Origin of the sequence: uncultured Microbacterium sp., assembly GCF_963524805.1 — a bacterium.
In the GTDB taxonomy this organism is placed as follows: Bacteria; Actinomycetota; Actinomycetes; order Actinomycetales; family Microbacteriaceae; genus Microbacterium.
In genome coordinates, this window is the sequence record NZ_CAURGG010000001.1 from 792,026 (window position 1) to 892,800 (window position 100,775).

Annotated in this window: 101 protein-coding genes; 26 read left to right on the forward strand and 75 right to left on the reverse strand. The window is 69.5% G+C overall.

The window, feature by feature from the left end; translation table 11 throughout:
• Positions 1 to 37 precede the first annotated feature (37 nt).
• The 8 genes from RWQ91_RS03875 to infC form a co-directional block, all read right to left on the reverse strand.
• A complete protein-coding gene (locus RWQ91_RS03875) occupies positions 38 to 922 on the reverse strand; it encodes an ABC transporter permease subunit (protein ID WP_314502705.1) in 885 nt (294 codons plus the stop codon).
• Positions 919 to 1,566: an amino acid ABC transporter permease gene (locus RWQ91_RS03880; protein ID WP_314502706.1), complete on the reverse strand. Its 648-nt coding sequence runs from the start codon at positions 1,564 to 1,566 to the stop codon at positions 919 to 921. The genes RWQ91_RS03875 and RWQ91_RS03880 overlap by 4 nt, the downstream gene beginning before the upstream one ends.
• A 78-nt stretch (positions 1,567 to 1,644) precedes the next feature.
• Positions 1,645 to 2,544 carry a glutamate ABC transporter substrate-binding protein gene (locus tag RWQ91_RS03885; RefSeq protein ID WP_314502708.1) on the reverse strand — a complete coding sequence of 300 codons (900 nt, stop codon included), beginning with the start codon at positions 2,542 to 2,544 and terminating at the stop codon, positions 1,645 to 1,647.
• Between the two features lie 94 nt (positions 2,545 to 2,638).
• A complete protein-coding gene (locus tag RWQ91_RS03890; protein ID WP_314502710.1) occupies positions 2,639 to 3,430 on the reverse strand; it encodes an amino acid ABC transporter ATP-binding protein in 792 nt (263 codons plus the stop codon).
• An 80-nt stretch (positions 3,431 to 3,510) separates the two neighbouring features.
• Entirely contained in the window at positions 3,511 to 4,317 is an 807-nt protein-coding gene (locus RWQ91_RS03895) for an RNA methyltransferase (protein ID WP_314502711.1), read from the reverse strand.
• Positions 4,318 to 4,400: 83 nt separating this feature from the next.
• Positions 4,401 to 4,784, reverse strand: a complete 384-nt coding sequence (gene rplT / locus RWQ91_RS03900) for a 50S ribosomal protein L20 (protein ID WP_314502713.1) — start codon at positions 4,782 to 4,784, stop codon at positions 4,401 to 4,403.
• Between the two features lie 33 nt (positions 4,785 to 4,817).
• Positions 4,818 to 5,012, reverse strand: a complete 195-nt coding sequence (rpmI, locus tag RWQ91_RS03905) for a 50S ribosomal protein L35 (RefSeq protein WP_314502715.1) — start codon at positions 5,010 to 5,012, stop codon at positions 4,818 to 4,820.
• A 69-nt stretch (positions 5,013 to 5,081) separates the two neighbouring features.
• Complete coding sequence (infC, locus tag RWQ91_RS03910; protein ID WP_314502718.1) at positions 5,082 to 5,753, reverse strand: translation initiation factor IF-3; 672 nt, start codon at positions 5,751 to 5,753, stop codon at positions 5,082 to 5,084.
• Positions 5,754 to 5,988: 235 nt separating this feature from the next.
• Between infC and RWQ91_RS03915 the strand changes: the two genes are divergently transcribed.
• On the forward strand, positions 5,989 to 6,408 hold the full coding sequence (locus RWQ91_RS03915; RefSeq protein WP_399545810.1) for a DUF1844 domain-containing protein: 420 nt from the start codon (positions 5,989 to 5,991) through the stop codon (positions 6,406 to 6,408).
• Here the strand turns inward: RWQ91_RS03915 and RWQ91_RS03920 are convergent.
• The 7 genes from RWQ91_RS03920 to RWQ91_RS03950 form a co-directional block, all read right to left on the reverse strand.
• Positions 6,405 to 7,811, reverse strand: coding sequence for an aminotransferase class V-fold PLP-dependent enzyme (locus RWQ91_RS03920; RefSeq protein ID WP_314502719.1), 1,407 nt, complete (start codon positions 7,809 to 7,811; stop codon positions 6,405 to 6,407). The genes RWQ91_RS03915 and RWQ91_RS03920 overlap by 4 nt on opposite strands.
• Positions 7,812 to 7,984: 173 nt before the next feature.
• Positions 7,985 to 8,761 (reverse strand): SseB family protein, encoded by a 777-nt coding sequence (locus RWQ91_RS03925; RefSeq protein ID WP_314502721.1) that lies wholly within the window; start codon positions 8,759 to 8,761, stop codon positions 7,985 to 7,987.
• Positions 8,745 to 9,491, reverse strand: a complete 747-nt coding sequence (gene priA, locus RWQ91_RS03930; protein ID WP_314502723.1) for a bifunctional 1-(5-phosphoribosyl)-5-((5-phosphoribosylamino)methylideneamino)imidazole-4-carboxamide isomerase/phosphoribosylanthranilate isomerase PriA — start codon at positions 9,489 to 9,491, stop codon at positions 8,745 to 8,747. Before priA ends, RWQ91_RS03925 begins: the two co-directional genes overlap by 17 nt.
• A gap of 54 nt (positions 9,492 to 9,545) precedes the next feature.
• Positions 9,546 to 10,196, reverse strand: a complete 651-nt coding sequence (gene hisH, locus RWQ91_RS03935; protein ID WP_314502724.1) for an imidazole glycerol phosphate synthase subunit HisH — start codon at positions 10,194 to 10,196, stop codon at positions 9,546 to 9,548.
• Positions 10,193 to 10,807 carry an imidazoleglycerol-phosphate dehydratase HisB gene (gene hisB, locus RWQ91_RS03940; protein WP_314502726.1) on the reverse strand — a complete coding sequence of 205 codons (615 nt, stop codon included), beginning with the start codon at positions 10,805 to 10,807 and terminating at the stop codon, positions 10,193 to 10,195. The genes hisH and hisB overlap by 4 nt, the downstream gene beginning before the upstream one ends.
• Positions 10,804 to 11,898 (reverse strand): histidinol-phosphate transaminase, encoded by a 1,095-nt coding sequence (locus tag RWQ91_RS03945; protein ID WP_314502727.1) that lies wholly within the window; start codon positions 11,896 to 11,898, stop codon positions 10,804 to 10,806. The genes hisB and RWQ91_RS03945 overlap by 4 nt, the downstream gene beginning before the upstream one ends.
• Positions 11,899 to 11,920: 22 nt before the next feature.
• Positions 11,921 to 12,274, reverse strand: a complete 354-nt coding sequence (locus RWQ91_RS03950) for a LysM peptidoglycan-binding domain-containing protein (protein ID WP_314502729.1) — start codon at positions 12,272 to 12,274, stop codon at positions 11,921 to 11,923.
• Positions 12,275 to 12,533: 259 nt separating this feature from the next.
• Here RWQ91_RS03950 and lexA point away from each other — a divergent pair, with 259 nt between their 5' ends.
• From lexA to RWQ91_RS03965, 3 genes are all read left to right on the forward strand, one after another.
• Complete coding sequence (gene lexA, locus RWQ91_RS03955; protein WP_314502731.1) at positions 12,534 to 13,214, forward strand: transcriptional repressor LexA; 681 nt, start codon at positions 12,534 to 12,536, stop codon at positions 13,212 to 13,214.
• A 107-nt stretch (positions 13,215 to 13,321) separates the two neighbouring features.
• Entirely contained in the window at positions 13,322 to 14,815 is a 1,494-nt protein-coding gene (locus RWQ91_RS03960) for a hypothetical protein (protein WP_314502733.1), read from the forward strand.
• A gap of 99 nt (positions 14,816 to 14,914) precedes the next feature.
• The gene (locus RWQ91_RS03965) at positions 14,915 to 16,822 is read left to right on the forward strand and encodes a prolyl oligopeptidase family serine peptidase (protein ID WP_314502734.1); all 1,908 of its coding nucleotides are present in this window, start codon (positions 14,915 to 14,917) and stop codon (positions 16,820 to 16,822) included.
• 18 nt (positions 16,823 to 16,840) lie between these two features.
• Here the strand turns inward: RWQ91_RS03965 and hflX are convergent, their stop codons facing one another.
• Positions 16,841 to 18,169: a GTPase HflX gene (hflX, locus tag RWQ91_RS03970; RefSeq protein WP_399545856.1), complete on the reverse strand. Its 1,329-nt coding sequence runs from the start codon at positions 18,167 to 18,169 to the stop codon at positions 16,841 to 16,843.
• Positions 18,170 to 18,477: 308 nt separating this feature from the next.
• Here hflX and RWQ91_RS03975 point away from each other — a divergent pair, with 308 nt between their 5' ends.
• On the forward strand, positions 18,478 to 19,119 hold the full coding sequence (locus RWQ91_RS03975) for a methyltransferase (RefSeq protein ID WP_314502738.1): 642 nt from the start codon (positions 18,478 to 18,480) through the stop codon (positions 19,117 to 19,119).
• Positions 19,120 to 19,138: 19 nt separating this feature from the next.
• Here the strand turns inward: RWQ91_RS03975 and dapF are convergent, their stop codons facing one another.
• The 20 genes from dapF to RWQ91_RS04075 all read right to left on the reverse strand — a co-directional run bounded on the left by dapF (position 19,139) and on the right by RWQ91_RS04075 (position 37,972).
• A complete protein-coding gene (gene dapF, locus RWQ91_RS03980; RefSeq protein ID WP_314502740.1) occupies positions 19,139 to 20,038 on the reverse strand; it encodes a diaminopimelate epimerase in 900 nt (299 codons plus the stop codon).
• Between the two features lie 39 nt (positions 20,039 to 20,077).
• Complete coding sequence (locus tag RWQ91_RS03985) at positions 20,078 to 20,497, reverse strand: GNAT family acetyltransferase (protein ID WP_314502742.1); 420 nt, start codon at positions 20,495 to 20,497, stop codon at positions 20,078 to 20,080.
• Complete coding sequence (miaA, locus tag RWQ91_RS03990; RefSeq protein ID WP_314502744.1) at positions 20,494 to 21,462, reverse strand: tRNA (adenosine(37)-N6)-dimethylallyltransferase MiaA; 969 nt, start codon at positions 21,460 to 21,462, stop codon at positions 20,494 to 20,496. Before miaA ends, RWQ91_RS03985 begins: the two co-directional genes overlap by 4 nt.
• Entirely contained in the window at positions 21,459 to 23,003 is a 1,545-nt protein-coding gene (miaB, locus tag RWQ91_RS03995) for a tRNA (N6-isopentenyl adenosine(37)-C2)-methylthiotransferase MiaB (protein ID WP_314502747.1), read from the reverse strand. The genes miaA and miaB overlap by 4 nt, the downstream gene beginning before the upstream one ends.
• A gap of 59 nt (positions 23,004 to 23,062) precedes the next feature.
• A complete protein-coding gene (locus RWQ91_RS04000) occupies positions 23,063 to 23,941 on the reverse strand; it encodes an ABC transporter permease (protein ID WP_314502749.1) in 879 nt (292 codons plus the stop codon).
• Positions 23,938 to 24,879, reverse strand: a complete 942-nt coding sequence (locus tag RWQ91_RS04005) for an ABC transporter ATP-binding protein (protein WP_314502750.1) — start codon at positions 24,877 to 24,879, stop codon at positions 23,938 to 23,940. Before RWQ91_RS04005 ends, RWQ91_RS04000 begins: the two co-directional genes overlap by 4 nt.
• 72 nt (positions 24,880 to 24,951) lie before the next feature.
• The gene (locus tag RWQ91_RS04010; RefSeq protein WP_314502751.1) at positions 24,952 to 25,608 is read right to left on the reverse strand and encodes a regulatory protein RecX; all 657 of its coding nucleotides are present in this window, start codon (positions 25,606 to 25,608) and stop codon (positions 24,952 to 24,954) included.
• Positions 25,608 to 26,660, reverse strand: a complete 1,053-nt coding sequence (gene recA, locus RWQ91_RS04015) for a recombinase RecA (protein ID WP_314502753.1) — start codon at positions 26,658 to 26,660, stop codon at positions 25,608 to 25,610. The genes RWQ91_RS04010 and recA overlap by 1 nt, the downstream gene beginning before the upstream one ends.
• 269 nt (positions 26,661 to 26,929) lie before the next feature.
• Positions 26,930 to 27,154 carry a DUF3046 domain-containing protein gene (locus RWQ91_RS04020; protein ID WP_314502755.1) on the reverse strand — a complete coding sequence of 75 codons (225 nt, stop codon included), beginning with the start codon at positions 27,152 to 27,154 and terminating at the stop codon, positions 26,930 to 26,932.
• A gap of 1 nt (position 27,155) precedes the next feature.
• Positions 27,156 to 27,464, reverse strand: coding sequence for a helix-turn-helix domain-containing protein (locus RWQ91_RS04025; protein WP_091705681.1), 309 nt, complete (start codon positions 27,462 to 27,464; stop codon positions 27,156 to 27,158).
• Positions 27,465 to 27,610: 146 nt separating this feature from the next.
• Entirely contained in the window at positions 27,611 to 28,132 is a 522-nt protein-coding gene (locus RWQ91_RS04030; protein ID WP_314502759.1) for a CinA family protein, read from the reverse strand.
• Positions 28,129 to 28,701, reverse strand: coding sequence for a CDP-diacylglycerol--glycerol-3-phosphate 3-phosphatidyltransferase (pgsA, locus tag RWQ91_RS04035; protein WP_314502761.1), 573 nt, complete (start codon positions 28,699 to 28,701; stop codon positions 28,129 to 28,131). The genes RWQ91_RS04030 and pgsA overlap by 4 nt, the downstream gene beginning before the upstream one ends.
• Complete coding sequence (locus RWQ91_RS04040) at positions 28,701 to 31,364, reverse strand: DNA translocase FtsK 4TM domain-containing protein (RefSeq protein WP_314502763.1); 2,664 nt, start codon at positions 31,362 to 31,364, stop codon at positions 28,701 to 28,703. Before RWQ91_RS04040 ends, pgsA begins: the two co-directional genes overlap by 1 nt.
• A gap of 83 nt (positions 31,365 to 31,447) precedes the next feature.
• Complete coding sequence (locus tag RWQ91_RS04045; RefSeq protein ID WP_314502766.1) at positions 31,448 to 31,939, reverse strand: GNAT family N-acetyltransferase; 492 nt, start codon at positions 31,937 to 31,939, stop codon at positions 31,448 to 31,450.
• A gap of 29 nt (positions 31,940 to 31,968) precedes the next feature.
• The gene (locus RWQ91_RS04050; RefSeq protein WP_314502768.1) at positions 31,969 to 33,645 is read right to left on the reverse strand and encodes a ribonuclease J; all 1,677 of its coding nucleotides are present in this window, start codon (positions 33,643 to 33,645) and stop codon (positions 31,969 to 31,971) included.
• Between the two features lie 71 nt (positions 33,646 to 33,716).
• Positions 33,717 to 34,694 (reverse strand): 4-hydroxy-tetrahydrodipicolinate synthase, encoded by a 978-nt coding sequence (gene dapA / locus RWQ91_RS04055; protein ID WP_314502770.1) that lies wholly within the window; start codon positions 34,692 to 34,694, stop codon positions 33,717 to 33,719.
• 109 nt (positions 34,695 to 34,803) lie between these two features.
• Positions 34,804 to 35,673: a DUF559 domain-containing protein gene (locus RWQ91_RS04060; protein ID WP_314502772.1), complete on the reverse strand. Its 870-nt coding sequence runs from the start codon at positions 35,671 to 35,673 to the stop codon at positions 34,804 to 34,806.
• 187 nt (positions 35,674 to 35,860) lie between these two features.
• Entirely contained in the window at positions 35,861 to 36,622 is a 762-nt protein-coding gene (locus RWQ91_RS04065) for an SDR family NAD(P)-dependent oxidoreductase (protein ID WP_314502774.1), read from the reverse strand.
• Positions 36,623 to 36,632: 10 nt separating this feature from the next.
• The gene (locus tag RWQ91_RS04070) at positions 36,633 to 37,166 is read right to left on the reverse strand and encodes a dihydrofolate reductase (protein WP_314502776.1); all 534 of its coding nucleotides are present in this window, start codon (positions 37,164 to 37,166) and stop codon (positions 36,633 to 36,635) included.
• A complete protein-coding gene (locus RWQ91_RS04075; RefSeq protein WP_314502778.1) occupies positions 37,163 to 37,972 on the reverse strand; it encodes a thymidylate synthase in 810 nt (269 codons plus the stop codon). The genes RWQ91_RS04070 and RWQ91_RS04075 overlap by 4 nt, the downstream gene beginning before the upstream one ends.
• Positions 37,973 to 38,096: 124 nt before the next feature.
• On the opposite strand from RWQ91_RS04075, the gene RWQ91_RS04080 reads away from it, so the two are divergent.
• From RWQ91_RS04080 to RWQ91_RS04095, 4 genes are all read left to right on the forward strand, one after another.
• Positions 38,097 to 38,534 (forward strand): thioredoxin family protein, encoded by a 438-nt coding sequence (locus RWQ91_RS04080; RefSeq protein ID WP_314502779.1) that lies wholly within the window; start codon positions 38,097 to 38,099, stop codon positions 38,532 to 38,534.
• Positions 38,527 to 39,039 carry a DUF4395 domain-containing protein gene (locus tag RWQ91_RS04085; protein WP_314502780.1) on the forward strand — a complete coding sequence of 171 codons (513 nt, stop codon included), beginning with the start codon at positions 38,527 to 38,529 and terminating at the stop codon, positions 39,037 to 39,039. The genes RWQ91_RS04080 and RWQ91_RS04085 overlap by 8 nt, the downstream gene beginning before the upstream one ends.
• Positions 39,040 to 39,147: 108 nt before the next feature.
• Positions 39,148 to 39,573 carry an OsmC family protein gene (locus tag RWQ91_RS04090; RefSeq protein ID WP_314502781.1) on the forward strand — a complete coding sequence of 142 codons (426 nt, stop codon included), beginning with the start codon at positions 39,148 to 39,150 and terminating at the stop codon, positions 39,571 to 39,573.
• Positions 39,566 to 40,477: a TIGR01777 family oxidoreductase gene (locus tag RWQ91_RS04095; protein ID WP_314502782.1), complete on the forward strand. Its 912-nt coding sequence runs from the start codon at positions 39,566 to 39,568 to the stop codon at positions 40,475 to 40,477. The genes RWQ91_RS04090 and RWQ91_RS04095 overlap by 8 nt, the downstream gene beginning before the upstream one ends.
• On the opposite strand, the gene RWQ91_RS04100 is transcribed toward RWQ91_RS04095, so the two are convergent.
• Complete coding sequence (locus tag RWQ91_RS04100; RefSeq protein ID WP_314502783.1) at positions 40,478 to 40,927, reverse strand: hypothetical protein; 450 nt, start codon at positions 40,925 to 40,927, stop codon at positions 40,478 to 40,480.
• The gene (locus RWQ91_RS04105) at positions 40,924 to 41,736 is read right to left on the reverse strand and encodes a dihydrodipicolinate reductase C-terminal domain-containing protein (protein ID WP_314502784.1); all 813 of its coding nucleotides are present in this window, start codon (positions 41,734 to 41,736) and stop codon (positions 40,924 to 40,926) included. The genes RWQ91_RS04100 and RWQ91_RS04105 overlap by 4 nt, the downstream gene beginning before the upstream one ends.
• 122 nt (positions 41,737 to 41,858) lie before the next feature.
• Here RWQ91_RS04105 and RWQ91_RS04110 point away from each other — a divergent pair, with 122 nt between their 5' ends.
• Both RWQ91_RS04110 and RWQ91_RS04115 read left to right on the forward strand, forming a co-directional pair.
• Positions 41,859 to 42,857 carry an ATP-binding cassette domain-containing protein gene (locus tag RWQ91_RS04110; RefSeq protein WP_314502785.1) on the forward strand — a complete coding sequence of 333 codons (999 nt, stop codon included), beginning with the start codon at positions 41,859 to 41,861 and terminating at the stop codon, positions 42,855 to 42,857.
• Positions 42,854 to 43,669: an ABC transporter permease gene (locus RWQ91_RS04115; protein WP_314502787.1), complete on the forward strand. Its 816-nt coding sequence runs from the start codon at positions 42,854 to 42,856 to the stop codon at positions 43,667 to 43,669. Before RWQ91_RS04110 ends, RWQ91_RS04115 begins: the two co-directional genes overlap by 4 nt.
• A 51-nt stretch (positions 43,670 to 43,720) precedes the next feature.
• Here RWQ91_RS04115 and RWQ91_RS04120 read toward each other — a convergent pair whose 3' ends face one another.
• Positions 43,721 to 46,915 (reverse strand): BTAD domain-containing putative transcriptional regulator, encoded by a 3,195-nt coding sequence (locus RWQ91_RS04120; protein ID WP_314502788.1) that lies wholly within the window; start codon positions 46,913 to 46,915, stop codon positions 43,721 to 43,723.
• Between the two features lie 49 nt (positions 46,916 to 46,964).
• Between RWQ91_RS04120 and RWQ91_RS04125 the strand changes: the two genes are divergently transcribed.
• Entirely contained in the window at positions 46,965 to 47,453 is a 489-nt protein-coding gene (locus RWQ91_RS04125) for a GNAT family N-acetyltransferase (protein ID WP_314502790.1), read from the forward strand.
• Here the strand turns inward: RWQ91_RS04125 and RWQ91_RS04130 are convergent.
• The 3 genes from RWQ91_RS04130 to RWQ91_RS04140 form a co-directional block, all read right to left on the reverse strand.
• The gene (locus tag RWQ91_RS04130; RefSeq protein ID WP_314502792.1) at positions 47,441 to 48,043 is read right to left on the reverse strand and encodes a histidine phosphatase family protein; all 603 of its coding nucleotides are present in this window, start codon (positions 48,041 to 48,043) and stop codon (positions 47,441 to 47,443) included. The two genes, RWQ91_RS04125 and RWQ91_RS04130, sit on opposite strands and share 13 nt — an antisense overlap.
• Before the next feature lie 95 nt (positions 48,044 to 48,138).
• Positions 48,139 to 49,170, reverse strand: coding sequence for an aldo/keto reductase (locus tag RWQ91_RS04135; RefSeq protein ID WP_314502793.1), 1,032 nt, complete (start codon positions 49,168 to 49,170; stop codon positions 48,139 to 48,141).
• Positions 49,171 to 49,441: 271 nt separating this feature from the next.
• Positions 49,442 to 51,733: a polyribonucleotide nucleotidyltransferase gene (locus RWQ91_RS04140; RefSeq protein WP_314502795.1), complete on the reverse strand. Its 2,292-nt coding sequence runs from the start codon at positions 51,731 to 51,733 to the stop codon at positions 49,442 to 49,444.
• Between the two features lie 369 nt (positions 51,734 to 52,102).
• Here RWQ91_RS04140 and RWQ91_RS04145 point away from each other — a divergent pair, with 369 nt between their 5' ends.
• Entirely contained in the window at positions 52,103 to 52,288 is a 186-nt protein-coding gene (locus RWQ91_RS04145; RefSeq protein WP_314502796.1) for a DUF5302 domain-containing protein, read from the forward strand.
• Positions 52,289 to 52,299: 11 nt separating this feature from the next.
• The gene (locus RWQ91_RS04150; RefSeq protein WP_314502798.1) at positions 52,300 to 52,437 is read left to right on the forward strand and encodes a hypothetical protein; all 138 of its coding nucleotides are present in this window, start codon (positions 52,300 to 52,302) and stop codon (positions 52,435 to 52,437) included.
• Between the two features lie 67 nt (positions 52,438 to 52,504).
• Here the strand turns inward: RWQ91_RS04150 and RWQ91_RS04155 are convergent, their stop codons facing one another.
• Positions 52,505 to 53,950, reverse strand: a complete 1,446-nt coding sequence (locus RWQ91_RS04155; RefSeq protein ID WP_399545858.1) for a cation:dicarboxylate symporter family transporter — start codon at positions 53,948 to 53,950, stop codon at positions 52,505 to 52,507.
• Between the two features lie 154 nt (positions 53,951 to 54,104).
• On the opposite strand from RWQ91_RS04155, the gene RWQ91_RS04160 reads away from it, so the two are divergent.
• Genes RWQ91_RS04160 through RWQ91_RS04170 form a run of 3 tightly spaced genes read left to right on the forward strand, consistent with a single transcriptional unit; the run spans position 54,105 to position 56,865 of the window.
• Positions 54,105 to 55,376: an ATP-binding protein gene (locus tag RWQ91_RS04160; protein ID WP_314502801.1), complete on the forward strand. Its 1,272-nt coding sequence runs from the start codon at positions 54,105 to 54,107 to the stop codon at positions 55,374 to 55,376.
• A complete protein-coding gene (locus RWQ91_RS04165; protein WP_314502802.1) occupies positions 55,373 to 56,056 on the forward strand; it encodes a response regulator in 684 nt (227 codons plus the stop codon). Before RWQ91_RS04160 ends, RWQ91_RS04165 begins: the two co-directional genes overlap by 4 nt.
• A gap of 8 nt (positions 56,057 to 56,064) precedes the next feature.
• Complete coding sequence (locus tag RWQ91_RS04170; protein ID WP_314502803.1) at positions 56,065 to 56,865, forward strand: DNA/RNA non-specific endonuclease; 801 nt, start codon at positions 56,065 to 56,067, stop codon at positions 56,863 to 56,865.
• Here the strand turns inward: RWQ91_RS04170 and RWQ91_RS04175 are convergent.
• The 3 genes from RWQ91_RS04175 to RWQ91_RS04185 form a co-directional block, all read right to left on the reverse strand.
• The gene (locus RWQ91_RS04175; RefSeq protein ID WP_314502804.1) at positions 56,862 to 58,016 is read right to left on the reverse strand and encodes a N(5)-(carboxyethyl)ornithine synthase; all 1,155 of its coding nucleotides are present in this window, start codon (positions 58,014 to 58,016) and stop codon (positions 56,862 to 56,864) included. The genes RWQ91_RS04170 and RWQ91_RS04175 overlap by 4 nt on opposite strands.
• A 105-nt stretch (positions 58,017 to 58,121) precedes the next feature.
• A complete protein-coding gene (locus RWQ91_RS04180; protein ID WP_314502806.1) occupies positions 58,122 to 58,772 on the reverse strand; it encodes an FMN reductase in 651 nt (216 codons plus the stop codon).
• A 1-nt stretch (position 58,773) separates the two neighbouring features.
• On the reverse strand, positions 58,774 to 59,979 hold the full coding sequence (locus RWQ91_RS04185) for an LLM class flavin-dependent oxidoreductase (protein ID WP_399545860.1): 1,206 nt from the start codon (positions 59,977 to 59,979) through the stop codon (positions 58,774 to 58,776).
• Between the two features lie 200 nt (positions 59,980 to 60,179).
• Here RWQ91_RS04185 and RWQ91_RS04190 point away from each other — a divergent pair, with 200 nt between their 5' ends.
• On the forward strand, positions 60,180 to 61,397 hold the full coding sequence (locus tag RWQ91_RS04190) for an acyltransferase family protein (protein ID WP_314502808.1): 1,218 nt from the start codon (positions 60,180 to 60,182) through the stop codon (positions 61,395 to 61,397).
• A 16-nt stretch (positions 61,398 to 61,413) separates the two neighbouring features.
• Here RWQ91_RS04190 and efeB read toward each other — a convergent pair whose 3' ends face one another.
• From efeB to efeU, 3 genes are read right to left on the reverse strand one after another with little or no spacing between them, the layout of a single operon-like run.
• On the reverse strand, positions 61,414 to 62,712 hold the full coding sequence (gene efeB / locus RWQ91_RS04195; protein WP_314502810.1) for an iron uptake transporter deferrochelatase/peroxidase subunit: 1,299 nt from the start codon (positions 62,710 to 62,712) through the stop codon (positions 61,414 to 61,416).
• A 1-nt stretch (position 62,713) separates the two neighbouring features.
• A complete protein-coding gene (gene efeO / locus RWQ91_RS04200; RefSeq protein WP_314502811.1) occupies positions 62,714 to 63,943 on the reverse strand; it encodes an iron uptake system protein EfeO in 1,230 nt (409 codons plus the stop codon).
• Positions 63,940 to 64,881: an iron uptake transporter permease EfeU gene (gene efeU / locus RWQ91_RS04205; RefSeq protein WP_314502813.1), complete on the reverse strand. Its 942-nt coding sequence runs from the start codon at positions 64,879 to 64,881 to the stop codon at positions 63,940 to 63,942. Before efeU ends, efeO begins: the two co-directional genes overlap by 4 nt.
• A gap of 161 nt (positions 64,882 to 65,042) precedes the next feature.
• Here efeU and RWQ91_RS04210 point away from each other — a divergent pair, with 161 nt between their 5' ends.
• Positions 65,043 to 66,065, forward strand: coding sequence for a 2-oxoglutarate and iron-dependent oxygenase domain-containing protein (locus RWQ91_RS04210; RefSeq protein ID WP_314502815.1), 1,023 nt, complete (start codon positions 65,043 to 65,045; stop codon positions 66,063 to 66,065).
• Positions 66,066 to 66,151: 86 nt separating this feature from the next.
• Here the strand turns inward: RWQ91_RS04210 and RWQ91_RS04215 are convergent, their stop codons facing one another.
• Together RWQ91_RS04215 and RWQ91_RS04220 are read right to left on the reverse strand one after the other, a co-directional pair.
• Positions 66,152 to 66,502 (reverse strand): SHOCT domain-containing protein, encoded by a 351-nt coding sequence (locus tag RWQ91_RS04215; protein WP_314502817.1) that lies wholly within the window; start codon positions 66,500 to 66,502, stop codon positions 66,152 to 66,154.
• Between the two features lie 40 nt (positions 66,503 to 66,542).
• Entirely contained in the window at positions 66,543 to 66,758 is a 216-nt protein-coding gene (locus RWQ91_RS04220; protein WP_314502818.1) for a hypothetical protein, read from the reverse strand.
• Between the two features lie 112 nt (positions 66,759 to 66,870).
• Between RWQ91_RS04220 and RWQ91_RS04225 the strand changes: the two genes are divergently transcribed.
• Positions 66,871 to 69,438, forward strand: coding sequence for a LuxR C-terminal-related transcriptional regulator (locus RWQ91_RS04225; RefSeq protein WP_314502819.1), 2,568 nt, complete (start codon positions 66,871 to 66,873; stop codon positions 69,436 to 69,438).
• 84 nt (positions 69,439 to 69,522) lie between these two features.
• Here RWQ91_RS04225 and rpsO read toward each other — a convergent pair whose 3' ends face one another.
• A complete protein-coding gene (gene rpsO, locus RWQ91_RS04230; protein WP_019180606.1) occupies positions 69,523 to 69,792 on the reverse strand; it encodes a 30S ribosomal protein S15 in 270 nt (89 codons plus the stop codon).
• Positions 69,793 to 69,945: 153 nt separating this feature from the next.
• Between rpsO and RWQ91_RS04235 the strand changes: the two genes are divergently transcribed.
• Complete coding sequence (locus tag RWQ91_RS04235; RefSeq protein WP_314502824.1) at positions 69,946 to 71,271, forward strand: MFS transporter; 1,326 nt, start codon at positions 69,946 to 69,948, stop codon at positions 71,269 to 71,271.
• Positions 71,272 to 71,364: 93 nt separating this feature from the next.
• Positions 71,365 to 72,351, forward strand: coding sequence for a DMT family transporter (locus RWQ91_RS04240; protein ID WP_314502826.1), 987 nt, complete (start codon positions 71,365 to 71,367; stop codon positions 72,349 to 72,351).
• A 51-nt stretch (positions 72,352 to 72,402) separates the two neighbouring features.
• On the opposite strand, the gene RWQ91_RS04245 is transcribed toward RWQ91_RS04240, so the two are convergent.
• The 3 genes from RWQ91_RS04245 to RWQ91_RS04255 form a co-directional block, all read right to left on the reverse strand.
• Complete coding sequence (locus RWQ91_RS04245; protein ID WP_314502828.1) at positions 72,403 to 72,963, reverse strand: YceI family protein; 561 nt, start codon at positions 72,961 to 72,963, stop codon at positions 72,403 to 72,405.
• Positions 72,964 to 73,118: 155 nt separating this feature from the next.
• Positions 73,119 to 73,487, reverse strand: a complete 369-nt coding sequence (locus tag RWQ91_RS04250) for an FKBP-type peptidyl-prolyl cis-trans isomerase (RefSeq protein ID WP_314502830.1) — start codon at positions 73,485 to 73,487, stop codon at positions 73,119 to 73,121.
• A gap of 170 nt (positions 73,488 to 73,657) precedes the next feature.
• Positions 73,658 to 74,890 carry a PrsW family glutamic-type intramembrane protease gene (locus tag RWQ91_RS04255; RefSeq protein WP_314502832.1) on the reverse strand — a complete coding sequence of 411 codons (1,233 nt, stop codon included), beginning with the start codon at positions 74,888 to 74,890 and terminating at the stop codon, positions 73,658 to 73,660.
• 63 nt (positions 74,891 to 74,953) lie between these two features.
• On the opposite strand from RWQ91_RS04255, the gene RWQ91_RS04260 reads away from it, so the two are divergent.
• Positions 74,954 to 75,820 (forward strand): fumarylacetoacetate hydrolase family protein, encoded by an 867-nt coding sequence (locus tag RWQ91_RS04260; RefSeq protein WP_314502834.1) that lies wholly within the window; start codon positions 74,954 to 74,956, stop codon positions 75,818 to 75,820.
• A gap of 51 nt (positions 75,821 to 75,871) precedes the next feature.
• Here RWQ91_RS04260 and RWQ91_RS04265 read toward each other — a convergent pair whose 3' ends face one another.
• The 5 genes from RWQ91_RS04265 to RWQ91_RS04285 all read right to left on the reverse strand — a co-directional run bounded on the left by RWQ91_RS04265 (position 75,872) and on the right by RWQ91_RS04285 (position 80,520).
• Positions 75,872 to 76,324, reverse strand: a complete 453-nt coding sequence (locus tag RWQ91_RS04265) for a DUF4190 domain-containing protein (RefSeq protein ID WP_314502836.1) — start codon at positions 76,322 to 76,324, stop codon at positions 75,872 to 75,874.
• A gap of 81 nt (positions 76,325 to 76,405) precedes the next feature.
• Positions 76,406 to 77,863, reverse strand: coding sequence for an aspartate ammonia-lyase (locus RWQ91_RS04270; protein ID WP_314502838.1), 1,458 nt, complete (start codon positions 77,861 to 77,863; stop codon positions 76,406 to 76,408).
• A 150-nt stretch (positions 77,864 to 78,013) separates the two neighbouring features.
• Positions 78,014 to 78,916, reverse strand: coding sequence for a phosphodiesterase (locus RWQ91_RS04275; RefSeq protein WP_314502840.1), 903 nt, complete (start codon positions 78,914 to 78,916; stop codon positions 78,014 to 78,016).
• A 42-nt stretch (positions 78,917 to 78,958) separates the two neighbouring features.
• The gene (locus tag RWQ91_RS04280; protein WP_314502841.1) at positions 78,959 to 79,294 is read right to left on the reverse strand and encodes a peptidase; all 336 of its coding nucleotides are present in this window, start codon (positions 79,292 to 79,294) and stop codon (positions 78,959 to 78,961) included.
• Positions 79,291 to 80,520, reverse strand: a complete 1,230-nt coding sequence (locus tag RWQ91_RS04285) for an anion permease (RefSeq protein ID WP_314502843.1) — start codon at positions 80,518 to 80,520, stop codon at positions 79,291 to 79,293. The genes RWQ91_RS04280 and RWQ91_RS04285 overlap by 4 nt, the downstream gene beginning before the upstream one ends.
• 243 nt (positions 80,521 to 80,763) lie before the next feature.
• Here RWQ91_RS04285 and RWQ91_RS04290 point away from each other — a divergent pair, with 243 nt between their 5' ends.
• Complete coding sequence (locus RWQ91_RS04290; protein ID WP_314502845.1) at positions 80,764 to 82,422, forward strand: MFS transporter; 1,659 nt, start codon at positions 80,764 to 80,766, stop codon at positions 82,420 to 82,422.
• A 22-nt stretch (positions 82,423 to 82,444) separates the two neighbouring features.
• Complete coding sequence (locus tag RWQ91_RS04295; protein ID WP_314502847.1) at positions 82,445 to 84,556, forward strand: S9 family peptidase; 2,112 nt, start codon at positions 82,445 to 82,447, stop codon at positions 84,554 to 84,556.
• A 145-nt stretch (positions 84,557 to 84,701) separates the two neighbouring features.
• Here the strand turns inward: RWQ91_RS04295 and RWQ91_RS04300 are convergent, their stop codons facing one another.
• From RWQ91_RS04300 to RWQ91_RS04360, 13 genes are all read right to left on the reverse strand, one after another.
• Positions 84,702 to 85,730, reverse strand: a complete 1,029-nt coding sequence (locus RWQ91_RS04300; protein ID WP_314502850.1) for an ATP-dependent 6-phosphofructokinase — start codon at positions 85,728 to 85,730, stop codon at positions 84,702 to 84,704.
• A 63-nt stretch (positions 85,731 to 85,793) separates the two neighbouring features.
• Entirely contained in the window at positions 85,794 to 87,962 is a 2,169-nt protein-coding gene (locus RWQ91_RS04305) for a DEAD/DEAH box helicase (protein WP_314502851.1), read from the reverse strand.
• Between the two features lie 205 nt (positions 87,963 to 88,167).
• Positions 88,168 to 88,830 carry a hypothetical protein gene (locus tag RWQ91_RS04310; protein ID WP_314502852.1) on the reverse strand — a complete coding sequence of 221 codons (663 nt, stop codon included), beginning with the start codon at positions 88,828 to 88,830 and terminating at the stop codon, positions 88,168 to 88,170.
• Positions 88,831 to 88,869: 39 nt separating this feature from the next.
• Complete coding sequence (locus RWQ91_RS04315; RefSeq protein ID WP_314502854.1) at positions 88,870 to 89,784, reverse strand: glycerophosphodiester phosphodiesterase family protein; 915 nt, start codon at positions 89,782 to 89,784, stop codon at positions 88,870 to 88,872.
• A gap of 107 nt (positions 89,785 to 89,891) precedes the next feature.
• On the reverse strand, positions 89,892 to 90,752 hold the full coding sequence (locus tag RWQ91_RS04320) for an aldehyde dehydrogenase family protein (protein WP_314502857.1): 861 nt from the start codon (positions 90,750 to 90,752) through the stop codon (positions 89,892 to 89,894).
• Positions 90,749 to 92,281, reverse strand: a complete 1,533-nt coding sequence (locus RWQ91_RS04325) for an aldehyde dehydrogenase family protein (RefSeq protein ID WP_314502859.1) — start codon at positions 92,279 to 92,281, stop codon at positions 90,749 to 90,751. The genes RWQ91_RS04320 and RWQ91_RS04325 overlap by 4 nt, the downstream gene beginning before the upstream one ends.
• 28 nt (positions 92,282 to 92,309) lie before the next feature.
• Positions 92,310 to 93,317, reverse strand: a complete 1,008-nt coding sequence (gene deoC / locus RWQ91_RS04330; RefSeq protein WP_314502861.1) for a deoxyribose-phosphate aldolase — start codon at positions 93,315 to 93,317, stop codon at positions 92,310 to 92,312.
• A 72-nt stretch (positions 93,318 to 93,389) separates the two neighbouring features.
• Positions 93,390 to 93,764 carry a hypothetical protein gene (locus tag RWQ91_RS04335; RefSeq protein WP_314502864.1) on the reverse strand — a complete coding sequence of 125 codons (375 nt, stop codon included), beginning with the start codon at positions 93,762 to 93,764 and terminating at the stop codon, positions 93,390 to 93,392.
• 45 nt (positions 93,765 to 93,809) lie between these two features.
• On the reverse strand, positions 93,810 to 94,769 hold the full coding sequence (locus tag RWQ91_RS04340) for a bifunctional riboflavin kinase/FAD synthetase (protein ID WP_314502865.1): 960 nt from the start codon (positions 94,767 to 94,769) through the stop codon (positions 93,810 to 93,812).
• A complete protein-coding gene (locus tag RWQ91_RS04345; RefSeq protein WP_314502866.1) occupies positions 94,766 to 95,212 on the reverse strand; it encodes a hypothetical protein in 447 nt (148 codons plus the stop codon). The genes RWQ91_RS04340 and RWQ91_RS04345 overlap by 4 nt, the downstream gene beginning before the upstream one ends.
• A 24-nt stretch (positions 95,213 to 95,236) precedes the next feature.
• Complete coding sequence (locus RWQ91_RS04350) at positions 95,237 to 95,605, reverse strand: hypothetical protein (RefSeq protein ID WP_314502867.1); 369 nt, start codon at positions 95,603 to 95,605, stop codon at positions 95,237 to 95,239.
• The gene (truB, locus tag RWQ91_RS04355; RefSeq protein ID WP_314502868.1) at positions 95,602 to 96,489 is read right to left on the reverse strand and encodes a tRNA pseudouridine(55) synthase TruB; all 888 of its coding nucleotides are present in this window, start codon (positions 96,487 to 96,489) and stop codon (positions 95,602 to 95,604) included. Before truB ends, RWQ91_RS04350 begins: the two co-directional genes overlap by 4 nt.
• Positions 96,489 to 97,175: a uridine kinase gene (locus tag RWQ91_RS04360; protein ID WP_314502869.1), complete on the reverse strand. Its 687-nt coding sequence runs from the start codon at positions 97,173 to 97,175 to the stop codon at positions 96,489 to 96,491. The genes truB and RWQ91_RS04360 overlap by 1 nt, the downstream gene beginning before the upstream one ends.
• 119 nt (positions 97,176 to 97,294) lie before the next feature.
• Here RWQ91_RS04360 and RWQ91_RS04365 point away from each other — a divergent pair, with 119 nt between their 5' ends.
• Positions 97,295 to 98,161: an A/G-specific adenine glycosylase gene (locus RWQ91_RS04365; protein ID WP_314502871.1), complete on the forward strand. Its 867-nt coding sequence runs from the start codon at positions 97,295 to 97,297 to the stop codon at positions 98,159 to 98,161.
• A gap of 4 nt (positions 98,162 to 98,165) precedes the next feature.
• Here the strand turns inward: RWQ91_RS04365 and rbfA are convergent, their stop codons facing one another.
• A complete protein-coding gene (gene rbfA / locus RWQ91_RS04370) occupies positions 98,166 to 98,639 on the reverse strand; it encodes a 30S ribosome-binding factor RbfA (protein WP_314502872.1) in 474 nt (157 codons plus the stop codon).
• Between the two features lie 90 nt (positions 98,640 to 98,729).
• Positions 98,730 to 100,775, reverse strand: a 2,046-nt coding sequence (gene infB, locus RWQ91_RS04375) for a translation initiation factor IF-2 (RefSeq protein WP_314502873.1), incomplete at its 5' end; no start/stop codon positions are given.

Consider the following 100,775-nt stretch of genomic DNA (forward strand, 5'->3'; position numbering starts at 1 on the left):
CGACGGCGGATGCTGCCGCTTCCCGCTGCGGAACGGGTCAGCCCTCGTCGCGCTGCGCGACGATGAGCTCGGTGTCCGTCGCCGGCGCTTCGGTCGCACCGACGACCACCGTGGTCCGCGGCGAGCTGCGCAGGCGCTTCTCCACGATGCTCGCCACCCACGACAGCAGCAGGCACAGCGAGATGTAGATGGCACCGGCCACGATCGCGGCCTGGATCAGCGGGGAGTCCAGAGTCGCGGAAGAGCCGAGGTCCTTGGCGTACTTGAGCAGCTCCGGGTAGGTGATGATGAACCCGAGCGCGGTGTCCTTCAGCGTCACGACCAGCTGGGCGATGATCACCGGGAGCATGGCACGGATCGCCTGCGGAAGCAGAACCAGGCGCATGACGCCGCTCTTGCTCAAGCCGATCGCGTATCCGGCCTCACCCTGACCGCGCGGAAGCGACTCGACGCCGGCACGGATGACCTCTGCCAGGACGGACCCGTTGTAGACGATCAGAGCGATGACCACCGCGAAGTAGGCGCCCATCTTGATGCCGATCACGGGGAGCCCGTAGTACAGCAGGAGCATCAGCACCAGCACCGGAACCGCGCGGAAGACCTCGATGACCGCGGTCACGGGGATGCGCACCCACCGGTGGTCGGACAGGCGGCCGATCGCCAGGATGAATCCGAGCACGAGCGCGCCGACGGCGGCAGAGGCGAACGCCGCGAGGGTGCGCAGCGTGGCGAGGCCGAACTGCTCCCACACGCGCGTGTAGGTGAACGCGGACCACTTCGAAGCCGAGAACTGCCCCGTGACGGCGAACCGCCAGATGACGAAGCCGAGGATCGCGAGGACCACCAGCACGGTCACGGCGCCGAGGACGCGGTTGCGCGCGATCGCGCGGGGACCGGGGACGTCGTAGAGCACGGAAGTCATCGCGCGACCCTCCACTTCTTCTCCAGGGCACGTTGCAGGGCGGCCAGCAGCAGGACCAGCACCACGAAGACCACCATCACCCACAGCAGGACGACGAGCTGGTTCTCACCGTTCTCGCTCATCTCGGCGCGGATGTTGCCGAGGTTGACCACCGAGAAGCCGGCGGCGACCGTCGTGTTCTTGAGCAGGGCGATGAAGACGCTCATCATGGGCGGGATCACCGAGCGGGCGGCCTGGGGCAGCACGACGGTTCCCATCACCTGACCGAACGTCAGTCCGAGCGCTCGAGCGGCCTCAGCCTGCCCTACGGGAACCGTGTTGATGCCCGAGCGGATCGTCTCGGCGACGTAGGTGGCGGTGTAGATGCCCAGGGCCCACACCGCGAGCACCAGGAAGTTCACCCGGAAATCGACCAGCAGCGGGATGCCGAAGGCGAAGAAGAAGAAGATCAGCGTGAGCGGGGTGTTGCGGATCGTGTTGACGTACACGGTGCCCACGGTGCGTGCGATGGGGATGGGTGAGACGCGCATGGCGCCGATGATCAGCCCGAGCACGATCGCGATCACGCCGCCGCCGACGAACAGCACGAGCGTGCCCACGAGCGCCTCCACCCACAGATCCGGGTAATCGGTGATCACGTTCACGCGCGGGTGCTCCTTGTTCGTCGTCGGGGAGGGACTGCGGGGTGGCGGCATCCGCGAGGGGATGCCGCCACCCTCGGATCAGTCGACGGTCGGCTGCTCGACCTCGATGCCCGAGGCGCCGAGGTTCTTCTCGAAGATGGCCGTCCAGATGTCGCCGCCATCGGTGAACATCTCGTTCACGAAGTCGACGAACGCGGTGTCGCCCTTCTGGATGCCGACGCCGTAGCGCTCTTCGCTGAAGGTGTCTCCGACGACCTTGAGGTTGTCGGGGTCCTGAGCGGCATAGCCGATGAGGATCGCCTGGTCGGTGGTGATCGCGTCCACCTGGCCGGACTTGAGCTGCTCGACGCACTGCGAGTACGTGTCGAATTCGACGGTGGCCGCTTCGGGGTGCTCGTCCTTGATGCGCTGGATCGAGGTCGACCCGGTCGCGGAGCACACGGTGGTGCCCTCGAGCGTGTCGACGCCGGTGATGTCCTCGTTGTCGGCAGCGACCAGCAGACCCTGACCGGTGATGAAGTACGGGCCGGCGAAGTCGATCTGCTCCTTGCGCTTGTCGGTGATGGAGTAGGTGCCGACGTAGTAGTCGATGTCGCCGTTCACCAGCGCCTGCTCGCGGTTGGCCGACGGGATCGCGGTGAACTCGATGTCCTCCTCGTCGTAGCCGAGCGACGCGGCGATCCACCGGGCGATGTCGACGTCGAAGCCGGTGCGCTCACCGGTGGCCTGATCGAGGTAGCCCAGTCCGGGCTGATCCTCTTTCACGCCGACGCGGACTTTGCCGTTCTCCGTGATCGTGTCGAACGTCGGGCTTCCTTCGAGCGAGACGTCCGTAGCCACTTCGAACCAGGCGCCGTCCTCCTCGGTGGTCGCTTCGGTGGGATCGGCGGCGCCCGGCGTGCCGCTGTTGCATCCGGTCAGGGCCAGCAGGGCGGCCGCGGCGAGGCCGATGCCGGCCAGGATTCGTGGTTTGCGCATTGCATCCTCCTTGTGTTTCGTATTCGTTCGTACGTTTCGTATCCGACGTTCGGGTCGTGCGGTACTGCGTTATTGCTGTGCTGGTTCGTGGTGCTCAGTGCGTGATGAGCTTGGAGAGGAAGTCCTTCGCCCGGTCGGTCTTCGGGTGCTCGAAGAAGTCCTCGGGCTTCTGGTCTTCGAGGATCTGGCCGTCGGACATGAAGACCACCCGGTCGGCGGCCTTGCGGGCGAAGCCCATCTCGTGGGTCACGACGATCATCGTCATCCCGTCCTGGGCCAGACCGACCATCACGTCGAGGACCTCGTTGATCATCTCGGGGTCGAGCGCCGACGTGGGCTCGTCGAAGAGCATCACCTTCGGGTTCATCGCCAGGGCCCGGGCGATCGCCACGCGCTGCTGCTGCCCGCCGCTGAGCTGCGCGGGCAGCTTGGACGCCTGGTGCCCGACTCCGACGCGGTCGAGCAGCACCTTCGCTTCGCGCTCGGCATCCGCCTTCTTCATCTTGCGGACCTTGAGGGGGCCGAGCGTGACGTTCTCGAGGATCGTCAGGTGGGCGAAGAGGTTGAAGGACTGGAAGACCATGCCGACATCGGCGCGCAGGGCGGCCAGGCCCTTCCCCTCCTTCGGAAGCTCCTTGCCGTCGATCGCGATCGTGCCGGACGTGATCGTCTCGAGGCGGTTGATCGTGCGGCACAGGGTCGACTTGCCCGAGCCGGACGGCCCGATGACCACGACGACCTCCCCGCGGTGGACCGTCAGATCGATGTCCTTCAGCGCCTGGAAGTCGCCGTAGTGCTTCTGCACGTCGGTGATCACCACGAGCGGCTGGCCGCGGCGCACATCGATGTTGGACGTCTTCGGCGCCGGCGAGGAGGGGGTGCTCATGACGTCACCCTATGCGGGCGCTATGCCCGAGACGAGGTGTTGACGCCGAGCTTTACCGGACTGTAACCGGCCGGGTTCCCCTACGACGCGGAGCCGGAGCGCTGCGCGAACGCCGTTTCGTACAGGCACACGCTGGCGGCCGTCGCGAGATTCAACGACTCGGCGCTCCCGTAGATCGGCAGGCGCAGCGACAGGTCCGCCAACGCGAGCGCTTCGTCCTCGAGGCCGCGTGCCTCATTGCCGAAGAGCCATGCGGTGGGCTCCGCCAGCAGCGCCCGTGCGGCGAGGAAGTCGTCTCCCCCGACATCGGCGGCGACCACCCGGACGCCCGCGGCGTGGGCTCGCTCGACAGCCGTGGCCAACTCGACTCCGACCGCGATCGGAAGGTGGAAGAGCGATCCGGTCGTCGCGCGGACCACCTTCGGGTTGTACGGATCGACCGTGCGCCCGGTGAGGATCACCGCGTCGGCGCCGGCGGCATCGGCGGCGCGGATGATGGTGCCGAGATTTCCGGGATCGCGCACCTCCTCGCAGATCGCTACGAGGCGGGGGGATGCCGCGAACACATCCCGCACCGATGTCGGCGTCTGCCGCGCGACCGCGACGATCCCCTGCGGGGTCACGGTGTCGGCCATCGCATCGAGCACGCCCTCGGTCGTGAAGACCACCTCGATGCCGGCATCCCTCGCCGCGTCGCGCAGGTCCGGGTGCCGTTCGAGCGCGGAGGGGGTGGCGAACACCTCCAGAACCGTGTCGGGACGGTACGCGAGAGCCTCGCGAGCCGCTTGCGGTCCCTCGAGCAGGAACAGTCCGGTCTCCTGTCGGGCGCTGCGCTTGGTCAGCTTCGCGACAGCGCGAACGCGGGGCGAGCGCGGGTTCTCGAGCACGCCTTCAGCATACGGCTCGACTCCGGTGCGCACGCGAAAGGGCGCCCTCCGTGCGGAGGGCGCCCTTCGGTGGTGCGAGGTGACTACGCGTTCTTGGGCGCGTTCACGTTCTCGGGCAGCGCGGCCTTGGCCGTCGCGACGAGCGAGGCGAACGTCGCCGGCTCGTTGACCGCGAGCTCGGCGAGCATGCGACGGTCGACCTGGACGCCGGCAAGACCCAGGCCCTGGATCAGACGGTTGTACGTGAGGCCGTTCTGGCGGCTCGCAGCGTTGATGCGCTGGATCCACAGGCGACGGAAATCGCCCTTGCGCTTGCGACGGTCGCGGTACGCGTAGACGAGCGAGTGGGTGACCTGCTCCTTCGCCTTGCGGTACAGGCGCGAACGCTGACCCCGGTAACCGGAGGCGCGCTCGAGGATGACGCGACGCTTCTTGTGGGCGTTTACTGCCCGCTTGACTCTAGCCATTTCTCAGTTTTCCTAACGTGATTCGACGCGCGCTCAGCGGCCGAGAAGCTTCTTGGCCTGCTTGACGTCGGCCGGGGACAGCACCTGGTCCTGGTTCAGGCGACGCGTGCGCTTGCTGGCCTTGCCCTCGAGGTTGTGGCGCATGCCGGCCTGCTGCTTCATCAGCTTTCCGCTGCCGGTGATTTTGAACCGCTTCTTGGCACCCGAGTGGGTCTTCTGCTTCGGCATCTCTTGTTCCTTCGTCTGTCGCCCGGGACGGGCTTCGTGGTGTTTCCCGCGTGGCGGGAGTCTGGGGGGCTACTCGGCGGGAGCCGGAGCCGAATCCTCGGTGACCGGACCGCCGTGAGCGGCGGAACGCGCCGCCTCCTTGTTCGCAGCACGCTGGGCGTTCTGCTCGGTCTTCACCTCGGACTTGTTCTTGTGGGGCGCCACGACCATGACCATGTTGCGTCCGTCGATCGTGGGGTTGGACTCCACGGTTCCGAACTCGGCCACATCCTCCGCGAACTTGCGGAGCAGGCGCACACCCTGCTCGGGACGCGACTGCTCGCGGCCGCGGAACAGGATCATGGCCTTGACCTTGTCGCCCGCCTTGAGGAAGCCCTCGGCGCGCTTGAGCTTGGTCGTGTAGTCGTGAGCCTCGATCTTGAGACGGAAACGGACCTCTTTGAGGATCGTGTTCGCCTGGTTGCGCCGGGCCTCCTTGGCCTTCTGCGCTGCTTCGTACTTGAACTTCCCGTAGTCCATGATCTTGACGACGGGCGGCTTCGAGTTGGGAGCCACCTCGACAAGGTCGAGATCGGCATCCTGCGCCAGACGCAGGGCAACCTCGATGCGTACGACGCCGACCTGCTCTCCGTTCGGGCCCACGAGGCGGACCTCGGGCACGCGGATGCGGTCATTGGTGCGGGGATCGCTGATGCGGAACTCCTCTTCGTGCGGGTTACGGCCACCGCGAGGCGAGTGCATCGCGGGCGGAAGAGAGACTCGATTCCACCCGCACGACGCGTGAGCGTCGGCTTCCGCACCCGGAACCATCCGCACGACCGTGGTCTGCTGCGGCGGCACGACCTCGCCCGGGATCGGACGAGGCGGAGTGCATGACCCGGTAGCCTGGAGCGGCAAGCGCGGGTGGGATGTGAATCCTCTTTCGTTCCGGAGCACAACGCTCCGGAGCCCGCGCAAGTCTAGCAGAGAGTGACACGTGGACACGATTCCGAACCCCGACGATGATCTGGCCGCCGGTCGCCTCGTGCAGGATGCCGAGCGTCAGGCTCGCTGGGAGGCTCAGGAGCGCGCGGCCACGGCGGCCACGCGCGACATCGCGGACGTGCCCGCCGTCGAGGTCATCACGACCGCCTCGGTGCACCTGATGAGCGCGGCGGCGGTCAAGGTCGGCCTCGCCGACAACCCGTCCGCGCAGACCGACCTCGACGAGGCGCGCAAGCTCATCAACGCGCTGGCCGGACTGATCACCGCCGGCGCTCCCGAGATCAGCGACATGCACGCCCGGTCGCTCCGCGACGGACTGCGCTCGCTCCAGCTGGCCTTCCGAGAGGCATCCGTCATCCCCGACCCCATCGGCAAGGGGCCCGGCGAGAAGTGGACCGGACCGGTCAACTAGTCCCGGATTCCGACGGCCGCGGCGCCGCGAGCGACGGCGTCGATCGTCCGGCGCACCGCCTCGGCGTCCGTGCCCCGGTTGCTGACCGCGAAGCGCACCACGGCCCGCCCGCGCCAGGTCGACGACGAGGCCCAGACCGTGCCCTCCGCCCGAAGCCACTCCCCGAGGGCGATCGTGTCGGCATCCCTCGCCGAGGCGAGACACACCTGCGTGAAGACCACGTCGTTGAGCACCTCCACACCCGGGATGCCGCGGAATCCTTCGGCCAGAGCCACTGCGGAATCGACGAGCCCATCGACGAGCGCGACGACACCGCGGTGGCCGAGCGAGCGCAGCGCGGCCCACACCGGCACGCCGCGGGCGCGACGCGAGAGCTCCGGCACGTGGTCGTAGGGGTCCGCGATGGTGGCGACCGCGGGCAGGTACTCGGCGTGCGCCCCGAGCGAGGCCGACATCGCCGCTTCGTCCCGCACGATCACGACTCCGCAGTCGTAGGGCACGTTGAGGGTCTTGTGGGCGTCGGTCGCCCACGAGTCGGCGCGTTCGGCGCCCTGGAACAGGTGTCGAAGGCGAGGGGATGCCGCGGCCCACAGCCCGAACGCGCCGTCGACGTGCACCCACGCTCCGTGCAGGTGCGCGACGTCGATGGCGGCGCCGAAGTCGTCGAACGCGCCGGAGTGCACGTCGCCCGCCTGCAGCGCGACGATCGCCGGCCCCTGGTGCCCGTCGAGCGCGGCGGCCAGAGCGTCGACGTCGATGCGACCCTGCTCGTCCGCACCGACCGTGCGCGGCGAACCGAGTCCGGAGATCCGCCCGCCGAGCACGACGGAGGTGTGCACGGCTCCCCCGGCGAGGAACAGGATCGGCGGCCCGCCCTGGATCCCGTCTGCCGCGTCGTGCCCGTGGTCGCGCAGCACGGTGTCGCGGGCGACGAGCAGCGCCGAGAGGTTGGCGCTGGTCGCACCCGTCACGAACCCGACGCCGCTGTCGCCGGGAAGGCCGAACAGCTTCAGCAGCCAGTGCGCGGCGACCTCCTCCACGGCGGCGGTCGCCGGGGTGGGCTGGCGCGAACCGGTGTTCTGGTCCCACGCGGAGACGAGCCAGTCCGCGGCGAGCGCCGCGGGATACGCGCCGCCGATCACGAAGCCGTAGAAGCGGGAGGAGCCCATCGCCATCAGCCCGGGCCCGGCGGCCTCGGCGAGCTCGTCGATGACGCCCGCGGGGTCCAAGCCCTCGTCGGGGAGGTTCGGCACCAGCCGGGCGAGGATCGCCTCCGCGTCCAGCTCGGGTCGGATCGGACGCTCCTGGACCGAGTCGAGCCACTCCTGCGCGTGCCGGTGCGCGGCATCCAGCGCCCGTCCGTACTCGCCCGGATCCGCCGTATGCGCCGCTCCGCCGATCATCGGTCACCTCCGCCCTGCCGATCATGCGCCGCTCGCGGCGGCGCCGCAAGAGCGTCCTCCCCCCGCGAGACGGTTCCTGCGTCGCCGAAAAGGTGCCTCGCTCGCCGAGAAGGTGCACCTTCTCGGTGCGGCGCACACCCCCTCGGCGGCGCATGCACCACCTCGGGTGAGGGTCAGGCGCGGACGAGCTTGACCGTGAGCGAATCGACCAGCACCGCGATCCGGTGATCGGCCGCCCATCGCGTCGCGAGACGCCCCAGCACCGCATCCAGCTCGGACTGCTCGAGGCCGTGCATCAGCTCCAGGCGCACGATCAGCTCGGGACCCCGCAGGCGTCCGGTCGGGTCGCCGGGCTCGACCGCGAGGTCGATCACCGCCAGCTCGCCGCCGATGCTCTCCTGCAGGCCGGCGAACACCTCGGGCGAGGCGAAGCTGGGCTCCCACGGCACGCCCTGCGCGATTGCCCAGACGGCAGGGCGACGCAGGACGAACTCGGTCTGCGAGCCCGGGTCGATCACGATCAGGTCGGTGTCGTCGGCGGAGGCGGCGACGGCGGTGCGCACGCCGTCGGCCGGCACGGGACGCGCGGCGGCATCCCAGCGGCTCATCGCGCCGACCGAGGTGAACACCGGCAGCACGGTACGTCCGTCCGGGGCGGCGACCGTGACGATGGACAGCTCCTGCGTCTTGTCGACGACCAGCCCGTGCGCCCCCACGCCGTGATCGCCCTTCGCGGCGACGAGCGGGATCAGCAGGCGGGCGGCGCGGTACGCCTCGACGACCGCCACCTCGTCACCCGACCTGTCGCGGAACGCGTCGAGCGCGGACAGCAGGGCGGGGTCGGCCGACCCGTCGTCATCGGTGTGCCGGTTCGATTCGAAGCGGCGGCCCTCCCACGGCACCCCGGCCGAGTCGGCGCTGTGCTCGTGCGGATCAGTGTCCGGCGACATCCAGCGCCTCGGCCAGGGTGAACGCCCGGGCGTACAGGGCCTTGCCGACGATCGCGCCCTCGACACCGATCGGTACGAGGTCGCGCAGGGCGGAGATGTCGTCCAGGCTCGATACGCCGCCCGAGGCGATCACGGGCTTGGTCGTGCGTGAGGTGATCTGGCGCAGGAGGTCGAGGTTCGGACCCTTCAGCGTGCCGTCCTTCGTGACGTCGGTCACGACGTAGCGGGAGCATCCGGCCGCTTCCAGTCGGTCCAGCACCGTCCAGAGGTCGCCGCCCTCCTGGGTCCAGCCGCGCGCCGCGAGCGTCGTGCCCCGCACGTCGAGCCCGACGGCGATCACGTCGCCGTAGCGCCCGATGACGTCCGCAGCCCACTCCGGGTTCTCCAGTGCCGCCGTGCCGAGGTTGATGCGCGCCGCGCCGCTTTCCAGCGCCGCCTCCAGGCTGCGATCGTCCCGGATGCCGCCGGACACCTCCACCTGCACGCCCTTGACCTGCCTGATCACCTTGCGGATGATCGCGGCGTTGCTGCCGCGGCCGAAGGCGGCGTCGAGGTCGACGAGGTGGATCCAGTCGGCACCCTGCTTGGTCCACTCCATCGCGGCATCCACGGGATCGCCGTAGTTGGTCTCGGTGCCGGCCTCGCCCTGCGTGAGGCGGACGGCCTTGCCGTCGGCGACGTCGACGGCGGGCAGCAGGATCAACTCAGGCGTTGAGGCGAAATCGTTCATGGCTCCTCGTGCGGGACGATGCGGAGGCGAGGCGCTCCGGCAGACGGCACGAGTTCAGAGGGTAGCCCCGCCGAGGCCGTCGATCCAATTGGCGAGAAGCCGGATGCCGGCATCCCCCGATTTCTCCGGGTGGAACTGCGTCGCCGACAGTGGTCCGTTCTCCACTGCTGCCAGGAACGGCCGGCCGTACGAGCACCACGTCAGCGCGGGCGGCGGGAACGGCGGCTGGACGTCCAGGAGCCACTGCTGGGCGGCGAAGGAGTGCACGAAGTAGAAGCGCTCGTCCTCGATGCCGCGGAAGAGTCGCGACCCCTCGCCGGCCTCGACGGTGTTCCAGCCCATGTGGGGAAGGACGGGCGCGTCCAGCTCGGTCACGACTCCGGGCCACTCCCCCATGCCCTCGGTGTCCACACCGCGCTCGACTCCCCGGTCGAACAGCACCTGCATGCCGACGCAGATGCCGAGCACGGGCCGTCCGCCGGCCAGGCGCCGGTCGATGATCTCGTCGCCGCGGCTGGCGCGGAGGGCCTCCATGACCGCACGGAACGCACCGACGCCGGGGACGACGAGGCCCCGGGCGTCGTCGATCAGACCCCGATCGGCGGTGAGCCGGGCGTCGGCGCCCGCGGCAGCCAGCGCCTTGACCGCGGAGTGGACGTTGCCCGAGCCGTAGTCCAGGACCGCGACGAGGGGCCGTTCGCTCACAGCGCCCCCTTCGTGCTGGGGACGCCCTCCACGAGGGGGTCGAACGCCTTCGCCTGGCGGAAGGCACGGGCGAACGCCTTGTACTCGGCTTCGGCGATGTGGTGCGGATCACGACCGGCCAGGACAGTGACGTGCACGGTGAGCCCGGCGTGGAACGCGATCGCCTCGAACGTGTGCCGCACGAGCGAACCGGTGAAGTGCCCGCCGATCAGGTGCAGCTCGAAGCCGGCGGGCTCGCCGGTGTGCACCAGGTAGGGGCGGCCGCTGATGTCGACGACAGCCTGCGCCAGCGCCTCGTCGAGCGGCACGAGCGCGTCGCCGTAGCGCGAGATGCCGGTCTTGTCGCCGAGCGCCTCGCGGATCGCCTGCCCGAGGACGATCGCGACGTCTTCGACCGTGTGGTGCGCGTCGATGTCGGTGTCGCCGGACGCGCGGACGGTCAGGTCGGTCAGCGAGTGCTTCGCGAAGGCGGTCAGCAGGTGGTCGAAGAACGGCACGGTCGTATCGATGTGGCTGCGGCCGGATCCGTCGAGGTCGAGTTCGAGCTCGACGGTCGATTCGCTCGTGGAGCGGCGCAGCGCAGCCGTACGAGTGGGTCCGGGGCGGCTCATGACGCCGAGTCTAGCGAGGCGAGGGCATCGAGGAACGCGGTCGTCTCGGCCTCGGTGCCGGCCGTCACGCGCAGATGCTGGGGGATGCCGACATCCCGGATCAGGACGCCCTTGTCGTACAGCGCCTGCCACGTCGCCGCCGATTCGTGCACCCCCCCGAACAGCACGAAGTTGGTCCAGGACTCGTACGGGTGGTACCCGATGGCCTCGAGGGTGGCGGAGATCCGGTCGCGCTGGCCGACGATCTCGTCGACCATCGCGAGCATGGTCGGGGCGTGACGCAGTGCGGCGGAGGCCGCAGCCTGGGTGAGGGAGCTCAGGTGGTACGGCAGGCGCACCAGGCGCAGCGCGTCGATGAGCGCCGCATCCGCCGCAAGGTAGCCCACGCGCGCCCCGGCGAAGGCGAACGCCTTGCTCATCGTGCGCGAGACCACGAGGCGCGCGCGCCCGGGCAGCAGCGTCAGCGCCGACCCGGAATCCCGCGGGGCGAACTCCTGGTACGCCTCGTCGACGACGACGATCCCGCCGGTCGCGTCGTAGACGGCTTCGATGACGTCGAGGGTCATCGGCGTGCCGGTGGGGTTGTTCGGCGCGCAGAGGAAGACGACGTCGGGCGCGGCCTCGGCGACCTGCCGGGCGGCATCCTGAGCGTCGACGGAGAAGTCGGCGCCGCGCGTGCCGGCGATCCAGCCGGCTCCGGTCGCGCGTGTGAGCAGCGGGTACATCGAGTACGTGGGCGCGAAGCCGAATGCCGTGCGTCCCGGACCGGCGAACGCCTGCAGCACGTGCTGCAGCACCTCATTGGACCCGTTGGCGGCCCAGATCTGGTCGGCGGTGAGACCGTACCCGAGGTAATCGGCGAAGCCCTCCCGCAGCTGGGTGAACTCCCGGTCCGGGTACCTGTTCACGTCGCGCAGCGCCAGGGCGACGGCATCCAGGATGTCGTCGGCGATCTCCTGCGGAACCGGATGGGTGTTCTCGTTCACGTTGAGCGCGACCGGCAGGGCGGCCTGCGGTGCGCCGTACGGCGTCATGCCGCGCAGGTGGTCACGTATCGGGAGGTCGTCGAGGCGGGTGCTCACCCCTCCCATGGTACGGCGAGCAGATGTGCGCTCAGGGCGCGGGTGCGTACTCGCCCGGGATCGACAGCTGCTGCCCGGCGGAGACCGTCACGCCATCCAGCGCGTTGAGGCGGACGATCGCATCGACGACGTCGCGCGGGTCGGCGCCGGGAGCAACGCGCTCGGCGATCGACCACAGCGACTCCCCCGCCGACACGGTGAGCGTGGCGAAGGATCCGCTCGAAGCGCCGAGGTCGCGGGACGCGAGGGCGCTTCCGCCGCTGATCACGGCGAGGCTGAGTGCGACGACGGCCGGGAGGGCGGCGATCGACGCGAGCAGGCGGCGGCCGCGCACGGTGAGCCGCAGACGCGTCGCTCGCGGTGCGGAGATGCTGATCGCTGTCATGTCGTCCTCCTGAAAAGGGAAGAGATTCGCATCCGCAGCTCGGCCGGGAGCCGGGGATGCGAATCTGTCTTCCGAATGTATCTTCGACGTTCTAAGATGTCAAATGCCGCTGATCCGCCCCGTCCTTCGAACGCGACACGCGGAGGCGATGCGGAGAAGCGGGACCGGAACCGGATACGGTTTCGATGAGAACACCCCATCACGGGCCTCCGACATTCGAAGACCGATGCCCCGATCGGGCGAGACAGGAGCGGGAATCATGAGCGATGCGAACGGACGCGAGAAGCCGCAGACGCGCCGGCGCAAGAGCCTGAGCGACAAGCAGCTCGCGATCCTCGAGGTCATCCAGCGCTCGATCGCCCGGCACGGCTACCCGCCGAGCATGCGCGAGATCGGCGACGCGGTCGACCTCAAGTCGCTTTCGAGCGTGACGCACCAGCTGAACCAGCTGGAGCTGAGCGGATACCTGCGGCGGGATGCCGGCAAGACGCGCGCCATGGAGGTGCTGATCGATCTGCCCGGCATGTCGACCGAGAACCCGGCCGACACCGCGCCGAGCGTCGGCGACGCGGCGATGGTGCCGCTCGTGGGCCGGATCGCCGCCGGTGTGCCGATCACGGCCGAGCAGCAGGTCGAGGAGATCTTCCCGCTGCCCCGTCAGCTCGTCGGCAAAGGCGACCTGTTCATGCTCAAGGTGTCGGGCGACTCCATGATCGACGCCGCGATCTGCGACGGCGACTGGGTGGTCGTGCGCCAGCAGCAGACCGCCGAGAACGGCGACATCGTCGCGGCGATGCTGAACGAAGAGGCGACGGTGAAGACGTTCCGCCAGCGGGATGGCCACACGTGGCTGCTGCCCCGCAACTCGGCGTTCGAGCCGATCCTCGGCGATGACGCCGTGGTGCTCGGCAAGATCGTCGCCGTGCTGCGCGCCGTCTGACGCACCCGCTCGCACGGGCCGGCACTCGGGCGAGAATCACCCGATACGGGTGGGATGCCGACAGGTCATCTGCGCCATGATGAGGGCATCCGCTCCAAGGAGGCCTCATGTCCGCCATCGCCGACGACGACCTGCACGCTGAACTGGCGGCGCTGCGCGCCGAGAACGAGAAGCTCCGGGCCGGCGGAACCGCCGATCCGTCGACCGCGCCACCGCGTCGCTCGAGCGGCCGCTGGCGAGCCGTCGTCTCCGCGATCTTCATCGTCGTCGCCGCGATCCTCGTGCCCGTCTCGATCGTGAGCGCGTGGGCGCGGGTCGAACTGATCGACGAGGACGCCTTCGTCAGCACCCTCGCACCCCTCGCCGGCAACACCGCGGTCCAGGGCATGATCATCGACGAGACGATGAGCGGGATCAACGCGCAGGTCGACTTCGATCAGATCACCGCGAACGTCTTCGACGGCATCGCCGGCCTCGGTCTTCCGCCGCGCGCCGCACAGGCACTGGGCCTGCTGCAGGCACCCGCCGCCGACGGGCTCGAAAGCCTGGTGTCGCAGACGGTCACCCGGGTCGTGCAGTCCGAGGCCTTCGTCGAGGTGTGGGCCACGGCGACGCGAGCGGCGCACCGGGCGCTGACCACTGCCGCCACCGCTGACGGCGGCGGACTCGTGGTCAAGACGGACGAGGGCGTCGGCATCCAGCTCGGCGCTGTCGTCGAACGCGTCAAGCAGAACCTCGTCGATCGCGGCGTCGGAGTCGCACAGCTCATCCCCACCATCGACAAGGTGGTCATCATCGGCAAGGGCGACAACCTCGCCGCCATCCGCACGGGGTACGCCGTCGTCTCGGCGATGGGCCTGTGGCTGCCGGTCATCACCCTGGCGCTGTTCGGGCTCGGCATCCTCATCGCACGCCGCCGCAGCACGGCGATCCTCGGCACGGGTGTCGGTCTGGCGGTCGGCGCCGGGACACTCGCGGCGGGCCTGTCGATCGGCCTGGCCGCGATCGGGATCGTCGCCGGGGACCTCGACCTCTCCCCCGCGGCGCTCGAGGCGATCTATCAGCAGATCGTCGGCGCCACGCGTCAGACCGCGCTCGTGGTCATGCTGCTGGGCATCCTCGTCGCCGTCATCGGCTGGCTGATCGGCGGATCGCGGCCCGCACGCTCGGTGCGAGCCGCCACCGAGGGCGTGAACGATTCCGCGCGGGCGCAGCTCGCTGAGCGCGGGCTGGACACCGGTGCCTTCGGGGCCTGGCTCGGCCGCAACCGCGTGCTGGTGCGCACCGGCATCGCCGTGCTGGCCGTGCTGTGGCTGTTCGCCATGCGGCCGCTGTCGCTCGGCGACATCGTCCTCGTGCTGATCACCGCGCTGCTGGTGGGCTGGATCCTGGAGCTTCTCCAGCGCCGTGACGACGCACCCGTTCCGGTCATACCGGCAGACGACGCCGACACGGTGGTCCTCATGGACGACGCCGGCCCCGAGGCGGGCCCGGACGCGACGGAGACGGCCGTGCTGGTCGACCCCGCCGGTCTGGATGTCCAACCTGCGACCGTGGCCCCACGCCCGGCATCCACCGTCAAGAAGACGCCGAAACGGTGATGCCGCTCCTCTCCCGGATGCGGCGGGCGGCTTTGAAGAGACTCTGCAGCGCCGCAACGGTCTCGGGGTAGCCGCGACCGGCGCAATACGGTGGAGGACATGACGCAGACACGCCCGTACGGGTCCTGGCCCTCACCGCTCACGGCGGCGCAGGTGACGGCTGCGACGCCGCGCATCGACGGCGCCCGGTTCGTTGCGGACGACATCTGGTGGGGTGAGAGCGTCCCCGACCAGGGTGGGCGCAGCACCGTGCGGCGCAAGGATGCCGACGGCGCGGTGATCGACGTGCTTCCGGAGCCGTGGAGCGCCCGTTCGCGCGTGCACGAGTACGGCGGAGGAGCGTGGACCACGACGGACCGCGGTGTCCTGCTCTTCGTCGAGAAGACCGATCAGCGCGTATGGGCGATGGAGGCGGGCGCGGAACCGGTCGCGCTGACGCCCGCCGATCGCGGAATGCGGTTCGGCGGCCTCACCTGGCAGGGCGGCGGACTGCTGGCGGTCAGCGAGACGCACGACGGGACTGCGGTGCCGTCCCGCGCCATCGTGCACATCGCCCTCGACGGCTCGGGGGTCACCGAGATGGTCGCCGGCAGCGACTTCCTCGCCCACCCCGCGCTCTCACCCAGCGGCCGGCACCTCGCGTGGATCGCGTGGGATCATCCCGACATGCCCTGGGACCGGGCTCAGCTGCGCGTGGGGCGCGTCGAGGCGGGCCGGGTGAGCGAATGGTCGACGGTCGCCGGCGAGACCAGCGCTCCGCTGCAGCCGGTGTGGGCGGACGATGACACTCTGCTGTTCGCGGATGATCCGACGGGGCGCTGGAACGTGTGGCGCGAGCACCTGTCCGCAGATCTCGCCCGCCACCCTGTCGCCCCCGCGGATGCGGACACCGGCGGCCCGCTGTGGGTCCTCGGCACTCGCTGGTTCGGCGCACTCGCGGACGGTCGCATCGTGGCGGTGCGCACGAACGGCGATGACGAACTCGTCCTGATCGGGACGGACGGTACGGTGACGCCGCTGCCCGCGCCGCTCACGTCGGAGGTGTCGATCGAGGACGTCCGCGGCACGCGCGTGCTGGTGTCGGGTGCGTCGGCCGACGCGCCGAGTGCGCTCTGGGCCATCGATGTGGACCGGCCGGCCGAGGCCGAGCTCGTCCATGGCGGCGCGCCGGACTGGGGTGGCGAATGGATGCCGCGCCCTCGTGCAGTGACGTTCGACGGCCCGACCGGCCCGGTGCACGCCTTCGACTATCCGCCCGCGAACCCGCACGTCCGTGCCGCCGAGGACGAGCGTCCGCCGTATGTCGTGCTCGTGCACGGCGGGCCGACCTCGCATCGCGGTGGCGCCGCATCCGGACGCGTCGCGTATTTCACCAGCCGCGGCGTCGGCGTGCTGGATGTCAACTACGGAGGCTCGAGCGGGTACGGCCGCGCCTACCGCGAGCGCCTGCGGGGGCAGTGGGGCATCGTGGACGTGCAAGATGTCGCCGCTGCCGCCGCCGGGCTGGCCGCCACGGGCGCCGCCGACCCCGCCCGGCTCACGATCGCCGGCGGCTCGGCCGGCGGATGGACCGTCCTGGCCGCGCTCGTGGCGACCGACGCCTTCGCGGCCGGCATCTCACGGTACGGCGTGGGCGACGCGCGCGCGCTCGCGACGGACACCCACGACTTCGAGGCGCGCTACCTCGACGGGCTGATCGGTCCCCTCCCCGAGGCCGAGGGGCTCTATCTGGATCGGTCGCCCCTCACGCACGCCGAGCGATTCCGCGTGCCGATCCTGCTGCTGCAGGGCTCGGAAGACCGTGTGGTTCCGCCGGCCCAGTCCGAGGCCATCCGCGACGCACTCGCCGCGCGCGGCATCCCGCATGCGTATGTCGTGTACGACGGCGAGGGGCACGGATTCCGGCGGGCCGAGAACGTCATCCACGCCCTCGAGAGCGAACTGGCCTTCCTCGGCGCGGTCTACGGGTTCGACACGCCGGGGGTGGCACCGCTCGCACTCGAGTGAGGCGCGGCGATGTCGCGGTCAGACCGCGAAGGGCGCGAGCTCCGCGGCGAGCCGTTCGGACACATGAGCGTGCAGGGCGGTGCCGCCCTCCTCGTGCGTCTGCGAGACGATGAGTCCGGACTCGTGCGCGGCGGAGACGAGGTCGCCACGGTCGTACGGGACGAGCGCGTGGACTTCGACCGCCGGCAGCGGCAGCGCGCCCTCGATCGCCTCGCGCAGCTGTGCGATGCCCTCGCCGCTGCGCGAGGAGGCGAACAGCGCCCGCGGCTCCAGGCCGCGCAGGACCATGCGGGTGTCGTCGTCGACGAGGTCGGCCTTGTTGAACACCACGATCTCCGTGATGTCCCGGGCACCGACATCGCCGATCACATCCCGCACGGTCTGCAGCTGCGCGGCGGGGTCCGGATGCGCCGCATCCACGACGTGCACGATGACGTCGGCGTCGCCGACCTCCTCCAGCGTGGACCGGAACGCCTCGACCAGCTGGTGCGGAAGGTTGCGGACGAAGCCGACGGTGTCGGTGAGCGTGTAGACGCGACCATCGGATGCCTCGGCACGGCGCACCGTCGCATCCAGGGTGGCGAACAGAGCGTTCTCCACGAGAACGCCGGCGCTGGTGAGCCGGTTCAGCAGGCTCGACTTGCCCGCGTTCGTGTAGCCCGCGATCGCGACGGACGGGATCGTGTTGCGCTTGCGCTCGGCGCGCTTGGCGTCGCGAGCCGGCGCGAAGTCGCGGATCTGGCGGCGAAGCAGCGCCATCTTGGTGCGGATACGACGTCGATCGAGCTCGATCTTCGTCTCACCGGGACCACGCGATCCCATGCCCGCGCCGCCCGCGCCGACCTGACCACCGGCCTGCCGGCTCATCGAGTCGCCCCAGCCGCGCAGGCGCGGCAGCAGGTACTCGAGCTGGGCGAGCTCGACCTGAGCCTTGCCCTCGCGGCTCTTCGCGTGCTGGCTGAAGATGTCGAGGATCACCGTGGTGCGGTCGATGACCTTGACCTTCACCACGTCTTCGAGCGCACGCCGCTGGCTGGGGGCGAGCTCCGTGTCGGCGATCACGGTGTCGGCGCCGAGCGCGACGACGAGGTCGCGCAGCTCCTGCGCCTTGCCGCGGCCGAGGTAGGTCGCCGGGTCGGGATGCGGTCGGCGCTGCATGACACCGTCGAGCACGACGGCGCCGGCGGTCTCGGCGAGCGCGGCCAGCTCCCGCAGCGAGTTCTCCGCGTCCTCCTGCTCACCCTGCGGGTGCACACCGACGAGAATGACGTTCTCGAGCCGCAGCTGCCGATACTCGACCTCCGTGACGTCTTCGAGCTCGGTCGACAGGCCCGGGACGCGACGCAGTGCCGCGCGCTCCTCGCGATCCCACTGTTCGCCGTCCGTGTCGGACCGGGAATTCGTCGCCTCGTCCTGCAGCGCCTGGGCTGCGCCGAACACCCGAACACCCGAATGCGCGTCCGCGCGCGCGAGCACACGGGCGACCGCGTCGTTCTCCGTGCTCTCGGTGCGCACGTCGGCCGGTGTCTGCTCCGCACTCGTCGGCGTCGTCGTATCCGTCATCTGTTCCTTCCGTAGGTCCGTAAACTCTAGCTTTTCCTGCTGCGCATGCGGCCATATCCCGCTCAGCGGGCTCCTCCGCTACGCTCGCAAGCATGTCGGGGGACCACTACTTCAGCGCGTCGCCGGCGAGCGCCGAGAAACTTCGGCGCATCCGGGTGGCCTTGGCCGGCTCCGAAGTGGAGGTGACCACCGCCGGTGGGGTCTTCAGCCCGGATCACATCGACTGGGGAACAGCCGTCCTGCTGGCCAACACGCCTCCCCCGCCTCCCGGCGGGCATCTGCTCGACCTCGGGTGCGGGTGGGGGCCGATCGCCCTGTCACTCGCGCTCGACGCTCCGCACGCCACCGTCTGGGCCGTCGATGTCAACGACCGCGCCCTCGACCTCGTGCGACGCAATGCTGACGAGCTCTCGCTCACCAATGTCAACGCCGTTCGCCCCGACGATGTTCCCGACGATGTCACCTTTCGCACGATCCGCTCCAATCCGCCGATCCGCGTTGGAAAGCACGAGTTGCACGGGCTGCTCGAGCGCTGGATCCCGCGCCTCGATGAGCGATCCGACGCGTGGCTGGTCGTCCAGCGCAACCTGGGATCGGATTCGCTGCAGCGCTGGCTGGCGGCATCCTTCTCCCCCGGCTTCAGCGTGCACCGTACGGCAACGGGTCGCGGATTCCGGGTGCTGAAGGTGCGCCGGCACGGGTCGCCGCAGACGAGCGAGATCGCCGTCCTCTGAGTTCGGCCTCTCCGGCGCCTCAGGCCAGCGCCACCTCGCCGGAGTAGACGAGCGTCGCCGGGCCCGACAGCAGAACGTGCAGGTCACCCCGCACGCGCAGCATCCGGACTCCGAGCGTTCCTCCCGGCACCTCGACGCTCCAGCGGTCGGGCGCCGCCTGCCCCGCCCAGTGCCTCACCGCAAGGGCCGCCGCCGCCACGCCGGTGCCGCAGCTCAGGGTCTCGCCGACACCCCGCTCGAAGACGCGCATCCGGATGGAGCCGACTCCCTCCCGCACCAGTGGGTCGCTCGGAACGACGAATTCGATGTTGGCCCCGCGGGGCGGCTCCGGCTGCATCTGCGGGCGCGCGGTCAGGTCGAGGGCTTCGAGCTCGTCGGCGTTCGAGAGGGCGACCACGATGTGCGGGTTGCCCACGTCGATGGCAAGACCCGGGCGCGGCACACCCAGTCCCCGCGCGCGCACGAGGACGTCGTCGGGCTCGACGCGCCACGTCCCCAGATCCGCTTCGAATCCGAGGTCGCTGCGGGTCACCGTCTTGACGCCGGCCCGAGTGCCGATCAGCAGCGGCTGCTCGTCCACCACCGCCAGCCCGGTGTCGGCAAGATAGCGGGCGAACACGCGGATGCCGTTCCCGCACATCTCGGCCCTCGAACCGTCGGCGTTGCGGTAGTCCATGAACCACTCCGCGCCGGCGGCGACCGCCGCACCCGCACTCGCCCGGGTGCCGGCATCCTCGCCCCGCTCCATCGCCGCGGATCGGATGACCCGCAGGGTGCCGTCCGCGCCGATGCCGAAGCGCCGATCGCACAGCACCGCCACCTGATCGTCGTTCAGCTCCAGCACGCCGTCGGGGTCGGGGATCACGACGAAGTCGTTGCCGGTGCCGTGACCTTTCGTGAAGGCGACGGTCTGCGGCATGTGGCCAGTGTAGGCGAGCGCGGGGGACGCTCCGGCGGCTCAGTCCGCGATGAGCCGCTTGCCCGTCGTCGTGGTGTCGAACCGCTCATAGCCGAGTGTGTCGTAGAAGCCCAGCACCTCGGCATTGTCGGGGCGCACCATGAGCTGCACCTTCGGGCAGCCCATCTCCAGCAGGGCGTCCTCGGCCGCGGTGACGAGGGCTCGCCCGATGCCTTGGCCGCGGCGCATGGGGTCGGCCGCGAGGTAGTAGAGCCAGCCTCGATGCCCGTCGTACCCGGCCATGACGGTGCCCACGATGTCGTGGCCGTCGACGGCCACGAAGAAGAGCTCGGGCTGGACGGTCAGCTTGCGCTGGATGTCCAGATGCGGATTGTTCCACGAGCGGGTCACCCCGGTGGCTTGCCAGAGTGCGATGACGGACTCGGTGTCTCGGAGGGTGAACGCGCGGATCGTGGTCATGAACCCAGTATCGGTGTCTCGGCGACATCGCCGCTCGTCTCACGCCACCGGACGTGCGGATAGCGCCGGAACCACGACACCTGCCGCCTCGCGTACCGACGCGTCAGCGCCTGCGTCTGCGCGATCGCCTCCTCCCGGGTCAGCTCGCCGTTCAGCTGCCCGAGGGCCTGCGCGTAGCCGATCGCCCGGCGGGCCGTGATGCCGCTCTCGAGCCCCGCTGCGCGGAGCCCTTCGACCTCATCGAGCAGGCCGTCCGCCCACATCTGCTCGACGCGCGCGTCGAGCCGGGCGACGAGCTCTGCGCGGGGCGTCGTGAGACCGAAGATCGTCGACGGCCGCCAGGGCACCGGCTGGTCCGGCAGGGCCGCCCCGTGGGTGGACTCCCCCTGCGCGAGCACCTCGAGCGCCCTGACGATCCGCCGTCCGTTGCGAGGATCGACGCGTGCCGCGGTGCGAGGATCCGCCCCGCGCAGACGGTCGTAGAGCGCGCCCGGACCCCGACGGTCCAGTTCGGCCTCGAGCTCCGCCCGCAGCGCCTCGTCGCGGGGAGGAAAGGAGAAATCGAACAGCACGCTGGACACGTACAGGCCCGAGCCTCCGACCAGGATCGCGTCGGCGCCGCGCGAGAAGACGGCCTCGATCGACCGGCGTGCCGCCTTCTGGTACCAGGCGACGGCGGCATCGTCGGTGATCGCCAGCACGTCGAGCATGTGATGCGGGATGCCGCGGCGCTCTGCGAACGGCAGCTTCGCCGTACCGATGTCCATCCCCCGGTACAGCTGCATCGCATCGGCGTTGACGATCTCCGCGGAGCGGCCCCGGGCCGACAGCTCGGCCGCCAGTCTCAGCGAGAATCCGCTCTTTCCGGTCCCGGTGGCCCCGACGACGGCGTGAAGCCGGGGGCCTGCCCCGGCTCCGGGCGCCGGCGCCTCAGGTGCGGGCTCCGACGCCTGCGGGCTCGTCACACCCCGACGCGCAGTGTGGGAAGCCCGAGCGAAACCGCCCGGGCGCCGCCGGCATCCGTCGATGCGGGAACCGCGCAGGATTCGGACTGCGTGCGATCCCACGCATCCCCGGCTCGGGTGCGACGGATCTGCAGCGGAGCGCCGTCGGAGTCGGCCAGCAGGTGGAACGGGGCCGCATGGGTGACCGTGACCGAGACCACGTCTCCGGGGCGCGGGATGTCGCTTCCCGATGCCACTTCGAAGTGCACCAGTCGGTTGTCTTCGGCGCGACCGGTCAGCCGGTGGGTTTCGGCATCCTTCTTGCCTTCGCCCATCGACACGAGCACGTCGACCCGGCGTCCGAGCTGCGCGTGGTTCTCCTCGAGGGAGATCCGCTCCTGCAAGGCGATGAGACGGTTGTACCGCTCCTGCACCACAGCCTTGGGCACCTGGTCGGGCATGGTCGCTGCCGGAGTTCCCTCGCGCACCGAGTACTGGAACGTGAACGCGCTCGAGAAGCGCGCCTGCTGCACCACCCGCATCGTCTCCTGGAAGTCCTCTTCGGTCTCGCCGGGGAACCCCACGATGATGTCCGTCGTGATCGCCGCGAGCGGCATCCGCTCCCGGACCCGCTCGAGGATGCCGAGGAACCTGTCGCTGCGGTACGAGCGGCGCATGGCTCTGAGGACGCGGTCGCTGCCGGACTGCAGCGGCATGTGCAGCTGAGGCATGACCGCCGGCGTCTCTGCCATCGCGTCGATCACGTCGTCGGTGAACGCGGCAGGGTGGGGACTGGTGAAGCGGATGCGCTCGAGGCCCTCGATCTCGCCGGCCGCGCGCAGCAGCTTCGCGAACGCGTGCCGGTCGCCGAACTCGACGCCGTACGAGTTGACGTTCTGGCCGAGCAGGGTGACCTCGATCGCGCCGTCGTCCACCAGCAGCCGGATCTCGTTCAGGATGTCGCCGGGGCGGCGATCCTTCTCCTTGCCGCGCAGACTCGGGACGATGCAGAACGTGCAGGTGTTGTTGCAGCCGACCGAGATCGACACCCACCCGCTGTAGACGCTGTCGCGCTTGGTCGGCAGCGTGGACGGGAAGATCTCGAGCGACTCGAGGATCTCGAGCTCGGCCTCGCCGTTGTGGCGGGCCCGCTCGAGGAGACCGGGCAGCGACCCCATGTTGTGCGTTCCGAAGACGACGTCCACCCACGGTGCCTTGTCGAGGACCGCCTGCTTGTCCATCTGCGCCATGCAGCCGCCCACGGCGATCTGCATGCCGTCCTTGCGGCGCTTCACCGACGCGAGGTGCCCGAGCGTGCCGTAGAGCTTGCCGGCGGCGTTGTCGCGCACCGCGCACGTGTTGATGATGACGACATCGGCTTCTTCGCCGACACCGGCGGGGGTGTACCCGGCGCTCTCGAGGGATCCCGACAGGCGCTCGGAGTCGTGGACGTTCATCTGGCAGCCGAAGGTGCGCACCTCGTAGGTGCGGACGCGGCCGTCGGGTGCCTGCGCTGCGGGCGAGGGCGCGATCGTCGTCGGCGCGGAGGACGGAGTGGTCATGATGGATGCCATTCTACGAGGCTCGATCCATGCTCCCGCCGGGCGCCCCGACGCGTCGCTCAGCGGATGCGCGATCGGATCCGAGCCGCGGAGAGCAGGGTGAACACCAGCGCCATGGTCACCAGCACGCCGAACGCCAGCGCGGCCGGGACGAGGTAGTCGCCGATGAGCGCGTCGATGCCGTAGAACTCGCGCACTCCCTCGGCTGCGGCCGTGTTCTCGCCGACCATCGGAGCCAGCGTGCCCTCCGTGAACTGGCGCCGCAGCAGCATGGCGCTCTCCGCGAAAGGCAGCGCGTTGATGCCGCTCGAGACGGCCTCGGGCAGCGACCCGACCGGGATGTAGGCTCCGGCGACGAAGCCCAGGACGGTGCCGATGACCGTGGCCAGACCCGAGAACGCCGCCGACGTGCGGATGAAGGAGACCACGAAGGCCGACAGCGCCGTGAATCCGATGCTGCACAGCACGGTGATCCCCACGATGCGCGCGACCGCCTCGGGGCTGAGCCAGAAGTCGTCGACGATTCCCAGGTACAGGATGCTGAGCACCACCACGAGCATCGACATCAGGATCGAGACCAGCACAGCCGCGGTCAGATAACCCAGCACGAGCTGCCACGGCCGGACGGGAGAGACCAGGAAGTCCCGGAACCGCCCGGACTCGCCGTCCTGGACGAGCGATGACAGGGCGCCGAGTCCGGTTGTGATCGTGGTCAGCATGACGATGCCGGCGAACATCCAGCTGTCCACGAACGCACGGATCTGCTGCTCCGAGGCGTCGGGGAACGTCTCGCCGAGCCCGTCGATCTGCAGGCGGGCGAGGAAAAGCGTGTACAGGACGAACAGGATGATCGCCCCGAGCAGCGAGAAGAACACGTTCATGCGATCGCGGAAGAACAGCCGCAGATTCCGCCCGACGATCGAACCGACGGCCCTCACGCGGCGGTGCTCTCGGCGTCGGATTCCTCGGCGGCATCCGCCGTTTCACCCGTCAGTGCGAGGAACACGTCATCCATCCGCCCGTGGCGGAACTCGAAGTCGAGGACGGCCTCGCCGTGCGCCGCGAGGATCATCTGCGCGATCCGGGAATCCGGCACGGCGATCACGACCCGCTCCGCCTCCACGGCCGGCGCTCCGCCCATCCGCTCCGCGAGGAGCACCAGGGCCGGTGTGTCCGAGGACGTGACGGTCAGCACCGACGTGCTGTACTCGGAGCGCAGCTTCGCCGGTGTGCCGTCGGCGACGATCCGGCCGCGATCGATGACGCAGACCCGGTCGGCCTCCTCGGTCTCTTCCATGTAGTGGGTCGTCAGGAAGACCGTCAGTCCGGTCTGCTGGCGCAGTTCGTGCACGGTGTCCCACACGATCGCGCGACTCGCGGGATCCAGGCCCGCCGTGGGCTCGTCCAGGAAGAGGATGCTGGGCGCGTGGAGCAGGGCACGCGCGATGTCCACGCGGCGCCGCTGGCCGCCGGACAGCTTGCCGTAGCGACGGTCGATGAAGGACCCGAGAGAGATCAGCCCCGCAAGTTCCGCGATGCGCGCGTCGATCCGGCCTCGGTCGATGCGAGCGAGCGTCGCGCGCAGTCGAAGGTTCTCCCGCACCGTCAGCATGGGATCGAGGATGGAGTCCTGAAAGACGACGCCGATGCGCTCCCGCACGCGTGCGCCGTTGCGCACGACGTCGTCGCCCGCCACGCGCACAGTGCCGGCGTCGAAGGGGAGCACCGTCGTCAGACAGCTGATCGTCGTGGATTTGCCCGCACCGTTGGCGCCGAGGAAGGCGAAGGCCGCGCCGTCGGGGACGCTGAAACTCAGATCATCCACGGCGGTGACGCCGCGATAACGCTTCGTCAGTCCTTCGACCTCGATCGCCACGCCGCTCCCCCCGCTCTCGCGCTTCCCTCGCACACCCTACCGAGGCTGTGGAGGGCCGGGGCGCGCGGTGCGTCAGCGGAATCGGACTCCGCCACCCCCGCGCTGCTCGTTCAGTGCGGTGCGCGCTGCCTGTGAAGCCACGGCTCCGCCGTAGCCTCGGCGAGCCAGCTGACCCATCAGGCGTCGCATCGCGGTGTCGATGTCGTAGCTGCGCAGGCCGTGCGCCTTGGAACGGGCGTACTCGAGGGCGCGGTCCTCATCGTCGTCCGGCAGCGCCGCAAGAGCCGCGTCCGCCGCGTCCCGTCCGATACCGCGCTGGCTGAGCGTCTGCGCGATGGCGCGGCGACCCTGGCCTTTGCGGCTCGTTCCGGCGTGGAGCAGCTGCTCGGCCAGGACAGCGTCATCGAGCCAGCCCAGACTCAGGAACCGGTCGACGACCGCCTCGACGACCGAGGCCTCGACGCCGTGCTGAGCCAGGAATGTCCTCGCTTCCCGCTCGGAGAGCGCGCTGCGACGCAGACGCCGCGCGAGTGCCGATTCGGCGTCGTCGATCGACGAGTCATCCTCGTCGTCGACCTGTGATGCGCCGTCAGGACTGCCCTCGGCATCGAAGGAGGACTGGAGAGGAACCGCCCAGCGGACCGGTTCTTCGGCAGGGGCGGCGCCGGGGAGGTAGGTGACGGGGGCAAGACGCTCCGACGTGCCCCCGTCACCTTCAGGTGCACTCATCAGGCGGGGCGTCGCGCCGCCAGCTCGTCACCGGCGGGCTCGGACACGACCTTCGGCTGCCCGATGCCCAGCTTCGCCTTGATCTTCGACTCGATCTCGGCGGCGATGTCCGGGTTCTTGATCAGAAGGTTCCGGGCGTTCTCCTTGCCCTGCCCGAGCTGCTCACCGTCGTAGGTGTACCAGGAGCCCGACTTCTTGACGATCTCGTGCTCCACACCGAAGTCGATCAAACTGCCCTCGCGGGAGATGCCGGTGCCGTACAGGATGTCGAACTCGGCCTGCTTGAACGGCGGCGCCATCTTGTTCTTGACGACCTTGACTCGCGTCCGGTTTCCGACCGCGTCGGTGCCGTCCTTGAGGGTCTCGATCCGTCGGATATCGAGGCGGACCGACGCGTAGAACTTGAGCGCCTTGCCGCCGGCGGTCGTCTCGGGGCTTCCGAAGAAGACGCCGATCTTCTCGCGCAGCTGGTTGATGAAGATCATGGTGGTGTTGGTCGTGTTCAGGCCACCGGTGAGCTTGCGCAGCGCCTGCGACATCAGTCGCGCCTGCAGACCCACGTGCGAGTCCCCCATCTCGCCCTCGATCTCGGCTTTGGGCACGAGCGCGGCGACGGAGTCGATGACGATCAGGTCGATCGACCCGGAGCGGATCAGCATGTCGGCGATCTCGAGCGCCTGCTCGCCGGTGTCGGGCTGCGAGACGAGCAGCTGGTCGATGTCGACACCGAGCTTCTGCGCGTACTCGGGGTCGAGCGCGTGCTCCGCATCGATGAACGCGGCGATCCCGCCCTGCTTCTGCACGTTGGCGATCGCGTGCAACGTCAGCGTCGTCTTGCCCGAGGACTCCGGGCCGTAGATCTCGACGATGCGCCCGCGCGGCAGTCCGCCGACGCCGAGCGCCACATCGAGGGCGATGGAGCCCGTCGGGATCACTTCGACCGGGGCGCGCTCGTCGCTGCCCAGTCGCATGACGGAGCCCTTTCCGAACTGCCGGTCGATCTGGGCGAGTGCCGATTCGAGGGCCTTCTCGCGGTTTTCGGGTGAGGGCATGGCGTGCTCCTTATGCTCGCGTTCCGTCGCCTGTAGGCTGTCGCGCTCCGCTCCGAGGGTCGGAAGGGATGCTGCGACAAGGCGTGTGGTGTCGTTCGACTCTGCTCACGTTAGGCAGGGGCTCCGACATCGGTCTTCGCTTCCCCGCCGCCCTGTGGACAAACACTCTGGCGACACCTGCTGTGCAGAAGCCTATTCAGGTATCGAACACACCTTCGATACGACACGCCGACCGGAGTGGGTCTCGAGGTCCGCGAGCACGCCTGATGTCAGCGCGGCTTCGGCTCCAGCCGACCGGCGCCGTAACGGCGCTCCGGCGGCACGTCCATCTCGACGCAGAGCGCCAGCCACACCTCGCGGGGCGGGATGCCGGCGGCCAGAGCCTGCGCCGGAGTACGGTCACCGAACCGCCCCAGAACGAGATCCGTGACCACCGCGTTCCCGCGATTGCCGAACTCGTCCGTCACCGCCCGATCGAACTCGCTGCGGCGCACCTCAGCGCAGGGAGAGCTCGGCGTCGACGGAGGCGACCAGATCGTCGGGAACGACGTCGGGGAAGGTCTGGATGCCCTCCAGGACCGAGATGCGGTCGCCGACCTCGCGCATGATGATCGAGATGGGAACGTCCAACGCCTCGGCGACCGAAGCGAGGATCTCGCTCGACGCCTCCTTCTGACCGCGCTCGACTTCACTCAGGTAGCCCAGAGCGACACTCGCCCGGCTGGCGACCTGACGGAGGGTGCGGCCCTTCTGCTGCCGGAAGTCACGAAGGACTTCGCCGATTTCTTGTCGTACCAGGATCATGATGGGCCCCCTCCTCACTTCTGATTCCGCCGTATCCGGGTGGATAACAGTACAACACCGGATGTTGCCAATCTAATCCCGCGGGCTGGGGAATGGGTGGGAATCGCCGAATGTAACCGAGCCGAAACACGGTCTGTTCCCGCCCGTCACGGCGAGTTCGGCCGGATGCAGCGAAGGGCGAACTCCAGCACCGCTGCGGCAGCCTGGGAGCGGATCTGCGCCCGGTCACCGGCGAGCGCGAGCGTCGCGACGCGGGTGTCCTCGGGGGTGGCGATCGCGAGGTAGACGGTGCCGACCGGCTGCCCGTCCTGCTCTGCCGGACCGGCGACGCCGGTCGTCGCGATGCCGACATCGGCCGCGACACCATCGATCCCGGCCGTGGCCCGCACACCCTCGGCCATCTGCCGGGCGACCTCGGGGTGCACGGCACCCTCAGCGGCCAAGAGTGCGGCATCCACCCCCAGCAGTGTGTGCTTGAGGGGTGTGGCGTAGGCCACGACGCCGCCGCGCACGGTGGCGGATGCGCCCGGCACGGACACCAGGGAGGACACCACGAGACCGCCGGTGAGCGACTCGGCCACCGCGACCGTCCAGCCCCGGGCGATCAGCCTACCGACGAGCTCTGCGGACGCGGAACGCTCGGGCACGGGTGCCGCGGCATCCGTCACGCGGCTCTCCGGTCGCGCCGTGCCCCTCGTACCTCGCTGATGACGTAGTCGATGCCGCTCGCGATCGTGAGGGCCACCGCGATCGCCATGGTGACGCCGTTGACCCAGAAGATCAAGTCCCCCACCAGCGTCCACAGCGGCAGGAGAGCCAGCGAGAGCGCGACCGCCTGTGCCAGCGTCTTGAGCTTGCCCATCCACGCGGCGGCCACCACGTGGTCGCTGGCGACCACCAGTCGGTGCACGGTGATGCCGATCTCGCGGATGAGCACGACGATCGTGATCCACCAGGGCAGCTCGCCGAGGATCGACAGCCCGACGAAGGCGAAGCCGGTGAGCACCTTGTCGGCGATCGGGTCGAGCAGCTTGCCGAGGTCGGTCACGATCTCGTACCTGCGGGCGATCCAGCCGTCGACACCGTCGGTGGCGATCGCGACGATGAACAGGATGGCCGCCCACCAGCGCAGCGGCCCATCGGCTCCCGCATCGATCAGGAGCATCCAGAGGAAGACGGGCGCGAGCAGGATGCGCGCGATCGTGATCGCGTTGGGCAACTGCCGGGGGACGGACATCAGTCGCGACCCGTCAGGCCCCAGGCGTCCTCGTCGCCGTCCGCCTCCACCACCGGATAGCCATCGAACTGGGCGTCGACGGGATCGGCAGCAGCCGCACCCGGAGCGTCATCGCCCCGCAGTCGCGCCAGCACCTCGGGGAGCTGCTCGACGCTGACGAGCACGTCGCGGGCTTTGGAGCCCTCGGAAGGACCCACGATCTCGCGGGACTCGAGGAGATCCATGAGCCGGCCGGCCTTGGCGAAGCCGACGCGCAGCTTCCGCTGCAGCATGGAGGTCGATCCGAACTGGGTCGAGACGATGAGCTCGGTGGCGGCCAGCAGCAGTTCGAGGTCGTCGCCGATGTCGGCGTCGATCTCCTTCTTCTCGGCTGCCACGGCGACTTCCCGGTACTCGGGCCGCGCCTGAGCCGTGACGTGCTTGACGACCTTCTCGATCTCGTCTTCGCTGACCCACGCGCCCTGCACGCGGATGGCCTTCGAGGCCCCCATCGGCAGGAAGAGCGCGTCGCCCTGCCCGATGAGCCGATCGGCGCCGGGCTGGTCGAGGATCACGCGCGAGTCCGTCACGCTCGTGACGGCGAAAGCCAGGCGCGAGGGAACGTTGGCCTTGATCAGGCCGGTCACGACGTCGACGGACGGACGCTGCGTCGCAAGGACGAGATGGATGCCGGAGGCACGGGCCAGCTGCGTGATGCGGACGATCGAATCCTCCACGTCGCGCGGAGCCACCATCATGAGGTCGGCGAGCTCGTCGACGACCACGAGGAGGTACGGATAGGGCTTGAGCACCCGCTCGCTTCCCGGCGGCACCACGACCTCCCCGGCCACGACCGCGCGGTTGAAGTCGTCGATGTGACGGAACCCGAACGACGCGAGGTCGTCGTACCGCATGTCCATCTCCTTCACGACCCACTGCAGCGCCTCGGCGGCCTTCTTGGGGTTCGTGATGATGGGCGTGATCAGGTGCGGCACACCCGCGTACGAGGTCAGCTCGACCCGCTTCGGGTCGATCAGCACCATGCGCACGTCGGAGGGCTTGGCCTGCATCAGCAGGCTCGTGATCATGGAGTTGACGAAACTGGACTTGCCCGAGCCGGTGGAACCGGCCACCAGCAGGTGCGGCATCTTGGCGAGGTTGGCCAGGACATAGCCGCCGCCGACATCCTTGCCCACGCCGATCGTCATGGGATGCGTCGCCTGCTGGGCGGCCGGCGAGCGCAGGACATCGCCCAGGGTCACGATCTCGCGGTCGACGTTGGGGATCTCCACGCCGATCGCGGACTTCCCGGGGATCGGCGCGAGGATCCGCACCTCGTTGGAGGCGACCGCGTACGCGATGTTGTTCTGCAGCGCGGTGATGCGCTCGACCTTGACCCCGTGGCCGACCTCGATCTCGTACTGGGTCACCGTCGGGCCGCGGGAGAAGCCCGTGACGCGCGCGTCGACCTGGAACTGCTGCAGCACGCTCGTGATCGCGGCGACGACCGCGTCGTTGGCGGCCGAGCGCGCCTTGTGCGGGGTGCCGGCCGCGAGCGCGTTCACGGATGGCAGGCGATACGGCGAAGACGGAGCGTGACGCGGGCCGTCGCCGCCGAGACCCGAGAGTCCGGGCAGCATGCCGTCGTCGTGCGGGCTGGCCGTCTCGTCGTCGCGGATGCCGGTCCCGGCCTTCTTGGCGGCGCGCGCGCCGCCCGCCAGCACGCCGGCATCGATCACCTCGGTGAGGGCCTCGGAGGGCGGCGGGGGCGGGATCGTCACGGCGGCCTGATCGAAGCCGCCCTGCACGGCCCCGGGCGTGAGCAGCTCGGTGAGGTCCTGCGAGCCGATGCCGCCGTCGGGATCCTTCTCGCGACCGGACTTGTTGCGGCGCCACCAGGGCAGCGAGGGGTCGCCGTCGTCGGGCTCGTCCTCGGCGCTGTCACCTGCGTTCGCGCGCGGCTGCGGGCGCTCGGCGTCGAACATCCAGGCGTACAGGTCGCCGAGTCGCCGGCCGATGCGGTTCGGCGGGGTCTTGGTGAGGATCAGGATGCTGAGCGCGGTGAGCACGCCGAGCACGACGCCGGCCCCGATGTCGGTGATCAGCAGCGCCAGCGGCTCGGCCAGCATCCACCCGAACACCCCGCCTGCCTCGCTCAGCGCGGGAAGACCCTGGCGCGGCTGCGGGCGACCGCCTCCGATGTGACAGAAACCCGCGATCGAGAGGACGAACAGCGTGAAGCCGATGCCGATGCGGCCGTTGTCATGGACGGATGCCGGATGCCGGAAGAGCCAGCCGGCGAGGATGAGCAGGAGGACAGGCAGTACGAACGCGACGCGTCCGACGAGCGCGCCGGCGGTGTAGGCGCTGATGCCCGCCGCGACCTCGTTGCCGATGAAGAACCACTCGTTTACGGCTCCGGCGATCGCCAGCAGCACGAGCAGGAACGGCAGACCGTCTCGCCGCTGATCCTTCTCGAGCGTCTCAGGCCCGAAGGCGCGGAACAGCCCGCCGGTGCCGTGCGCGAGGCCCATCCAGGCCCGGACGATCAACGGCGGCTTCTCGCTCTCGCCGACGTAGCGCTTCGGCGCCGGGGCGGGCTTACGGGCACCGGACGATGCGCGCGACGACGACGCGTTCGCGGGCGCGCGACCAGACTTGGTCGGGCTTGTGCTCCTGGCCATGCCCCCACGCTACGGCGGCGGAGCGACAAATGAGCGCAGCGACGCGGCCCCGGCATCCGTCGCAGCCGTCCGTGACGGCCCGTTCAGTTGAGGCGCTTGACCATGGTGTCGCGGCCGATGCCGCCCTGGGTCACCGCGAAGCCCTCGCTGCGGTAGAGCGCGACCGCGAAGTTGCCGCGTTCGACGCTGAGGCTCAGGCGCGCGTAGCCGTCCGCGCGCGCCTGCGCCGCCAGCGCCTGCAGGAGCGTCCGGCCCACCCCGTGCGCCCGCCAGATCGGGCGAACGCCGATGATGAGCTCCGGCACGCCCGTGCCGACGTAGCCGAATCCCGGATCGCTGCGCGGCAGCAGCCGGTACCAGGCCGCGCCGATCGGCTCACCCGACGGGTCCAGCGCCACGGCGCCCGCGTCGCTGGGGCGCTTCCAGCCGGAGACGTACCGGCTGTGCTCCGGAGCCGTCAGCACCTGGTGCTTGGGCCGCGCGGCACCGGGCCGCCAATTGGCGGCCTCAACGACCATGTCGCCGAGGAACGCGCCGTCGGCTTGGCCCGCCGGCCGGACGCTGAAGGATGCCATCGCCCGATTTTACCGGCCTTCGTGCGGTGCTACGCCTCGATGACGAGCGGCACGATCATGGGGCGGCGGCGCAGCTGCTGGTTGACCCACCGGCCGATCACGCGGCGGACGACCTGCGAGAGCGCGTGCGTGTCGCGGACGCCGGACTGGGCCGCCTCGGCAAGGGCCGCGGCGATCTTCGGCTTGACGCTGTCGAATACGGTGTCGTCTTCGGCGAACCCGCGGGCGTGGATCTCGGGCCCCGTGATGATGCGCCCGGTGGCGGCATCCACCACAACGATCACCGAGATGAAACCCTCCTCGCCGAGGATCCGGCGGTCCTTGAGGTCGGCTTCGGTGATCTCGCCGACGGTCGAGCCGTCGACGTAGACGAAACCGATGTCCAGCTGGCCGACGACGCTGGCCACGCCGTCCTTCAGGTCGATCACCGTGCCGTTCTCGCCGAGGATCGTGCGCTCGACCGGGACGCCGGAGTCCTGTGCGAGCTTCGCGTTCGCCATGAGGTGGCGGTACTCGCCGTGGATCGGCAGGACGTTGCGGGGTCCGAGGATGTTGTAGCAGTACAGCAGCTCTCCCGCCGCCGCATGGCCCGAGACGTGCACCTTGGCGTTGCCCTTGTGCACGACGTTCGCGCCGAGCTTGGTCAGCCCGTCGATGACGCGGTAGATCGCGGTCTCGTTGCCGGGGATCAGGCTCGATGCGAGGATGACCGTGTCGCCCGGACCGGGCTCGATCTCGTGGTCGTTGTTGGCCATCCGGCTGAGCACCGCCATGGGCTCGCCCTGCGAGCCCGTCGACATGTAGACGATCTTGTCGTCCGGAAGGTCGCGCGCCTTCTTGTAGTCGATGAACACGCCCTCGGGCACGTGCAGGTAACCGAGCTCCTCGGCGATCCCCATGTTGCGCACCATGCTGCGGCCGAGCAGCGCCACCCTGCGGCCGTGCGCGGCGGCGGCATCCAGCACCTGCTGCACGCGATGCACGTGGCTGGAGAAGCTGGCGACGATGACCCGGCGCGGAGCCTTGCCGATCACCTGATCGAGCACGGGACCGATGCTGCGCTCGAGCGGGGTGAAGCCCGGCACATCCGCGTTCGTGGAGTCGACGAGGAAGAGGTCGACGCCCTCCTCGCCCAGGCGCGCGAAGGCGCGAAGGTCGGTGAGCCGTCCGTCGAGGGGCAGCTGGTCCATCTTGAAGTCGCCGGTCGCGAGCACGAGGCCCGCCGGCGTGCGGATCGCCACGGCGAGCGCGTCCGGGATCGAGTGGTTGACCGCGATGAACTCGAGATCGAACGGGCCGATGCGCTCACGCTGACCCTCGGTCACCGTCAGCGTGTAGGGCTTGATCCGGTGCTCTTTGAGCTTGGCCTCGATGAGCGCGAGCGTGAGCCCCGACCCGATGAGAGGGATGTCTGACTTGAGCTTGAACAGGTACGGCACCGCGCCGATGTGGTCTTCGTGCCCGTGCGTGAGCACCACGCCCACGACGTCATCCAGACGATGACGGATCGGCTCGAAGTCCGGCAGGATCAGGTCCACGCCGGGCTGGTGCTCCTCCGGGAACAGCACGCCGCAGTCCACGATCAGCAGCTTGCCGTCGTACTCGAACACTGTCATGTTGCGGCCGACCTCGCCGAGTCCGCCTAGGGGCGTGACACGCAGGGTTCCGGCTTCCAGGGCGGGCGGGTCGTAAAGGGTGCTGGGCATCAGACACCTTCCTCGGGATGCCGTGGCATCCGCTTTCGCGCGCGCGACCGCTCAGCGGCTCGCGCGTCGCATCATCTTGTGGTTCCTGAGACCTTCGGCAGGGCGCCGCCCGCGGCGGCATTGCGATCGGGGCGGAAGTTGGAGAAGTCGGCGCCCGGCACGTCGCGGACCAGCGCGAGCTCGTCCTCGATCTTGGCCGCCTCCCACTCCTCCGGGCCGACGAGCGGCAGACGGACGCGGGGGCTGGAGATGCGCCCGAGCCCGTGCAGGATGTACTTCGCCGAGACCGTGCCGGGCACGTGCGTCATGACGGCGCGCACGAGCGGCTCGACCTGCTGATGCGCGGCCGTGGCCGCCCGCAGGTCACCGCGGTTCACGGCATCCACGATCGCCCGGTAGGGCTGCGCGGCGATGTTCGCCGTGACTCCGATCAGGCCGCTCGCGCCGATGGCCAGGTGCGGCAGCACGTTCGCGTCGTCGCCCGAGAAGTACATCAGATCGGTCTGATTGAGCACGCGGCTGACCTCGCTGAAGTCGCCCTTGGCGTCTTTGATCGCGAGCACGTTGGGGTGCTTGGCGATCCGCAAGATCGTCTCGTACTGGATCGGCACGCCCGTGCGCCCGGGGATGTCGTACAGGATCACCGGCAGATCGGTGGCGTCGGCCACGAGCCGGAAGTGGGTGAGCACCCCGGCCTGGGTGGGCTTGTTGTAGTACGGCGTGACGATCATGATGCCGTCCGCGCCGGCCTTCTCGCTCTCCTTGTAGAGCTCGATCGCGTGAGCGGTCTCGTTCGAGCCGCCGCCGGTGATGATCTTCGCCCGGCCCGCGGCGACGTCCTTGCCGACCTCGACGAGCCGGATCTTCTCGGCATCCGTGAGCGTGCTGGTCTCGCCGGTCGTTCCGGTGACGACGATGCCGTCCGCTCCCGCCGCGATGACATCGTCCATGTGCTTCTCCACGGCGGGCCAGTCGACCTCGCCGTCGGCTGTCATCGGGGTGACGAGCGCGACGAGCACCTGACCGAAGGGATTGCCGGTGTGCGTCATGCTCTCAGGCTATCGGCTCGGCCGGTGCCGGTCATGCGGGTGCCTAGGGGATGCCTTTGGCGGTGCCGGTTGCAGGGAGGTGGCGGGGACGGTTGGCCCGACAGGCCTCTCAGTTCACTTCCGTCACGGTCGATCCGACGACCGGAACACCGTGTCGGCGCAATCGCGCGACGATCGCCCTTTCCACCGTGCGCCACTCGTGCACGACGAGCGCGTAGTCGAACCGCAGCGTCTCGTACCCGAGGGCCGCCGCAGCGGCGTCGCGCACCAGGTCCTTGTGCCTGAGCGACTGTCCGTCGTGGTTCTCACGGCCGTCGACCTCGATGATGAGCACGCCGGCAGCCACGAAGTCGACGCGCCCGACACCGACGACGAGCACCTGACACTCGAGTGAGACACCCAGCCTGATCAGCCGAAGCCGCAGAAGCGACTCCAGTCCGCTGTCCGCGTCGGCACGCGCGAGATCGACGAGCCAGCGGATTCGTGCGGGGACGGCGCGACGGATCCACTCGCGATCCGTGCGCGACAGCATCCCCCTCTTCCACGCCGATTCGTATGCGGCGAAGAAGACTTCGTCATCACAGCACGCGGCCGCCTGCACCAGGGCCAGGGCCGCACGGGCGATCCCGAACGCAGCCCCGCCGGCGTCGTGGTGATCGATGCACGTGCACTTCGAGTGCTGGTGCCTGCGTCCCTTGCCTCCGAGCCACACATGAAGCCGGTCGGGCTTGTCGAGCACCCAGATTCCAAGCGCGCGGAGGGCGGAGATGCAGGCCACTTCGCCGCCGTGCCGCGCTGCGTCCAGGACGTTCGGGTCCGCCGTGGGCACCGCATAGACACCCTCGCGCAGCCGCATGATACCTCCGCCCGCGACAGCGACGGCGATGTCGCGCTTGGAGGCCCCACGGCGCACGAGCGCACTCCGACGGATCACCCCGCCCAGCTGCTCGGTGAGGTCGATCACCTCGGACGTCCGCACGACTCGACCCTGACCCTGTGCGCGGAGAGCACGTCACTGCGCGGAAAGTTCTGGGGACAGTCCGGTCGGTCGTCCTCCTGAGGAGGAAGGGCCGGTCGCAGGAAGGTACGAGTTGGCCGGGGCCGACGCCGCCCCACCGTTCACTCGCGCCTCGCCGCTCCCGACGACCGGTACCCCGCAGGCGAGCTCAGCGCCCGCGCTCGCCCACCGAGGCCAGCAGCCCGGCGGGCAGGACCTTGGTCAGCCCGACGATCAGCTTGTACCGCAGGGAGGGCACCGACACCGACCTGCCGCGTGCCACGTCACGCAGCGATTCGGCGACGACATCGCGGGCGTCGAGCCAGAGCCAGTCCGGAAGGCCCTCCTGCCCGGGCGCAAGACCCATCCGCTCGTGGAAGCTCGTGTGCGTGAAGCCCGGACATACCGCCGTCACCGTCACGCCGCGCCCGCGGTAGCGCCCGTTGGCCCACCGGCTGAAGCTGATCAGCCACCCCTTGCACGCACCGTACGTCGAGCGCGGGATGAACCCCGCCACCGAGGCGATGTTCACGATGCGGCCGCTCCCCCGCTGCAGCATCGGAGCCAGCGCCGTATGGGTGAGCCGCATCGGCACCTCCACCAGCAGCGCCAGGTGGCGCGCCTCGTCGTCGATCGAGTTGCGCGAGAAGCTCAGCGGCAGCCCGAAACCGGCGTTGTTGACGAGCATGTCGATCGGCCGGTCCGGGTCCTCCAGACGCCCGACCACCTTCTCGAGCTGCCGCGGATCGAGCAGGTCGGCCGCGAGCACCTCGGCGTCCACGCCGTATCGCCCGACCTCCTGCGAAACGGCCTCCAGAGCGGCTCGGTCACGGGCGACGAGGACGAGCTCGACGCCGCGGGCGGCGAGCTGCCGCGCGTACTCGGCGCCGAGGCCGGAACTGGCGCCGGTGATCAGTGCGGTTCTGGGCATGCGGCCGAGCCTACGACGCGAGGCGGTCGTAGCGGAGGAAGCGGAAACGGATGCCGGTCCTCGACAAGCCGGACCCCGCCTCCCCCGAGCTCAGAGCGAACGCACCGGTATCGATCGCCGGCGCCCGGACGTCGTCCTGCCGGGGATCGAAGCCCTCGGGATGCCGCAGCTCGGTGACCTCGAGCCGGTCGGCCGCCCCGATCGTGGCGGCGAAGATCTCTCCGCCCCCGATGACCCAGATCCATTCCGGCTCGTCCGCGCCGGCGAGCGCGAGCGCCTGCTCGACCGATCCGGCGCGCTCCGCGCCCTCCGCCGCCCAGTCGGCCTGACGCGTGATGACGATGTTGCGCCGCCCGGGGAGCGGGCGCCAACGGGGATCGAGGGAGTCCCACGTGCCCCGCCCCATCACGACGGGCGAACCCGTGGTGATGGCCTTGAAGTGCGCGAGGTCCTCGGGCACGTACCAGGGCATCCCGCCGTCGCGTCCGATCACGCCGTCTTCGGCTTCGGCCCAGATCAGGCCGAGGCGCGAGGCATCCGTCATACCGCTACGGCCCCGCGGATCGCGGGATGGTGCTGATAGTCCTCGATCACGAAATCCTCGTACCGGTAGTCGAAGATCGAGTCCGGCACGCGCGTGAACCGCAGGGTGGGGGGCGGGAAGGGCTCGCGCTCGAGCTGCGTCCGCACCTGCTCGAGATGGTTGTCGTAGATGTGGCAGTCGCCGCCGGTCCAGACGAAGTCGCCCACCTCGAGGCCGGTCTGCTGCGCCACCATGTGCGTGAGCAGCGCATACGAGGCGATGTTGAACGGCACGCCCAGGAACAGATCAGCGCTGCGCTGGTACAGCTGGCACGAGAGCCGTCCCTCGGCGACATAGAACTGGAACAGCGCGTGGCAGGGAGCCAGGGCCATATCCGGGATGTCCGCGGGATTCCAGGCGGACACGATCAACCGCCGGGAATCGGGATTGCGGCGGATCTCGTCGATCACGCCGGCGATCTGGTCGATCGTCTGCCCGGACGGGGTCGGCCACGACCGCCACTGCACGCCGTAGACCGGCCCCAGTTCACCCTCGGCGTCGGCCCATTCGTCCCAGATCGTCACACCGTTCTGCTGCAGCCAGGCCACGTTGGACTCGCCGCGCAGGAACCAGAGCAGTTCGTACACGATCGATTTCAGGTGCACGCGCTTGGTCGTCACGAGTGGGAAGCCCTGCGAGAGGTCGAACCTCAACTGGCGGCCGAACACGCTGCGGGTGCCGGTGCCGGTGCGATCGGTCTTGACGGCGCCGTGCGCCAGCACGTCGCGCAGCAGGTCTTCGTAGGGGCTCGGAATCGTCTCGGACATCGTGTCGATGGTAGCCCTCCGGCCCCGAGGCGGGACGGAAGCCGCAGGCCGGTGTTGCGACGCGGCGCGTCACAGATGCGGCATCCGGCACGTATTCATCCGCAAGCAGTTAGCCTGGGATGCTGTGACCCTCGTCAACGCGCTCATCGGCCTCGCTGTCCTCTTGGCAGCCACGGTGGCGCTCGGCGTCTTCGTCCAGTGGCAGCAGGGCCGCCCGCGCCGTCATATCGCCCACGAAGTGGTGGAGCCGGCCCGCCTGGGCGCCGAATCGCTCGGGCAGACCGCGACGCTCCTGCAGTTCAGCACCGAGCTGTGCTCCCGGTGCCCGGGCGTGCATCGCACGCTCGCCGCCGTGGCCGACGCGCGCGATGGTGTCCGCCACCTCGACATCGACGTGACTTACCGTCCCGACATCGCCAAGCACTTCCACATCCTGCAGACTCCGACCACGCTCATCCTCGACGCGGACGGAGCGGTGCAGACCCGCTTCGGCGGCGTCCCCAACCGGGAAGTCCTGGAGCTCGAACTGAACCGCCTCACCGGGGAGACCGCGAATGTCTGATCGAACGGATGCCGCCCGTACGCGTCGCGGAATCGACCCGCGCGGCCCGCGCTTCGCCGCCGGCATCACGGCACTGCTGCTGCTCGTGGACGTCTTCCTCGCGCTGACCACCCCGATCGGTGCGACGGCGGCCGAGCGCGTCACGGAGCCTGCGTTCGTGCTGCTGGTGGTGATCGCCGTGCTGTTCGCGTGGGGTCTCCTCTCCCCGCGCACGGCGCCCTGGGGGGCGCTGTACCGCAGCCTCATCCAGCCCCGGCTGAGGCCGCCGAGCGAGCTCGAGGACCCGCGCCCGCCGCGCTTCGCGCAGGGCGTCGGCCTCTTCGTCGTGGCGATCGGCCTGATCCTGCACGTCGCCGGCGTGCCCTGGGCGCTGCCGATCGCGGCCGCGGCCGCTTTCGTGGCTGCGTTCCTGAACGCCGTGTTCGGGCTGTGCCTGGGCTGCCAGCTCTACCTGGTGCTCCAGCGCGCCGGGATCGTCGGCCGGGAGCGCACCGCCGCCGCATGACCCGCGTCGATCGGCGATGCATCGCCGATCGGTCACTGAGCCGGCACCGCGCGTTAGGCTGACGGCGAGGCGCCCGGAGCGCGGGGGCATGTCGACCAGGAGGTTCCGATGACCGTCACGAGCGAAGCCACGACCGTCTGGAAGGGCGGCCTGACCGACGGATCCGGACAGGTCGCGTTCCAGTCCTCGGGCATCGGCACCTTCGAGGTCAACTGGAAGGCGCGCAGCGAAGGCTCCACGTCGGTGACCACCCCGGAGGAGCTCATCGCGGCCGCGCACTCGTCGTGCTTCAGCATGGCCTTCTCGCTCGCCCTGGCCCAGAACGGCACCCCGCCGGAGTCCATCGACACCACCGCCTCCGTCACCTTCACTCCGGGCACCGGGATCACCGGCAGCCACTTGAACGTGAATGCCGTCGTCCCCGGGCTCGATCCCGAGGACTTCGACCGGATCGCCGCCGACGCCAAGGCGAACTGCCCGGTCTCGCAGGCCCTCGCCGGCATCGAGATCACCCTCGAGGCCACGCTTGCCTGATGACCGGCGGCGCGTCGTCGTCGCGGGCGCGTCGGGGCTCATCGGCTCCGCCCTCCGGGACAGCCTGCGCGCCGACGGCTTCGCCGTCACGACGCTCGTGCGCCGGCCGCCGCAGTCCGCCGACGAAGTCCAGTGGCTCAGCGACGACAAGCCGCTGAACCCCGCGGTCCTCGAGGGCGCGGATGCGGTCGTCGGCCTGAATGGCGCCACGATCGGCCGCTTCCCCTGGACGCGCGCGTACAAGAGCACCCTGCTGTGGTCGCGGATCACGCCCACGCGGGCGATCGCGCGGGCGGTCCGCGAGCTGGGCGATGGGGCTCCGGCCTTCATCTCCGCTTCTGCCGTCGGCTACTACGGCTCGGCGCCCGGCGCGCTGCTGACCGAAGCGTCCGCGCGCGGTGAGACGTTCCTCGCCGATCTGTGCGGCGAGTGGGAGAGTGCTGCGATGGGCGCCGGCGAGCGCGCACGGGTCGCGCTGCTGCGCACGGCACCGATCGTCCACCCCCAGGGCGTCCTGAAGCCGCTCATGCTGCTCACCCGGTTCGGGGTCAGCGGTCCGATCGGGCGCGGCACGCAGAAGTGGCCGTGGATCTCGCTCGAGGACGAGGTGCGCGGCATCCGTCGCGTGATCGACTCCCAGATCGCAGGTCCGGTGAACTTCACCGGGCCCACACCTGCCACCGCGAACGACCTGGGCTTCGCGCTGGCCCGACGGATGAACCGGCCGTTCGTGCTGCGCGCCCCCGTCTGGGCGATCAAGCTGGTGCTCGGCGCGGACGCGACCGAGGCTCTGCTGACGACCGACGCGGCAGTGCTGCCCGGCGTGCTCGAGGCGTCCGGGTTCGAGTTCCGCCGGCGGACGGTCGAAGAAGCCGTGAACGCCGCGCTGCCGGCCCCGGTCTGATCAGCCGCGCCGCTCGGCGCTCTCAAGCCGGATCGCGTTCCGGACGGCTGCGCGAGCACGCCGGCGGTCCCTCGCCGCGTCGTAGGCCAGGGCCAGGCGGTACCAGGCTCGCCAGTCACCGGGATGCTGCTCCACATCCGCCCGGTACACCGGGAAGACGGCATCCGCGTCCTGCGCGACCACGCGACCGCTGGGGCGGACCGATACCGGCTCGTCGGGAAGGCCGCCCTCGGACTCCAGGCGGCGCGCGAGCTGCTCGGCGCGCACTCCGAACCACAGCTCCCGGCCGAGCGCCCACACGGCGATCAGGGGCAGCACGATCAGCGCGATGCCCATCGCGATCGCGACCGGCTCGCCGCTGACGAGCAGCAGCCAGGCGCGCTGGGCGACAAGGACGATGTAGAGCGCCAAGAGCACCGCCATGACGGCGACGCCGATGCGTGCGCTCATGCGCCGGTCGCGCGGGCGACCTGCCCGGGCACCCCGCCTTCCTCGACCCGCTGGTCGGGCCGCGGGCGCGGCACGCGGATGCCGATGTCCAGGAAGCTGTCCAGGCCGACGATCACGCCGCGGGCATCGCGCGCGGCGGCGAGCGCCACCCGGATGCCGGGGGCGTAGGCCAGTGCCGGGTCGACGGTGTCGTGCAGGAGCGTCAGCGACTCCCCCGGTCCGGAGAGCACGACCTCCTGGCGCGCGAGCACACCGGGCCTGCGCAGCGAGTGGATGGGGACGCTGGCGACCTGCTGTCCGCGGGCACGCTGGTCGACGTGCGGGGATTCGACCGGGCCGACCTCGGCACGCGCGGCGGCGATGAGCTCGGCGGTGCGCACTGCGGTTCCGCTGGGCGAATCCACCTTGGTCTCCCGGTGCGCCTCGACGATCTCGATCGAGGGGAAGAACGGCGCCGCCGCCGCGGCGAGCGCGGAGCCGATGACCGATCCGAGCGAGAAGTTCGGGATGAACACGGCACCGGTGCCGGCGGCATCCACGAGCGGCCGGACGAGCGCGATGCGTTCAGCGGACCACCCCGATGTGCCGACCAGGACGTTCATGCCGCGGGCGATGGCCGCCCGGACGACGTCGATCGACACGGCGGGCGTCGACGCGTCCACGACGAGGTCGGCGTCGGGGAGCTCGGACAGCTCGGAGCGCGAGGTGAGCACGGCGATGACCTCGAAGTCGTCGTCGCTCTCGATGACCTCGCGGATGATCCCCCCGAGCTTGCCGGTGCCGCCGACGAGGGCCACGCGCGTCATCATGCCTCCATCGTATGCGCGGGGCCTCGTCCCCTCTGCCGTTCACCGACACGCGTGACAGGGGACGACAGCGGCCGACAGCGCGACAGCACCGCCATGACAGCGGGCCCGCGCAGGGTTGCGACATGACAAATTCCCACAGCGACTGGGCCGTCGAGGCCGAGGGGCTCGTGAAGGTGTTCGGCAGCAATCGAGCGGTCGACGGCGTCGACCTGCTCGTGAAGACCGGCACCGTCTACGGAGTGCTCGGACCCAACGGCGCCGGCAAGACCACCGTGATCCGCATGCTCGCGACCCTTCTCCGCCCCGACGGCGGTACCGGCCGCATCTTCGGTCACGACATCGCCCGCAAGCCGCAGATCGTCCGCCAGTTGATCGGCGTGACCGGTCAGTACGCCTCGGTCGACGAGACGCTCTCCGCCACCGAGAACCTGATGCTCTTCTCCCGGCTCCACGGGCTCAGCCGCGCGGACTCCCGCCGCAAGGCGACCGAGCTGCTCGAGGAGTTCGGCCTGACGGCGGCCGCCAAGCGGCCTCTGAAGAACTTCTCCGGCGGCATGCGCCGAAGGCTCGATCTCGCGGCATCCCTGATCGCGCAGCCCCCGCTGATCTTCCTCGATGAGCCCACCACGGGGCTGGACCCCCGCACCCGCTCGCAGATGTGGGACACGATCCGTCGCCTGGTCGCGACGGGCTCGACGGTGCTGCTGACGACGCAGTACCTCGACGAGGCGGATCAGCTCGCCGACCGCATCGCGGTCATCGACACCGGCAGGGTCGTGGCCGAAGGCACGGCCGACGAGCTCAAGGGCTCGATCGGCGAGTCCAGCCTGCAGCTGCGATTGGCCGATGCGGCTGACATCACCGCGGCCCGGAGCCTGATCGCGCGCGTCCTCGGTGTCGCGTCGGTCGTCTCACCCGAGGCCACCCGGCTGACCGCTCCGATGCGCGACCCCGACCTGATCGCCGACCTGCTCCTGGCATTGCGTGAGGAGGGGATCCACCTGCGAGAGCTCAGCGTGCAGAAGCCGACGCTCGACGAGGTCTTCCTCACGCTCACGGGCCACGGTGTCACAGAGCCTCAACCGGCAGTACAGGACGAGCTCGAAGGGAGCCTGGCATGAGCGCCATGATCATCGCCGCGGCGTCCGCGCGTCCGCTGAAGAACTCCGTGAGCCTGGGCCAGACGCTGCGCAACTCGGTCAGCATGGCCGCGCGCGGTCTCATCAAGATGCGACGCACGCCCGAGCAGCTCATCGACGTGACGATCCAGCCCATCGTGTTCACCGTGATGTTCACGTACATCTTCGGTGGTGCGATCGCCGGGAGCGTGGCCGACTACCTGCCGTTCCTTCTGCCCGGCATCCTCGTGCAGACGGTCATCACGACCTCGGTCGTGACCGGCGTTCAACTGCGCGAAGACATGGACAAGGGCGTGTTCGACCGATTCCGCTCCCTGCCGATCGCCCGTGTCGCCCCCCTCGCCGGAGCGCTGCTGGGCGACACCGTCCGCTACGGGATCGCCACGACGATCACCTTCGCGACCGGCTACATCATGGGCTACCGGCCGGAAGGCGGCCTGGCGGGAGTCGTCGCCGCCGGTCTGCTCGTGATCGCCGCCTCCTGGGCGGTCAGCTGGATCTTCGCGTTCTTCGGAGTGATCGCGCGCTCGGCGGCGTCGGTGCAGGGCATCTCGTTCCTGATCCTGTTCCCGCTGACGTTCCTCTCCAACGCGTTCGTGCCGGCCGACACGCTGCCGCCGCTGCTGGAATGGTTCGTCGAGATCAACCCGATCTCGCACCTGGTGACGGCGGCGCGGTCCCTGACTTCGGGGGTCGATGCCACCGGCGACATCCTGTCGACCCTGCTCGGCGCGCTCGTGATCGTCGCGATCTTCGCACCGCTGACGGTCCGCGCGTACATGCGCAAGGCCTGAGCCCCCGCTCGTCGAGAGGGAGTCGCCCGCCGGGGCTGCTCCCTCTCCGCGCTATCGACCGCCCCCGTCGCCGAGAGTCGCGAAAGCGCGGTCCGCGAGCGCATCCCGGGGCAGGAGGGATGCCGCGGCTCGCGCCCCCGCGACGGCCTCCGCGCCGACGATCCGCTCCGCCTCGATCCAATGGGTGTCCAGATGCAGGCTCAGCAGGTCCTGCCTCGCTCCCAGGCGATCGGCGAGGGCGAGCGCGGCGATCCCGCGCTCGCGCGCCGCCGAGTCGGTCAGAGCCCAGGCCGACCATCCCGCGAGCACCGTGCCCAGCACGGGCTTGTCGATGAAGTCGGAGCGGATGCGGTGGGCCGCCAGCGCGCGCGCACGCAGGCGACGCGCCCACCACGCGATGCGGTGCGGCGGCAGGGATCGATCGAAGGACGTTGCCGAGACAAGGCCGGCCATCGCCATCAGGAACCAGGGGGAATTGCGCTGGTCGATCGAGGCGAAGGTGTCCACGGCGTGCTCGTAGCGCCCCGCAGCCGTGTGGATGTCGCCTTCCGCCCTGTCGATCTCCGCCAGGCCGATCCACCCGATCGAGGCCAGCTCGAGGCCGTCATTGGTCAGCTCGCGGGTCGTCGTGAGCTGTGTGAACAGCACCCGGGCCTCCTCGAACCTGCCGAGGCTGACGAGGCTGCCGCCGATGTACCACCGCTGCTGCTGCAGCTCCTCCTCGGCGCCGAATTCGGACAGCCCCCGCGCGGCACGGCCCAGCCAGTCCAGCGCCCCCGCCGGATGCGCCGACTGGCTGGCCACCTGGCCGGCGGCATTGGCGGCCGTCGAGGCGAGCCAGAGCCGGCCGGTGCGGTCGGCGAGCGCCCACGCGCGTTCGGCGGCCGCCATCGCCACCGCGGGCTCACCGTCGTTCTCGCTGATCTGAGCCATCACCAGCTCGCCGACCAGAGCCTCTTCCGGATCGCCCGACGCTCGCAGCCGATCGACCTGCGCGAGCCCGGCACGCAACGACCCGGCGGTTGCGACGTCCACGAGGGCGGCGATCATCGTGGCGATCTCGGGATGAGCCCGACGCAGGATGCGCAGCCTCGCCACCACGCGCGGCCGCGCTGATCCGTCGCCGATCTGCATCACGATCACGGCCATGAGCAGGACGAGGGCGAGCACGTCGACCGAGACGTCTGCGGCCGTGACCCGATCCACCAGACCCAGCACGACGGGCCCGAAGGCCTGGAACTCCGAGAAGGCACCCCTCATGAACCAGGTCTGGCTGAGGATCGAGAACAGCGAGACGGCGGCCGCAGGATCGTCCACGTCGATCGCGCGACGCAGGAGGGCGATGAGGTTGTCGTGCTCCGCGCGGATCTCCCGGAAGACCGTGACGTCGAACACGTTCGTGACGCGTTCGGCCGCGAACACCTGTGCCCACCGGAACGCACCTTCCCACGCGCCCTCCACTGCACCCGCCTCCGCGAGTCGGGCGAGGCCGAACTCGCGCACCGTCTCGAGCATGCGGAAGCGCACGCGGCCGGTGTGCGGCTCGTCGACGACGGTGAGCAGCGACTGCGAGGCCAGCCGGTCGAGCACATCGTCGACCGTGTCCTCGCCCAGGACGGCAGCGGCCGTGGACGCCGAGAAACCGGCCGGCAGCACAGCGAGTCGAGCCATGGCGGTGCGCGCCTCGGCGTCGAGGAGATCCCAGCTCCACGCGATCACCGCCTCGAGCGTGCGATGCCGCTCCGGTGCCGAGCGATCCCCCGCCGTGAGCAGCGCGAACCTGTCGCGCAGGCGGGTTTCGATCTGGTCGGGCGTCATCGTGCGAACCCGTGCCGCCGCCAGCTCGATCGCGAGCGGCAGCCCGTCCAGGTGGGCGCACACGCGCGCGACGACCTGAAGCGGCAGCACGGCGTCCGGCCGCGCCGCGCGGGCGCGTTCGATGAACAGCCGCACCGCAGCGCCGGCGTGGCCCGGCTCGCCCGCCGCGGTCTCGAGAGGCTGAAGCGGGTAGACCGCCTCCGACGCGATGGCGAGCGGCGTGCGACTGGTGGCCAGCACCCGAAGGGTCGGCACCGATCCGAGGGTGTCCGCCGCCCACGCGGCGACACCGTCGATGATCTGCTCGCAGTTGTCCAGTACCAGCAGCGTCGGCCTTTCGCCGAGCAGTGCACTCACGCGTGCGCGCAGATCGGGGCGCGACCGGGCATCGGCGAATCGACCGCCCGGAGTCGCCTCGCTGATGCCCAGTTCGGACGCGATCGCAAGCGGGACGTCGCCGTCGGCTCGCACGCCGGCCAGTTCGACGACGATCACCGCCGGCGCGTCCGAGGCCGCCGCCGCCGCCTGAGCCAGGCGGGTCTTGCCCAACCCCCCGGCGCCCAGGATGGTGACCAGGCGCGAACGGGCGAGCAGCGCCGTGACCTCCTCGAGGTCGGCATCCCGACCGATCAGCTCGTTGGGAGCGGAGCGGAGTCCGATGCGCACCGGAGCGACGCCAGGCGCCCCCTGCTCCCGCAGCAACTGCGCATGAAGTGCCGTGAGCTCGGCTCCGGGCGAGGTCCCCAGCTCGTCGCGCAGGCGGGCATGCAGCTGTGCGAAAGCCGCCACCGCCTCCTGGGTTCGGCCGGCTGCGGCCAAGGCGCGCAGGAGGTCGGCTTGGATCGTCTCGTCGATCGGGTGGGCGGTGGCCAGCCACCGCAGCTCCTCGGCCGCCCGGTTGGGGTCGCCGAGAGCGACGAGACTCGCTGCGCGAGCGCGCCGGAGAGCCTCCCCCAGACGCTCGGAACTCTGCCGGACTGATTCCGCGATCGGCGCATCGCCGAGATCGGCTCCCGGCTCACCGTGCCAGCGAGCGAGTGCCTCCTCGATCATGTCGAGTCGCCGCGCGTCGGCCGGATCCATCGCCTCGATCGTCCGTGTCATGCGTGCGACGCGAACGAGATCGATGTCCTCGGTGCCCAGCGCGTAGCCCGCGGGCGTACTGCGGATGAGGTCGGCACCGGCCGCGCCGCGCAGCCTCGACACGAGCGACTGCAGTGCCGCCCGAGGGTTCTGCGGCGGGGAATCTCCCCACACGTCATCGGCGAGCGCTCCAACGGAACGCGCTTCGCCCCGACGGCCACCCGCTGCCAGCGCGGCGACCAGCGCACGCGACGCCACGCCCGGCGGCTCGTAGACCGCACCGTCCCACGTCTGGATGCGCACAGGACCGAGCAACATGACGCGCGGCTGTTCGGTGGGAGGCACAGGGTGAGCCTAGGCCAGCCCCTGACCTCGCCCCCGCTACGCTCGGAGGATGGTGACGCTGCGCGAAGAACCCGTCGACGCCCCCGACGCGCACGAGCTGCTGTTCGAGTACTTCGCGATGCGGGTTTCGACCTTCCCCGGCCACACGTATACGACGGTCTACCCTGACCCGTCGGTCTTCGAGCCGCCCGCAGGCGTGTTCCTCGTCGTGCGCGACGACGAAGGAACGAGCGTCGGATGCGGCGGCATCCGACGCATCGACGACGGCCCTCACGGTGCGCGCTACGAGGTGAAGCACCTCTATCTGCGCCCGGAGGCACGCGGTCGGGGGTGGGCGCGATTGCTGATGGGGGATCTCGAGCGACGCGCGATCGCGCTGGGCGCGCGTGAGCTGGTGCTCGACACGCACCACACACTCGAGGCGGCCGGGCGGCTGTACGAGGCTGCCGGCTTCGAGGCGATCGACCCGTACAACGACAACCCGAACGCGACACGGTGGTACGCGAAGCCGCTGACGCCCGGGGGTCAGACCGGGTAGACCTCCGGAAGGCCGGTGCGCAGCTCGACCGGCAGATGCGCGAGGTCGTTGTGCGAGAGCAGCGTCCACGGCCGCCCCTGCTTCTGCGCGATCACGGTGAGACCGCAGTGCGCCTGATTCAGCGTCATCCAGCGCCACTCCGGAGCCTGCAGGACTTCGCGCACGAACCAGGCGATCACGAAGTTATGCGTGATCAGCAGCTCGTGCACTTCACCGCTCTTGCGCGCCAGGTGCTCGCTTGTGGCGTCGGCCATCTGTGCGCGGCCGGCTTCGATCTCGGCCTCGGTGACGCCGCCGAAGAACGGCTCGAAGACGGAGGGCGTCTCCGGCGTCATGCCGGTCGGAACGCAGTCGAACAGCAGCGCGGACGGCTCGGGAGACACCGACGGCATCCGCTCGCCGACCGCACGCGCCGTCTGGCTCGCGCGTTCCAGAGGCGAGTGCCATACGGCGTCGAAGGGCACGCCCGACAGACGATCGGCCAGGAGCGCCGCCTGGCGGCGTCCTCGCGGTGAGAGCGGTCCGTCGATCATTCCGTGCTCGGCGTCCTGATGTTCGCCGTGCCGCACGAGATAGATGTAGTGCGTCACGCCAGCTCGCTTCGTCGGGGAAGAGCGTGCCTTCCGGGCACGGTTCCAGCCTATGTCACGACGGCCGGGCGAGCCGGGATCGAGCCCGTCGGGCCCTACTCCGAGGCGCGGGCGATGTCGGCGAGCTGACTGCGGCTCAGGCGGACGCCGATGCCCTGCACGAGTTCCTCGACGTGCTGCGGCGCGTACGCGTTCACGATCGGAGCGGTGACGAGCTTCTGGGCCAGCAGCCATGCGACGGCGACGGCCGCATCCGGCACGCCGAGCTCGGTGCCGACAGCGTCGAGCGCGCGGAGCGTGCGGCTGCCACGCCGATTGATGTTCGCGGCGATCTGCGCCCCGCGCACGGAGAGCCCCCCGCGCAGCCGGGTGCGGTGACGCCCGGCCAGGAAGCCGTGTTCGAGCGCGTGCGACGGGGTGACCGCCATCCCCTGTGCACCGGCGACGAGGCGCAGATCGGCGTCGAACTCGTGACGGCGCAGGACGTTGAAGGGGACGTCCAGGACGCTGATGCGGGGGTAGCCCGCCGAGACGTAGATGCGGGCTTCCACCAGCTGTGCCGCGGTGAACCCGGCAGCTCCCAGCGCTCGCGCTTTGCCCGATTCCACCAGCCACTCCGCCGTGGCGAGCGTCTCTTCGAGCTCGGTGGGACCGGTCGCGGCGTCGAGGTACAGCACGTCGATGCGATCGGTGCGCAGCCGGGTGAGCGATGCCTCCACGGCACGCACGAGATTGACCGGTCCGAGCCCCGGGTTGTCGGGGTGTCCGCCGATGCGGACCGCGAGGGTGATGTCGTCCCGGAGTCCCCGGGAGTGCAGCCATTGCCCGATGATGTGCTCGCTGCGACCGCCCGAGAAGCTGTCGGCGGTGTGCAGCGCATTTCCGCCGCGCTCGACGTACGCGTCCATGATGTCGTGACTGGATTCGAGGTCGACGTTCCAGCCGAACTCCGCCCCGCCGAGAATGAGCGGGAAGATCTCGGCACCGCTCTCGCCGAGGGCGACCCGAACTGCCTGGCCCAGCGGCGGTCCCTGCACCGGGATCGGCGACGAAGGGTGCACGTCGGCGGCGGCGACCGTCGGCAGGCTCTCCGAGGAGACGGCTGAGCCAACGCCGGATGTAGCCATGTCCCACCCCCTCACGTCGACTCCCGAGGAGTTGCCGTGACTGCGAAGTTCCTTCACGCCCCCCGGCGCGTACTTCGAGGGTAAGCCGTCACTTCGCCGAAGCCGGTCTTTCCGGCATCCGGTCGGTAAATATTGGGTAACGCTTAGGTCACGAGGCGCTATGATGCCCGCCGCGTGTCCACCGTTCGGGGGACACCGCCCCGAACGGCGGATGCCCGCTCCCCTCGAAGAGGGAGCGGGCATCCGTGCAGTGCGGCCGGCGGAACCGGGATCAGCCCTCGGCGGGACCCTCGGGCCCGGGGCTGGCAGCGCCGCGACCCTCCTGGTCGGCGGCCTCTTCGAGGACCGGCTCGAGCGACAGCTTGCCGCGGTCGTCGATCTTCGTGATCTTCACGAGGATCTTCTGACCGACGCTCAGCACGTCTTCGACGTTCTCGACCCGCTTGCCGCCCGCGAGCTTGCGGACCTCGCTGACGTGCAGCAGTCCGTCCTTGCCCGGGAGCAGCGAGACGAACGCGCCGAAGGTCGCCAGCTTGACCACGGTGCCGAGGAACTGCTCGCCGACCTCCGGGTTGGTGGGGTTGGCGATCGCGTTCACCTGCGCACGCGCGGCCTCGGCCGCAGGACCGTCGGTGGCGCCGATGTAGACGGTGCCGTCCTCCTCGATGGAGATCTGGGCTCCGGTCTCGTCCTGGATCGCGTTGATCGTCTTGCCCTTGGGCCCGATGAGCTCGCCGATCTTGTCGACCGGGATCTGCACGCTGATGACGCGCGGCGCCGTGGGCGCCATCTCGTCGGGTCCGTCGATCGCGGCGTTGAGCACGCCGAGGATCGTCAGACGCGCCTCGTGAGCCTGCTGCAGAGCGGCGGTCAGCACGGACGACGGGATGCCGTCGAGCTTCGTGTCCAGCTGGATCGCCGTGACGAATTCGCTCGTGCCGGCCACCTTGAAGTCCATGTCGCCGAGGGCGTCTTCGGCGCCGAGGATGTCGGTCAGCGCGGCGTAGCGCGTCTGTCCGTCGACCTCGTCGGAGACCAGGCCCATCGCGATGCCCGCGACGGCGGCGCGCAGGGGCACACCGGCGTTCAGGAGCGAGAGGGTCGAGGCGCACACCGAGCCCATCGACGTCGAGCCGTTCGAGCCGAGAGCCTCGGACACCTGGCGGATCGCGTACGGGAACTCCTCGCGGCTCGGCAGCACCGGCACAAGGGCGCGCTCGGCCAGGAAGCCGTGCCCGATCTCGCGACGCTTCGGGCTGCCGACGCGACCGGTCTCACCGGTCGAGTACGGCGGGAAGTTGTAGTGGTGCATGTAGCGCTTGTGCGTGATCGGCGACAGCGAGTCGATCTGCTGTTCCATCTTCAGCATGTTCAGCGTGGTGACACCCAGGATCTGGGTCTCTCCGCGCTGGAAGATCGCCGAACCGTGAACGCGCGGGATGACCTGGACCTCGGCATCCAGCGGGCGGATGTCGGCCAGACCGCGACCGTCCATGCGCACGCCCTCGGAGAGGATGCGACCGCGGACGATGACCTTGGTGACCGACTTGTACGCCGCGGAGAATTCCAGCGTGGCGACGGCCGGCAGCTCGCCGGCTTCGACGGCGGCCAGCAGCTCCGCCTTGACGGAGTCCTTCAGCGCGTCGTCGGCGTTCTGGCGTTCGACCTTCTCGGCGATCTGGTAGATCGGGACGAGCTTGTCGTAGGCACGGCCGGCGACGAAGTCGTAGGTCTCCTGGCTGTAGGGCAGGAAGACCGGGAACTCCTTGATCGGCTTGGCGGCCGTGTTGGCGACCACGTTCTGCGCGGCCACGAGCTCCTTGAGGAAGGGCTTCGAGGCCTCGAGGCCCTCGGCCACGACCTGCTCGTTCGGCTTGACCGCGCCGCCCTTGATGAGGTTCCAGGAGCCTTCGGTGGCTTCGGCCTCGACCATCATGATCGCGACGTCCTCGTTGCCCTCGGCATCGGTGACCACGCGACCCGCGACGATGAGGTCGAACACGGCCTCCTCGAGCTGGGTGACGGTCGGGAACGCGATCCACTGGTCGGCGTGGTCGCCGTGTCCGGGGATCAGCGCGAGACGCACGCCCGCGATCGGACCCGAGAACGGCAGACCCGAGATCTGGGTGGACAGCGATGCGGCGTTGATCGCGAGGGCGTCGTAGAACTCGCCCGGAGCGATCGAGAGGACGGTGACGACGATCTGGACCTCGTTGCGCAGGCCGTCGACGAACGACGGGCGCAGGGGCCGGTCGATCAGGCGGCAGACGAGGATCGCCTCGGTGGAGGGGCGTCCCTCACGACGGAAGAACGAGCCGGGGATCTTGCCCGCGGCGTACGCGCGCTCTTCGACGTCGACCGTCAGGGGGAAGAAGTCGAAGCCTTCGCGAGGGTGCTTGCCGGCGCTGGTGGCCGACAGGAGCATCGTCTCCTCGTCGAGGTAGGCGGCGACGGCGCCCTGCGCCTGCTGCGCGAGGCGTCCGGTTTCGAAGCGGACGGTGCGGGTGCCGAAGCGGCCGTTGTCGAGAACGGCTTCTGCGGCGGTGATTTCAGGACCTTCCAAGAGGTCTCTCACTTTCTGTTCTGGCGAGCGCTGCGCAAGCGATGCGGCGGCGCCGTGCCCTTCTTTGACGCGCACGCCCGTGTGGCGCGCGCGTTCACTCGAAGGAGCAGGAACAGGCAGATTATCGGCGCGCGACTCTCCGTCGCGCTGTACCTGCGCTGGTCACCAGTAGAAGAGCACCCGGCGCGCACGCGACGGGGAGTCCACCACAGGGGACCAGCTTGCTGCCGGCCTGCTCCAGTGCCCATGACAGGCGTAGTGCTCATGTTCAATTTGAGCGGCTGCCCGAAGGCAACCCGCACAAGCCTATCAGGGCGGCATGCGGCCGATCGCTGGCCTGCACGAATGGCTCCCGCTTAGGCTGAGGACATGAGTACCGAAGACAAGCCTGCCGGCGCGGCATCCGACGACATGAAGCGCAAGTTCAAAGAAGCGCTGGACAAGAAGAACGCCCAGCAGCGGTCCGGCGAGGCGCACCTGGACGGCGAATCGGTCGTCCACGACGCCCACGGGCCGGCGTCCCAGAAGCGCGAGTTCCGCCGCAAGAGCGGCTGAGAGGAGCAGAGATGGTTTTCGATCCCACATTCCACGAGATCTCCGAGGAGGCCGACGAGCTTCCCGATCTGGACGGCTCGGATGACGATGCGCCACCCCTGGGCACCGATGTCGAGGCGGACGACCTCCCCCCGACCGGCGACCGGTAGCCGATGACAGGACGGCCCGCCTGCGGTATGCAGGCGGGCCGTTCGCTGTCCGGGGACGCGCGGCGGATCAGGAGCGCAGTGCGACCTCGCGCTCCCCAGCGCCCTCCCCCTTCGCCTCGGCTTCTGCCACGGCGGCCTCTTCAAGGTCCTGGGTGCCGACCGCATCCTTCGCATCCGACATTCCGTCATGGTCATCACCGGAGAGGGTCGTCTCGTCGAACGGGATCTCCCCCCGCAGCACCCGACGGGCCCGAGTCGCGTCGAACTCCTTCACCCACGTGCCGATCAGCACGGTCGCCACGGCATTGCCGGTGAAGTTCGTGAGCGCACGGCCCTCGGACATGAACCGGTCGATGCCGACGATGACGCCGACCCCGTCCACCAGGTCGGGGCGGTACGCCTGCAGACCGCCGGCGAGTGTCGCGAGCCCGGCACCGGTGACTCCGGCCGCACCCTTGGAGGCGATGATCATGAACAGCAGAAGGCCGATCTGCTCGGGGATCGCCATCGGCATCCCCATGCCCGACGCGATGAACAGCGATGCCATCGTCAGGTAGATCGCGGTGCCGTCGAGGTTGAACGAGTAGCCGGTCGGAACCGTGATGCCCACGACGGGCTTGGCGACGCCGAGGTGCTCCATCTTCGCGATGAGCCGGGGCAGCGCGGATTCCGAGGAGGACGTGCCGACGATCAGCAGGTACTCACGGGCCAGGTACTTGATCAGGCTGAAGATGTTCACGCGCGTCACGGCGTAGAGCAGTGTGCCCAGGATGCCGAAGACGAAGACCAGGCAGGTGATGTAGAACGCGACCATGAGCACACCGAGGCTGATGATCGCCGCGAATCCGGTCTTGCCGACGACGGCGGCGATCGCACCGAACGCGCCGAGCGGGGCGAGCCACAGGATCATGCCGAGGATGCGGAACACCAGCGCCTGGAGGTTCTTGACCGCGAACATGATCGGCTCGCCCTTGGCGCCCATCTTCTGCAGCGCGAAGCCGACCAGCAGCGCGATGAACAGCACCTGCAGCACGCTCTCGCCGGTGAATGCGGAGAAGAAGGTCGTGGGGATGATCCCCAGGAGGAACTCCTGCGTCGTCTTCGCCTCGGTCGTCGTGGCGTCGTACGTGGAGTTCGTCATGTTCAGGCCCTCACCCGGGTGGATGAGGTTGCCGACGACGAGGCCGATCGCCAGAGCGAAGGTCGTCATGATCATGAAGTACAGCAGCGCGAGTCCGCCGATCTTGCCGACGGTCGCCGCCTTGGCGATCGAGCCGACGCCCACGACGATCGTGCAGAAGATGATCGGCGCGATCATCATCTTGATCAGTGCGACGAATCCCTTGCCGATCGGTTCCAGCGCGATGCCGACCTCCGGCCAGATCAGGCCGATCGTCGCGCCCAGCACGACGGCGATGATCACGGCGATGTAGAGCCAGGTGTGCTTGTCCCAGGCCGTCTTGCCGCGCCGCCAGTTGTAGCCGGGCAGTGTGAAGGACTGCGTCTTGGGAATCTGAAGAGCCATCTTCGCCTCCGATAGGGATTGAAACCTCGTTGTCCACGGAGCACCTGTCCGGCATCCGTCCTGTCGGTACTCTGGGCGACGGATGCCGGCCGGCCCTGGTTGTGGTCGTATTGGTCTCGACGGATCGAACGCGAGGAGGCGTATGGCGGCCGGCAGCGCAGCGAGCGCGGCATCGCGGGTGTTCCTGGCGTTCCTCGGAGCGGTGGCGGTCATCACGGTGCTGCTGGCGGTGCTGCTGTCCATCCAGGCTCAGAACACCCAGCGCGCCGAAGCCGAAGCCGTGACGCTCGCCGTCGCCCGGACCATCGCCGAGATGCCCGAGGTCGCCGCGGCGGTCCAGAGCGGCTCCGCGGCGTCCGCCACCGCACGCCTGCAGCCGATCGCCGTGCGGATCATGGACGACACCCCCATCGACTTCGTCACGATCATGACCACGGAGGGGATCCGCCTCACGCACCGTGATCCGGCGGAGATCGGCCGACCTTACCTCGGCACCATCGGTCCCGCCCTGGAAGGCAGGACGTTGACGGAGGAGGCGGTCGGCACGCTGGGGCCGTCGCTGCGCTCGGTGGTGCCGGTGGTGTCGGACGGCGAGGTGGTGGCCATGGTCTCGGCGGGAATCACCCTCGGCAGCGTCGGCAGCGGTGTCGTGCGCCAGCTTCCGTTCGTCGTCGCGATCGCGGTGGCCCTGGCTGCCGTCGGGCTCGCGGCGGCGTGGCTCGCCGGGCGCTTCACGCGGCGGATCGCCGGAGACCTGCCGGCGAGCGCGGTGCGCGACGCGGTGTCCTCGTACGAATCGGTGCGCACCCTCGGCGAGGCCCTGCGCGCTCAGACCCACGAGCACGGCAATCGCATGCATACGGCCGTGGCGCTGCTCGAGCTCGGACGCACGGACGAGGCGATCGGCATCCTCACCGAGACGTCGCGGCAGAGCCAGGAGCTCGTCGATCAGGTGGCCGCGCGCCGACAGGGAGACCCAACCGTGGGTGCGCTGCTGCTCGGGAAGGCGGCTCAGGCGCGAGAGCGCGGCGTGGAGTGGACGGCCGAGATCGACCCGGCGGCCCCGCGCAGCGCGCTCACTCCCGTCGACGCGGTGTCCGTGGTCGGCAACCTCATCGACAACGCGCTGGATGCCGCCGCGGCCGGCCCGGCGCCGCGAGGGGTGCGGGTGGTCTTCGCCCCCGCACCGGGAGGCGCGCTCGAGATCTCGGTGAGCGACTCGGGCACGGGGGTGCCGCCCGAATTGCGCGAGCGCATCTTCGCGCACGGCTTCTCGACCAAGCCCGCGGGGGCCGAGGGCCGCGGCGTGGGCCTCGCCCTCGTGCGCTCGATCGTCGAGGCCTCCGGCGGGGGCGTCGATCTCGCGGAGAACCCGACGACCTTCCAGGTCATCCTTCCCGGAAGGCGGCAATGATCCAGGTCCTGCTGGTCGACGACGACGCCCTGACTCTCGAACTGCATCGCACCTACCTCGAGCGCCTCGGGGGCTTCCGGGTGGTCGCCGAGTGCACGGGGGCCCGCGCGGCGGTGACGGCGATCCTCGAACGGCCGCCGGCGGAAGGGATCGATCTCGTGCTTCTGGATGTCACCATGCCCGACGGCACGGGCCTGGACGTGCTGCGTCATGTGCGTGCACGCGCAGCCGATGTCGACGTGATCGCCGTCAGCGGCGTGCGCGATGCCGAGGTGGTGCGCCAGATGGTGGGGCTGGGAGTCGCACAGTATCTCGTCAAGCCGTTCGCCTTCGCGGTCTTCCGCGAGCGCCTCGAGCAGTACCGGGCGTACCGCGAGCGCGCGCGCGACACCTCCGGCCCCGCGACCCAATCCGAGATCGATGCGATGCTGAGCGCTCTGCGGCCCTCCTCCCCCCTCGCGCTGCCCAAGGGGCTCGCAGCCGAGACCCTCGAGCGCGTCACCGCCGCCGTGCGCACGGACGGTCCGCTCTCCGCCGCCGAGACGGCATCACGACTGGGGATGTCCCGCGTCGCGGCTCGTCGCTACCTCGAGCACCTGGCCGATTCGGGCCGGGTCGATCGCTCGCCGCGCTACGGCACCCCGGGACGCCCCGAGACCGAGTACCGCTGGCGCGGGTGAGGGAGCACATGTCGGGCTACGATCCGGATTTCCTCGGCACCCCGCTCGGTATGCCGCGGCCGACCAGCACCGCGGGGCTCATCGAGCTCGCCTACCTGCGCTTCTCGCTCATCCTCGACACGCGCAGGCGCCTGGCCGCGGTCACCGCGGTCAACATCGACGGGCGGACGCTGCAGGACCTGCCCCGCACGGGCGACTGGGACCTGGACCCGCGGGTGCCGGCGGCCGTGCAGGCGGGCCCGGAGGTCTACGCCGACAACGACTTCGACCGCGGGCATCTTGTGCGTCGGCGGGATCCGGGGTGGGGAACCGCCGCCGAGGCACGCGCGGCAACCGAGGCGACCTTCGTCTACACGAACGCGGCGCCGCAGGCCTCGGTGTTCAATCAGTCGAAGGAGCTGTGGGTCGGACTCGAGGACCACGTGCTGCGGTACGCGGACACCACGGACCAGCGCGTCTCGGTCTTCACGGGGCCGATGCTCGCCGATGCCGATCCGCCGTATCGCGGCATCCGGATTCCGCTGCGGTTCTGGAAGGTCGCCGCATGGGTGGAGCCGGATGCGGAGGGCGCCGGAACCCTCGCCGCGACGGGATTCGTGCTCGATCAGACCGAGCTCGTCGAACTCGGAGCGCTCACCGCGGTCGCCCGGCTGGGGTCGTTCCGGACGTTCCAGGTGCCCGTGTCCGACATCGCCGCGCTCAGCGGCATCGACTTCGGCGTGCTGGTCGCCGCGGACATCATGCCGGCCGGCACCGCGCGGCCGGCACAGTGGACCCCGCTGACGGTGCCCGCCGACATCCGCCTCTAGGAGGCGAGGATCGGATAGGGCTTCTCAGCGGAGCGATTCTGGAACTCGAGGATCGCAGGGTTTCGGACCTCGCCGTCGCTGACCTCGATCGCACGCCAGATGGTCTCGCTGCCTCTCCAGGCGTCAGGGCCGCCCATGACGGTCGGAAGGAAGCTCAGCAGGGCCTCGCTGATCTCCCAGCTCGCCGAGTTCCAGAGGTACGACGGACTGTGGTCGACCGCGTAGTAGTTGATGTTGCCGCCGACGGTCGACATCGGATCGACGAATGTGGTCGGTCGCGCCCACTCGAAGCCCATGCCCTCGTCGCACGAGACGTCCACGATGAGGCTGCCCGGGCGGAAAGCCTCGAGGTCGTCGGTCTTCAGGTACAGGAGCGGTCGGTTCGGGTCCTGCAGGGTGCAGTTCACGACGATGTCGCTCTCCGCCAGGAAGGGGGCGAGAGGCACGCGCCCGTCGTCGGTGATGACCTCGCTCAGGTAGGGGCCGTCGTCATGGTCGAACTGGATCATCTGCGCCGCGTGGATCGGAGCCGCGACGGATGCCGTGCGGCGGTTGGTGAGAACGCGCACGTCGTGCACCCCGTGCGCGCGCAGGGCCGTCACGGCGCCCCGCGCGGTCGCACCGAACCCGATGACCACCGCGGTCAGCCGGCGCCCGTAGTCGCCGGTCGAGCCGCACAGCTGCAGCGCGTGCAGCACCGAGCAGTATCCGGCGATCTCGTTGTTGAGGTGGAAGACGTGGAGCCCGAAGGTTCCATCGCTCCCCCAGTGGTTCATCGCCTCGAACGCGATGGTGGTCAGGCGCTTGTCCAGCGCGAGCTGGGTCATCACCTCGTCCTGGACCAGGTGCGGCCATCCCCACAGCACCTGCTCGTCGCGCATCTCGCGGAGATCCTGGTGCTGCGGCTTGGGCAGCAGCAGCACATCGGATGCTGCGATCAGCGGAGCGCGATCCAGGATGCCGCCCACGAGCGGTCGCAGCTCATCGTCGGCCACCCCGAAGCGCTCCCCGTACCCCGTCTCCAGCAGCACGCTCGCACGCAGCTCCTCGGGGATGCGGTCGAGGTGTCCCGGATGGAGCGGGACCCGCCGTTCGTCCGGCTTGCGCGAGACGCCGACGACGCCCAGGACCAGAGGGTTTCGAGCAGCCATGATGATCGTCTTCTTCCCTCAGCGGGGACGCGCGTCAGCAAGCCGGGCCCCAGGAGGAGCCGAACCGACTCCGTGCTCTCGACGCTACCAGTCGCCGAAAGCGGCCTACTCTCCCGCGAGGCCCCCGAGCAAGTGCCCGAACGAGCGACCTTCGCCGAGGTAGTTCGCCGGATCGAACGGGTCGGACTCGACCTTCGGCGAGCGCCGCGCGATGGCTTCCGCCAGTTCGCGTGCACCCCGCTCGATCCGCTCGCCGAGCGGGGCGACCTGGTCTCCCGAGGCGCCCCAGTCGCTGGAGGCGGCGAAGACGCCGGTGGAGACCGGCTCGGCATGCAGATACGTGAACAGCGGCCGGATGGCGTAGTCGATCGCCAGCGAATGACGAGCGGTGCCCGCGTTCGCGCCGAGCAGCACGGGCTTGCCGGTCAGGGCATCCGGATCGAGGATGTCGATGAACGACTTGAACAGACCCGAATAGCTCGTCGAGAAGATCGGGGTCACCGCGATGACGGCATCCGCCGAGACGACGGTGTTGATCATCGTCTCGAGCGAAGCGGGGGCGAAGCCGGTGAGCAGATTGTTCGTGATGTCGTGCGCGTAGTCGCGCAGTTCGAACACGTCCACCTCGGTCTCGACGCCGTCAGCGGTCTCGCCGAGGGCGCGCACGGTGGCGCTTGCCAGCCTGTCGGCCAGCAGTCGTGTGGACGACGGATTGGACAGTCCCGCCGAGATGACGGCGATGCGACGCGCGGTCATCTCAGGCTCCCGTCCGCACGGCCGCGGCACCGAAGGACGAGCCGGCCGCAGTCGCGGTCTCGCGGTAGGGCGATCCGCCGGTGAGGTTGTCGCCGCGGTTGGGGTTGGGGACCTTCGCCGCCGGTCCGCGGTCGCCGTACTTCGCCGCGACGAGTGCCGCGTGCGTGGGGGCGTCGGGGACGTCTGCAGGGCGATCCTTCGCGAGCTCCTTTCGCAGCACCGGGACGACTTCGCCGCCCAGGATGTCCAGCTGCTCGAGCACCGTCTTGACCGGGAGTCCGGCGTGATCCATCAGGAACAGCTGGCGCTGGTAGTCGCCGAAGATGTCGCGCATGCCGGCGTAGCGGTCGATGACCTGCTGCGGAGACCCGACGGTGAGCGGCGTCATCTCCGCGAAGTCCTCCATCGCGGGCCCGTGGCCGTAGACGGGAGCGTTGTCGAAGTAGGGCCGGAACTCGCGGACGGCGTCCTGGGAGTTGGCACGCATGAACACCTGGCCGCCGAGTCCGACGATCGCCTGCTCGGGCGTGCCGTGACCGTAGTGGGCGAAGCGCTGGCGGTACAGGGTGATGAGGCGCTGGTAGTGCTCCGAGGGCCAGAAGATGTTGTTGGCGAAGAAGCCGTCACCGTAGTACGCAGCCTGCTCCGCGATCTCAGGGGTGCGGATCGATCCGTGCCAGACGAACGGCGGCACGTCATCGAGCGGTCGCGGCGTGGAGGTGAAGCCCTGCAGGGGTGTGCGGAACTTCCCCTCCCAGTCCACGACGTCCTCACGCCACAGCTTGTGCAGCAGTGCGTAGTTCTCGATCGCGAGCGGAAGCCCCTGACGGATGTCCTGACCGAACCACGGATAGACCGGGCCGGTGTTCCCACGGCCGAGCATGAGGTCCGTGCGACCGCCGGACACGTGCTGGAGCATCGCGTAGTCCTCGGCGATCTTCACCGGGTCGTTCGTGGTGATGAGGGTCGTCGCCGTCGAGAGCACGAGGCGCTCGGTCTGCGCGGCGATGTAGGCCAGCGTCGTGGTGGGAGAGGACGACCAGAACGGCGGGTTGTGATGCTCGCCCAGCGCGAAGACGTCGAGTCCGACCTCCTCGGCGTGCTTGGCGACCGTGATCGTGTTGCGGATCTTGTCGGCCTCGCTGGGCGTGCGGCCGGTGGTCGGGTCTTCGGTGATGTCGCTCACGGTGAAGATGCCGAACTGGATGGCCGGCGCCTTCGCTGCGGGGGTGGTGTTCTCGTTCACGATCGCTCTCCGATTCGGGATGCGGGTGGCATCCGCTTCTATTCAAATGAATGTATTCGGTAGAACACTGCTTCTGCGAATCTATTCCCTCGTGCTCGACGCGGGCACTGCGGGCCCATCGCCGTCGTCCGCCCCCTCAGGATAAAGTTGCAGGCGCCGCCATGACAGATCCAGCGAACCCGGCCCCGCCCCGCAGTCCGGCGGCGGCATCCCCCTCCCCCGCTCCGCCGACCGGGAAGGTCGGCGTGCCGCGGGCCAAGCGCCGGTTGCCGTTCTGGGACAACGCGCGGTTCGCGTGCATCGTGCTGGTCGTGCTCGGTCATGCCACGCAGCGCCTGACCTATGACTCCGATGCGGCACTGGGCCTCTATCTGCTGGTGTACTCGTTCCACATGCCGGCGTTCGCGATCATCTCGGGCTATTTCTCCAAGTCCGACGCGCCGGGCTCCCGCCAGATGGCACGCGTGATCACCGACATCCTGTTGCCGTACGTGATCTTCGAGGCGCTCTGGACGCTGACGAAGTGGATCGTGGAGGGCCAGGCGAATCCGAACCTCACCGAGCCGTCCTGGACTCTGTGGTTCCTGCTCGCCCTCGGCATCTTCCGGCTCGTGCTGCCCTACCTCGCACTCCTGCGCTGGCCGCTGCTGTGGACGGTCGTGATCTCGATCGGGGCCGGCTATCTTCCGAACATCGACTCGACGCTGTCGCTGTCACGCACGCTCGGACTGCTGCCGTTCTTCGCCCTCGGGTGGTGGCTGCGCGACCGCGACGTGGTCGAGCGGCTGCGCCTGCTGCGCGATCGGCCGTGGTGGGTCCTGCTCTCGGCGGCCGGGCTGCTGGGGATCGCGGGATGGGCGGCGTGGTTCTTCGCCGACGCATGGCGTGCGATGAACCTGCGCGAGTGGCTGTTCTACGACGAGAACTATTCCTCCATCGGCGGCACCGAGTGGTGGGCCGGCGGCGTGCGTCTGGCCCTGATGGCGATCGCGCTCGTGCTGTCGGCGGCATTCTTCGCGCTGCTCCCCCGGCAGACGCACTGGTGGACGCACTTCGGCCAGTACACGATGTACGTGTACCTGCTGCACTCGTTCGTGCTGTATCCCTTCCGCGAGTCCGGTGTTCTGCGCGGCCTCGAGCCGACCTGGATCTGGCTGCCGATCGTCGCCGTCGCCTCGGTGCTGATCGCCCTGGGTTTGGCGACCAAGCCGGCGCGCACGGTGTTCCGGCCACTCGTGGAGCCCCGACCCGGTTGGCTGTTCGCCGACCCCACCCTGGCCGGGCGGGAGGGTCGCCGGTCGGACCCCACCGGTTCGCGGCGCCCGCGGGACCAGCCGCGGCCCGCGCGGGCTCACGCGGATCCTCGCCAGAACGGCTGAGGGCCTGCGCCGCGCCTCAGGCGAACAGGCCCGCTCCGACGTACGATCCGGCGGCCGCTCCCGGCGGCACGGCCCACAATCCCGAGCCGATGTGCCGGAGGTACTCGCTCATGACGTCGGTGGACAGCGAGCGCTGAATCCGCACGAACTGCTCCGGACGTCGCTGATACGACAGGAAGAACAGCCCCGCGTCCAGCCGACCCAGATCGGTGTTGCCGTCGACGAAGTTGTAGCCGCGACGCAGGATGCGCACGCCGCCGTTCAGATCCGGGTGCGCGAGGCGCACGTGGCTGCGCTCGGGCACGAGCGGCGAGCCGCCGGCATCGGTCGCCTGAAGGTCGGGGGCCGAGTACTCGTCGCCGCCGGAGAGCGGAGCGCCCTGGCCCTTGTCGCGCCCCACGATGGCGTTCTGCTCCGACAGTCGCACACGATCCCACGTCTCGATCAGCATGGCGATCTTGCGCGCGACCAGGTACGAGCCGCCGGCCATCCAGGCGGGTGCATCCGATGCGGCCGACCAGACGTGCTCGCCGAGCGCGGCGGTGTCATCGGCGAGGATGTTGGCCGTCCCGTCCTTGAACCCGAACAGATTGCGCGGGGTCTGCTGCTCCGAGGTGGTGCGGGACGTGCGGCCGAACCCCATCTGGGACCAGCGGATCTTGGCGCGTCCGAACGCGATGCGGCTCAGATTGCGGATGGCGTGCACCGCCACCTGGGGATCATCGGCGCAGGCCTGGATGCACAGGTCGCCGCCCGACGCGTCGGGATCCAGGTCATCGCCCAGGAACGCCGGGAGCTTCTCGAGCCCGGTGGGTCGGCGATCGCCGATGCCGTAGCGATCGGCGCCGTCGAGGTCGAACAGCGTGGGCCCGAATCCGATCGTGATCGTCAGCCCGCTCGCCCCCAATCCCAGCGCCTCGCCGGTGTCATCCGGCGGTGCCTCGGGCGACCCGCCGACGGCACCGGTGGCACTCACGTCGAGGCCGCGGGTCATCCGTGCGGCGGCGTACGACCAGTCCTGCAGCAGCGAGATGAGGTCCGCCCGGTCGGTCCGGGCCATCATGTCGAACGCCGCGAAGTGCAGGTGGTCCTGCACGGGAGTCGTGATCCCGGCCTGGTGGGGTCCGTAGAACTCGTACGGGGATGCCGACGCACCGGCATCCGCCGCGCGGGCGATCGCGGTGCCCCCCGCGACGCCGGCGCCCGCCCCGATCGCAAGGCCCGCGGCACCCGCGCCGACCAGACCCAGCAGCCCGCGACGGCTCACGCCGTTCGGGGCGACCGCCGTGTCGGTCAGCGCCTCATCCTCGGTCATGTCATTCCAGGACGGTGACGGTCAGCTGCGAGAGAGGCTCGGCGAGCGCGTTGATCAGATCGGTGAACTCGCGCTTGTCGTCGTCGGTGAGCGACGAGTACGGCGCGAAACCGTCGGTGAGCGAGCCGTGCGCCGCGAGCGACGCCTCCAGAGCGGCATACCCGGCATCGATGTCCTCGACGAGCGCGGCGCCGTCGGCGCCCTGGGACGCGGCGAGATCGCGCACGAGCGAGAACGCCATCTTCGAGCCCTCGACGTTGGCCGCGAAGTCCCAGATGTCGGTTCCCGACCACCAGTCCTCCTCGCCGGTGATCTTGCCCATCGCCACCTCATCCAGAAGGGCGATGGCCCCGTTGCTCAGGCCGACGACTCCCTGGTCCTGCAGCGCCTCGGCGAACTCGTCGGAATGGACGTACGCATCGAGCTCGGCCACGTCCGCGATCAGCTGGTCGCCGAACGCGGCGCGCTCCTCGGTCGTGGACGGCGCCCAGTCCTGCCACGCCGGAGTCTCCCCGTCCGCGTTGAGGGCGTCGGCGCCGGGAACCCAGAGATCCTTCTCGATGCGGTGGAACCCGGTCCACTCGAGGCCTTCGGCGACGGCATCCACTTCGCGGTAGTCGATGCGCGGATCCAGGTCGCCCAGCGCCTCGGCGATCGGCTCGATCCGCTCGTAGAAGGAGCGGACCTGGGGGAAGGCCGCCCGGGCCGCGTCGTCCGAGCCGGCCTGGTAGTCGGCGACGAACGCGTCGACCGCCGGGACGAGCTGACCGACCTGGTCCTCGACGAAGGCGGCGTACAGGTCGACCGCGCGCTGCTTCTGCTCGGCATCCGGCCCGTCGATCGCAACAGTCTCACCCGAGACCGTGAAGCCGGAGCGTCCCACGCCGTCCCCGGTCATGCCCGGCTTGCACACGGTGAAGTACTCGCCCGGCTGGACGACCACCGTCAGGGTGCGAGACGCGCCCGGAGCGATGTTCTCGGCTTCGCCGACGATGCGCAGACCGTCATCGGCGAGCAGATAGAACTCCGTGACGTCGTCACCCGTGTTGGTGACCTCGAACGCCAGGGTGCCGCTGGTCGCCGTCGCGGCCGACACGTCGCACGCGCTGTCGGTGGCGGCGACGCTCAGCTCATCCGAGGCGGCCGCCTCGCTCTTGGCGACGCAGCCGGCGAGCACGACGATCGACAGCCCCACGACACCGACGGCGCCGAGGAAGCGGGAGGGGGTCATGCGACTCCTTGCGTTAGGGATGCGGCGTCGGCGCGCACGGGCACGGCAGCCGGGCGCGACGGCGCGGGCCGCCGGCGTGCTCCGCGCAGGAAGAACGCCCCGACGATCAGGATGTACAGCGCCCAGGCGATCACCTGCAGCCACGTCATCTGCGGCATGAATCCGACGGCTGCCTGCAGCAGCGCGGCCGGGGCGGAGCCGGGCGCGATCTGGGCGGTGAGATCGAACGCCCAGCCGAACGGGAAGCCCGCGAGTCCGACGGCCACCGCTCCGGTGGCGGGGTCTGTGGGGGCCATGGCCCCGAACGGGCCGGGCAGCACTCCACCCTCCTGCAGATCGTGCACGGCGTACGCGAGCACACCTGCGGCCACGATGATCAGGAACGCGCCGGTCCACAGGAAGAAGCGCCGCAGGTCGAGCTTCAGCATCCCTCGCGCGAGCAGCCAGCCCAGCACGACGGCGGCGGCGAGTCCGAGCAGAGCGCCGAGCAGGGCCGCGGGTGCGTCGCCGAACGACTGCACCATCGACCACAGCAGCAGGGTCGTCTCGATGCCCTCGCGCGCGACCGAGACGAAGCCGATCGCCACCAGCGCCCAGAGGCCTCCGTGGGCCAGCGCCCGGTCGATTCCGCCCTCGAGGCTGGATTTGAGCGTGCGCGCGGTCTTCTGCATCCAGAAGATCATCCAGGTGACCATGGCCACCGCGATCATCGAAAGCGTGCCGCCGATGATCTCCTGCGCCTCGAACGTGAGGGAGTACGCGCCGAAGGTCAGGACTGCGCCGATACCGAGGGCGAGCGCAACCGCCAGACCGACACCCGCCCACATGCGCGCAAGCACGTCCCGACGGCCGATCCGGCTGAGATAAGCCACGAGGATGCCGATCACGAGCGCGGCTTCGAGGCCTTCACGGAGGCCGATGAGGAAGGTGGCGAGCACGCTGATCTCGAGACGCTAGGGGCGGGTAGTGAGGTTAGGCAACCCTCACAAGATCAACGGTACCCGCCTTCACCGCAGGGGTCAAAAGCGGCGAACGCGCCTGCGCGGTAACCCGGGGCAACATACGCGCGGATGCCGCGGCCCCTGCCTATGGTCGGTGGATGGCTGAACTCTCCCTGCCCGTTCTGGACCTGTCGCAGCTCGATGCCGGAGCGGAGGCGGCGGCGTCCTTCCGTGCCGACCTGCGCGCGGCGACGCACGACGTCGGATTCTTCTATCTGACCGGTACCGGCATCTCCGCCCGGCTCGAACAGCGGCTGCACACCGCGGCGCGCGACTTCTTCGCCCTGCCCGAGAGCGACAAGCTCGCGATCGAGAACGTGCGCAGCCCGCACTTCCGCGGGTACACGCGCGTCGGCGGCGAGCGCACGCAGGGGCGCGTGGACTGGCGGGAGCAGATCGACATCGGTCCCGAACGCGAGGCGATCAGCGACGGCTCCTCACCCGATTACGCCCGCCTGATCGGGCCGAACCTCTGGCCGGCCGCCCAGCCGGAGTTGCGGGAGGTCGTCTCCGAGTGGCACGACCACCTGTCGGGAGTGGCCCGCAAGCTCCTGCGCGCATGGGCCGTCGCGCTCGGCGCGGAAGAGTCCTACTTCGACCAGCACTTCGGCGAGCCCTCGACGCTCATCAAGATCGTCCGCTACCCGGGGAAGGACGACCCGACGCCCCAGCAGGGCGTCGGCGCGCACAAGGATTCCGGGGTGCTGACCCTGCTCTGGGTCGAGCCGGGCAAGGGCGGTCTGCAGGTGGAGCGCGACGGCGAATGGGTCGATGCTCCCCCGGTTCCCGGCGCGTTCGTCGTGAACATCGGCGAGTTGCTCGAGTACGCGACCCAGGGCTATCTCATCGCGACGAACCACCGGGTGGTTTCGCCGAAGTACCCCGATGACCGCATCTCGGTGCCGTTCTTCTTCAACCCGGCGCTGGACGCGCGGCTGCCGATCATCGAGCTGCCGCCCGAGCTCGCTGCCGAGGCGCGCGGTGTCACCCGCGACCCCGCCAATCCGATCCACGCGCTGTACGGCGAGAACGCCCTCAAGTCACGCCTGCGCGCCCACCCGGATGTGGCTTCCATCCATCACGCCGACCTGGTGGCCGCACGGACGGCGACCCCGGGCTGACGTCCGGATCGCCCGCGGCGATCTCCCGGCGCGAACTGTCGTCCGTGCCGGGAGATCGCACAGCGCCGCGAGCGGCGCGGAGGACTTCAGCCGAGCAGCTTGGCCTTCGCGGCCGCGAACTCCTCGTCGCTGAGGATGCCGGCATCCTTCAGCGACGCCAGTTTCTGCAGCTCGGCGACCAGGTCGGTACCGCCCGCCGGCGCGGCGGCCGGTGCGGGCGCGGCGGGCTGGGCGTACTGCGCCGCGGCCGCCTGAGCGGCCGCATCGATCTGCGCCTGCTGCTGGGAGGCCTCGTACTGCTGCTGCTCGTACTGTCCTTGCGCCTTGTCCTGCTGGTGGCGCTGGACGCTGCCGCTCACAGCGGTCGCGGTGCCGGCGACGACGGCGGTGCGGGCGGCCATTCCGATGAGGCCCCCACGTCTTCTTCCTAGCGGCATGATCTTCTCCTTCTCTCCGGCGGCGAGCGCCGCACACTGGTCATTCCTGGCCCGATACCGGGTTGACGGAGACGACCTCGATGTGGAGATCGTCAAAGGCGGCGAGCAGACCCAGCAGCTCGGACTGATCGGGCACGTCCCCCACCAGCCGAGTGAGTCCGTCGGTGTCGGTGTCGATCCGGAACCCCGCGAACGAGGCCATCAACTCCGGACTCATGCGGCCGCGAACGATGACTTCGTAGACGTGCGAGGTCATATCGCCTCCTGCCTCGATGCGGGCCGACTGGTTGTGTTCCATACTTGTCTGCGACCCTCGGCGGACCCTCATCCGGACAGGGTGATTCACCGGGGCGGGGAACGGGAACCAGATGCCGATGACGACCGCGGTGCCGAGCGCACCCGCGCATGCCGTCGACAGACCGCATCTGCGCCGGCGGCTGGACGCGGCGCTGGGGGCGCCTCTCACGCTGCTGGTCGCGCCCGCCGGCTCCGGCAAGACCGTGCTCCTCTCCCAATGGGCGGCGTCCCGCCCCGACCTGCGCTTCCTCTGGCTGGGCATCGAGTCGACCGATGAAGACCCGACCCGCTTCGCGCGCAAGCTGCTCGAACAGCTCGCCGCATTCGACCCGACCGTCGTCGAGCTCGGACCATTGCTGGCGATCGGCGGCGGGAGCCTCGGTCAACCGCTGCTGGAGGCGGTGAGCGCCCTGCTGGCCGACCACCCGGGGACGGTGCTGGTGTTCGACGATCTGCACGTGCTCACCAATCGCGCACTGCTGGAGGACCTCTGGTGGCTCGCGGACCACCTCCCCGGGTCCGTCCACATGGTCTTCGCCTCGCGCGGCGACCGCCGCCTCGCCCTCAGCAGGCACCGCCTGAAGTACGGCCTGCTCGAGTTGAGGCAGGCCGAACTCGCGTTCGACGACGAGGTGACCGCCGAGGTGCTGCGCCGCATCGCGGGTGAGCAGGCCGCCCAGGCGACCGTCGCGTCGGTCGTGGACACGACGGAAGGGTGGGCAGCCGGCGTACAGCTGACCGCCATCAGCCTGCGCAACCAGGAGGACCCTGCCCTGTTCGCCCGACGGCTGGCCGGCACCGACCGGCTCATCTCCGACTACCTGAGCGAAGAGGTCCTCGCCGCACAGTCGGACGAGCGACGCGACCTGCTGCTGAGGCTCTCGGCGCTGGATCGGATGTCACCCGAGCTCGTCGAATCGGTGCTGCACGTATCCGGTGCGGCGCAACTGTTCGATGAGCTCGAGCGCGACTCGATGTTCGTGGTTCCCGTCGACCCGCTGAACGAGTGGTTCCGGTTCCACCATCTGTTCCGCGACCTGCTGCGCTATCGCCTGCGGGCAGCGTTTCCGGGCGACGAGGAGCGCATCGTGATCGCCGCGGGCGACTGGTTCGCGCAGCAGGGCGACATCGCTTCGGCGGTCGAGTGCTTCCTGCACGCCCGCGCGTGGGACCGGGCGATGGACCTGATCCTCTCGCGAGGCCGGGAGGTGTTCGAACGGGGGCACTCCGCCACGGTGGCACAGTGGCTGGGCGCCATCCCGGACGCCGAGCGGTTCGCCCGGCCCGACGCCGAAGCGCTCTACGGAATGGTCCTGGGATTCAGCGGCCAGGCCGCCGTGAGCGAAGACGTCCTGCGCGGGCTGGTCGCCCGCCCGGACGTCCCCCTGGGCATCGTGATGATCGCGCGCGCCTACATCGCAGCGCGCGTGCAGTTCCGTCCCCAGGTGAAGGTGTCGCTGGATGCCGCCCATGAGGCGCTGAGAAGTCTGCGCGAACATCGCGACGTCATGCCTCCCGACCTGATCGGACTGACGCACCCGACGCTGCTGGAAACCGTCGCATCGGGCTCGCTCGCCCGGGCGCACTTCTATGCCGGCGACCTGGCGGAGGCCCGCAGATCGCTGCGTCGCACGCTCGACTCCCCGGGCGCCCAGTACTCCGTTTATCGCGTTCACATGCTGGGCACCGAAGCGCTGCTCGAGGCGTGGTCGGGCCGGCTGGTCATCGCCCAGAAGCTCGCAGACGAAGCTCTGCAGCTCGCGCGCGACGTCGGCCTGCTGGCGCACGCCGCGCCCGCCGATGCCTACCTCGCCCTGTCCCTCGTCGCGATCCACCGCGGCCGTCCGCAGGCGGCGTCCTTCGCCCGCCACGAAGGGGCCGTTCGCGCGGCATCCAACCGACGTACGCAGCTCATGTGGATCTCCCACCTGCACGCCGTCCTGGCGGGCGATCCGGCTTCGCCCGCCGGCGAGCCGGCCAAGGCCGCTCCTCCCATCGTGCGCGATGCGCTCGATGCCGCGGCGCGTCGAGGGCGCCGGCTCGCGGGCGAATCCTCCCCCTCGGGCCGCGCCGGCGAGTCCTGGTCCGCCATGCTCGTGGAGAGCGTGTCGGCCGCGCTCGCCGACAAGCGGGTGGCAGAGGCGAAGGCGGCACTGGATGCCGCGGCCTTCGTCCCCAGCGAGGAGCATCCGCTCGCAACGGTCGAGCACGCCGTCCTGACCGCATGGCTCGCGCACGCCGAAGGCAGAGCAGTGGAGTCGCGGCGTCGCCTCGCCGACGCGCTGGAAGTCGCATCCGAGCACGGGATCGTCTCGGCGTTCGTCTGGGCGGGGCCAGAGGTCATCAGACTGATCGAGAGCCTCCCCGACCGCCCGACGCCCCTTCGCCGACAGGTGATGGAGTGCGCACGCGAGCAGCTTCGCGCTCCGGCCGACGCCGTACTGAGCGAACCCCTGACCGACCGGGAGAGGGAGCTGCTCGCATTCCTGCCGACGCGACTGACCAACGCCGAACTCGCCGCGCAGTTCTTCGTCTCCGTCAACACGATCAAGACGCACATGGCGCACATCTACCGGAAGCTCGACGCGCCCAACCGCAGTGCTGCGGTGAGCCGTGCGAGCGAGCTGGGGCTGCTCTGAGCGGACGCGCACGGCGCGCGTCGATGCGAAAGGCCGCCCCACACCGGGGGCGGCCTTTCAGAAAGCGATGTGCGCTGGGTGCGACTAGCGGCGGAGTCCCAGGCGCTCGATCAGCGAGCGGTAGCGCGCGATGTCGATGTCCTGGAGGTAGCCGAGCAGACGACGGCGCTGACCGACCATCAGGAACAGCCCACGACGCGAGTGGTGGTCGTGCTTGTGCTCCTTCAGGTGCTCTGTAAGGTCCTTGATGCGCTGCGTCAGCATCGCGACCTGCACCTCGGGGGATCCGGTGTCACCGGGGTGCGTCGCGTACTCTTCGATGATCGCCTTCTTGGCGTCAGATTCGAGTGGCATAGATGGGATCCCCTTTCTCGTCATTGCGCGGCGCCCATCGCCTGATGCGTGGGCTCTCTTTATCCGCGGCCGATCGAACGGCAACCTGAAGAGTCTACCAGCCGGTGGTCGCCCGCAGAACCGGCTCCACCCGGAGCGGGTTAGCCTCGAAGGATGCCCGGACTGCGTCGCCTCCGCTTCATCGACCGCAGCCACTTCATCGACCTGAGTCCGTTCCGGGCCAGCCCCGCGTTCACGCGCATGTGGATCGGCTCGACGCTGGCCGGCCTCGGCGGCCAGCTCACGATCGTGGCGATCATGCTGCACATGTACGACCTGACCGGCTCGACCTTCGCGGTCGCGATGATCGCCGTGGTGGGTCTGCTGCCGATGATCGTCGCGGGTCTGTACGGCGGGATGCTGGCCGACGCGTTCGATCGTCGCCGGGTGGCTCTGGTCGCGGCGACCATCACGCTCGGCTCGACGGTTCTCCTGGCGACCCTGGCGTGGGCTCAGCTGGAGACCGTGTGGTGGCTGTATGCGCTCAGCATCGTCAACGCCGCAGCGAACACCGTCGTGATGGCCGCGCGCCAGGCGATCGTGCCGCGCCTGATTCCGCGCGAGCTGCTGCCGGCCGCATCCGCCCTCAACGGCATCACGTTCGGGATCATGGTGATGGTGGGGCCGGCCCTCGCCGGCATCCTGGTCGCCTTCGCCGGGTATGCCTGGACCTACTCGATCGACGTCCTGCTGATGAGTTCGCTGTTCCTCGGACTGTGGACCCTGCCCAGCATCCGCCCCGAAGGGACGATCGTGCGCCCCGGGCTGGACTCGCTGCGCGACGGCTGGCGCTTTCTCACACGCGCGTCCAACATCCGGCTGCAGTTCATCCTCGACATCATCGCCATGACCTTCGGCCAGCCGCTCGCCCTCATGCCGGCGATCGGCGCGGTGCTGCTGGGCGGTGGCCCGATCACGACCGGGGCGCTGACCGCTTCGGTGGCCGTCGGCGCGTTCTTCTCCAGCCTGTTCTCGGGTCCCGCCGGTCGCGTCCGCCGCCAAGGGCTCGGGATCGAGCGCGCGATCCTGGTCTACGGCGGCTCGATCGCCGCGTTCGGTCTGGTGCTCGGCGCGGCCGCGTTCGGCTGGTTCGCGCCCGGGGGGGTCGACGGCACGAGCCCCAACGTCGTGCTCATCGTGGCGGCGGCGCTGTGCCTGGTGGTCTCGGGCGCCGCGGACAACGTGAGCTCGATCTTCCGCAACACGATGGTCCAGGCGGCGGTGCCGGACGCGATCCGGGGTCGGCTGCAGGGCGTGTTCATCGTCGTCGTCGCGGGAGGGCCTCGACTCGGCGCCCTCTACGCCGGCACGCTGGCCACCCTCACCGCGCTGTGGGTGCCGCCGCTGCTCGGCGGATTCGTCATCATCGGCCTCGTCGCCCTGCTCGTGCGCCTGAGCCCGCGGTTCCGGGTGTACGACGCGCAGCATCCCGAGCCCTGACCGACCGTCGCCGGAGCGTCGCACATCGGCGGATTTCGGACGCGGCATCCGCTTCTGCTCCCCCGAGTCCGACGCCGAGGCTAGGCTCGCCGGGTGTCCACCCCGTCGCCCGCCCACGCCGCGTCCCCGGTTCCCGCGGCGGTGTCGGACTCGGTCCCGTCCGAGCGGGGCGAGGCCGCACGCCTGCCGTCGCAGGGCTGGATCGCGGTGCAGTTCCTCCTCACCGGCGTCATCTGGGGGTCCAGCTTCCTGTTCATGAAGGTGGCCCTCGAGGGGCTCTCCGCCGGCCAGGTGGCCTGGTCCCGGCTCGTCCTGGGCGGACTGACGCTGGGCCTGTTCGTCGCGCTGCGTCGTGAGCCGCTGCCGCGCCGCGTCAGGATCTGGGTGCACATGACGGTGCTCGCCGTCACGTTCTGCGTCGTGCCGTTCCTGTTGTTCTCGTGGGCGCAGCAGCACGTCACCTCGGGCCTGGCCAGCATCTACAACGCGACCACGCCGATCATGACCGCGGTGATGGCGGGACTGCTGTTCCGCGTCGAGAAGCTCAAGGCCGGGCAGATCGCCGGGATCCTCGTGGGCATCCTCGGGGTGATGGTCATCATCGCCCCGTGGCAGGGTCTGGACCTGAACCAGAGCCTCCTCGCCCAGTTCGCGGTCCTCGGTGCGACCGCGTGCTACGGATTCAGCCTGGCGTACATGCGCAGGTTCGTCTCGAACTCCGGCATGAGCGCACTGATGTTCTCGTTCCTGAACATCGGCATCGCGGCGGCGATCATGGCGCTGCTCACGCCGGTCGTCGCCCTTTCTCCGGTGCGGCTCGATCCGTGGATCGTCGGCAGTGTCGTCCTGCTCGGCTGCCTGGGCACCGGAGTCGCGTACATCTGGAATCAGAACACCCTTCGCGCCTGGGGACCGACCCGGGCATCCACGGTCACCTACATCACCCCGGTGGTCGGCGTGGCGCTGGGCATCCTGGTGCTCGGAGAAGGGCTGTCCTGGAACGAGCCGGTCGGTGCACTCGTCGTGTTCCTCGGCATCCTGCTCGCTCAGGACCGGTTGCGGCTGCGCCGCCGAGCCTGAAGACGACGAAAGGGGGATGCCGACGGCATCCCCCTTCCTGCCTCGATCAGGTCACTCCTGGAAAGCGCCCTGCAGGTCGAGCGTGATGGTGACATCCTTGCCGACCAGAACGCCACCGGTCTCGAGCGCGGCGTTCCACGTCAGGCCGAAGTCCTCGCGATTGATGACGGTCTTGGCCGTCGCACCCGCCTTGTAGTTTCCCCAGGGGTCGGAGCCGAATCCGCCGAAGTCGAATTCGAACGTGACCGGCTTCGTGGTGCCGCGGATGGTCAGGTCGCCGTCGACCAGCATCTCGCCGTCGACGATGCGCACACCGGTCGAGACGAAGTCGATCGAGGGGTAGGTCTCGACGTCGAAGAAGTCCGCCGAGCGAAGGTGCTGGTCGCGACCCTGATCCTTCGTGTCGAGCGAGGCGGCGTCCACGTGCGCCTCCACCTTGGCCTCGAGCGGGTTCGCCGGGGCGATGAGGGTCGCGCTCTTCATCGCGAAGTGACCACGCACCTTCGAGATCATCATGTGGCGGACCGTGAAGCCGACCTCGCTGTGAGAGGGGTCCAGCACCCAGGTGCCCGCCTTGTAGCCCGGAATGTCGATCGTGGTCGTGTCGGTCATGATGATCCTTCGTGTCGGTGGAGACGTCGCCGGAAGCGACGCGGTCAAGGTGTTGCAACGTCCTGCGAGAAGATCTATTCCCCTGAATGAAAATTCCACGAGAACGGGGTCCGGATGCCGCAGCATCCGGACCCCGTCGGATCATCGATCCGCGCTCAGCCCACCGAGATGAGATCGATCACGAAGATCAGGGTCTTCCCGCCCAGGAAGTGGCCGCCGGCGGGGCCGTACGCCAGGTGCGGGGGGATCACCAGTTCGCGTCGGCCACCCACCTTCATGCCCGGGATGCCGTCCTGCCAGCCCTGGATCAGGCCGCGCAGCGGGAACTGGATGCTCTCGCCGCGGTTCCACGACGAGTCGAACTCCTCGCCGGTCTCGTACTCGACGCCGGCGTAGTGAACGGTCACGGTGTCGCCGGGCTTCGCCTCGGCGCCTTCGCCGACGATGAGGTCGCGGATGACGAGGTCATCGGGTGCGGGACCCTGGGGCGCGTCGATCTCGGGCTTGGTGCGGTCATCAGTCATGAGTCCATCCAACCCGAGGGTTGCGCCCGGGTCAAAGCGGCGGGCGCGCCCTTGACACACCGTCACGTCCACGGCACTCTGAAGGCAGGACAACTCAGCGCCCGGACGTCACGCAGGCCTTGCCGCGGACCCGGGCGCTGGGTGTTTGCGCGGGGTCGATCTCCGACCCGCTAGGGCGCGAACATCGCCGCACGCGCGGCGGTCGTGCGGGCCAGAAGCACCTGCTCGTCCTCACGCGCGTTCGGGTCGCGTCCGGTGATCGCGCGCTGCCGGGCAGCGGCGAGGGCCGTGGCGTCCGCGATGAAGGACTTCATGATCCGGGTGCGGTCACCGCGCAGACTCTGCGCCCAGGCCAGTGCGGCCTTGCGGCCCGGACCCGTTGCGAGCATGTCGACCTCCTGCGGCGTGAACCACCCCGCTGCCGCGTAATCGCCGAGTCGCGCACGGGTCACCCGCGCCTCCTCGCGGCGCAGGGTGATGACGCCGAGGATGAACCCGACGAACAGCGGCACCTGAAGCGTGAGATACAGCAGGAAGAAATCGCCGAACACTGCCGAGCCGTTCCAGAGCGCGTGCAGCATCATCGCGCCCATCATGCCCAGCACCCAGGCCCCCAGCGCTCCCATCCCGCGCGCTCCGCGCCGCGCGGCCAGGCCGAGGGCGAAGCCGGTGATGCTCGTGAACATCACGTGGGCGAAAGGCGAGAGGATGCCGCGCACGAAGAACGTGGTGGTGACATCCACCACGCCGCCTTCGAGGAAGCTGATCGCGAAGTACTGGATGTTCTCGGTGAAGGCGAAACCCGCTCCGACCAGCGCCCCGTACACCACGCCGTCCACGGGCCCGTCGAATGCGCGACGCGCGGTGAGGAAGATCAGCAGGACGCCCAGTCCCTTGCCGAACTCCTCGACGATGGGCGCCTGCACCACGGCCGAGAACGCCTCCCGCAAGGGCGAGTCGTCCACGCCCAGCACCAGCGTGATCAGCAGATCGACACCGAGCGCGATTCCCACGGCGGCGACCGCGCCCCACGCGACGGCAAGCACGAGCAGACCCCGCGGCTCCGGCTCCCAGCGGTCGATGAGGCGCACCGCCAGCACCACTGCGGTCAGCGGGACGAAGGCGAGCAGCATCCCGATGATCGACGCCGCGGGGCCGATCGCGCTGAGGAAATAGCCGACCAGAGCCACCAGGACGATGAAGATGACGCCGATGATCCACACCGGTGCCGAGCGTCCGGCGCGAGGCCGGACCGGAACCGCCGCCGGCGAGATCGGCGCGGGAGCGATCTGCGCACCCTGGGCCACGCGCGGCTGCGCCAAGGGGGAGGCGAACGAGGGTGGCGTCAGCGAGGGCCCGCCGTCGGGGTTCCGGCCGTCGGGCTGCCGGGGGTCATACGTCATGCGCACAGCATAGGGGCCGGCGTGAGCGACGCACCGGCACCGGCGGCCCGGTAGCGTGGAGGAATGCGCTTCGCCCACGTGTCCCTGCCGGGATCCGAAGAGCCTCGCCTCGCGGTGGTGCACGACGAGACGGCGCTGATCGTGGAGGACCTGTTCGTCGGCGCCCCGCGCTTCCTGGAGGACCTGATCGCCGGCGGCGACGAGCTGCTGTCCCGGGTGCGGGATGCCGCAGAGCACGCGGGTCCGCGCCTTCCCCTGTCCGAGGTGGCGTACGCGTCAGCTCTGCTCACTCCCCCGGTGATCCTCGCGATCGGCTTGAACTACGCGGCGCACTCCAGCGAACTGGGGCTGAAGACGGATTCCACGCCGACGGTGTTCGTCCTGTGGCCGAACTCCCTGGCCGGTCACGACGCCACGACGACCTGGCCCCGCTCGCTGAGCGAGTCCGTGGACTACGAAGCCGAGCTCGGAGTGATCATCGGCACGCCGGCGAAGGACGTGTCAGCCGACGATGCGCTCTCGCACGTCTGGGGCTACACCGTCGTCAACGACATCACCGCCCGGGACATCCAGTACTCCGAGGCGCAATGGTCGCGCTGCAAGTCTTTCGACGGCTTCACCCCCACCGGTCCGTTCGTCGTCACGGCGGACGAGGTCCCCGACCCGCAGGACCTGCACATCTGGACCGTGCTGGACGGGCGCACACTGCAGGACGCGTCGACGAACCAGATGGTGCGGCCGGTCGCCACGCTGATCTCGCACCTTTCGAAGTCCGCGACATTGCTGCCCGGGACGCTCATCTCCACCGGAAGCCCGGGCGGAGCCGGGTACTCGCGGGACCCCCAGGTCTTCCTGCGCGATCGCTCGACGGTGACGGTCGGTATCGACGGCATCGGCGCGCTGACCACGCACTGCCGGATCCTGGGCTGACCACACGGCGAACGCCCGCCACCGGGGTGACGGGCGCTCGTGTGCGATCGATCAGCGGCTGATGGTGCTGCAGTCGACGCTCACGCCTTGAACGGTGACCGTCCCCGAGAAGTCGACGGCCTGACAGGCCTGGAACACCTCGCTGGCGTATCCCGCCGCCGCCGCGAAGGCGCTGAAGGCGATGATGGCGATGATGATGCCGAGCACCGTCAGAACGGCGCCCACGATGATCGCCGCGACGGCGAACCCGTTCTTGTGACCGGCCTTGCGGCTCTGGACGAGTGCGACGATGCCCAGGATCAGGCCGATGACGTTGAAGAAGATCGCCACGATGAGCGCGACGATGCCGAGAGTCCGTCCCGGGATCGGCGCGTTCGCCGGTGCACCATACGGCGCGGGCGGCGCGGACGAGTAGGCGGGCGGAGGTGCGGCGTCGTAGGCGGGCGGCGGCGCGGAGTTGTACGCGGGCGGCGGCGGGACGTCGGGGTTCTGCGGATCGGTCATCGGAGGTCCTTTCGAAGGAAGCTGTGCCTTCGAACGCTAGCGCTCACTGCGGCGCGTCGGCAACGACCGACACGCCGTCGGTCACGGGTGGGTCTCGCCCGCCTGGATGATCGGGATCGCGGCGGTGACGGTCTCCAGGCCCGAGAGCCTGGCCGGCGACAGCTGCTTGATGACTTCGTCGCGCGACATGAGCCCCGCTTCGACGACGAGGTCGGCGACGTTGCGTCCGGTCAGGAGGGCCGTCTTGGCGAGCGCCGCAGCCGCGGCGTAGCCGATGTACGGCGTCAGCGCGGTGATCACGCCGACGGACGCGCCGACCATGGCGCCGAGCCGCTCGTGGTTCGCGGTGATTCCGTCCACGCAGTTCACGCGCAGCGTGTACATGCCGCGCCGCATCCAGGTGATCGACTGGAACAGCGAATGAGCTATCACCGGTTCGAACGCGTTCAGCTGCAGCTGACCCGCCTCCACCGCCATCGTCACCGTCATGTCCGCACCGACCACCGCGAACGCGACCTGGTTGACGACCTCCGGGATCACCGGGTTGACCTTGCCGGGCATGATGCTGGACCCCGCCTGGCGGGCGGGCAGGTTGATCTCGCCGAAACCCGCCTGCGGGCCCGACGAAAGCAGCCGCAGGTCGTTGCAGATCTTCGACAGCTTGACCGCGTTGCGCTTGAGGGTCGAGGAGAACGACATGAATGCGCCGGTGTCGCTGGTCGACTCCACGAGGTCGGTCGCCGTCTCCAGGTCCAGACCCGTGATCTCGCGGAGGTGGTGGAGCACGGCTTTGCCGTACTCCGGATGCGTGGTGATGCCGGTGCCGATCGCTGTCGCGCCCATGTTGATCTCGCACAGCAGGTAGGCGTTCTCCTTCAGGCGGCTGTGATCCTCGCCGAGGGTCGTGGCGAACCCGTGGAACTCCTGCCCGAGAGTCATCGGGACCGCATCCTGCAGCTGCGTCCGGCCGACCTTGAGGATGTCGTGGAACTCGACGGCCTTCGCCAGGAAGGCGCGCCGCAGGAGGTCGAGCTCATCCAGCAGGGTCAGCAGGTCGAGTCCGAGACCCACCTTGATCGCGGTGGGATACACGTCGTTCGTCGACTGCGAGCGGTTCGTGTCATCGATCGGCGAGAGGAAGCCGTAATCGCCCTTCTCGCGCCCGGCCAGCTCGAGCGCGATGTTGGTGATCACCTCGTTCGCGTTCATGTTGGTCGACGTGCCGGCGCCCCCCTGGATCACGCCGACGACGAACTCGTCGTGGTAGGCGCCGTCGATCACCAGCTGAGACGCCCGGTCGATGAGGTCGGCCTTGTCAGGGTCGAGAGCGCCGATGTCGCGATTGGCGCGGGCGGAGGCCTGCTTGACCATCGCCAGCCCGCGGACGAGATCCTTGTAGACCGAGATCGGACGCTTCGACACGGGGAAGTTCTCCAGCGCGCGAGCGGTGTGGATCCCCCAGTATGCGTCGGCGGGGATCTCCATGGATCCCAGGGAGTCGGTCTCGATACGTGTGCGCGTCATTGCGTCCAGAGCCATGTGTGTGTCCTCGTGGGTCGGTCACGGCGATGTGATGGGATGCTTCGAGATTACTCGCGACCCTCGAGGATGCCCCCGTACAGCGCGGACAACGCCGGAACGGATGCTGTACACCACGGCGACCGCCACGGGCGCGGCGGCGCCAGCGCGTCAGCGGCCCGGCTTGCGCGAGAAGGCCTCGAGGCGCTCCGCCGGGGTCAGCGCCGCCATGTGCTGCACCCACTCTGCGGAGAAGTACTCGCCCGTCAGCGCATCCACCACCGGCACCACGGCGTGGGTGATCGTGTCGTCGTACACGTGCACGAGATGGAACGACTGGCCGGCGTCCATGCCGTTCACCTCGGCGGCGGGGCGCGCCAGGTCCATCGTGTAGCAGGTGGCCGCGGCGACGCTGACCGGAACCCCCGCGAACGTGCCGCTCGTGGAGTAGTGCAGGTGACCGGCGAGGATTGCGCGCACATCGGTGCCGGCGATGACGCGGCCGAGCCGGCCCTGGTCGCGCAGCTCGAGGATGTCGAACAGCGGGATATGGGACGGCAGCGGGGGGTGGTGCATGGCCAGGATCGTCCCGAGCGGGGCGGAAGCGGACAGCTCGCGCTCGAGCCAGTCCAGCTGCGCGTCATCCAGGTCTCCGTGATGCCATCCCGGCACGGTGGTATCCAGCACGATCAGGCGGAGGCCGTCGAGGTCGTGCACGGCCGTCACCGGCTCTTCGGTCGCCTCGAGGCCCAGCAGGTCCCGGCGCAGCGCGGGCCGTTCGTCGTGATTGCCGGCGACCCAGACGATCGGGGCGCCCAGACGCTCGGCGACCGGTTCGATCGCGTCGCGCAGCGCGCGGTACGCGTCCGGCTCCCCGAGATCGGTGAGGTCGCCGGTGAACACGACCGCGTCGGGACGGATCTGCAGCGCCTCGACGGCATGGAGTGTTCGCTTCAGGTTCGCGGCGGTGTCGTAGCGTCCGCCCAACGGCACGTCACCAGCCAGGAGGTGGGTGTCGCTCAGGTGCAGGATCGTGCGTCGTGCCGGCGGGTACTGACCGAACTGCGGGACCATGCGACCAGCCTACGGGGGGCCGCCGACCGGGCCGCGGGGCGGTCAGTGGTTGAAGACGATGAGCAGCAGACCGCCGAGGACGGCGAGTCCGCACATCCCGAAGGAGAGGTAGGCGCCGACGGCGGCGACCTGGCGCTGGCCGGGGGTGAGGGGGTTCTTCTTCGCGGCCTTGGCGGCCGCCTTGGCTGCGCGCTGTGAGTCCTTCGCGGTGATCACGGTGATCGCGTCGGTGAACTCCGCCGGAGCCACCACCGGCACGCGTCCGGCGCGCACCAGCAGGCGCAGCCCGAGCGAGTAGAAGCCGACCACGAGCACACTCGCCAGAAGCGCGGCCAGGAAGACCTGCACGAACGCGAACCAGTCGATCTCCAGGCTCATTTCGAACCCTCCTTCTCACGAAGGGCCTCGTCACGCACGGCGGCGCGCTGACGGCGGGTCGGCGGCGGATTGCGCTTGACCTTGACGGCCGTTCCCGACTCGGCGACCTCGCTCATGGCGTTGGCAGCCGTGACCGCGTTGCGACGCGACAGGAGGAAGATCGTGAGGATGACCACGACGGCGAAGACGGCGTCGATCAGGATGCCCCAGCCGCCGAGCCACACCACCATCAGCGCCATGGCACCACCCACGGCCCCGGAGGCGGGAAGCGTGAAGACCCAGCCCACCATGATGCGCCCGGCCGTCCGCCACCGCACTGTCGCGCCGCGGCGGCCCAGCCCCGATCCGATGACCGAGCCGGACGCGACCTGCGTCGTGGACAGTGCGAAGCCGAGGGCGCTCGAGGACAGGATCGTCGCAGCGGTCGAGGACTCGGCCGAGAAGCCCTGAGCCGGCTTGACGTCGGTCAGACCCTTGCCGAGGGTGCGGATGATGCGCCATCCGCCCATGTACGTGCCGAGGGCGATCGTGATGCCGCACGCGAGGATCACCCACAGCTCGGGCGCCGTCTGCGCCGGGCTCTGCACCCCGGCGATGATGAGGGTGAGCGTGATCACGCCCATGGTCTTCTGCGCGTCATTCGTGCCGTGCGCGAGCGCGACGAGCGAGGACGTGAAGATCTGCCCGAAGCGGAAGCCGTCCCTGCCATCGGGCTTCGCGTCGTAGCGACGGGTGATGGCATACGCGATGCGCGTGGCGGTGAAGGCGATGAGTCCGGCGGTCAAGGGGGCGAGGACGGCGGGCAGGATCACCTTGCTGAGCACGACGCTGTAGTCGATCGCCATCCAGCCGGCACCGACGATCGTCGCGCCGATCAGGCCGCCGAACAGCGCATGCGACGAGCTCGAGGGAAGCCCCAGCAGCCACGTGAACATGTTCCAGGTGATCGCACCGATCAGGCCGGCGAAGATCAGCGGCAGGAACGCATTCGGATTGATCTGATCCTCGCGGATGATGCCGTGCGAGATCGTCTGCGAGACCTCCGTGGACAGGAACGCGCCGGCGAGGTTGAGGATGGCGGCCAGCAGCACCGCGACCTTGGGCTTGAGAGCACCGGTCGCGATGGGCGTCGCCATCGCGTTGGCCGTGTCGTGGAAGCCGTTCGTGAAGTCGAAGAACAGCGCCAGCACGATCACCAGCACGACGATCAGGGTTGCGGTTTCCACCGTTCGCTTTCCGTAGGAAGTGAAAGAAATGTGGTGCCGACGGGATCGGCGTTGCGAACGAAGAGTTCACGGCGAATTAAGGAACCGGCAACCGGTCAGGAGAATCCTTACACCGCCCCCGCCTGCGGTCAACTCAGGTGCTTGCCAGGCAGGCGGCATCACCCGCCGGGCGTGACGCGGGCTCGGCATCCCGAGGTGTTGAATGAGCACGCCCCCCTCGCCGGGGCAGAGTCGGGTGGACAGATGAAGAAGTGGTTCGTCGTGATGATCCTGGGCGCGGCCCAGTTCGTCATGGTGCTGGACAGCACCGTCATGAACGTCTCGATCTCGGCGGTCGTCGAGGACCTCGACAGCAGCGTCACCGCGATGCAGAGCGCCATCACGTTCTACACGCTCACGATGGCCGCCACGATGCTGCTCGGGGCGAAGCTCGGCGACATCTGGGGGCGACGGCGGGCACTGGTGATCGGCTCGATCGTGTACGCCGTGGGGTCGCTCATGACCGCCTTCAGTCCCAACATGGCGGTGCTGTTCCTGGGCTGGTCGATCATCGAGGGCCTCGGCGCCGTCCTCGTGATCCCCGCGATCGCCGCTCTGCTGGCCGACAACTACGAGGGCCGGGCGCGCGTGACCGCCTTCGCCGCGATCGGGGCGGTCTCGGGCGCGGGCGTGGCCGCCGGCCCGCTCATCGGCGGCTTCATGACCACCTACTTCAGCTGGCGGTACGTCTTCGTCGGCGAGGTCGTGATCCTGGTCTTCGTGGTGATCTTCGCCGGGCGAATCGCGGAGAAGTCCGCGCGCCGCAGCATCCGCATCGACGTGCTCAGCGTGGTGCTGTCCGCGGCCGGACTCGTGGCCGTCGTCTACGGGATGCTGCAGAGCAAGGTGTGGGGATGGATCGTGCCGCTGCACTCGCCCGAGGTGAACGGCGTGAAGATCGAGCCGCTCGGCATCTCGCTGAGCGCGTGGCTGATCGTCATCGGCGTCGCGCTGCTCGTGCTGTTCTTCGTGCGCCAGCGCCGGCTGGTCGCCGACGGGCGCGAGCCGCTGATCCACGCGGATCTGCTGTCGATCCGCCAGCTGCGCAGCGGTCTGAGCGTGCTGGGCGGCCAGTACGCGATCATCGCCGGACTGTTCTTCATGGTGCCGGTCTACCTGCAGATGACGCTGGGCTTCGATGCGCTGCAGACCGGCTGGCGGATCTTCCCGCTGTCGATCTCCCTGATCCTCTTCTCGGTGTTCGGCACCCGTCTGTCCACGCGATGGTCACCGCGACGGGTCGTCCGGGTCGGTCAGTGGGTACTGGTGGCGAGCTCCATCCTCCTGCTGACGGCCATCGACCCGGAGCTGTCCAGCCCCGCGTTCGGCATCGGCATGTTCGCTGCGGGCGCGGGGCTGGGCCTGCTCGCCTCCCAGCTGGGCAACGTGAACATGTCCTCGGTGACGGCGAAGGACACGAGCGAGGTGGGCGGCCTGCAGGGGGTCTTCCAGAACCTGGGCTCGTCGCTGGGCACCGCGCTGATCGGATCCATCCTGATCGGCTCGCTCGCATCGTCGTTCGCCACCAACGTCGCCGAGAGCACTCTTCCGGACGAGACACAGGCGATCGTCAACGAGCGCACCGAGGGCGGCGTGCAGATCATCCCCGCCTCGACGGTGCAGGGCATCGCCAAGGAGTCGGGGCTCAGCGATGCCGAGGCTGCAGAGCTCGAGCTCATCTACGTCGAATCCCAGCTCTCATCGCTGCGCACGGCCTTCTTCGGCCTGATCGTGCTCGCGCTGCTGTCCCTGCTGGTCTCGCGCGGCATCCCGTCCGAGGCGCCCGAGCGACGGTCCCCGCGCAAGGGCGAGGCCGTCGAGCCGTCGGCAGCGGACGGCTACCGACCGCCGCCGCGCGCCTGAGCAGGTCGACTAGCGTGGAACGGTGACCATCGAAGCCGTCCCCTCCGTTCCTCCCGTCGCCGCACGCAAGCCGATCGTCCGCAGTCATCACGGGGATGAGGTGCAGGACGCCTACGAGTGGTTCCGCGCCAAGGAGGATGCCGAAGTCATCGCGCACCTCGAGGCGGAGAACGCGTACACCCGGGCCCGGACCGCCCACCTCGCCGGGCTGCAGGAGACGATCTTCGACGAGATCAAGGGCCGCACGCTCGAGACCGACCTGTCGGTGCCCACGCGCCGCGGCGACTGGTGGTACTACGGACGCACCGTCGAGGGCAGCCAGTACGGCATCCAATGCCGCGCACCGCTCGCGTCCCCCGATGACTGGACGCCCCCCGAGCTCTCCCCCGATATCGCCGTCGACGGCGAGCAGGTGCTGCTCGACGGCAACCTCGAAGCGGAGGGCCACGAGTTCTTCTCGCTCGGCAGCTTCGAGATCACGACCGACGGAAACCGGATGCTGTACGGCGTCGATCTGGCCGGCGACGAGCGCTACACCGTGCGCGTGCGCGACCTGGTGACCGGAGAGCAGCTGCCCGACGAGATCCCCGACACGTTCGCCGGTGCCACGTTCTCGCCCGACGGCCGGTTCATCGTCTACACGACCGTCGACGACGCCTGGCGCCCCGACACGGTGTGGCTCCATGAGCTCGGCACGCCGGTCGAGGACGACGTCACGCTCTTCCACGAGCCGGACGAGCGGTACTGGCTGGGTGCGGGCTTCACCCGCAGCGACCGCTACCTCGTGATCGGAATGGGCTCCTCGATCACCTCCGAGGAGTGGCTCGTGGATGCCGCCGACCTCCGCTCCGAGCCGCGCGTGGTGTGGCCGCGCCGCGAGGGGGTCGAATACGACTCGTCGCACGCGGTCATCGACGGCGAGGACGTGCTGTTCATCCTCCACAACGACGGCGCGCTCGATTTCGAGCTCGTCAAGGTCGCGGCATCCGACCCGGCCGGCAGGCGCGATGTCGTCGTCCCCCATCGGCCGGGGCAGCGCCTGCTCGGGGTTTCCACCTTCCGCGACTGGGGCGTGCTGGCCTACCGCAGGGAGGGACTGGCGCGGATGGCCATGCTCTCGTACGCGGACGATTCGGTCTCGGAACTCGAGTTCGACGAGCCGCTGTACTCGGTGGGCGGGGGCGGCAACCCCGAGTGGGCGCCGCCGCTGATCCGGCTCGGCTACGGGTCGTTCGTCACGCCCGGCACCGTGCTGGACTACGAGGTCGCCACCGGCGAGCTGCTGCTGCGCAAGCGCCAGCCCGTGCTCGGCGGGTACGAACCCGCCGACTACGCGCAGGCACGGGTGTGGGCCACCGCGCAGGACGGGACGCTCATCCCGATGTCACTGGTCTGGAAGCGCTCGTTCGGCGAGGCGGGAGAAGCGCCGCGCGCCGTGCACCTGTACGGCTACGGGTCGTACGAGCACTCGATCGAGCCGGGCTTCTCAGTGCCCCGCCTGTCGGAGCTCGACCGCGGTGTCATCTTCGCGGTCGCGCACGTGCGCGGCGGCGGGGAGATGGGCCGCCAGTGGTACGAGGACGGCAAGCTGCTGCACAAGCGCAACACCTTCACGGACTTCGTCGACTGCGCCCGTCACCTCATCGAGAACGGCTACACGACCGCCGATCGCATGGTCGCCGAAGGCGGCTCAGCCGGTGGGCTGCTGATGGGCGCCGTGGCCAACCTCGCCCCGGAGCTGTTCGCCGGCATCCTGGCCGACGTCCCCTTCGTCGACGCGCTCACGACGATCCTGGACCCCTCGCTGCCGCTGACCGTCATCGAGTGGGACGAATGGGGCGATCCGCTGCACAACGCCGACGTGTACGCGTACATGAAGTCGTACTCGCCGTACGAGAACGTGCGGGACGTCCCATACCCGCGGATCCTCGCCGTCACGTCGCTCAACGACACCCGCGTGATGTACGTCGAGCCGGCGAAATGGGTCGCACGGCTGCGCGAGGTCGGCGCCGACGCGCTGCTGAAGTGCGAGATGGTCGCCGGGCACGGCGGGGTGAGCGGGCGCTACAACGCGTGGCGCGAGCGTGCCTTCGAGCTCGCCTGGCTGCTGGACGTGGTGGGCGCCGCCGACTGAGGCGTCGGGGTTGCGAAACGCCCACGAGAACAGGGGATCTCACCGGCGCAGGCTTTTCGCGAGCCGATCATCCTGTCACGGTGACATCACCTGAGACCGTGACGGACGGCAGAACGGCACCGGGTGCCGTGGGCTGCGGCATCCGTCAGCCGAAGAGCGCTGCGGCCTCTTCGTAGCGGTACAGCGGCACGGTGTTGAGCTCGCCGAGCGCCTCGGCGAACGGCACGCGGACGATGTCGGTCCCCTTGAGGGACACCATCTTGCCCCACGAGCCCTCGACGACCGCGTCCGCGGCGTGCAGGCCGAGTCGGGTGGCCAGAACGCGGTCGAAGCCGGAGGGCGACCCGCCGCGCTGGATGTGACCGAGGACGGTCGCCCGGGTCTCGATCCCGGTGATGCGCTCGATCTCGGGAGCGAGGACCTCGCTGATGCCGCCCAGACGCGGGCGGTTGAAGGCGTCCAGGCCCTTGTCGCTGAAAGCCTCGTCCATGCCCTTGAGCTTGAACCCCTCCGAGACGACGACGAGCGGGGCGCGGCCTCGGTCGTGCGCCTTGGACACGAGCTCGCACACCTCGTCGATCGTCAACGGCACCTCGGGGATGAGGATCGCATGGGCTCCGGCGGCGATCCCGGCGTGCAGGGCGATCCAGCCGACGTGGCGGCCCATCACCTCGGCCACCATGCACCGCTGGTGCGAGTCGCCGGTCGTGCGGAGGCGGTCCATCGCCTCGGAAGCGATGTTCACGGCCGTGTCGAACCCGAACGAGTAATCGGTCGCACGCAGATCGTTGTCGATCGTCTTGGGCACCCCGATGACGTTGATGCCGTCCTTGGACAGGCGGTCCGCCGCAGCGAGAGTGCCCTCGCCGCCGATCGCGATGATGCCGTCGATCCGGTGACCGTACAGCGTCTTCGCGATGTTCTCGGCGCCGCCGCGCGGACCCTCGTACGGGTTCGTTCGGCTCGTTCCGAGGATCGTGCCGCCGACCTTCGAAAGGCCCTTGACCTCGTGACGGGTCAGCGGGAAGAAGTCGCCGTCCACCACGCCGCGCCACCCATCGCGGATGCCGACGAACTCGAGGTCATACGCGGTCGTTCCCTTGAGCACGACGCCGCGGATGACCGCGTTCAGGCCGGGGCAGTCGCCACCGCTGGTCAGGATGCCGATCTTCATGCTGTGATTCCTCGCTGTCGGGAAGAGATGAGCCGGCGACGCTGCCTCACCCGACAATATCGGTCAGTCGGCTCCGAGCGCCTGCCGCGTGAGGTGCATCAGGGCCGACAGCTGCACGGAATCGCTCGACTGCGGGTCGACGGCTTCGCCGTCCAGCGCCCGCTGGGCCAGCCCCTGCTTCGAATCGATCAGCTCGGCGATCTTGGTGTCGATCGTGTGCGCGGCGATGATGCGCCACGCGGTGACCGGCTCGTCCTGTCCGATGCGGTGCACCCGGTCGATCGCCTGGGTCTGCTCGGCGGCAGTCCACGAGAGCTCGGCGAGCACGACGTTCGAGGCCGCCTGCATGTTCACGCCGACTCCCGCCGCGGTCAGCGAGCAGACCGCGATGCCGACGCCGGGGTCGGTGTTGAAGTCGTCGATCGCCTGCTGACGGGCAGGGGTGGTCTGATCGCCGCGGAGCGACACCGTGCGAAGGCCCGCCGATGCGAAATGCGCCTCGGCGGCATCCATCACATCGATGTGCTTGGCGAAGAAGACGACCTTGCCCACCGAGCGCTGCAGCTGCACCGCATAATCCGCGGCGAGCAGCGCCTTGGCCTGGCCGATCTTGCGGACCATGGTGAAGACGTTCTCGGATCCGGTGCCGGCGGCTTTGGACTCGTCGAGCTCGTTCTGAGCGACCAGGCGGACGATGTCGGGATCGACCTCTCCGGGAGCCAGGCCGCGGTCTCCGCGCGCATCGATGATGCGGCGATAGCGGTCGGCGAGGCGGGTGCCCAGTTCGCGCTCCGCCTGCCGGATCGACCGGCCGAACTCGTCGTCCAACTCGACCGGAAGATCGGCGATCAGCTTGTCGGGCAGATCGGCGGCGACGTCCTTCTTCTTGCGCCGGACGATGCCCATCGATATGACGGCGTTGCGGGCCTCGGGGTAGAACGCCTTGTCCGCCGGCGTATAGCCGGTCTCGTCCAGTCGTTCCATGAGGAGCGGTCCGGGCTTCTCGCCGGTCGTCCAGCCCAGGAAGCGCCAGATGGCGTCGAAGTCCTCGACGTCGTTGATGAGCGGGGTTCCGGTGAGGGCGAGCAGCAGCGGGTTGCGCACCTGTTCGCGGATGCGGGCAGCCAGGGCGAGCACGTTCTGCGAGCGCTGCGACCCCAGGTTCTTGATGAAGTGCGCCTCGTCCACGACCAGGCCCTTCAGGCCGATCGAGCTCAGCCAGGACAAATGCCTGTCGAGGATCTCGTAGTTCACGATGAAGACGTCGGCGAATGCATCGACGTGCTCTCCGTCGCCGGAGATGACCGTCGCGCGACGCTGCGGCGTCCACCGCTCGACCTCGCGCGCCCAGTTCATCTTCACGACGTTCGGCACGACGGCAAGCAGCGGGTAGGCGTCGGCGACGGATGCCGCGAGCACGGATTCCGCGGTCTTGCCCAGCCCCGGCTCGTCGGCCAGGAGGAACGTGCGGTGTCCCTCGCGGACGGACTCGAGGAAGCGCGACTGGTGCACCATGATCTCGAGGCCCTTCGGCGAGAGCCGATCGAACTCGGGGACGGGGGGCAGCTCCATCGAAGCCTGGCCGCCACCGGCTCCGGTCTCGAACGCCTTGTACAGGGGGCCCATGAGCTCCCAGCCGTCGAGGCGGCGACGCGGGTGCTCCTTGGACGGTCGGGCTGCCAGGTCCGGCGCGAGGAAGGGGTTCGCCATCTGACGGGACTCGATCGTAGGCGGCACGACCTGCCGCTGGGCGAGCGCGGGCGGCACGACATTCGCGGAGGTGGGTGCGACGTCCGTGATGATCAGCTCATCCGGTGCGAGCTCGGCGCCCGACTCGAGCAGCCAGTCGCGGCGCATGCGGCGGGCGACGGGACTCGCGGCCTGATCGACTTCGAGCAGCTGGATGAGCGATGTGTCGCGGGCGGCGGTCTTGGCGAGGATCGTGGCCACGCCGTCGAGGCGCTTGAGCAGCTCGGCACGCGCCGAGTCGGCGAGCGTCGTGTCGGCTTTGACCCGGGCACGCTCTTCGCGCACCAGGAAGGCGATGACCTGGAACTTGACCCTATTCGTCGGGCCGAGCTTGCCGCGCTGGGCCTTGGCCTCGACCTCGCGCACTTTGCGGGCGAGGATGGGGATGATGGGGGCCTCATCGTCGCGGCGCGACGGCTGGGGCTTCCTGCGCCGCTGCGACGAAGCGTTCGTCTTCTGCGCGGCAGATGCCGTGGTCGGCATGCTCCTCCTGAGCGTGAGTGCCGGAAATCTCCGGCGGTGACCGGTCGGGACCGGCAAGGTCGGCGTGCTCCCGCGGGCGGCATGCGCCGTCACGAACGCGGGACGGGATGTCGGTGCCTCCGGGCTGCGGGCACTCGCTTCTGCGAGCTGCGGCCATGTCGGCGACGAGATCCTCGGCTTTCAGTCTAGCGGAATCCTGCGCATTTCAGCCCCAGAGCGTGGCCACGACATCCTCGGTGTAGCCCGGGACGTCGAAGTTGATCGTGTAGCTGCTCACCCAGGCATTGCCTCGCAGGAGGTGCGTCTCGGTGAGCTCCGCGATCTGATCGTCCTGGTTGATCATCGACTGGGAGAAGCGGCACACCGTTCCGCCGAGCTCATCGGCGCATGCGAAGCCCGCGTCCGTGAGCGCGGCCGCGATCGCGGTGGACTGCGCGGAGTCGACGAGGCTGACGTTGGTCGCCATGCCGGAATCGCTCGGAAGCCCCCAGGAGCAGCGGATCGTGGGCACACCCGATGACAGCAGCTCGAGGGCCTCCACGTTCTGGGTGGAGGTCATCGTCACGCCGGGGTCGTTCAAGGGTCCCCGCTGCTGAAGGGCCGTCAGCATGGCCGCGGAGTACACCTGCTCGCACGCCGTCGGCAGCGTGATCTGATCCCCCGCCTCGGCGGTCGGGCTGGCCGACGCCGTCGGGCTCGCCGGAGCCGTCGTCGCCGACGTCGTCGGCGAGGCGGAAACCGCCGGAGTCCCGGTTGCAGAGGCCCCCGGCACCGGCTCCGGCTGGCATGCGGCGAGCACGAGACCGAGGGCGCACACGGCAGCCGCCACGGCCACGACAGGGGGTCGACGGGAGAAAGGGCGCGGCATGGAACCTCCGTGGTCGTCGGGCGGGCCGCGGACCGGCGACTATTCCTGCCCCGCGACGCCCTTCTGCCACACCGAGAGCGTGGCGGGATCGTCGGTCACGATACCGTCCACCCCCAGCGCCGTGACCTCATCCCACTGCGTGTCGCTGTTGAGCGTGTAGACGACCACGCGGATGCCGGCCTCATGCAGCTCGTCCACCACCTCCGGCCGCTCGAGGATTGCCTTGCGGCTGACCACCAGACCGCGCACCCCCGCCTCCGTCGCGGCGCTGACGACGTCGGGCGGGAGGTGCTTGAGGATGAACAGGCGTGGCAGCACCGAGGAGGCCGACGCCGCCATCGCGAGCGTTCGCGCGTCGAAGCTCGAGACGGCGACGCGCCGTTCGAGGTTGCGCGCCGCCACCTCGCCGACGGCGGACGCGACGGCGGCGGCATCCCACTCGCCCTTGAGCTCCACAATGGCGCGCTGGCCCGAGGTCGCCAGCAGATCGAGGAACTCGGCGAGGGTGGGCACGGGTGTGCCGGCGTATTCGGATCGGAACCATCCGCCCGCATCGAGTGCCTGCACCTGCGCCAGCGTCAGATTGGAGAGTCGGCCGTGTCCGTCGGTCGTGCGATCGACCGTCGCATCGTGCATGAGCACCGGCTGCCGGTCGGCGGTCAGGGCGACATCCACCTCGACGTAGTCGAAGCCGGCGGCCAGCGCCGCGGTGATCGCAGGGAGCGTGTTCTCCGGCGCCGTGGCACCGCCGCCGCGGTGACTCGCGATGAACGCCTGATCGCCGGCGCTGCGGGTCGCCCCGAGCATCTCGGTCGCGCTCACGCGTGCGGGGGTGGCGCCGACGAAGGCGATCACCATGCTCAGCGTGGCCAGGACGCACACGATCGCCAGCGCCTGGAATCGATCGCGCGCGTTATCGGCCGTACCCCCACGGGGTTCGGGGTCGTCGGGCATCGGGTATGTCCTCCGGTCGTGCACGCGTCGTCGTCGACGCGTGCACCCACCCTACATGGCCCGTTACCGTTTCGTTACCGAGCAGGTGCGCGGTTTCCGCCCTGTGTTCAGACCATGCTCTTGGTGTGCCACACGGTCTTGGTCTCGGTGAACGCGGTGATCCGATCGAGGCTGGGAGAGGCGGCATCCGGGCCGACCTCGGGCGGCAGCACTCGCTTGAGCGTGTCGGCCGCGGCGATCTGAAGGTCGATCCAGTCGAGGTCCGCCGCGCCGACGAGATCGAGCGCGTTCACGTCGGCATGCGATGCGAGCCACGGGGCGATCTCGGCCGGCGAGCCGGTGAGGATGTTCACCACTCCGCCGGGAACGTCGGATGTCGCCAGCACCTCCGCCAGGCTGATCGCCGACAGCGGGAGTCTCTCACTGGCGACGACGACCACGGTGTTGCCGGTGACCAGCGGCGGCGCGACAGCGGAGACGAAGCCGAGCAGCGACGAGTCCTGTGGTGCGATCACCGCGACCACCCCGGTCGGCTCGGGTACCGAGATGTTGAAGTACGGGCCGGCGACGGGATTGGCGCCTCCCGCCACCTGGGCGTGCTTGTCGGCCCACCCGGCGTACCAGACCCAGCGATCGACGGCCTCGTCGACTTGGGCCGATGCCGCGGCAGCGCTGACCCCCTCGAGCTTGGTGATCTCGTCGACGAACTGGGCACGACGGCCTTCCAGCAGCTCGGCGATCCGGTACAGGACCTGTCCGCGGTTATAGGCGGTCGCTCCCGCCCAGCCCTTGAGCGCCCCGCGCGCGGCGACGATCGCGTCACGCGCGTCTTTGCGGGAGGCCTTGGCGACGTTGGCGAGGAAGTCGCCCTTCGCCGTGTCGATCTCGTAGGTGCGGCCGGATTCGCTGCGGGGGAACTTGCCGCCGATGTAGAGCTTGTAGGTCTTGGGTACGGCCAGACGTGTCATCCCCGTGCCCCCTTCTTCGCGGTGCGCAGTTTTCGGGGAGCGGGCGGGGATGCTGTCGCCCCCGCAGCCAGTGCGCTCTGCCGCGGCGCGCTCGAGGCCGGAGCGAGGTAGGCCGCCAGACCATGCCGCCCGCCCTCGCGACCGTAGCCGGACTCCTTGTACCCGCCGAAGGGAGAGGCCGGGTCGAAGCGATTGAACGTGTTCGCCCAGACGACGCCGGCGCGCAGCCGGTCGGCCACGGCGAGGATGCGCGATCCCTTGTCGGACCAGATCCCGGCCGACAGCCCGTACGGCGTGTTGTTCGCCTTGGCGATCGCCTCGGCGGGCGTGCGGAAGGTGAGCACCGACAGCACGGGTCCGAAGATCTCCTCACGGGCGATGCGGTGGCTCGCCTGCACGTTCGTGAAGATGGTCGGTGCGAACCAGAATCCGTTCTCGGGGATGACGCAGTCGGGGCTCCAGCGCTCCGCGCCCTCGTCCTCTCCCACCTGCGACAGTGCCGTGATGCGGTCCAGCTGCGCGCGGGAGTTGATCGCTCCGATGTCGGTGTTCTTGTCAAGAGGATCACCCATCCGAAGGGTGGAGAGGCGCTGCTTGAGGCGGTCGACGACCTCGTCGTGGACGTTCTCCTGCACGAGGAGCCGGCTGCCCGCGCAGCACACGTGCCCCTGGTTGAAGAAGATGCCGTTGACGATGCCCTCGATCGCCTGGTCGACCGGCGCGTCGTCGAAGACGATGTTCGCCGCCTTGCCACCGAGCTCGAGGGTCAGCTTCTTGCCGGAGCCGGCGACCTCCTTCGCGATGGCACGCCCGACGCCGGTCGAACCGGTGAACGCGATCTTGTCCACGCCGGGGTGCGAGACCAGCGCGGCGCCGGTCGCGCCCGCACCGGTGACGATGTTGACGACACCCGGCGGCAGCTCGGCCTGCTGCAGGATCTCGGCGAAGATCAGCGCTGACAGCGGCGTGGTCTCAGCCGGCTTGAGCACGACGGTGTTGCCCGCGGCGAGGGCCGGGGCGATCTTCCACGCCAGCATGAGCAGCGGGAAGTTCCACGGGATCACCTGACCGGCCACGCCCAGCGCGCGGGGGCTCGCACCCAGGCCCGCGTAGTCGAGCTTGTCGGCCCAGCCGGCGTAGTAGAAGAACCAGGCGGCCACGAGCGGAACGTCGACGTCGCGGCTCTCCTTGATCGGCTTGCCGTTGTCCAAAGACTCGGCGACGGCGAGCTCGCGCGCCCGCTCCTGGATCAGCCGCGCGATGCGGAAGAGGTACTTGCCCCGATCCCGCCCGCTCATCTTCGACCAGGTCTTCTCGTACGCGCGGCGGGCCGCGGTGACGGCGCGATCCACGTCGGCCGCGCTGGCGGCCGAGACCGTCGCGATGTGCGATTCGTCGGCGGGATTGATCGTGGCGAAGCTCTCGCCGGTCCCCTCGACGAACTCGCCGTCGATGAAGAGGCCGTACGCGTCGCGCAGGCGGAGGATGGCGCGCGACTCGGGCGCGGGGGCGTATTCGAGGAAGCTCATCGGTCTGTGGTCCTAGTCGCCTGATCGATCAATCAATGGTCACGTAATCGGCGCCGGAGTAGGCCCCGGTGCGCAGCTTCTGGCGCTGCAGCAGCACGTCGTTGAGCAGGCTGGATGCGCCGTAGCGGAAGAGGTGCGGCTGCAGCCACTCCTCGCCGACGGTCTCCGCCACGGTCACGAGGTACTTGATCGCGTCTTTCGAGGTGCGGATGCCGCCCGCCGGCTTCACGCCGATCTTCTCGCCCGTCGCGCGATGCCAGTCGCGGACCGCTTCGAGCATCAGCAGGGTGGTCGGCAGTGTCGCAGCGGGCTGGACCTTGCCGGTGGAGGTCTTGATGAAGTCGCCCCCCGCGAGGATCGCGAGCCACGACGCGCGCTTGATGTTGTCGTACGTGGTCAGCTCACCGGTCTCGAGGATCACTTTCAGGGAAGCGTAGGTTCCGTCGCTGCGCCGGCATGCCTGCTTGACACGGGCGATCTGGTCGAAGACCTGACCGTAGCGTCCGGCGAGGAAGGCGCCGCGGTCGATCACCATGTCGATCTCGTCGGCGCCGGAGGCGACGGCGTCCGCCGTGTCGGCGAGCTTGACCTCGAGCGACGCGCGTCCGCTCGGAAAGGCAGTGGCGACGGCAGCGACAGACACCAGCCCGTCATCGGGGTCGCCATGGGCCGCACCGAGCGCCGTCACGGCGTGCGGAACCATGTCGCCGTAGACGCACACTGCCGCAACCCGCGGGCACGTCGGGTCCGACGCATCCGGCGTGAGTGCCTTCGCGACGAGCGATCGCACCTTGCCCGGTGTGTCCGAGCCCTCGAGGGTCGTCAGGTCGATCAGCTCGATGATCTTGTCCAGCGCCCACGCCTTGGAGGTGGTCTTGATCGAACGTGTACCCAGGCTTGCGGCGCGCTGCTCGAGGCCGACGGCGTCGACGCCGGGAAGCCCGTGCAGGTAGCGGCGCAGTGTCGTGTCGTCGGGTTCACCGCCGAGAAGGTCGACGGCGCGCTCGGGCAGCGTCTGCAGATCGGTTCGGCTCATCGTTCACTCGTTTCGTTGTCGGCGCTCCGCGAGGGCCTGCCGGGCTGGCTGCGTCTGCGAGGGCGAGAACGCTCACCCGCCGGTTCGCGGACCGGGATCGAGAGCCACCCGCCGGTGCCGCAGCATCACGATCACGCCGATTCCCACGACGATCACGAAGGCGACGGTCAGGGCGGTGAACGCGAACCAATTCTCATCCAGCGCCAGCACGATTCCCGCGGAGATCACGGCGATCGCGGCGGCGGCCAGCTTCGATCCGAACTTCAATCCTACCGCGGGCGTGAGCCGACCCGCCGAGGCGTCGTCCCGCGCGAGGATGAGGTCGGCGAATCCGTCCAGCGTGGCCAGCAGCGCCGCCGAGTAGGCGACCGCGCAGCCGAGGGCACCCCAGAGATTCACGGTGTCGGCCGGGGCGGCCACCGCGAGCAGCGAGATCAGGGCGTCCACGGATCGATCGTAGAGGGGGGCGCGGTCGCCGGTCTACGGCCCGCGTCAGCTGAGGGCGGAGCGGACCCGGCGCACGTCGTCGGTGATCTGCTCCACGAGGGCGTCCAGACCCGCGAACGCGGACATCCCCCGGATGCGTCGCACGAACTGCACTTCCACGCGATGGCCGTACAGGTCGAGATCGGTCTCATCGAGCACGTACGCCTCCACCTGACGCGCGTCCACGTCGTCGAAATGCGGGTTCACCCCGATGGAGATCGCGGCGGGATACCGCACGCCCGAGCGCAGCCCGTCCGGCGAGCCCTCGTCGATCAGCCAGCCTGCGTAGACACCGTCGGCCGGCACGAACCCCTCCAAGTCCTGGCTGAGGTTCGCCGTGGGAAAACCGAGCTCGCGCCCCCGCTTGAGTCCGTGGACGACCTCGCCCCAGACCGAAGCGGGACGCCCGAGCAGCTTGGCCGCCGTCTCGACGTCTCCGTCGGCGAGCACCTCGCGGATCCAGGTGGATGAGACCCGGCGCCCCGCGCCGATCGCACGGACGTCATCGACCACGTCGACGTCGAAGCCCCACTCGCGCCCGAGGTCGCGCAGCACGTCGGGGTTGCCCGCCCCGCCCCGGCCGAACCGGAAGTCCGCGCCCACCAGCACCGTGCGCACGTGCAGCGCGTCCACGAGCACCCGCTGGACGAACTCCCGGGGGCTCAGGGCGGCCAGCTCCGCGTCGAAGCGCAGAACCATCGTCGCGTCGATTCCGGTCTCGGCGAGCAGCTGCACTTTCTGGTGCACGCCGATGAGGTCTTCGGGGCACACTTCCGGACGCAGCAGCGCGAGGGGATTGCGGTCGAAGGTCACCGCGACGACGCGGGCTCCGCCGGTCGCGGCATCCACCCGGGCGCGATCCAGCACCGCACGGTGGCCGGAGTGCACGCCGTCGAACTTGCCGATGGCGACCACGGAAGGACCGAATCCCTCGGGAACCTCCGAAGGATCGCGGAAGACGATCACGGCGCCACCGCCGTGGGAACGGCATCCCTCGTCGTCGCCTCCTGCGGGCGGTGGGTCGCCAGCCACCAGATGCCGAAGAACGGCAGCACGAGAGGCACGAAGAGGTATCCGGCGCCGAACCACGACCACACCGTCGGGTGCGCGAACAGCTCGGGGATCAGCAGGCTGAGCGTGCCGATGAGAAGAACACCCGCCAGCTCGAAGCAGATCGCGATCCAGGCGACCAGATACCAGCCGCGCGAGCCGGCGAACACGAGGGCGAGGGTCGCGACGATGTACACGAGCGCGGAAGCGGCCGAGAGGGTGTACGCGAGTGGGGCTTCGTCGAAGCGCTGCGCGATCTGCACGAACGACCGGCCGGTCGCGGCGAGCGCCATGATCGCGTAGACGACCACGAGAACGCGTCCGATGCCGGTCATGCGGGGGCGGGATGACGACGACATGACGGGTTCAGCTTACGCGCTGGCTCATGCCACCTGGATCGTCCAGATCGCCTGCAAGCGCCACACCATGATCGCGACCGCGAGCGCACCGATGCCCATGATGACGGTGCTCCAGCGGCTGCGCTCGAGCAGCGCCCACGCGACCGCCGCGGGCGGGATGAGTGCGGCCGAGACCAGATAGACCCAGAATTCGAGCAGGCTGCCGGTGGGTGGGTTGCCGGCCAGCGGAGCGATGATCGCGATCACGATCTGGACGATCAGCAGCAGCTCGAGCAGTGCCAGTGCCCCGACGCTGAGGTCGCTCGGGCGTCTTCCCGCCAGACCCAGCACGATGCACAGAAGTCCCGCCGCCACCGCGACGCCTACCTGCACCAGAGTGAACCACAGGATCATGCCGGGGCCTCCGGGGGCAGGTTCATGACGCTCTTGAGGTCGGCGCCGCGCCGCTCGACGACGCCGACGAGCGCGCCGGACGGGTCGACCGCTGCGGCGGGTACGGAATCGACGCGGGATGCCGCGCCGATCAGTCTCTTGCCGTGGCGGAGGTCCTGCGCTTCGTCGGCCGACACGGCGATCGCTCCCAGCACCGCGGTGGCGACATCGGCCGGCGCGCGCAGGGGCCCGGCACCCAGTTCGTCGACGGATGCCGCGCCCTCCACTCCGAACGGGCCGATGCGCGTGCGCCGCAGCGCCGTGAGGTGCCCGCCGATCCCGAGAGCCGCCCCGAGGTCGCGCGCCAGTGCGCGGATGTAGGTGCCGCTGGTGCAGTCGACGGCCACGTCCAGGTCGACGAAGCCGTCCTCCCGGCGGCTGTCGAGGATCTCGAACCGCGAGATCGTGACCGCCCGGGCGGCCAGCTCGACCTCCTCCCCCGCCCGCACGAGGTCGTACGCCCGGCGCCCGGCGACCTTGATCGCCGACACGCGACTGGGCACCTGTGAGATCTCGCCGCGCAGGTCGGCCATTGCGGCTTCGATCGCGGCGGGGTCGAGGGTGGCGGCATCCGTCGTCGTCTGGATCCGACCGTCCGCGTCGTCCGTGTCGGTCGTGGCGCCCAGGCGGATCGTGGCCTCGTAGGTCTTGTCCAGTCCGACGATGAAGGTCAGCAGGCGCGTCGCGGATTCGACGCCCAGGATCAGAAGTCCGGTCGCCATCGGATCGAGGGTCCCGGCGTGGCCGATCTTGCGGGTTCCGAGTGCTTTGCGGGCGCGGGCGACCACGTCGTGGCTTGTCATGCCGCCCGGCTTGTCGACGAGCAGCACACCGGCGGCGACCATCAGCAGTAGTCCGCGAACACGCGGTGCGGGTGGGCGAGGTCGGTGTTGTCGACGATCGCTGCGGCCTCCGTGCGGGGCTGGGCCTCCTTCAGGTACAGCTCCTGACCGTCCCGATATCGGGTGTTCGAGGGCGCCGACGGGCTCGGGTCGGAGCCGTCGCGCAGCGCCATGCGCTGGTAAGCCACGTCGATGGGCACGTCGAGCCACACCGACCAGTTCCACAGGCGCCGCAGCTCGGGCCGGTGCAGGAAGATGCCGTCGACGATGAGGACGGCATCCCGCGGTGCGGTCGTCCACGTCGACTCGACCGGCGTGTCGCGGACGACGTCGAAGGCGGCGAGCTGGAAGCCCGTCGTTCCCCCGGTCTGCACGCCCTCGCGGAACGGATCGACCAGCACGCGCCGGAAGGTCGCGTAGTCGTAGGAGTCGCGGTAGTACCCCTCCGGCGAACGGCGTCCGCGCTCGTAGCGCTCTGCGCGGGGGCGGTGGAAGTCGTCGATCGACGCGCGGAAGACGGCCGAGCCGTCCTCGGCGAACACTTCGGCCAGAGCATCGGCGAACGTCGTCTTTCCGGCACCGTCGATGCCGTCGACCGCGATCATGACGCGCCCGCCGCGGTTGTGCTGCCGCACCTCGTCGCGCAGCTCCCGCAGCAGCGTCGTGGCAGGGGTGATGGGCAGGCGCATGCTTCCAGAATACGGTTCGCGGCACGGTCCAGGATCCCGCTGAGGGCTGGAGTGCCACAGGCTCAGGAGCGCAGCGGGCTTCGCTCGAAGCGACGCGGCGCGACTCTAAGCTGATCCGCATGCCCGACCTCGCGACACCCCTCATCGCGTGGTATCGCGACAACGCCCGCGCGCTGCCGTGGCGCGAGCCGGGCTTCGGCGCGTGGGGCGTGCTGGTCAGCGAGTTCATGCTGCAGCAGACGCCGGTGATTCGGGTCGTTCCGCACCTGGAAGCGTGGCTGCGGCGCTGGCCCACGCCCACCGACCTCGCCGCCGATGCTCCCGCCGAGGCCGTGCGTCAGTGGGCGAACCTCGGGTATCCGCGGCGCGCGCTGTGGCTGCACCGCGCTGCGGTGCAGATTCGCGACGAGCACGGCGGCGTGGTGCCCCGAGACGTCGACGAGCTGCTCGCGCTCACGGGCATCGGCGATTACACGGCCCGGGCCGTCGCGGTCTTCGCGTACGGCGACCGGCATCCGGTCGTCGACACCAACACGCGCCGCGTGCTCGCACGGGCGATCGACGGGAAGGCGCAGCCTGGTCCGCCGGCGCGCTCGGACCTCACCGACATGAGCGCTCTGCTTCCGGACGCCCGCGGTGCGGCCGCGGCCATGAACGCGGCCGCCATGGAGCTGGGAGCGACAGTGTGCACCGCACGCGCACCGCGATGCGACGCATGCCCGATCGCTCATGCGTGCGCCTGGCGGTCCGCGGGCTATCCCGAGACGGGCGACGCCCGGCGCAAGCAGGCGCGCTATGAGGGCAGCGACCGGCAGGCCCGCGGCGCGGTGCTGAAGGCGCTGCGGGATGCCGAGGCCCCCGGCATCCGCTCAGAGCAGCTCATCGCGCACTGGCCCGACGCACGGCAGCGCGACCGCGCGATCACCTCGCTCGCCGACGACGGGCTGATCGAGCTCGTCGGCGGGCAGGCACGACTGCCGCACTGAGGACCTACTCTTCGGTGCGCGCCAGCCCCTCGGCGTCGGCTTCGGCTTCGGCCTCGTCGAACTCCCGCGGCTTGACGTACGGGTCGGCGTCGCCGGCGTACTGAGCGGATGCCGCGAGGCCGGCGACCGCCTCGTCGCGCTCGCGCGCTTCGCGAAGCAGCGCCGCGATGTGATCGGCGTTCTCGGGGATCGCGTCGAGGAAGAACTCGAGCGTGGGGGTGAGACGGGTGTTCAAGTGCTTGCCCACCTCGGAGCGCAGCAGCCCGGTGGCGGACTTCAAGGCCGCGGCCGTGTCGGCGCGCAGCGCCTCATCGCCCATGACGGTGTAGAACACCGATGCGTGCTGGAGATCGCCGGTCACCTTCACGTCGGTGATCGTGACGAAGCCGAGGCGCGGGTCGCGCAGCCCCTTCTCGAGCCGTTCTGCGAGCACCACGCGAATGCGGTCCGCGACTCTCGCCTGCCGTTCTCCAGCCATTTCGATTCCTCACTGCTGTCGCCGGAACACCCGGCGGTGGGTGACGGATGCCCCTTCCGGAGAGGGAAGGGGCATCCGTCGTGTCGGGCTCTAGGAGCGCGGCTTCTCGACCAGCTCGGTCGTCTCGATCTCGTCGCCGATCTGGATGTCGTTGAACTTGCCGAGACCGATACCGGCCTCGAAGTCCGTACGCACCTCGGTGACGTCGTCCTTGAAGCGACGCAGCGACTCGATGGCCAGGCCATCGGCGAGCACGACGCCGTCGCGGATGACCCGCGCCTTGGCGTTGCGCGTGATCGTTCCCGACCGCACGATGACACCGGCGATGTTGCCGAACTTGGACGAGCGGAACACCTCGCGGATCTCCGCCACACCCGACTGGATCTCTTCGAACTCCGGCTTGAGCATGCCCTTGAGGGACTGCTCCACGTCGTCGATCGCGTTGTAGATCACCGAGTAGAAACGGGTGTCCACGCCTTCGCGTGCCGCACGCTCGCGGGCCTTCGTGTCGGGGCGGACGTTGAAGCCGATGATGATCGCGTTGTCGATCGTCGCCAGGTTCACATCCGACTCGGTGATGGCGCCGACACCGCGGTGGATGATGCGCAGCTGCACCGAGTCATCGACCTCGATCTTCAGCAGCGACTCCTCCAGCGCCTCGACGGCACCGGAGACGTCACCCTTGATGATGAGGTTGAGCGACTCGACCTTGCCCTCCTGCAGAGCGCGGGTGAAGTCCTCGAGCGAGATGCGCTTGCGGGCCTTGGCCAGCTGGGCGTTGCGCTCGGCCGCTTCACGCTTCTCAGCGATCTGACGGGCCAGGCGGTCCTCTTCGGTCACGATGAACGTGTCACCGGCGCGGGGCACGGAGTTCAGGCCCTGCACCTGCACGGGACGCGACGGGAAGGCCTCGAGGACAGGATCGCCGTTCTCATCGGCCATGGCACGCACGCGGCCGTACGCCGTTCCGGCGACGATCGCGTCGCCGACGCGGAGCGTTCCGGACTGGATGAGCACCGTGGCGACCGAGCCGCGACCCTTGTCGAGCTTGGCCTCGATCGCGACACCGCGGGCCGCCTTGTTCGGGTTGGCCGTGAGGTCCAGACCCGCGTCGGCGGTCAGCAGCACGGCATCCAGCAGTTCCTGGATGTTCGTGCCGGCACGGGCCGAGACGTCGACGAAGATGACGTCTCCGCCGTACTCCTCTGCGACCAGGCCGTATTCGGTGAGCTGCTGACGGACCTTGGCCGGATTGGCGTCGGGCTTGTCGATCTTGTTCACCGCGACCACGATCGGCACACCGGCGGCCTGGGCGTGGTTGAGCGCCTCGACCGTCTGCGGCATGATGCCGTCATCGGCGGCGACCACGAGGATCGCGAGGTCGGTCACCTGCGCACCGCGGGCGCGCATGGCGGTGAACGCCTCGTGTCCGGGGGTGTCGATGAAGGTGATCGCGCGCTCGATGCCCTCGTGCTCGGTCCAGACCTGGTACGCACCGATGTGCTGCGTGATGCCGCCGGCCTCACCGGCGACCACGTTGGTCTGGCGGATGGCGTCGAGCAGTCGGGTCTTACCGTGGTCGACGTGGCCCATCACGGTCACGACCGGAGGACGGATCTCGAGGTCTTCCTCGTTCTCGTTCTCCAGCTCCGCGTCGAGGTCCAGACCGAAGCCCTCGAGGAGCTCCTTGTCCTCGTCCTCGGGCGAGACCATCTGGATCTTGTAGCCGAGTTCGGCTCCGAGAACCTCGAAGGTCGCCTCGTCGAGCGATTCGGTCGCGGTCGCCATCTCACCCAGGTTGAACAGGATGGTCACGAGCGTGCCGGGCTGAACGGTGTAGCCGGTCAGCGTCTCGATCTTGTCGGCGAAGTCCGAGATCGACGCGCCGCGGCGCATCCGGATGATCTCGCCGTTTCCGCGCGAGACGTTGACGCCACCGACGACCGGAGCGTCCCTCATCTCGAATTCCTGGCGCTTCGCCCTGCGGGACTTCCGCTGCTTGGACTTGCCGCCACCCTTGCCGAACGCGCCCGCCGTGCCGCCGCCGGGGCCGCGCCCACGACCGCCGCCACCGCCGGGACGACCCGCGAAGCCGCCCGCGGGCGCTCCACCGGGAGCGCCGCCGGGACGCTGGAA

Coding starts and splice junctions, on each gene's coding strand:
- RWQ91_RS04175 (WP_314502804.1), bottom strand. CDS start 58,016: ATGGCTGCTCGAAACCCTCTGGTCCTGGGCGTCGTCGGCGTCTCGCGC.
- RWQ91_RS04215 (WP_314502817.1), bottom strand. CDS start 66,502: ATGCCGCTAGGAAGAAGACGTGGGGGCCTCATCGGAATGGCCGCCCGC.
- RWQ91_RS04310 (WP_314502852.1), bottom strand. CDS start 88,830: ATGCCGCGCCCTTTCTCCCGTCGACCCCCTGTCGTGGCCGTGGCGGCT.
- recA (WP_314502753.1), bottom strand. CDS start 26,660: ATGCCCTCACCCGAAAACCGCGAGAAGGCCCTCGAATCGGCACTCGCC.
- RWQ91_RS04110 (WP_314502785.1), top strand. CDS start 41,859: ATGACAAATTCCCACAGCGACTGGGCCGTCGAGGCCGAGGGGCTCGTG.
- RWQ91_RS03965 (WP_314502734.1), top strand. CDS start 14,915: ATGACGCAGACACGCCCGTACGGGTCCTGGCCCTCACCGCTCACGGCG.
- RWQ91_RS04075 (WP_314502778.1), bottom strand. CDS start 37,972: ATGTCCGAGACGATTCCGAGCCCCTACGAAGACCTGCTGCGCGACGTG.
- RWQ91_RS03945 (WP_314502727.1), bottom strand. CDS start 11,898: ATGGGAGGGGTGAGCACCCGCCTCGACGACCTCCCGATACGTGACCAC.
- rplT (WP_314502713.1), bottom strand. CDS start 4,784: ATGGCTAGAGTCAAGCGGGCAGTAAACGCCCACAAGAAGCGTCGCGTC.
- RWQ91_RS03960 (WP_314502733.1), top strand. CDS start 13,322: ATGTCCGCCATCGCCGACGACGACCTGCACGCTGAACTGGCGGCGCTG.
- RWQ91_RS04190 (WP_314502808.1), top strand. CDS start 60,180: ATGACAGATCCAGCGAACCCGGCCCCGCCCCGCAGTCCGGCGGCGGCA.
- deoC (WP_314502861.1), bottom strand. CDS start 93,317: ATGAGCCGAACCGATCTGCAGACGCTGCCCGAGCGCGCCGTCGACCTT.
- dapF (WP_314502740.1), bottom strand. CDS start 20,038: ATGCCGCAGACCGTCGCCTTCACGAAAGGTCACGGCACCGGCAACGAC.
- RWQ91_RS04085 (WP_314502780.1), top strand. CDS start 38,527: ATGTCTGATCGAACGGATGCCGCCCGTACGCGTCGCGGAATCGACCCG.
- efeB (WP_314502810.1), bottom strand. CDS start 62,712: ATGACCGAGGATGAGGCGCTGACCGACACGGCGGTCGCCCCGAACGGC.
- RWQ91_RS04365 (WP_314502871.1), top strand. CDS start 97,295: ATGCCCGACCTCGCGACACCCCTCATCGCGTGGTATCGCGACAACGCC.
- truB (WP_314502868.1), bottom strand. CDS start 96,489: ATGGTCGCCGCCGGTGTGCTGCTCGTCGACAAGCCGGGCGGCATGACA.
- miaB (WP_314502747.1), bottom strand. CDS start 23,003: ATGACCACTCCGTCCTCCGCGCCGACGACGATCGCGCCCTCGCCCGCA.
- lexA (WP_314502731.1), top strand. CDS start 12,534: ATGAGCGATGCGAACGGACGCGAGAAGCCGCAGACGCGCCGGCGCAAG.
- RWQ91_RS04010 (WP_314502751.1), bottom strand. CDS start 25,608: ATGAGTGCACCTGAAGGTGACGGGGGCACGTCGGAGCGTCTTGCCCCC.
- RWQ91_RS04250 (WP_314502830.1), bottom strand. CDS start 73,487: ATGACTGATGACCGCACCAAGCCCGAGATCGACGCGCCCCAGGGTCCC.
- RWQ91_RS04145 (WP_314502796.1), top strand. CDS start 52,103: ATGAGTACCGAAGACAAGCCTGCCGGCGCGGCATCCGACGACATGAAG.
- RWQ91_RS04070 (WP_314502776.1), bottom strand. CDS start 37,166: ATGACGGATGCCTCGCGCCTCGGCCTGATCTGGGCCGAAGCCGAAGAC.
- priA (WP_314502723.1), bottom strand. CDS start 9,491: ATGAACGATTTCGCCTCAACGCCTGAGTTGATCCTGCTGCCCGCCGTC.
- pgsA (WP_314502761.1), bottom strand. CDS start 28,701: ATGTCCGTCCCCCGGCAGTTGCCCAACGCGATCACGATCGCGCGCATC.
- RWQ91_RS04180 (WP_314502806.1), bottom strand. CDS start 58,772: ATGACCGCGCGTCGCATCGCCGTCATCTCGGCGGGACTGTCCAATCCG.
- RWQ91_RS04260 (WP_314502834.1), top strand. CDS start 74,954: ATGCGCTTCGCCCACGTGTCCCTGCCGGGATCCGAAGAGCCTCGCCTC.
- RWQ91_RS04125 (WP_314502790.1), top strand. CDS start 46,965: ATGGTGACGCTGCGCGAAGAACCCGTCGACGCCCCCGACGCGCACGAG.
- RWQ91_RS04315 (WP_314502854.1), bottom strand. CDS start 89,784: ATGCCCGACGACCCCGAACCCCGTGGGGGTACGGCCGATAACGCGCGC.
- RWQ91_RS04100 (WP_314502783.1), bottom strand. CDS start 40,927: ATGAGCGCACGCATCGGCGTCGCCGTCATGGCGGTGCTCTTGGCGCTC.
- RWQ91_RS04150 (WP_314502798.1), top strand. CDS start 52,300: ATGGTTTTCGATCCCACATTCCACGAGATCTCCGAGGAGGCCGACGAG.
- dapA (WP_314502770.1), bottom strand. CDS start 34,694: ATGACGCACACCGGCAATCCCTTCGGTCAGGTGCTCGTCGCGCTCGTC.
- RWQ91_RS04270 (WP_314502838.1), bottom strand. CDS start 77,863: ATGGCTCTGGACGCAATGACGCGCACACGTATCGAGACCGACTCCCTG.
- RWQ91_RS03925 (WP_314502721.1), bottom strand. CDS start 8,761: ATGTCGCCGGACACTGATCCGCACGAGCACAGCGCCGACTCGGCCGGG.
- RWQ91_RS04050 (WP_314502768.1), bottom strand. CDS start 33,645: ATGCCCAGCACCCTTTACGACCCGCCCGCCCTGGAAGCCGGAACCCTG.
- RWQ91_RS04235 (WP_314502824.1), top strand. CDS start 69,946: ATGCCCGGACTGCGTCGCCTCCGCTTCATCGACCGCAGCCACTTCATC.
- RWQ91_RS04290 (WP_314502845.1), top strand. CDS start 80,764: ATGAAGAAGTGGTTCGTCGTGATGATCCTGGGCGCGGCCCAGTTCGTC.
- infC (WP_314502718.1), bottom strand. CDS start 5,753: ATGCACTCGCCTCGCGGTGGCCGTAACCCGCACGAAGAGGAGTTCCGC.
- RWQ91_RS04320 (WP_314502857.1), bottom strand. CDS start 90,752: ATGACACGTCTGGCCGTACCCAAGACCTACAAGCTCTACATCGGCGGC.
- RWQ91_RS04225 (WP_314502819.1), top strand. CDS start 66,871: ATGCCGATGACGACCGCGGTGCCGAGCGCACCCGCGCATGCCGTCGAC.
- RWQ91_RS04300 (WP_314502850.1), bottom strand. CDS start 85,730: ATGAAGATCGGCATCCTGACCAGCGGTGGCGACTGCCCCGGCCTGAAC.
- RWQ91_RS04090 (WP_314502781.1), top strand. CDS start 39,148: ATGACCGTCACGAGCGAAGCCACGACCGTCTGGAAGGGCGGCCTGACC.
- rbfA (WP_314502872.1), bottom strand. CDS start 98,639: ATGGCTGGAGAACGGCAGGCGAGAGTCGCGGACCGCATTCGCGTGGTG.
- RWQ91_RS04265 (WP_314502836.1), bottom strand. CDS start 76,324: ATGACCGATCCGCAGAACCCCGACGTCCCGCCGCCGCCCGCGTACAAC.
- RWQ91_RS04025 (WP_091705681.1), bottom strand. CDS start 27,464: ATGATCCTGGTACGACAAGAAATCGGCGAAGTCCTTCGTGACTTCCGG.
- RWQ91_RS03975 (WP_314502738.1), top strand. CDS start 18,478: ATGTCGGGGGACCACTACTTCAGCGCGTCGCCGGCGAGCGCCGAGAAA.
- RWQ91_RS04350 (WP_314502867.1), bottom strand. CDS start 95,605: ATGATCCTGTGGTTCACTCTGGTGCAGGTAGGCGTCGCGGTGGCGGCG.
- RWQ91_RS04160 (WP_314502801.1), top strand. CDS start 54,105: ATGGCGGCCGGCAGCGCAGCGAGCGCGGCATCGCGGGTGTTCCTGGCG.
- RWQ91_RS04245 (WP_314502828.1), bottom strand. CDS start 72,963: ATGACCGACACGACCACGATCGACATTCCGGGCTACAAGGCGGGCACC.
- RWQ91_RS04325 (WP_314502859.1), bottom strand. CDS start 92,281: ATGAGCTTCCTCGAATACGCCCCCGCGCCCGAGTCGCGCGCCATCCTC.
- RWQ91_RS04280 (WP_314502841.1), bottom strand. CDS start 79,294: ATGAGCCTGGAGATCGACTGGTTCGCGTTCGTGCAGGTCTTCCTGGCC.
- hisB (WP_314502726.1), bottom strand. CDS start 10,807: ATGAGCCGCCCCGGACCCACTCGTACGGCTGCGCTGCGCCGCTCCACG.
- rpmI (WP_314502715.1), bottom strand. CDS start 5,012: ATGCCGAAGCAGAAGACCCACTCGGGTGCCAAGAAGCGGTTCAAAATC.
- RWQ91_RS04210 (WP_314502815.1), top strand. CDS start 65,043: ATGGCTGAACTCTCCCTGCCCGTTCTGGACCTGTCGCAGCTCGATGCC.
- RWQ91_RS04165 (WP_314502802.1), top strand. CDS start 55,373: ATGATCCAGGTCCTGCTGGTCGACGACGACGCCCTGACTCTCGAACTG.
- RWQ91_RS04255 (WP_314502832.1), bottom strand. CDS start 74,890: ATGACGTATGACCCCCGGCAGCCCGACGGCCGGAACCCCGACGGCGGG.
- RWQ91_RS03920 (WP_314502719.1), bottom strand. CDS start 7,811: ATGATCGGCGGAGCGGCGCATACGGCGGATCCGGGCGAGTACGGACGG.
- RWQ91_RS03885 (WP_314502708.1), bottom strand. CDS start 2,544: ATGCGCAAACCACGAATCCTGGCCGGCATCGGCCTCGCCGCGGCCGCC.
- RWQ91_RS04360 (WP_314502869.1), bottom strand. CDS start 97,175: ATGCGCCTGCCCATCACCCCTGCCACGACGCTGCTGCGGGAGCTGCGC.
- RWQ91_RS04105 (WP_314502784.1), bottom strand. CDS start 41,736: ATGATGACGCGCGTGGCCCTCGTCGGCGGCACCGGCAAGCTCGGGGGG.
- RWQ91_RS03985 (WP_314502742.1), bottom strand. CDS start 20,497: ATGACCACGATCCGCGCGTTCACCCTCCGAGACACCGAGTCCGTCATC.
- RWQ91_RS03875 (WP_314502705.1), bottom strand. CDS start 922: ATGACTTCCGTGCTCTACGACGTCCCCGGTCCCCGCGCGATCGCGCGC.
- RWQ91_RS04275 (WP_314502840.1), bottom strand. CDS start 78,916: ATGGTCCCGCAGTTCGGTCAGTACCCGCCGGCACGACGCACGATCCTG.
- RWQ91_RS04135 (WP_314502793.1), bottom strand. CDS start 49,170: ATGGCTACATCCGGCGTTGGCTCAGCCGTCTCCTCGGAGAGCCTGCCG.
- RWQ91_RS03950 (WP_314502729.1), bottom strand. CDS start 12,274: ATGACAGCGATCAGCATCTCCGCACCGCGAGCGACGCGTCTGCGGCTC.
- RWQ91_RS04040 (WP_314502763.1), bottom strand. CDS start 31,364: ATGGCCAGGAGCACAAGCCCGACCAAGTCTGGTCGCGCGCCCGCGAAC.
- RWQ91_RS04045 (WP_314502766.1), bottom strand. CDS start 31,939: ATGGCATCCTTCAGCGTCCGGCCGGCGGGCCAAGCCGACGGCGCGTTC.
- efeO (WP_314502811.1), bottom strand. CDS start 63,943: ATGACCCCCTCCCGCTTCCTCGGCGCCGTCGGTGTCGTGGGGCTGTCG.
- rpsO (WP_019180606.1), bottom strand. CDS start 69,792: ATGCCACTCGAATCTGACGCCAAGAAGGCGATCATCGAAGAGTACGCG.
- RWQ91_RS04220 (WP_314502818.1), bottom strand. CDS start 66,758: ATGACCTCGCACGTCTACGAAGTCATCGTTCGCGGCCGCATGAGTCCG.
- RWQ91_RS03890 (WP_314502710.1), bottom strand. CDS start 3,430: ATGAGCACCCCCTCCTCGCCGGCGCCGAAGACGTCCAACATCGATGTG.
- RWQ91_RS04115 (WP_314502787.1), top strand. CDS start 42,854: ATGAGCGCCATGATCATCGCCGCGGCGTCCGCGCGTCCGCTGAAGAAC.
- RWQ91_RS04345 (WP_314502866.1), bottom strand. CDS start 95,212: ATGTCGTCGTCATCCCGCCCCCGCATGACCGGCATCGGACGCGTTCTC.
- RWQ91_RS04170 (WP_314502803.1), top strand. CDS start 56,065: ATGTCGGGCTACGATCCGGATTTCCTCGGCACCCCGCTCGGTATGCCG.
- RWQ91_RS04305 (WP_314502851.1), bottom strand. CDS start 87,962: ATGCCGACCACGGCATCTGCCGCGCAGAAGACGAACGCTTCGTCGCAG.
- RWQ91_RS04065 (WP_314502774.1), bottom strand. CDS start 36,622: ATGCCCAGAACCGCACTGATCACCGGCGCCAGTTCCGGCCTCGGCGCC.